General features: G+C 40.7%; 93 protein-coding genes and 8 pseudogenes (2 of these 101 running past the window's edge). 21 read left to right on the forward strand and 80 right to left on the reverse strand.

Features of this window, described 5'->3' with window-relative positions; genetic code table 11:
* Positions 1–268, reverse strand: partial view of a YbfB/YjiJ family MFS transporter gene (locus ACUN27_RS26330; protein WP_326063420.1) — the start only. The gene continues 989 nt to the left of window position 1, outside the view; only the first 268 of its 1,257 coding nucleotides appear in the window; its start codon is at positions 266–268; its stop codon lies off the left edge, out of view.
* Between the two features lie 117 nt (positions 269–385).
* Between ACUN27_RS26330 and ACUN27_RS26335 the strand changes: the two genes are divergently transcribed.
* Complete coding sequence (locus ACUN27_RS26335) at positions 386–1,273, forward strand: LysR family transcriptional regulator (RefSeq protein ID WP_326063419.1); 888 nt, start codon at positions 386–388, stop codon at positions 1,271–1,273.
* A 224-nt stretch (positions 1,274–1,497) separates the two neighbouring features.
* Here the strand turns inward: ACUN27_RS26335 and ACUN27_RS26340 are convergent.
* A pseudogene (locus ACUN27_RS26340) lies at positions 1,498–1,926 on the reverse strand (methylglyoxal synthase).
* A 937-nt stretch (positions 1,927–2,863) separates the two neighbouring features.
* Between ACUN27_RS26340 and ACUN27_RS26345 the strand changes: the two are divergent.
* Positions 2,864–4,060 carry a cytochrome P450 gene (locus tag ACUN27_RS26345; RefSeq protein ID WP_326063418.1) on the forward strand — a complete coding sequence of 399 codons (1,197 nt, stop codon included), beginning with the start codon at positions 2,864–2,866 and terminating at the stop codon, positions 4,058–4,060.
* Positions 4,061–4,335: 275 nt separating this feature from the next.
* On the opposite strand, the gene ACUN27_RS26350 is transcribed toward ACUN27_RS26345, so the two are convergent.
* From ACUN27_RS26350 to ACUN27_RS26445, 20 genes are all read right to left on the reverse strand, one after another.
* A complete protein-coding gene (locus tag ACUN27_RS26350) occupies positions 4,336–5,553 on the reverse strand; it encodes an MFS transporter (RefSeq protein WP_326063417.1) in 1,218 nt (405 codons plus the stop codon).
* Positions 5,554–5,622: 69 nt separating this feature from the next.
* A complete protein-coding gene (locus ACUN27_RS26355; protein ID WP_326063415.1) occupies positions 5,623–6,198 on the reverse strand; it encodes a TetR/AcrR family transcriptional regulator in 576 nt (191 codons plus the stop codon).
* Between the two features lie 330 nt (positions 6,199–6,528).
* Complete coding sequence (locus tag ACUN27_RS26360; protein WP_315954728.1) at positions 6,529–6,795, reverse strand: hypothetical protein; 267 nt, start codon at positions 6,793–6,795, stop codon at positions 6,529–6,531.
* A 510-nt stretch (positions 6,796–7,305) separates the two neighbouring features.
* Positions 7,306–8,592 carry an IS110 family transposase gene (locus ACUN27_RS26365; protein WP_445559327.1) on the reverse strand — a complete coding sequence of 429 codons (1,287 nt, stop codon included), beginning with the start codon at positions 8,590–8,592 and terminating at the stop codon, positions 7,306–7,308.
* 223 nt (positions 8,593–8,815) lie between these two features.
* Positions 8,816–9,181 (reverse strand): hypothetical protein, encoded by a 366-nt coding sequence (locus ACUN27_RS26370; RefSeq protein WP_326063414.1) that lies wholly within the window; start codon positions 9,179–9,181, stop codon positions 8,816–8,818.
* A gap of 182 nt (positions 9,182–9,363) precedes the next feature.
* Positions 9,364–9,813 carry a DinB family protein gene (locus ACUN27_RS26375; RefSeq protein ID WP_379174443.1) on the reverse strand — a complete coding sequence of 150 codons (450 nt, stop codon included), beginning with the start codon at positions 9,811–9,813 and terminating at the stop codon, positions 9,364–9,366.
* A gap of 523 nt (positions 9,814–10,336) precedes the next feature.
* On the reverse strand, positions 10,337–11,125 hold the full coding sequence (locus ACUN27_RS26380) for an imm11 family protein (RefSeq protein ID WP_326063413.1): 789 nt from the start codon (positions 11,123–11,125) through the stop codon (positions 10,337–10,339).
* Between the two features lie 240 nt (positions 11,126–11,365).
* Positions 11,366–12,004, reverse strand: a complete 639-nt coding sequence (locus ACUN27_RS26385) for an immunity protein Imm33 domain-containing protein (protein ID WP_326063412.1) — start codon at positions 12,002–12,004, stop codon at positions 11,366–11,368.
* A gap of 198 nt (positions 12,005–12,202) precedes the next feature.
* Complete coding sequence (locus ACUN27_RS26390) at positions 12,203–12,535, reverse strand: DUF3231 family protein (protein ID WP_315954735.1); 333 nt, start codon at positions 12,533–12,535, stop codon at positions 12,203–12,205.
* Positions 12,426–12,755, reverse strand: coding sequence for a hypothetical protein (locus ACUN27_RS26395; RefSeq protein ID WP_445560709.1), 330 nt, complete (start codon positions 12,753–12,755; stop codon positions 12,426–12,428). The genes ACUN27_RS26390 and ACUN27_RS26395 overlap by 110 nt, the downstream gene beginning before the upstream one ends.
* Positions 12,756–12,780: 25 nt before the next feature.
* Complete coding sequence (locus tag ACUN27_RS26400) at positions 12,781–13,581, reverse strand: ABC transporter ATP-binding protein (RefSeq protein WP_127457969.1); 801 nt, start codon at positions 13,579–13,581, stop codon at positions 12,781–12,783.
* Complete coding sequence (locus ACUN27_RS26405; RefSeq protein ID WP_315954736.1) at positions 13,568–14,578, reverse strand: ABC transporter ATP-binding protein; 1,011 nt, start codon at positions 14,576–14,578, stop codon at positions 13,568–13,570. Before ACUN27_RS26405 ends, ACUN27_RS26400 begins: the two co-directional genes overlap by 14 nt.
* 2 nt (positions 14,579–14,580) lie before the next feature.
* On the reverse strand, positions 14,581–15,417 hold the full coding sequence (locus ACUN27_RS26410; protein WP_315954737.1) for an ABC transporter permease: 837 nt from the start codon (positions 15,415–15,417) through the stop codon (positions 14,581–14,583).
* Between the two features lies 1 nt (position 15,418).
* Complete coding sequence (locus ACUN27_RS26415; protein WP_127457972.1) at positions 15,419–16,429, reverse strand: ABC transporter permease; 1,011 nt, start codon at positions 16,427–16,429, stop codon at positions 15,419–15,421.
* Positions 16,430–16,524: 95 nt separating this feature from the next.
* Positions 16,525–18,351 carry an ABC transporter substrate-binding protein gene (locus ACUN27_RS26420; protein ID WP_127457973.1) on the reverse strand — a complete coding sequence of 609 codons (1,827 nt, stop codon included), beginning with the start codon at positions 18,349–18,351 and terminating at the stop codon, positions 16,525–16,527.
* Between the two features lie 332 nt (positions 18,352–18,683).
* Complete coding sequence (locus tag ACUN27_RS26425) at positions 18,684–18,947, reverse strand: hypothetical protein (protein WP_315954738.1); 264 nt, start codon at positions 18,945–18,947, stop codon at positions 18,684–18,686.
* 757 nt (positions 18,948–19,704) lie between these two features.
* Positions 19,705–20,214: a DinB family protein gene (locus ACUN27_RS26430; RefSeq protein ID WP_326063411.1), complete on the reverse strand. Its 510-nt coding sequence runs from the start codon at positions 20,212–20,214 to the stop codon at positions 19,705–19,707.
* Positions 20,215–20,505: 291 nt separating this feature from the next.
* Positions 20,506–20,982 carry a UPF0158 family protein gene (locus tag ACUN27_RS26435; protein ID WP_315954740.1) on the reverse strand — a complete coding sequence of 159 codons (477 nt, stop codon included), beginning with the start codon at positions 20,980–20,982 and terminating at the stop codon, positions 20,506–20,508.
* A 144-nt stretch (positions 20,983–21,126) separates the two neighbouring features.
* On the reverse strand, positions 21,127–21,663 hold the full coding sequence (locus ACUN27_RS26440) for a hypothetical protein (RefSeq protein WP_315954741.1): 537 nt from the start codon (positions 21,661–21,663) through the stop codon (positions 21,127–21,129).
* Positions 21,664–21,987: 324 nt separating this feature from the next.
* On the reverse strand, positions 21,988–22,347 hold the full coding sequence (locus ACUN27_RS26445) for a hypothetical protein (protein ID WP_445559798.1): 360 nt from the start codon (positions 22,345–22,347) through the stop codon (positions 21,988–21,990).
* A gap of 348 nt (positions 22,348–22,695) precedes the next feature.
* On the opposite strand from ACUN27_RS26445, the gene ACUN27_RS26450 reads away from it, so the two are divergent.
* Positions 22,696–23,739: a YncE family protein gene (locus tag ACUN27_RS26450; RefSeq protein WP_326063409.1), complete on the forward strand. Its 1,044-nt coding sequence runs from the start codon at positions 22,696–22,698 to the stop codon at positions 23,737–23,739.
* Between the two features lie 1,716 nt (positions 23,740–25,455).
* Here the strand turns inward: ACUN27_RS26450 and ACUN27_RS26455 are convergent.
* The 4 genes from ACUN27_RS26455 to ACUN27_RS26470 all read right to left on the reverse strand — a co-directional run bounded on the left by ACUN27_RS26455 (position 25,456) and on the right by ACUN27_RS26470 (position 29,320).
* The gene (locus ACUN27_RS26455; RefSeq protein ID WP_315954744.1) at positions 25,456–25,653 is read right to left on the reverse strand and encodes a hypothetical protein; all 198 of its coding nucleotides are present in this window, start codon (positions 25,651–25,653) and stop codon (positions 25,456–25,458) included.
* Positions 25,654–26,179: 526 nt separating this feature from the next.
* Complete coding sequence (locus ACUN27_RS26460; protein WP_326063407.1) at positions 26,180–27,268, reverse strand: L-dopachrome tautomerase-related protein; 1,089 nt, start codon at positions 27,266–27,268, stop codon at positions 26,180–26,182.
* 201 nt (positions 27,269–27,469) lie between these two features.
* Entirely contained in the window at positions 27,470–28,462 is a 993-nt protein-coding gene (locus ACUN27_RS26465; RefSeq protein WP_326063462.1) for a fatty acid desaturase, read from the reverse strand.
* Between the two features lie 654 nt (positions 28,463–29,116).
* A complete protein-coding gene (locus ACUN27_RS26470; RefSeq protein WP_119792120.1) occupies positions 29,117–29,320 on the reverse strand; it encodes a cold-shock protein in 204 nt (67 codons plus the stop codon).
* 164 nt (positions 29,321–29,484) lie between these two features.
* Between ACUN27_RS26470 and ACUN27_RS26475 the strand changes: the two genes are divergently transcribed.
* Positions 29,485–30,381: a tyrosine-type recombinase/integrase gene (locus tag ACUN27_RS26475; protein WP_379174449.1), complete on the forward strand. Its 897-nt coding sequence runs from the start codon at positions 29,485–29,487 to the stop codon at positions 30,379–30,381.
* Between the two features lie 362 nt (positions 30,382–30,743).
* Here the strand turns inward: ACUN27_RS26475 and ACUN27_RS26480 are convergent, their stop codons facing one another.
* On the reverse strand, positions 30,744–31,883 hold the full coding sequence (locus ACUN27_RS26480; protein WP_315954747.1) for a zinc-dependent alcohol dehydrogenase: 1,140 nt from the start codon (positions 31,881–31,883) through the stop codon (positions 30,744–30,746).
* 790 nt (positions 31,884–32,673) lie between these two features.
* On the opposite strand from ACUN27_RS26480, the gene ACUN27_RS26485 reads away from it, so the two are divergent.
* A complete protein-coding gene (locus ACUN27_RS26485) occupies positions 32,674–32,928 on the forward strand; it encodes a hypothetical protein (RefSeq protein WP_326063406.1) in 255 nt (84 codons plus the stop codon).
* Between the two features lie 47 nt (positions 32,929–32,975).
* On the opposite strand, the pseudogene ACUN27_RS26490 reads toward ACUN27_RS26485, so the two are convergent.
* A pseudogene (locus ACUN27_RS26490) lies at positions 32,976–33,119 on the reverse strand (DinB family protein); the annotation flags it as partial.
* Between the two features lie 369 nt (positions 33,120–33,488).
* On the reverse strand, positions 33,489–34,328 hold the full coding sequence (locus tag ACUN27_RS26495; RefSeq protein WP_315954748.1) for a copper amine oxidase N-terminal domain-containing protein: 840 nt from the start codon (positions 34,326–34,328) through the stop codon (positions 33,489–33,491).
* A 182-nt stretch (positions 34,329–34,510) separates the two neighbouring features.
* Between ACUN27_RS26495 and ACUN27_RS26500 the strand changes: the two genes are divergently transcribed.
* Positions 34,511–35,620: a DUF5667 domain-containing protein gene (locus ACUN27_RS26500; protein WP_326063405.1), complete on the forward strand. Its 1,110-nt coding sequence runs from the start codon at positions 34,511–34,513 to the stop codon at positions 35,618–35,620.
* A 633-nt stretch (positions 35,621–36,253) separates the two neighbouring features.
* Positions 36,254–36,442 carry a hypothetical protein gene (locus ACUN27_RS26505; protein WP_445559799.1) on the forward strand — a complete coding sequence of 63 codons (189 nt, stop codon included), beginning with the start codon at positions 36,254–36,256 and terminating at the stop codon, positions 36,440–36,442.
* Between the two features lie 48 nt (positions 36,443–36,490).
* On the opposite strand, the gene ACUN27_RS26510 is transcribed toward ACUN27_RS26505, so the two are convergent.
* The 3 genes from ACUN27_RS26510 to ACUN27_RS26520 are packed head-to-tail and all read right to left on the reverse strand — an operon-like array spanning position 36,491 to position 40,190.
* On the reverse strand, positions 36,491–37,612 hold the full coding sequence (locus ACUN27_RS26510) for a Ger(x)C family spore germination protein (protein ID WP_315954751.1): 1,122 nt from the start codon (positions 37,610–37,612) through the stop codon (positions 36,491–36,493).
* Positions 37,609–39,087 (reverse strand): spore germination protein, encoded by a 1,479-nt coding sequence (locus ACUN27_RS26515; protein ID WP_445559800.1) that lies wholly within the window; start codon positions 39,085–39,087, stop codon positions 37,609–37,611. The genes ACUN27_RS26510 and ACUN27_RS26515 overlap by 4 nt, the downstream gene beginning before the upstream one ends.
* Positions 39,088–39,107: 20 nt before the next feature.
* Positions 39,108–40,190, reverse strand: coding sequence for an endospore germination permease (locus ACUN27_RS26520; protein WP_315954753.1), 1,083 nt, complete (start codon positions 40,188–40,190; stop codon positions 39,108–39,110).
* A gap of 411 nt (positions 40,191–40,601) precedes the next feature.
* Between ACUN27_RS26520 and ACUN27_RS26525 the strand changes: the two are divergent.
* Positions 40,602–41,294, forward strand: a pseudogene (locus tag ACUN27_RS26525) (DUF3231 family protein); the annotation flags it as partial.
* Positions 41,295–41,469: 175 nt separating this feature from the next.
* Here ACUN27_RS26525 and ACUN27_RS26530 read toward each other — a convergent pair.
* The 13 genes from ACUN27_RS26530 to ACUN27_RS26590 form a co-directional block, all read right to left on the reverse strand.
* On the reverse strand, positions 41,470–42,486 hold the full coding sequence (locus tag ACUN27_RS26530; RefSeq protein ID WP_445559801.1) for an S-layer homology domain-containing protein: 1,017 nt from the start codon (positions 42,484–42,486) through the stop codon (positions 41,470–41,472).
* A 125-nt stretch (positions 42,487–42,611) separates the two neighbouring features.
* Complete coding sequence (locus ACUN27_RS26535) at positions 42,612–47,495, reverse strand: family 78 glycoside hydrolase catalytic domain (RefSeq protein ID WP_445559802.1); 4,884 nt, start codon at positions 47,493–47,495, stop codon at positions 42,612–42,614.
* A 221-nt stretch (positions 47,496–47,716) separates the two neighbouring features.
* Positions 47,717–47,890, reverse strand: a complete 174-nt coding sequence (locus ACUN27_RS26540; RefSeq protein ID WP_445559803.1) for a hypothetical protein — start codon at positions 47,888–47,890, stop codon at positions 47,717–47,719.
* A gap of 15 nt (positions 47,891–47,905) precedes the next feature.
* Positions 47,906–48,340, reverse strand: a complete 435-nt coding sequence (locus tag ACUN27_RS26545) for a HAMP domain-containing protein (RefSeq protein ID WP_445559804.1) — start codon at positions 48,338–48,340, stop codon at positions 47,906–47,908.
* A gap of 328 nt (positions 48,341–48,668) precedes the next feature.
* On the reverse strand, positions 48,669–48,827 hold the full coding sequence (locus tag ACUN27_RS26550; RefSeq protein ID WP_315954758.1) for a hypothetical protein: 159 nt from the start codon (positions 48,825–48,827) through the stop codon (positions 48,669–48,671).
* A gap of 47 nt (positions 48,828–48,874) precedes the next feature.
* Positions 48,875–49,858, reverse strand: a complete 984-nt coding sequence (locus ACUN27_RS26555) for an ABC transporter permease (RefSeq protein ID WP_315954759.1) — start codon at positions 49,856–49,858, stop codon at positions 48,875–48,877.
* A complete protein-coding gene (locus tag ACUN27_RS26560; protein ID WP_315954760.1) occupies positions 49,855–50,814 on the reverse strand; it encodes an ABC transporter permease in 960 nt (319 codons plus the stop codon). Before ACUN27_RS26560 ends, ACUN27_RS26555 begins: the two co-directional genes overlap by 4 nt.
* The gene (locus tag ACUN27_RS26565) at positions 50,811–52,349 is read right to left on the reverse strand and encodes a sugar ABC transporter ATP-binding protein (protein ID WP_445559805.1); all 1,539 of its coding nucleotides are present in this window, start codon (positions 52,347–52,349) and stop codon (positions 50,811–50,813) included. The genes ACUN27_RS26560 and ACUN27_RS26565 overlap by 4 nt, the downstream gene beginning before the upstream one ends.
* Positions 52,350–52,428: 79 nt before the next feature.
* Complete coding sequence (locus ACUN27_RS26570) at positions 52,429–53,484, reverse strand: autoinducer 2 ABC transporter substrate-binding protein (protein ID WP_315954762.1); 1,056 nt, start codon at positions 53,482–53,484, stop codon at positions 52,429–52,431.
* Between the two features lie 166 nt (positions 53,485–53,650).
* On the reverse strand, positions 53,651–55,348 hold the full coding sequence (locus tag ACUN27_RS26575; protein ID WP_445559806.1) for a response regulator transcription factor: 1,698 nt from the start codon (positions 55,346–55,348) through the stop codon (positions 53,651–53,653).
* Between the two features lie 22 nt (positions 55,349–55,370).
* Positions 55,371–57,131, reverse strand: coding sequence for a sensor histidine kinase (locus ACUN27_RS26580; RefSeq protein ID WP_315954765.1), 1,761 nt, complete (start codon positions 57,129–57,131; stop codon positions 55,371–55,373).
* Positions 57,132–57,321: 190 nt separating this feature from the next.
* Complete coding sequence (locus ACUN27_RS26585; RefSeq protein ID WP_445559807.1) at positions 57,322–60,798, reverse strand: alpha-L-rhamnosidase-related protein; 3,477 nt, start codon at positions 60,796–60,798, stop codon at positions 57,322–57,324.
* Between the two features lie 580 nt (positions 60,799–61,378).
* On the reverse strand, positions 61,379–61,588 hold the full coding sequence (locus ACUN27_RS26590; protein ID WP_315954767.1) for a hypothetical protein: 210 nt from the start codon (positions 61,586–61,588) through the stop codon (positions 61,379–61,381).
* A 500-nt stretch (positions 61,589–62,088) separates the two neighbouring features.
* On the opposite strand from ACUN27_RS26590, the gene ACUN27_RS26595 reads away from it, so the two are divergent.
* The 4 genes from ACUN27_RS26595 (at position 62,089) to ACUN27_RS26610 (ending at position 66,858) form a co-directional block, all read left to right on the forward strand.
* Positions 62,089–63,711, forward strand: coding sequence for a spore germination protein (locus tag ACUN27_RS26595; RefSeq protein ID WP_315954768.1), 1,623 nt, complete (start codon positions 62,089–62,091; stop codon positions 63,709–63,711).
* A gap of 10 nt (positions 63,712–63,721) precedes the next feature.
* Complete coding sequence (locus ACUN27_RS26600; protein ID WP_445559808.1) at positions 63,722–64,906, forward strand: Ger(x)C family spore germination protein; 1,185 nt, start codon at positions 63,722–63,724, stop codon at positions 64,904–64,906.
* A gap of 233 nt (positions 64,907–65,139) precedes the next feature.
* A complete protein-coding gene (locus ACUN27_RS26605; protein ID WP_315954770.1) occupies positions 65,140–66,258 on the forward strand; it encodes a GerAB/ArcD/ProY family transporter in 1,119 nt (372 codons plus the stop codon).
* A gap of 315 nt (positions 66,259–66,573) precedes the next feature.
* Complete coding sequence (locus tag ACUN27_RS26610; RefSeq protein ID WP_445559809.1) at positions 66,574–66,858, forward strand: hypothetical protein; 285 nt, start codon at positions 66,574–66,576, stop codon at positions 66,856–66,858.
* 195 nt (positions 66,859–67,053) lie between these two features.
* Here the strand turns inward: ACUN27_RS26610 and ACUN27_RS26615 are convergent, their stop codons facing one another.
* From ACUN27_RS26615 to ACUN27_RS26625, 3 genes and pseudogenes are all read right to left on the reverse strand, one after another.
* The gene (locus ACUN27_RS26615; RefSeq protein WP_315954772.1) at positions 67,054–68,406 is read right to left on the reverse strand and encodes a copper amine oxidase N-terminal domain-containing protein; all 1,353 of its coding nucleotides are present in this window, start codon (positions 68,404–68,406) and stop codon (positions 67,054–67,056) included.
* Positions 68,407–69,186: 780 nt separating this feature from the next.
* On the reverse strand, positions 69,187–70,701 hold the full coding sequence (locus ACUN27_RS26620) for an ABC transporter permease/substrate-binding protein (protein ID WP_315954773.1): 1,515 nt from the start codon (positions 70,699–70,701) through the stop codon (positions 69,187–69,189).
* Between the two features lie 38 nt (positions 70,702–70,739).
* A pseudogene (locus ACUN27_RS26625) lies at positions 70,740–71,456 on the reverse strand (ABC transporter ATP-binding protein); the annotation flags it as partial.
* 949 nt (positions 71,457–72,405) lie between these two features.
* Between ACUN27_RS26625 and ACUN27_RS26630 the strand changes: the two are divergent.
* Positions 72,406–72,753 (forward strand): winged helix-turn-helix transcriptional regulator, encoded by a 348-nt coding sequence (locus ACUN27_RS26630; protein WP_315954774.1) that lies wholly within the window; start codon positions 72,406–72,408, stop codon positions 72,751–72,753.
* A gap of 201 nt (positions 72,754–72,954) precedes the next feature.
* Here the strand turns inward: ACUN27_RS26630 and ACUN27_RS26635 are convergent.
* Together ACUN27_RS26635 and ACUN27_RS26640 are read right to left on the reverse strand one after the other, a co-directional pair.
* A pseudogene (locus ACUN27_RS26635) lies at positions 72,955–73,274 on the reverse strand (winged helix-turn-helix transcriptional regulator).
* 855 nt (positions 73,275–74,129) lie between these two features.
* Positions 74,130–74,234: pseudogene (locus tag ACUN27_RS26640) on the reverse strand (SDR family oxidoreductase); the annotation flags it as partial.
* A 21-nt stretch (positions 74,235–74,255) separates the two neighbouring features.
* Here ACUN27_RS26640 and ACUN27_RS26645 point away from each other — a divergent pair.
* Positions 74,256–74,474 carry a helix-turn-helix domain-containing protein gene (locus ACUN27_RS26645; RefSeq protein ID WP_315954884.1) on the forward strand — a complete coding sequence of 73 codons (219 nt, stop codon included), beginning with the start codon at positions 74,256–74,258 and terminating at the stop codon, positions 74,472–74,474.
* Between the two features lie 60 nt (positions 74,475–74,534).
* On the opposite strand, the gene ACUN27_RS26650 is transcribed toward ACUN27_RS26645, so the two are convergent.
* The 6 genes from ACUN27_RS26650 to ACUN27_RS26675 form a co-directional block, all read right to left on the reverse strand.
* Positions 74,535–74,849 carry a thioredoxin family protein gene (locus tag ACUN27_RS26650; protein ID WP_315954775.1) on the reverse strand — a complete coding sequence of 105 codons (315 nt, stop codon included), beginning with the start codon at positions 74,847–74,849 and terminating at the stop codon, positions 74,535–74,537.
* A gap of 22 nt (positions 74,850–74,871) precedes the next feature.
* Positions 74,872–76,248 (reverse strand): FAD-dependent oxidoreductase, encoded by a 1,377-nt coding sequence (locus ACUN27_RS26655; RefSeq protein ID WP_315954776.1) that lies wholly within the window; start codon positions 76,246–76,248, stop codon positions 74,872–74,874.
* Between the two features lie 615 nt (positions 76,249–76,863).
* A complete protein-coding gene (locus ACUN27_RS26660) occupies positions 76,864–77,502 on the reverse strand; it encodes a cysteine hydrolase (RefSeq protein ID WP_315954777.1) in 639 nt (212 codons plus the stop codon).
* Between the two features lie 21 nt (positions 77,503–77,523).
* A complete protein-coding gene (trxA, locus tag ACUN27_RS26665) occupies positions 77,524–77,856 on the reverse strand; it encodes a thioredoxin (protein ID WP_326063386.1) in 333 nt (110 codons plus the stop codon).
* Positions 77,857–77,921: 65 nt separating this feature from the next.
* Complete coding sequence (gene trxB, locus ACUN27_RS26670) at positions 77,922–78,872, reverse strand: thioredoxin-disulfide reductase (protein ID WP_326063385.1); 951 nt, start codon at positions 78,870–78,872, stop codon at positions 77,922–77,924.
* 181 nt (positions 78,873–79,053) lie between these two features.
* The gene (locus tag ACUN27_RS26675) at positions 79,054–79,512 is read right to left on the reverse strand and encodes a cupin domain-containing protein (RefSeq protein ID WP_445559810.1); all 459 of its coding nucleotides are present in this window, start codon (positions 79,510–79,512) and stop codon (positions 79,054–79,056) included.
* Between the two features lie 500 nt (positions 79,513–80,012).
* On the opposite strand from ACUN27_RS26675, the gene ACUN27_RS26680 reads away from it, so the two are divergent.
* Together ACUN27_RS26680 and ACUN27_RS26685 are read left to right on the forward strand one after the other, a co-directional pair.
* A complete protein-coding gene (locus ACUN27_RS26680; protein WP_315954781.1) occupies positions 80,013–80,495 on the forward strand; it encodes a hypothetical protein in 483 nt (160 codons plus the stop codon).
* Positions 80,496–80,578: 83 nt separating this feature from the next.
* Positions 80,579–81,025, forward strand: a complete 447-nt coding sequence (locus ACUN27_RS26685) for a permease (RefSeq protein ID WP_315954782.1) — start codon at positions 80,579–80,581, stop codon at positions 81,023–81,025.
* 632 nt (positions 81,026–81,657) lie between these two features.
* Here ACUN27_RS26685 and ACUN27_RS26690 read toward each other — a convergent pair.
* The 5 genes and pseudogenes from ACUN27_RS26690 to ACUN27_RS26710 form a co-directional block, all read right to left on the reverse strand.
* Positions 81,658–82,605 carry an SLAC1 anion channel family protein gene (locus ACUN27_RS26690; protein WP_445559811.1) on the reverse strand — a complete coding sequence of 316 codons (948 nt, stop codon included), beginning with the start codon at positions 82,603–82,605 and terminating at the stop codon, positions 81,658–81,660.
* A gap of 128 nt (positions 82,606–82,733) precedes the next feature.
* The gene (locus tag ACUN27_RS26695) at positions 82,734–83,081 is read right to left on the reverse strand and encodes a putative quinol monooxygenase (protein WP_445559812.1); all 348 of its coding nucleotides are present in this window, start codon (positions 83,079–83,081) and stop codon (positions 82,734–82,736) included.
* A 142-nt stretch (positions 83,082–83,223) separates the two neighbouring features.
* Positions 83,224–83,758, reverse strand: a pseudogene (locus ACUN27_RS26700) (SDR family oxidoreductase).
* Between the two features lie 89 nt (positions 83,759–83,847).
* Positions 83,848–84,222 (reverse strand): hypothetical protein, encoded by a 375-nt coding sequence (locus ACUN27_RS26705; protein ID WP_445559813.1) that lies wholly within the window; start codon positions 84,220–84,222, stop codon positions 83,848–83,850.
* Between the two features lie 635 nt (positions 84,223–84,857).
* Positions 84,858–86,228, reverse strand: coding sequence for a UTP--glucose-1-phosphate uridylyltransferase (locus ACUN27_RS26710; RefSeq protein ID WP_445559814.1), 1,371 nt, complete (start codon positions 86,226–86,228; stop codon positions 84,858–84,860).
* A gap of 724 nt (positions 86,229–86,952) precedes the next feature.
* Between ACUN27_RS26710 and ACUN27_RS26715 the strand changes: the two genes are divergently transcribed.
* Positions 86,953–87,675: an AraC family transcriptional regulator gene (locus tag ACUN27_RS26715; protein WP_445559815.1), complete on the forward strand. Its 723-nt coding sequence runs from the start codon at positions 86,953–86,955 to the stop codon at positions 87,673–87,675.
* 135 nt (positions 87,676–87,810) lie between these two features.
* On the opposite strand, the gene ACUN27_RS26720 is transcribed toward ACUN27_RS26715, so the two are convergent.
* Together ACUN27_RS26720 and ACUN27_RS26725 are read right to left on the reverse strand one after the other, a co-directional pair.
* A complete protein-coding gene (locus ACUN27_RS26720; protein WP_445559816.1) occupies positions 87,811–88,566 on the reverse strand; it encodes a hypothetical protein in 756 nt (251 codons plus the stop codon).
* 595 nt (positions 88,567–89,161) lie between these two features.
* Positions 89,162–92,686, reverse strand: a complete 3,525-nt coding sequence (locus tag ACUN27_RS26725) for a tetratricopeptide repeat protein (protein WP_445559817.1) — start codon at positions 92,684–92,686, stop codon at positions 89,162–89,164.
* Between the two features lie 230 nt (positions 92,687–92,916).
* On the opposite strand from ACUN27_RS26725, the gene ACUN27_RS26730 reads away from it, so the two are divergent.
* A complete protein-coding gene (locus tag ACUN27_RS26730) occupies positions 92,917–93,279 on the forward strand; it encodes a hypothetical protein (protein ID WP_445559818.1) in 363 nt (120 codons plus the stop codon).
* A gap of 250 nt (positions 93,280–93,529) precedes the next feature.
* Here ACUN27_RS26730 and ACUN27_RS26735 read toward each other — a convergent pair whose 3' ends face one another.
* From ACUN27_RS26735 to ACUN27_RS26765, 7 genes and pseudogenes are all read right to left on the reverse strand, one after another.
* Positions 93,530–94,513 (reverse strand): TniB family NTP-binding protein, encoded by a 984-nt coding sequence (locus ACUN27_RS26735; protein ID WP_445559819.1) that lies wholly within the window; start codon positions 94,511–94,513, stop codon positions 93,530–93,532.
* Between the two features lie 11 nt (positions 94,514–94,524).
* Entirely contained in the window at positions 94,525–96,654 is a 2,130-nt protein-coding gene (locus tag ACUN27_RS26740) for a Mu transposase C-terminal domain-containing protein (RefSeq protein WP_445559820.1), read from the reverse strand.
* Positions 96,655–96,665: 11 nt separating this feature from the next.
* On the reverse strand, positions 96,666–97,304 hold the full coding sequence (locus ACUN27_RS26745) for a TnsA endonuclease N-terminal domain-containing protein (RefSeq protein ID WP_445559821.1): 639 nt from the start codon (positions 97,302–97,304) through the stop codon (positions 96,666–96,668).
* 911 nt (positions 97,305–98,215) lie between these two features.
* Positions 98,216–99,058, reverse strand: coding sequence for a tyrosine-type recombinase/integrase (locus ACUN27_RS26750; RefSeq protein ID WP_445559822.1), 843 nt, complete (start codon positions 99,056–99,058; stop codon positions 98,216–98,218).
* Between the two features lie 253 nt (positions 99,059–99,311).
* Positions 99,312–99,535: pseudogene (locus ACUN27_RS26755) on the reverse strand (small, acid-soluble spore protein, alpha/beta type).
* A gap of 99 nt (positions 99,536–99,634) precedes the next feature.
* Positions 99,635–100,165, reverse strand: coding sequence for an RsfA family transcriptional regulator (locus tag ACUN27_RS26760; protein WP_445559823.1), 531 nt, complete (start codon positions 100,163–100,165; stop codon positions 99,635–99,637).
* 331 nt (positions 100,166–100,496) lie between these two features.
* Positions 100,497–101,009 carry an AAA family ATPase gene (locus tag ACUN27_RS26765; protein ID WP_445559824.1) on the reverse strand — a complete coding sequence of 171 codons (513 nt, stop codon included), beginning with the start codon at positions 101,007–101,009 and terminating at the stop codon, positions 100,497–100,499.
* Between the two features lie 217 nt (positions 101,010–101,226).
* On the opposite strand from ACUN27_RS26765, the gene ACUN27_RS26770 reads away from it, so the two are divergent.
* Positions 101,227–101,520 (forward strand): ArsR/SmtB family transcription factor, encoded by a 294-nt coding sequence (locus tag ACUN27_RS26770; protein WP_445559825.1) that lies wholly within the window; start codon positions 101,227–101,229, stop codon positions 101,518–101,520.
* Positions 101,521–101,561: 41 nt separating this feature from the next.
* Here ACUN27_RS26770 and ACUN27_RS26775 read toward each other — a convergent pair whose 3' ends face one another.
* The 5 genes from ACUN27_RS26775 to ACUN27_RS26795 form a co-directional block, all read right to left on the reverse strand.
* Positions 101,562–102,836 (reverse strand): hypothetical protein, encoded by a 1,275-nt coding sequence (locus ACUN27_RS26775; protein ID WP_445559826.1) that lies wholly within the window; start codon positions 102,834–102,836, stop codon positions 101,562–101,564.
* A gap of 106 nt (positions 102,837–102,942) precedes the next feature.
* Entirely contained in the window at positions 102,943–104,058 is a 1,116-nt protein-coding gene (locus ACUN27_RS26780) for a GerAB/ArcD/ProY family transporter (RefSeq protein WP_445559827.1), read from the reverse strand.
* Between the two features lie 36 nt (positions 104,059–104,094).
* Positions 104,095–105,261, reverse strand: coding sequence for a Ger(x)C family spore germination protein (locus ACUN27_RS26785; RefSeq protein WP_445559828.1), 1,167 nt, complete (start codon positions 105,259–105,261; stop codon positions 104,095–104,097).
* On the reverse strand, positions 105,258–106,787 hold the full coding sequence (locus tag ACUN27_RS26790) for a spore germination protein (protein ID WP_445559829.1): 1,530 nt from the start codon (positions 106,785–106,787) through the stop codon (positions 105,258–105,260). The genes ACUN27_RS26785 and ACUN27_RS26790 overlap by 4 nt, the downstream gene beginning before the upstream one ends.
* A gap of 241 nt (positions 106,788–107,028) precedes the next feature.
* Positions 107,029–107,745, reverse strand: a complete 717-nt coding sequence (locus ACUN27_RS26795) for an SDR family oxidoreductase (RefSeq protein ID WP_445559830.1) — start codon at positions 107,743–107,745, stop codon at positions 107,029–107,031.
* Between the two features lie 282 nt (positions 107,746–108,027).
* Here ACUN27_RS26795 and ACUN27_RS26800 point away from each other — a divergent pair, with 282 nt between their 5' ends.
* Positions 108,028–109,218: an MFS transporter gene (locus ACUN27_RS26800; protein WP_445559831.1), complete on the forward strand. Its 1,191-nt coding sequence runs from the start codon at positions 108,028–108,030 to the stop codon at positions 109,216–109,218.
* A gap of 78 nt (positions 109,219–109,296) precedes the next feature.
* Here the strand turns inward: ACUN27_RS26800 and ACUN27_RS26805 are convergent, their stop codons facing one another.
* Positions 109,297–109,596 (reverse strand): ArsR/SmtB family transcription factor, encoded by a 300-nt coding sequence (locus ACUN27_RS26805; RefSeq protein WP_445559832.1) that lies wholly within the window; start codon positions 109,594–109,596, stop codon positions 109,297–109,299.
* 399 nt (positions 109,597–109,995) lie between these two features.
* Here ACUN27_RS26805 and ACUN27_RS26810 point away from each other — a divergent pair, with 399 nt between their 5' ends.
* A complete protein-coding gene (locus tag ACUN27_RS26810; protein WP_445559833.1) occupies positions 109,996–111,261 on the forward strand; it encodes an IS110 family transposase in 1,266 nt (421 codons plus the stop codon).
* Positions 111,262–113,004: 1,743 nt separating this feature from the next.
* Here ACUN27_RS26810 and ACUN27_RS26815 read toward each other — a convergent pair.
* From ACUN27_RS26815 to ACUN27_RS26830, 4 genes are all read right to left on the reverse strand, one after another.
* Positions 113,005–113,724 (reverse strand): hypothetical protein, encoded by a 720-nt coding sequence (locus ACUN27_RS26815; protein WP_445559834.1) that lies wholly within the window; start codon positions 113,722–113,724, stop codon positions 113,005–113,007.
* Positions 113,725–113,789: 65 nt separating this feature from the next.
* Complete coding sequence (locus tag ACUN27_RS26820; RefSeq protein ID WP_445559835.1) at positions 113,790–114,212, reverse strand: universal stress protein; 423 nt, start codon at positions 114,210–114,212, stop codon at positions 113,790–113,792.
* A gap of 26 nt (positions 114,213–114,238) precedes the next feature.
* Positions 114,239–114,529: a hypothetical protein gene (locus ACUN27_RS26825; RefSeq protein WP_445559836.1), complete on the reverse strand. Its 291-nt coding sequence runs from the start codon at positions 114,527–114,529 to the stop codon at positions 114,239–114,241.
* An 84-nt stretch (positions 114,530–114,613) separates the two neighbouring features.
* On the reverse strand, positions 114,614–115,343 hold the 3' portion of the coding sequence (locus tag ACUN27_RS26830) for an MFS transporter (protein WP_445559837.1). The gene runs 695 nt beyond the window's last position; 730 of the gene's 1,425 nt are visible here — the last part of the coding sequence; the start codon falls outside the window, past its right edge; it ends in the stop codon at positions 114,614–114,616.

Raw genomic sequence — 115,343 nt, forward strand, 5'->3', positions numbered from 1 at the left:
CAAGTAATAAACATGAAATTCTATTGATGACATTCTTTCTATGCTGAAAACGTGAAATTAATAACGGTAAAGCTAAGGTTCCGGCTAAATAACCAATGAAATTAACGGTTCCTAACAAACCTAATTCAGCGTAGCTTCCCCCTATTTCCCTTTGAATCCCTGGTAAGAACAATCCATAGGATAGCCGTGAAAATCCAAGGATTAAAGCAAATAATAGTGATGCCCATAAGGTGATCCAATTGAATGCCGATTTATAACCTAAACCCATAGCATCCCTCCTGCCAAAAAATTGTTCTTGTAACTATTGTAAATTGGTATCAGAGTTTTGTAAAATTGAATTATCTGAATGAATTGTTCATATTTATAAAACAAAAGGATGAGGAACATGGATCTGCGAGCATTAACAACATTTGAAGCGATTTTGCGTCTTGGAAGCTTTCAGAAAGCTGCTGAAGAACTCCAATTTGCACCTTCTACAGTAACACTTCAGATTCAGCGTCTTGAAGCTGACCTAGGAGTCTCTTTATTCGTTCGTGATGGCAAACGCATGGTTGCTTCTGAAGCCGGCCGATGGCTCTATCAGGAAGCATCTGCTTTGCTGAAAAAAATAGGATCCATGAGACAGACGATCTCCGATTTCGGCACGGGGGATGGCGGAACCATTCGTTTTGCCGCTATAGAGCCTATCGCGAGTCAATCGATAGCGACTATCGTAGCTGATTTTTGTAAACTTCGTCCGCAAGTGCAGTTATCTATGGAGATTAGCGGTAGTAAATCTATCGCAGAAAGAGTTCGATCCGGTGAATTGGATTTCGGCATATGCGCATCTCCATCAGTAAACCTCATGTTGGAGTTTGAGCCTCTTATTGAAGAAAAATTGGGGGTATTGATGAGAGCTGATGACCCAATGGCCAATCAAACTTGCCTCGAGGTGAAAGACCTTGCCGGATTAACCATTCTGCTTAAAGAGCAAACCTGTATTTATAGAGAAATATCAGAGAAAATATTATGTCAAACTGGCCAAAATCCTTTTTTTGGTATCGAAGTGGGAAGTTTTTCTGTGATTCGGCAAATGGTCAAAGCTGGTCTCGGTATCGGAATTATTCCTATTTATAAAGGCTTGGAACTAGAAAATACCTTAGTCATTAGACCTTTTGTTGATATAGCCCCCACTGTTGCTATTGGCCTGGTTTTTAAAAATAGCAACATCCTGGGAAGGGCATCATTATTATTAATGAATGCTTTAAGGGATAGGTTAAAAAAAACAAAATGATATTCAGTATTGGTCATTCAAAGCTATGAGCACCTTCTACAATCCATCGCTCCGAACGGATGCTCTAATGCTCGACATTGTCGGTAATCGGACAATATTCTTAGCACTCGACAGTTGACAAGAACTTGATGTCATAAATGACAAGAACTTAATCACATTCCTGATTATTGCCGATTGTCACAGGCATAGGTGTAACAATCGTTACATTTGGCCCAAAACTGACATTATTCCCAGGGTCCTAGCTCCGGATATCGTTTCTGGATCAGCTCGCGCCAGCTGAAATCGCCACGTTCAATCGCCTTCACCAACAGCTCCGCCGTTGCCATATTGGTCGCAACCGGAATACTGTGCAAATCGGCTATACGCAGCAATGCCGTTATATAAGGCTCGTGCGGCTGTGCTATAAGTTGGTCACGTAAAAGAACGATTAAATCTATTTGATTCATAGCGAATCAGCGCCACGATTTGGTCCCGCTCATCGGTCCTGACATATATGGTGTTATCATCAGATTCGTGTTTTCCTTTATTCGCCTTGCAATCGAACCCGTGACATATAGTTGATGATTTTGCAGCTCATGCTCGTAAGCGATGCCGAAATCGACCATCTCTTCTGCTTTGCTTTCATGTGCAATAAGAGTTATGTGTAAACTCATTGTTGTTCCCTTCTCTAATATCTGATTGATACTGCTAGGCAATGGATAATCCAATTTAAGCTAAATAAAAACACGAACACTGATGCCTTAGACAGCTTTTCCGAGAATTCCCTCCGCTTTTCCCTTGGTATATCGGTTTGGCATTAGCACTACCGAAATTCCAGTCATCTCTGACAGATTCGAGATACCTTTAACCCCGACTTACCAAGTTTCACGTATTCCATGATTCCTCCTCTCCCCCATGCTTATCGATGATAAACGAAAAGCGCTACGCTTTTGTCGTTGTAAACAATCTCTGATTTAGTTACTTTAAATAAAGTGGGGTCATGAATGTGAATTGCCATACCTCGTTCCATGTGAAGTCGAAGTGCATCTTCTCTTGTGAAATATTGAGCAAAAGTTGAAAGAGAATAGACGAGCTTGCGTTAGAAAATCAAATCATACAGAAGGAGCATATTAAGAATAAAAATCACTTCATTTTCAATATTGGCACTTTAAAAAGTATTACAAGCCCGATAGTTGCAATTACAGAAATAAAGAGTCGGATTCAAAGATCGTTAGTGTAAATTTTTACGTATGAATTCCAGTTTGGAATCGACTAGGCAACGACATAAATGACTAAGCAAAAGATGGGCTGATATATGATCCTTTCCAATTAGATACCTCACCATTTTTCTAACAAGCACGGAGTCTCAAAGGAGACAGCATACCTAGTAGGAGAAATGGGCAGTTTCAAAATAGAGGTATGAGGAACTTTGCAGGCTTATAAAGTCAAAGCTTTTCAAAGTTATAAACTGCAGGTGTAATTGAATAGTGGATCAGACTGTTTTGATTTCATGAAATATAAGGTTCACACCTAAGTAAACCTCCAGGAATTAATTGTTAACTGCTGGGCAAATTAACATTTAGATTGAATTTGGAGAGGAGCAGACTAGAAATGAATAAACCGGAACGGTACGCCAATATAATACCAATGGCAGAACTGAACACGAAAGAAAAACGACTTCAACCTTTTTCTGTGTTTAACCAACTTCGTCAAACGACGCCTGTTCGTTATGATAAAAGTAGAAGCTGTTGGGATGTGTTTCGCTACGAGGACATCCATCGTATTCTCAAAGATCCCACCACCTTTTCTTCAATACGCGGATTAGCTGTAAAAGACAGAGAGACCATTCTTACAATGGATCCTCCCCGCCATACACAACTAAGGGGTTTAGTAAACAAGGCGTTTACACCTAAAGTAATCTCGGATTTGGCAACACGAATCTCCACAATCACCGACGAATTACTTGATGCTGTTGAAATCAAAAAGACTATGGACATAGTTTCCGATCTGGCCGTTCCGCTGCCGGTGATTATTATAGCGGAGTTGCTTGGCGTCCCCCCAGAAGATCGCAACTTATTTAAGAAATGGTCGGACATTCTTGTGAAAGGACCTGACCAAAATACTGAAGAGGAATTCACGCAAGTCATTGCGGAGAAAGAGCAAGCCACCCATGAGCTTAATGATTATTTCGTTCAGATTGTCGAGCAGCGTCGTAATGAGCCCAAAGAGGATCTGATTTCACTTCTGTTGCAAGCCGAAGTCGAAGGAGAGAAGCTTAGCGACAAAGAGATTCTTGGCTTTTCGATTTTGCTCCTCGCTGCTGGTAATGAAACGACAACCAATTTGATTACAAACGCTGTCCGCCTTGTGACGGAAGACCGAACGCTCCAACAGCAACTTCGCGGTATCCCAGAACTTATTCCTGGTTTTATTGAAGAAGTCTTACGTTTCTATCCCCCCATTCAAGCCATAGGACGAGTAGCGACGAAAGACGTGGAGATCGGAGACTTCAAAATAAAAAAAGGGCAGCAGGTCATCTCTTGGGTGGCATCTGCTAATCGCGATGAGGCTAAATTTGCAGAACCGGATTCTTTTATTGTGGACCGCAAACCAAATGCCCATCTTTCGTTTGGATTCGGCATACATTTCTGTCTAGGAGCACCTTTAGCAAGGCTTGAAGGGCAAATCGTGATTGAGAGGCTCATGAAACGGTTCGTGGATATTCAGTTTGTCCCAAATTCGGAGATGATGTACATTCAAAGCCCCTTTGTTTTTGGAGTTAAACAGTTTACTGTCCGTATGACGTAAAAAAACTAGATCAATGCGAGTGTTCAGTCAGAATTAAAGTTTTATACTGCACACTCTGTGAATCATAAGAATTCTCATAAGGCTTTGACGACAGCTTTATAGGTCTTAGACTCTGATTAGAAAAAAAGTAGATTTAGTTTAAATTTGAATTATTCAACTATGCTGCCCGTTAGTTGAGAAAAGGCAACCGATCACTAGGTCGGCTGCCTTCTCTTGTTGTTATTGAACAAATGTTTTCCGTTAGCTTAGAACGTGTGGATTAATCAACGTGCTCCTCAATCAATGAGATTTTCCTTCCTTAATCTCGAAAACTCCGTCGCATAATACGCCATGGCGATGGCCGGTAAAGCGATTCCGATCAGCAGTGCCGCCTCCCAGCCCCCCGTTGCGTAAGCCCATCCCCCTGCCGCTGAGCCTATAGCGCCCCCTAAAAAGAAAATGGCCATATACAAACCGTTAAGCCTACTGCGAAATTCCGCTCCTAAAGAGAAAATCACCCGCTGCCCGAGAACCATGTTGGCGGAAACCCCCATGTCAAGTAAAATCGCCGAAACTACGAGGATGGGGATTGCCAGTGCAGAACTTGATGGAACCAGCAAGGGAAGCAACCCGGAAAAGATGACGATGGCCAACGCCCATCCCGTAGCCGGGCGAACCCATCCGCGGTCTGCCATACGGCCCGCCGCTGGCGCCACAATTGCCCCCATTACCCCGACTAATGCGAACAGAGCGACCTCCTTCTGAGTGAAATGGAACAGCGGACTTGTCAATACCAACGGAACTGTAGTCCAAAACAAACTGAACGTTCCGAATACACAAGCATGATAAATTGCCCTCCGGCGCAATGCCGGTGTCGCCTTCAGCAGATGCAGCATGGAGTGCAGCAACGCCGGGTAAGCTGTAGCGGTCAAAGGCTTCCTTGAGGGTAGTGCCTTTGCCAATACAAGAGCCAGCGTGAAAATCAATGCTGCGGAAATGAAATATATGGCGCGCCAGCCCATATACTCCGCCACCAAGCTTGAAATGGGACGCGCGAGCATAATCCCCAGAAGTAGCCCGCTCATGACGTTGCCCACATTGCGACCGCGCACGGCTTCAGGCGAAAGATGAGCCGCATACGGCACAAGGATTTGTGCTGCTACGGAACCTACTCCGATCACGAGTGAAGCGGTGAGGAACAGGATGGCGCTTTTGATTACAGCGGCAATTGTCAAAACGACGGCTGTAAGGAGCAATGATGAAAGGATCAACTTACGATTTTCCAGGATGTCTCCCAACGGTACGATAAATAACAAGCCAATCCCGTAGCCGACTTGAGTCAATGTAACGATGAGTGCGGCAGCCCCGGAGGAGAGCCCGATGGTCGAACCGATGGAGCCTATCAATGGTTGAGCATAATAAAGATTTGCCGCTATGATACCGCAAGCGGCTGCCAGGATAAAAATCAGCGATGGCGAAACCGATTTTTCCGTTGGAATGGAAGCTGAATGCATAGAAAGTCCCCCTTTGCTCACCAGAAATTTTATGGAACAGTTGTTCCAGAATGTGCAAAAAAAAATGTTTTATATCATTTCCATCACCATGTCTATCATCTGCTGCATCTTGCTGCGGTCACCCTGCACCTTCGAAACGATATTTATACTATGATTCAGGTTTGAGAGCAGATAAGATAAAGTCTTGATATCTTTCCCAGACATGATTTCTCCCGTCTCCTGACCTTTGCGCAGCAGCTCGTAGAAGGATTTCTCCAATTCGTCAAACCGCTCCCTGATCAACGCATTCAGTTGCTCATCTGGCGAATCCATGCCGACTGCTGCATTAGTTATGAGACAGCCCTTCGGCGACTCGCCGTCCAAGGCGGAATCGATGTGTATCTCGAAGTACTGCCGGATTCCCGATTTTGCGGATGTCGCATTGACGAGGATGTCCCGTTTGGCTTGCTTCCACTTCTTGTAGCAGTTGATCGCCTCGATATAAAGCGTTTGTTTGTCCCCGAACGTTTCGTACAGACTTGATCTGCTAAGATCCATAGCTTCCAGCAAATCGGGAATGCTTGCCGCTTCGTAGCCCTTCTTCCAAAAAACGAGCATCGCTTTATGAAGCACCGCTTCTTTATCAAACTCTTTGTAGCGTCCCATGGTTCTCCCTCCGTTTCCGTAGGTAGAGTATATACTTTTCTGGAACGATAAGTCCAGTATTTTCTGCAGATATGAAAGTTAGCTCAGGCTGGGATAAGATGGATTACAGACTTTTAAGTGAAATTAGTGAACCTCTGCTTTTCGATCACCACTTTCTAAAGAATAGCATTTGTTAGGTATTAGAGTAATCTGCCCGTTCAACGGAAAACGACAGCCGATCGTATGCCGGCTGCCGTCATGTCGTGATTGAACTATCGTGTCCCGTTAGCTCAACGGGCAACGGCAGCCAATGGTGTGCGGCTGCCGTCATCAGGGATTGAACTATAGCTCTTAAATTTTAGAAAGCACAATTGAAACAATGATTCCAGTGACGGGAATCCAAAACAAATATGATTTTAGAAGTCTAACCAACCCATTGTTTTGCTTCTCTAACATTTTTTTGTGGTCGTGATTCATTTGTAAATCTGTCAAAGCACCTGTGTCATTGGAAACATTTCTATAACTTGTCATGCCTCCACTTCCCAGAAAAAAAATCATGAAGGTTATTACCAAAAAAATTAACGAACCCATAAACAAATAATCCGAAATTTGTTGCATTCGCCTTCACACTCCTTTTGTCTATTATAGCATTTTTTACCACTCCCACAATCCTGTCCGTTACTTCAACGGACAACGGCAGCCAAACGTGTGCTGGCTGCCGTTATTGTGATTGAACTATCGTTCATCGTCCCTCAGTTTTAAGGGTTTATTTCACGTAAACTCATTCATTCGCAGGATTTCATCACCTTGAAATATAGTAATCTTAAGAATACTAGGTTGTTGAGACCGTAATGAACCCTTCTATGGCATGCGGGAACAGAAGAAACATTGGAACATTTCCCCATTTCAATAATCTACTGCACGCATACTCCACAATCCCTTGGAGATTGACCATCCCAAGGCTCTACGGGTCGACGCCCTTACATTCCTTCGTTACACCTATCCAAGGTGTGGAGACCGATAGCGTTTAGCGGATGGGTCTGTGCCCTTATGAAGAACGAACTCGGTCCTCCGTGCTTTCTTTTTTGAAGTCCTGCGAATGAATCAATTTACATTAGTTCGAAGATGTTAGGCAGCGTGGGTATACGGAATGACTGTTTTTTCAGGAGTGAATGACTCCTCGGAATGCACCAAGCCAACTAAGATTCGTGCCAGTTTTCCAAGCAGTTTAAATATCGACTTCTGCTTACTCATATGTTTAACTTGCACATTATTCAGATGTAATTGCTTAAATATAGGATTTGTTCCCACTAATGTTAAGGTAGCCAGATACAAATATTTTCGGAGTGTGGAATCTCCTCGTTTGGAGAGTATGATCTGGCCTTTACGCTTTCCAGACATGCTTTCTGCCAAATTTAAACCGGCTTTTCGTAGCAATTGACGACCGTGAACGTACTGCGTCAGATCACCGGCACCAGCCAGAATTGCTGCAATATAGATCGTGCCCAAACCTTTAATGGAACGAAGCTGGCTAGCAATCGGGATCTCACCAAGCAAAGCCGCGATTTCTTTTGCTATTTGGTTCAATATACCGTCAATACGCTCGTACTCTTCTAGTAAGCGATGCAGATCCTGTTTGGCCTCATTCAGCGCTACAGTTTCCCCCACGCTTTGAACCGCTTTAGAGAGTAGCTCAGCTGCCTTCTGAATACCTGTGGAGCCGCCAGCTCGTTTCATATATTTTCGCCAACCTGTAATAACTTCTGATGTAGATTGACCTTTTAGATCCAACGGAGACGGGAACTCTTTGAGTGTAGCTATGGAGCGTGGGCAGGTCCAATCTTTAAACACAGAAGCATACTCAGGGAAGCGTATATCCAGCCAGCGTATGATCCGATTCTGCATCCGAACACTATTTGTAACCCAAAATTCTCGATCATTCATTAGGGTTCGTAACCTCTGAAAATGAGTTGCTTGCCGAATGTATTCATAATAATAGCCACGGCTAACAACATCCGCAATAACAAGGGCATCCTTTGGGTCACTCTTGGAAGGACAATTATCTCGGTTCTCTTTGTTTCGTTTCGTCGTTGCTGGATTAACTAAAACGACGTTTAGGCCTTTCTGGGCAAGCCAGTTAGCTAAACTGTACCAGTAGTGTCCCGTCGGCTCCATGCCAATTATGATATCCTTCAGTCGATGTTTTTGTTGCAAACCTTCCATCCAACGCTGTAATTTCTCAAATCCCTGGATAGTGTTTTTGAATGATAGATGCTGGTTTGTAAGGACAATTCCCCGAAAATTTGTAGCTTGAGCTACTTGAGTTTCCTTTGCCATATCAATGCCCACAACAAGATGTGAAGTAGTAATTCGTTCAATACGTTGATTTTGACCGTCTGATTGCTTAAACTTCATAATAAGAGCGCCTCCTTGATGGTGTTGGGTATCTACCCGTCGACAAACCCATCATACCGAGGCGCTCCTTTTTTGACAAAGCCCATTTCTTAGGCTATACAGGAATGTTTAGTTGAACGAATCTGGTGCCCATGTAGAGATTCCATCTCCAGGTGTAGCTACTATAAGCCATTCATGATGTGTGTATCCAGTTCCATCTCCTACTTGCCAACATTCATATTTATCATGGTGCCCATTTACAAAGACCGTTTTTTCCAGATTCAAATTCAATGTGTAGATGTGGCGATTGTGTTCCTAACGTAACGGCATTTACCTTCTCCCTACGTAACTCAAATATTAATTGATACTTTTCTTCTGATAGTTCAACCATTTCAGCTTCGGATACTGGGAATAATTGCGTCCCTTTAGGGAAGACAGCCCATCTTGATTCAATGTTTAACCATAATTGTTCTGGTGAATGATTTACGTATTGTTCAAAACGTATTAAAAATGCACCTGGACCTAAACCAAATTTAACACCATCTAATTGGCAACCAACAAATATATGATTTAAGGCCCGCTCTGCGAATTGTCTATGTTCAATATCCAAACAACCACACCTTTCATCACTAACTTATCTACTCCATACTACCTCAATTTGGTTCCTGCTGCTCAGTTAAACTTCCGTTACTTTAACAGACAACGGCAGCCGATCGTATGCCGGCTGCCGTTACGTCTAGATTGAACTATAGTTATTCGTTAGTTAAGTACCATCTAATTTCGAAAAAAATTCTATAGAGTGTTAAATATTTGCTTTAGATGGTGCTCCAAATGTTCAATGTAGTCTTTAATAAGCCATTCAAGTGTGACAGTCTGTTCTTCATCTATCTTACATGAATTCTGTAGCTTATCTTCAGGAATTTTTGCAATAACCTCAGCTATCTGTTTATTTAAACTCAACCATAAGTTTAAGATGTGATCAATGGGAAGGCTCTGATAATTCATAAGTTCTACCCACTGATTTTGGGCGTACTTAATAACCACGTAAGGTTGATCTTCATACTGAGCACGAACGAATCGTTGAAGATTGTTGAGTGCGGAGTCGGACAAGTGCCCGAGTATTTCTTTTTTTGACCATTTGTTAGGCTGTGTCCGATCAGAAAGATCAAGTTCGGACAATGCATAAATCTTTGCTGGTATTTCAGTGATCCAATGGTTTAGACTTTCTAATGTTGGTTTAATTGATCTCACTCCCCTCATGTTTTACATATTATAGCAAATTTCTGTGCATAATGTTACTCTGTTCTTCTGCCCGATCGTAACGCTGCTGCCAATGGATGCCGGGAGCAGCGTCCTTGTTGTTTTATTAAACTATACTTTTCAGAAGTTCAGTCATTAGTTAGGCTATTTTTTGAAGCAAAGAAGTTATTCATCATTTCTTTTGCTGGCGTGAGACGTGCGTCGGCAGAATACCCAAAGACGCAGTAATTAGTAACCGAATCTATATTTATAAAGGTTAATGTTAAGAACTTAATATTCATTAGTTGATTAATGAAATAGTAAACGAATTGTCAAAAAGGATTAATCGCTTTACAAAAGAAGTAATTATAGAAAGCTCTTTTCGAACATATATTTCTCAGATTAAGTGCGTTTTTCATGAAACAAAACCCATTAATTATTGGTGGGTTTTATTGTGCTTTTTAACTAACGTTCTGCGTTAGCTTAATAACAGATACCCTTTAGGATGAAGTTTATTCTAATTTCTCTAATTATTACTCTTAATCATTAGTTTGTGAGTCTCGTACCAGTCCATCTCCAGATAGCCTTGAGGGATATAGACGGGTTCCCCCCAATTTATATCCCCAACCAATGTTCTACTTCCGATATATAGTTGTTCACCATCCATTTGGATGATCGCTCTACGGCTTGTAATGGCCTTGCCTTCATAAACTAACTTCATAGCATCAGAATAACTCATAGGAATTCCAAAGGAGTCAAACAGTACTGCATTAGGATCGTGAATTGGCCAGTATTCATTCTCAGAGTCCCAAACCTCGGCAAACCGAAAGCCAGTTAAGCCAGTCTGCTCTACTCTTTCCTTAAAAATGTCGGTAACAAATATTTCCGACCTTAGATTTTCTGGAATTTTGAAGATACTTTCATGTTTAATCCTGTCTTTGTGAAATGCATATTTAATAATGTTTCTAACTTTATTATATTCAACATCAATGTCAAGAACAGCCATCGACCTATCTAAGGAATCAATAACATTTAGTACATTTATGGCATAATAGGTGTCCTTAGGATGAAGATAGGGTAATACTTGGATATCGTCTTTGATAATATCGTGTAGAGCTTTTAAAGCCTTGTCATTAAACATTGGATTATCATATACATGGCAAAAATCATACTTCTTCCCCTTTTTTTTAAACTCTTCTACTTCCGGAGCTTGCCAAGTATCTTTCACACTCTTCCCTCTAAATTTCCCCATATTATAATCATTATCAGTCAGATTTAAAAAAACCTCTATATTTAGTAACAAGTATACTTTCATTACAAATTCCTTTACTTAATAATTTATCTCTGACTCTTGTCTATTGCGTATGAAACAATTCCTAACTGACCTCAATATATCCTCTTTCCTAACTTATATATTAACACATATTGGAAGTATACTGCCCGTTACTTCAATAGACAACGGCAGCCGATCGGGTGACCAGCTGCCGCTATATGAGTATTCAACAAACGTTCACCGTTAGTGTAATCGACCAGCTCTGCTGAGGCACAAAAATGGTTATTTTATTGCATTTTCATCGAACCAAACATCTTGTTCTTTCCCTGTGGTATTAAATCTATATCCATAAGGTAAAGCGAAATATTTGATTAGATCTGGTCTTTTAAATGCTAAATGGTGATAATAAACCGTCATCAAAGATCCCACGTTATCGTCATACAGGTCAGTTGTAAGCCACCATCCTGACATATGCTCTGGTGAAGGATATCTCACTGCATCGACTGCTAGTCCTTCATACACACCTTTAGAAATAACTATCATTTGATTAAAAATTGGAAATTTCAGAGTTGCTCCGTATTCCTGACATTCTTGTTTCTGTTCTTGGACTACTTTAATTGCGTAGTCTGCACCTTCTCCAAAACCTTCACCATTGCTTTGGACTTCCCATATCTCATAATAAAATTCAGAAATTTCACAACATTTTACTAACCAAGAATGGTATGCAATCGTTTGGTCAGGCTTAATTAATGGTTTAGCATCAATTACGTAATTAATTAGGTATCTGATCAGCTCTACATACTCATTACGCAACCTTTTTTTAATGGATATAATAAATTCTTTTTCAATCAATTTATATAGTCCTTTTGTCCGAATGTATCCATTTTCAAACAAAATTTCAATTCCGCGATATTCAATCATTCATTTTCTCCTCATTTCAATTCAGTGCAGTGCACTTCGTCCCTTTTTACAGTTGATTAGTAATTCTAGTTCCATATCACTTTTCCCTTGTCATTAAAATATACTCCCTCAACGAATCCAGGGAGCAGCTGCCGTGAGGCGATCTGCTCCCTGATTATTACTCTATCGTAACCCGTTAGCTTAATCCATCATTGTAATTTATTTGTTTATGAATTTACTACGGTCAACTGCTTCTGGTGGTTTTTCCAACCATCCGTTGTCAATCATGAGATTTGCGCCATCTTCCACATATAGCATTACTTCGGATTGGCATTTCAAAAATAAAGCACCAATATCTATTCTTCCGTTTAGCGATAAGCCATTGGCATATTCCCTAATTTTCACATTAAACATGTCAACTTTGTGAAAAACCATGAACTTGTCAGAAAATGGTGAGATTGCAGAAGAAGTCACCAAATGATCTTTTAGTGTCGGGGAGGGCAATCCATCTTGAGACAATTTTTCTGTTAACAATTCGATGTGCTTTTGCATTTGCTACTTGAGCAAACCCAATAATAAGTGCTTTACTAGTGATATCGTTATTCAGATTTCCAAAGATATGCGCAATTTCCAATCCTTGTAGGGGTCTACCTTTTTGAAAAAAAGAGCCTAAAAACTTTTGGCTATGTACAAAATCAACTTTTTCAGGGGGCTGAATAACAGGCGAATTCATAAGCTCATTTTTAGATTCTGAAAGTAATCCTGCTCGCAAACCCGGGTATTCTGGATACTTAGGATTACCCCAGATTCCACTCCGAATGAATCTTCGGCACATCGGAAATCAGCTGCTGGGTATATGTGTGCTGAGGATTCAGCAGGATTTTTTCCGCTTGGCCGTTCTCTACGACTTTCCCTTTTTCCATAATATATAATGTATCGCTCACATAATAGGCCAGGCCCACGTCATGGGTGATGAAGATGATGGTCATGTTGTTCTCATCCCGCAGCTTCAGAAGCATATCCAGGATCGTGGAACGTGAGCAGGCATCGACCATGGAGGTCGGCTCATCGGCAATCAATACTTTGGGATGCAGCATAAAGATTCGAGCGATCATTAGCCGCTGCATCTGTCCCCCCGAAAGCTCAAAAGGATATTTGTTATACAGCTCCTCGAACTTCAGATTAACAAAGGAACAGGCGTCTTTCATCTTGTGAAACTGCTCTTCTTTCGAAAGCTTCAGCCCCTGCAGCTTAATACAATCGATTAATAGCTTTTCCACTTTATGAAACATATTGAAAGAGGAGAAAGGATCCTGAAATATCGCCTGGATATCCTTCCAATACTCTTTGCGGTTAGCATGGGTCCTCAGTTGCCTCGGTTTGCCCTTATATTGGATATTTCCGTTGGATTCCTTCAGTAAACCCATCATGATTTTGGCCAGGGTGGTTTTGCCGCTGCCGCTTTCCCCGACTATTGAAATGATTTCTCCTTCATGGAATGTGAAATTCACATCATGAACTGCCGTTATTTTATTCTTTCCGTAACCGAATGTTTTCGTAATGTTCTTTCCGCTGATGAGAACGTCATTCCTGCTCATTATCGTACCACCCCTTTAACGTCTGGGTATCAAAAAGGCACCGGTAAATCCGGTCGTCGGCAACCCGGTTTTCCACTTTCCCTATCCGGCATTGGTCCTGGACGTAAGGGCACCGATCCGCAAACCGGCAGCCCTCGGGTACTTTCTTCAAATTAGGCGGGGCTCCGGGGATAGCAGTTAGTTTATGCTCCTTCATACCTTCTTCGGGAACGATGATGGATCCCATCAATTTCTTCGTATACGGGTGCAGCGGGTCAAAAATCATCTGTCTCGCCGTTCCTCTCTCGACGATTTCTCCCGCATACATGACCATAATATCATCGGTCACATGGTACAGCAGCGGCAGCTCGTGGGTGATGAACACAAGGGATTTGATGAACCCTTTGGCAAGCAAATCCTTCATCAGCTTGATAACGGCCTTCTGTGATGTAACATCCAGTGCGGAAGTCGGTTCGTCCGCAATCAACACCTTCGGATTTAATATACTGGAGATAGCTATGACGGTCCTTTGCTTCATCCCGCCGGATAATTCATTCGGATAAGAGTTCAGTACACTGGGTGACAAATTTAATGTCTCAAAACGCTCGGCAGCCATGTCCCAAACCTGCTTCTTGGTCAACTCCGGTTTATGCTCTTTCATGATATCTTCGATAAAGCGAATGATTCTCAACGTCGGATTCAACGCATTCATCGCCGCCTGAGGAATATACGCAATTTCCCGTCCGGATATTTGTAACCTTAGCTGCTCCTTGCTGAGCTTCATAATATCCGTTCCGTTGATCACAATGGATCCGCTATTATAATGCAGTGGCGGAAAATAAAAGCCCATCAGGCTGAGGGCAAGAGTGGACTTGCCACAGCCGGATTCCCCTGCGATGCCCAGCGTCTTTCCTTCTTCGAGCACGAAGTCGACTCCGTCGACCGCGTGTACCTTTTCTTTCAGCCGAGTTTTATAGTAGGTTTTCAACCTTCCTACTTCTAATATGTTTTTGCCCATAATTAGCTCCTTATCTTGGGATTAAAGATTTCATCCATCCCCGTGTTCATTAAATAAAGGGAGAAGGTGATGATAGCAATGGACAGCGCAGCCGGAATGAATGCCCACCAAGCCCCTGCGACCGGAGCTTCGAACACCAGCGCCCAGTTCATAAGGATCCCCAGCGAGATCGTATTGTAGGGTCCCAATCCCAGCATGGAGATAGAGGCCTCCGATAGAATGCCGGAAGCAGTCTGAAGGACAAAAGCCATAACCACGTAAGAGGCGATGTATGGAAGAATTTCAAACGCGATGATCCGCGGTGTGCTGTGACCGGAAATTTTGGCCAGATTCACATGATCCCGGTTTCTTAAGGAAGTCGTTTGGGCACGTACCGCCCGGGCTGTCCAAGGCCAGCTGGTAACCCCGATAATGACCGCTGTCACTAAGGAACTACGGGAATCGATACTGACGGAGATGAGGATCAAAATGATAAATGACGGAATGACGATGAAAATATTCGTTACGGCTGATAGGAAATTATCGACTAAACCTCCGATGTAGCCTGAAGACAAACCAATCACAAGCCCAATAGAGGTCGCGAAAATACCGGCAATCAATCCTACTTTGAGGGATGTTCTTATGCCGTACGTAAGCTCGAGAAACACATCTCTTCCGAAATTATCAGATCCTAGAAGAAGAGTGGAACTCGGGTGCTGAAAAGCGAGTGCCATCATCTCCAGCGGATCCTTTTTATTAAACAACGGGTAGATCCACACCAGCGCAATCATAGCCAGAAGAACGGACCCTCCTATGATGAACTTGGGGGATTTAACTAATATGCTATATGAATTAGACATGTTATTGATCCTCCATTTGAGCCGCCTTGATTCTTGGATCAACCAATCCATAAACAATTTCAATGATGAAATTCGCAAGCAGCACGGTAGCGGCTATGAGCAGTGTGCACCCAGAAATGAGTGGGTAATCCAGCTGCCGTATGGCGGTAAACAACCAAGTACCGATCCCGGGATACGAAAATACAATTTCACAGATTAAGGATCCACCGACCATCGTTCCTATAGACAGGGCAAGTCCAGTTATTTGGGGAAGCATGGCGTTCCGGAACACATACTTGGCGATCTTCGAATCACGGATCCCAAGCAGCTTACTATAGAGGACGTAGTCCGAATTCAGCTCGTATAGGGACATCTGCCTCATCCCTATGGCTTGGCCACCAATAGTTACTATAACAATGGAGAGAAACGGGAGCGTATGATGTCTTATGACCGAAATGAAAAAATCAAGACTGAGCTGTGGCATCATCTGGTAATCGTATCCACCTGCCAAGGGAAACCAGTGCAGTGTGAGTCCGAATATAAAAAGCATGATGATCGCGAGAGTAAAAAAAGGAATGGAGTTGACGAATAAAGCGGCTGGGAAAAGAACTTTGTCGAACACGCCTCTTTTATAGGCAGCCACTGCTCCGAGAATATTTCCCAGAATCCACCCGGTCAAAATAGCGGGCAGCTGCAATCCTATGGTCCAAGGAACCGCGGAAGCGAGAATATCCGTAACCTGCTTGGGGTACAGGCCGAACGAGGTTCCTAAGTTGCCTGTAAATAAGTTTTTGATATAGATAACAAACTGGGTCCCGATCGGCTTGTCAACGCCAAACTCTTTTGTAAAGGTTTCATATACTTTCTTGATCGAATCGCTGTCCGTCATCCCCTGTGTCATTTGGGCAGCAATCATGCTGATCGGGTTACCTTGGATTAGCCTCGGCAGAACAAAGTTTAACGTCACTGCTATAAGCAGGGTAAGAAAATACCAGAAGAACTTCTTGGTAAAATACTTCGCATAGGCATTCAAATTGTACACACCCCTTGGGTAGCTGATTTAAGGTTGGAAAAAGAAGCCTATATTGGGGTCACATTCACATTTACCCAATATAGGCTCCTATGGGATTAGTTGTGAATCTGGAACAGGGATTTGAAGCCCGCCCCGTCAATCGTTATCTGCGGAGGAATGTTACTGCCATCGCTTTGTGCCGGGAATCCTTTCCAAACCGTTTCATTCACGGTGTGGAATACCCATGGTCTGTACATGAGCGGAATAGAAGGAACATCGGTAAGCCACATTTTGGTCAACTCCGTGTACATGGATTTCAATTGGGCTTCGTCGGAAACCGATGGGATTTTATCGATAATTTCATCAGCCTTCGCGTTCTTATATCTACCCCAGTTCCAGAAGGCCAATTCTCCCAGTGGAGCTACGCCTTTGGAGTACATAATCGCTCTGGCTCGGCTCCAAGGCTGGCTTGGGCTTACCGCACCGGCAGGCGTATTCATGATAATGTCGAATTTCCCTGTCTGCAGATCATTCGTCCAAACAGGTGCTTCCGGGAACTTAGTTCGGATTTCAATACCGATGGATTTAGCGCTTTGGGCGACAATCTCAAGCGATGCATTCCAGTCAGCCCATCCGTATGGACATTCCACTTCGTATGGCCCTAGTCTTGTTCCGTTCAGCACGCGTATACCGTCTGAACCCTTCTTCGCTCCGATCTTGTCGAGCAGGGCGTTAGCACCGGCCACATCCGTAGTCCACTGCAGCGGCTTGATAGCATTCTGATCCACATATTTAGCTTCCGCCGACGTGTTCAAAGTAAGGGATGGCTGCATTGGTGCCGAATATCCGCTCATGGCCAAGTCGGAAACCTTTTTATAATCGATGCTCATGGCAATGGCTCTTCTCACATCCGCATTATCGAGACCCTTCTTCGACATGTTAAAGAAGATAGAAGGCATAGAGCCGGGCAGATAGTACGGTGCTTCCTTCAAATAAGTCCTGATCGGAGCGCCATCCTTCCACATATTCCAAACCTGCGGAATAAACTGCTGGGACACATCCACCTGATTACTTTTGAATGCAAGGTCTCCCGCGGTGTTGTCTTTATAAATAACATGGGTGATGTACTTAGGAGCAGGAAGCTTGCCGAACAAGGCTTTGCCCCAGTAGTTGTCGTCTCGAACGACGGTGATCTTCTGATCGTTATAGAAATACATTTTGTAAGGACCTGTACCTACCGGATCGGCATTGATTTCCTTACGTAGGGTCGGCAGATCGTTGTTGGCCTTCTTCTCAAGCTCTTCCCAGATGTGCTTCGGAAGCATCGGAATCAGCTCTATGCTGTCGAGTACAGTAAGCTTGTTTGGCGTGGTTTTGTTCATTTTAATATTAACGGTATTCGGTCCCTCCGCGACGACATCTTCAATGTAGGTCCAGAAGCTACTCCAGTTGATTTCATATTTTTTCCCTAATTTATAAGTGTAGACTACATCGTCCGCCGTAAAAGGCTTGCCGTCGCTCCATTTGGCGTCCTTGTTGAGTTCCACTTTTAAGGTCATGTCATCCGTCCAAGAATATTTGGTTCCAAGTAAAGGTTCCAATTGTCCGTTCAACTGGTTAATCATGAACAGCGTTTCATAGACCAATTCCCTGGAGTTTCCATAGTTGATGGGAAAAGCCGGATTCCCGCTTATCAAGTTGAAATTGGCAGGCGGTCCCCATTGTAAACCATTGATATACATGGTCTCGTTCCTGGGCGTTTCCTTAAGAGCCGTAGTCGTTGTCGGTGCAGCTGTCTGTCCTGCCGGCACCGTGGTCTCCGGTTTGGTGGTCTGATTGGTAGCCGTGGACGGTGGAGTCGGGGGTGCTTCACAGGCTGCCAAAAGTGTGGTGGCTACCATGGCAAGTCCACTAATTACGGTGACAAATTTTCTGTGTTTCATTTTCTAGCCCTCCATTCAAACAGTTGGACTTCGTAAAAGCTTTATTTCTATGTAAGCGGTTTCTCTAGTAGCCTATGACGAATTTGTTCCTGTTATTACCAATCGGATGGTTCAAGCAAAATAAAAATAGGATACTGGAAATCTCCAGTATCCCTACTTGTTATCACAACTATAGTTGTCGTCCGGAAAGTAAGCTTATAGACACCTTAGACCTCAATTTCATCAAGCATTCCAAACTCATTTTTATCCAGTAGAATTTCATAAGCCAAGTATCCATTGGTTTCTATATGTTGAATTGGAACGACCATTATTGGTTCCTGTGACACTCCGCTCTAATAATTTGTGATGATAATCAAAAAAGCCATAATATAAGCGGCTTGTAATGGGATAATATTCTTATCCATAGCAACAAGAGGTCCAGCGGTGTCTGCGCCTCTGTAATAATGACTGAGTTCATAAAAGTAATTGCCCTCCCGATTTTTAAGAAGGTGAATTCCAATATATATGCCATCTATTCTTGCTTTTAAACATTGGACGACCTCATGAACGGATTCAATATCTGCATGGACATTCTCGAGCTCAGCTAAATTTGACATGCTTTATGCCTCCACGTCATCGCCGATCTTCGTATTTTCGTTTATCGGAGGGACGTTCGCAGACCGATGGAGGCCGAAAAGGACAATGGTGTGGTACGAAAGTGTAGTTCTATCCATAATACACCCACCTAAAAATTTTCTTTATTTTACCATAACACTTACTTAGTAAATACTCAGGTACCCGGAAATACAGGTAGCCAGTCCCGCATATTGTAGATACAATCCCGGCAGGTTAAAATGGAAATAGACCAGAACATTAAAAAGTAGTTTCTGGGCTATTTGAGGTCCTGCTATAAATATAGAAACGTTATCCAGACTATGATCTATTTTTACACGTATCTCGGCTGTACCCGTTATACAGTCCATTTGTCAGAATGTATCCATTTTTAAACAAAATTTCAATTCCACGATATTCAATCATTCATTTTCTCCCATATCAAAATCAATACACTTCGTCCCTTTTTACAGTTGATTAGTAAATCTGGTTCTATATCACTATTCCCTTGTCATTAAACTAAACTGCCCGATAGCTTAATGAGGCTGCCACTCGTTTTCACGGTGGCAGCCTCATTTTGTAGTTTATTCAAGTAACGTGTCCCGTTAGCTGAATGACTTTTTCTTGTTTGAGATTATTGTTTGCTATTCATTTTTAGACAAAACGTGTGTGTGTGTGTCCAGTCAGCAACCAATCGCTGCTGTTTTTTTCAACACCCGTTTGTCCTCTCTTCATTTCAGTCTATGCACGGGGTGGGAAGGGTTAACTCAAGTAACGATTTCGGATGACCCCCATGTGATGAAGCTCGTGTCCTGCGATGCCGTAAGCGAGGGCGCGCGCCGTAATGCTTACGTTGTTGGCTGTGCCCTTGCGGGACCACGCCTCCGTCGGTAACCCGCGCAGCAGTGTGATCGTCGATTGCCGTACGGCCCGGTAGTCTTCGGCCAATTGCGCGGTTGTCCAGCTTCCGAAAGGAGGAATGAACAATTCCTGGTCGAAACCGGGCAGAGGCGTCTGATCCCCTCTTGCAAATCGGAGCAGGCGGTAGGTCATGACGCGTTCACTGTCTGCGATGTGGCCCACGACTTCTTTTAGCGTCCATTTTCCTTCCGCATACCGATGGGCGCTCTGACTTTCGGTCAACGATGCCAACAGCTCGGCCATTTGCTTTTCCTGGGCGAGCAGAATGTCGATGATGTTGCCTTCCGGCACCAACCGGATATACTCGCCGGCGTCCCCGGCGTATTCTTCTTCTGACGGTCTTTGGTTCATGCGTAATCACCTTTCTATGAAGATATAGAAAACTAAAATGCTCTTTCCAATGCTCTACCGCGATTTTTTTGCGAAATTCGTTACTTCGGCATGTCTAATGAATTCGCGAAAGAATAGAACTTTCCTTCCAACAATTGAGAATAAGCAACCACTTAGTTGGTTGGCCGCCAAGCTAAACTGCCCGTAGCTTAATAAGTTTCTTAATAAGGTTCCCATCGTTACATTGGTAGTCTTGTTTTTGAGTTCTTTGGAAACGGGTAATCAAATATTGTGAAGGGCTAATAACCAATATTAATTTTGGATCTCAATGTTGTGCTCTTTACACCAGTCAATTACTAATTCTTTAATCTTATTTTCTCTATACATATACCAATGTTTATCAACACCATGTTCAATTAATCCATCTTTAAATCTCCGAAACGCTCCTCTTCCTTGAATTGCATCATACAGTTCTTCTCGAATCCTCTGATCCTTAATACTCAGAATAAACTCCTCAATGATTTCATATTCATTGAGTTCATTTCTTAATGTGAAGTCAACGTAAACCCCGACTTCATCCTCAATTATGTTAATGGCTTTTTCAATATTCTCCCTTTGCCATACAGGAAATTTTTCAAGAGGCTCTTCATCTTCAGCAGCTCCAATTTCTTCTCTCATTAATGTAATAACCTCACCTGTTATAGTGTTTATAAAAGTAAAAGCATCATCAATTTGAAGTTCAATTTCACTGATTAAATCATCTATCTTTACTGGTTTGTTACTCTTCATATGCCTTTGCTCCTTTTCGATGTATACAAACATCATATCCAAAAAAATAAACAAAGCTACCTAATCGGTAGCTTCGAACACGCAATGATTGGATGGTCCAACTTTATAGACATTGAACTAAAGTTTCTTCGTTAGTTCAACGAACTAATTGATCTCTTTTATTAGATTTCCGTCTTTATCATAATACTTATAATTTCGAAATTCATATTGGCTACTATCGGTATCGGGAAAATTGACCCAAGCAACAGTCGCCTTATAAGGAATAAACCTTTGCTCCAATTTCTGTCCATTTATACTTACTTGCATTTTAGCAATTTCATTTTCATTATTGGCAACAATCATAAACATACTAAGATGCTCAGGAATGAATGAGCTAAATTTTTCATCCTCACTCACTTGTATATAACTCCACAAAAAATTGCCATCTTCATTTTTTCTAAATTGAATATAGCCAGGGCTATTGTTAGATAAAAATCCTACAACCCTTCGATCATTGAAATCCTTTACCTCCAGAATTTCAATTGATTTATTTTCATACCCTTTAATAGATTTAATTACTTTTTCTATGGAATCTTTATCATTTCCATACACATGCTTATTATCGTTAATATAATAAGCCGAGAATCCGATAATTAGTAGCAAAATTGTAAGTGTAAAAAAAGTTAATCTACTCTTTTTCAACAATCTGCCCCCTTTGGTGGGAAAAACTTATTCATTTATAATTATTCAATTTTATCAATTCAATTTCGTTTCCAGAATAATAACCCCCTCGAAAAACATGACGTTTTAGTGCTTGTATAAGTTTCGCTTTTGTTCAAGTATCCCGTTAATTGAATGAATAAAAAAAGAGCTGCCACGAAGCAAGCTCCTTCACTAAAGTTTATCGTTAGCTGAATACCTTATAACCTGGATTTTTATTAGGGTACACAATTCCAATCAAAGTAGTTATCGTCACAGCAGTAAGAAAGGTGTATTTGTTGAAGAACATAGTGTTGGTGTATTGGTTTAATATTGGATAACGGTACACTTGGAATTGAGATCATCCCATGAGCCTAATAAATCGGATAAATCCTTAACAAAATTCAGCTCGAGAAGAAAGAAAACGACTAAAATTATTAAGCAAATAATAAATATTAAGGCTTTGATTTTATTACTCACTTTCCGTAAACCAGTGCGAAGAACTAAAAAGTAAAATATATTAAAACCGATAAAAATGGGAATTGAAAATAAAATTGGAACTAATCCCAGATTTCCGTTTCCAGATGTTTTGTAGGGATCAATCGTAAAAAGATTTACCAAGTAAAAAAGTATGATACTCAGCACCAACAAAACAACAGTCGTTCTTATCTTTGCTTTTTTACTCATTTTCAACAATCCATTCAATTAAGTTCCCCCTTCTTATACTATACCACGCTCTACTGTCCGTTACTTCAATAAAAAAGGAACAGCTGCCGACCCGCGGCATTCTGCTCCCTTATTTTGAACTATCGTATCCGTTAGTTCAATGCTCAAGTGCCTAAAACTACCCATTAATTCAATGCCATTTATTAAACGGAACTCACGTGAGTTTAATAAGATCTGTTGGCTTAGCCTTAGGTTTTTCTTCGTTACGACTTTACGACTGAACATACGTACATCTAAAAATAATAAACATTACTTTTATCCTGAGCATATAGTATAGGATTCTTAATATATGGAGGTATTAGAAGAAATATGAGGACTAAGCGTTCCATTACTCGATTATCATTGAGGAATCGTGTCATCAAGACTATACCAGTTGAAAGAAACCCCTCCAAAATCTATCTTAATGAGCCCCTTAACCGGATTTATGTACTTAACACCGGAAGTAATACCGTCACTGTAATAAATGGTGATACGAATAGAATAATTCGCACCATAAGTGTTGGCAACAACCCGTTTCACGCTGCGGTAAATCCTCGTACCAACCGATTTTATGTATCCAATACAACAAGTGGAACCGTTTCCGTCATTAACAGTATCACAAATAGGATCATAAAGACGATCAAGCTTTCATCCAGTGTGGGAAATATAGCTGTAAATCCGTCCACCAACCGAATCTATGTAATCAATCGTAGTAGTAACACATTAGTTGTTATCGACGGCGAAACCAACAAAATTATGTCTAAAATACCATTGGTCGGAATTCAACCGATAAGTGTTGCTGTGAATCCTTTAACGAATCGAATTTATGTCGTGTTTGCGAAAACAGGGAACTTGGCCGTCATAGATGGAAAGAGCAATCTGATAATCGCAAATCCTCAAACGGGGCCAGCTTTCGTAGTTTTAATCAATACTAGGACAAATCGAATTTATGTCGTTAAAGACGCTGATATTATTGTAGTTAATGGAAACACCAACAGACTCATAACCGTAATATCCCCCCCTACTCTCCATGAAATCATTGATCCCGCTTTAAATGAGCGAACAAATCGACTGTATTCTGCAGATCCTGATGGTGGCACGGTAAGTGCAGTAAATTTGCGAACAAATCGGATAATCCAGACGGTACGTACTGGCGAATCTCCAGCTGTTATCAATGTTGACCCTATAAGAAACCTTGTATATGTTCCGGAATTTGGCGGCAATGTTATCGTGATAAATGGGGCGGATAACACGATTCTTACACGTATACGTACGGGAGTCGAACCTTTTAACGGTGTTTTGAATGCCCGAACCAATCGTTTGTACGTCCTGAGTAACAGGGATCGTAAGGTTGTCGTTATACAAGGCTTATGATTACGACTTTATTTTAAACCAGCCTCAACTTTTCCTGTCACTCACTAATTAACCTAAATTGAGAAAGGCAGCGATCATATGACCGGCTGCTTTCCGAATGGCGGATGTTCTCTTACTTTCCTAGATTGATCCGCAGCACAGATGTGATCTGATTGAATTCCATGAGGACATCCCCCGCTGTTAAATCCAACTGTTCTGCAGTTCGCGGTGTAACTTGGATGAATGGCTCAACAAATATGGGGTGCTCAATGAATCTGACTCCATATGAACATTTTGATAAGAACGAGTGGTTTATCACCATTGCTATAGTTTGTACGTATACTTTCTCGTACTTTCTGCCAAGGAAATTAAAACCAGAAATTACCTTTCTGCTTTTTTTGTGGGGGTTCACTGTAGCGAAGTTTTGGGATTTTACGATCGGAGGAGGGGTGTTTGACTTTTATGAAGTAAACGATTCGCCTCATTACGACATGTTTGACTTAGTTTCTTACTTTCTTTATTCTCCATTTTCCTATTTCTTTATTTATTTTTATGAATTGTTTGGAATAAAAACGAAAAGTGTCGTATTATACGTAGTTGTTTGGTGTATTTTATCTCTAGGAGTCGAATGGATCAGTGTTGTTTTTAAAATGATCACATACAAGAATGGATATTCAATAATTTTTTCAATCCCAATTTATTTATTTACTTTAAGTTTGACTTTACTCTTTTACCGATGTATTAATTTAGGTAAGTTAGTTCTTAAATAAAAGAGAAGTTCTATCCAAAGAAACCACTCCATTGGCAGGAGTGGTTTTGTCTTTATATGCTGATATATATATTGTGGTCAAAATGAACTTTGCACTTAGATACATTACGGTGACCCGTATCACTAAATGATATTAAATAGCCATCCCACTACGCTCTACTGCCCGTTAGTTGAGCAAAGGCTGCCGAAAATGCCGGCAGCCTCATGTTAGTTGTGTATGTAATTAACGTTCTGCGTTAGTTGAACAAAGGTACATTATCGTATATTGTACATACAACTCGAATTGATTCTATGAACACAAAAAAAGAAATCCCCTTAAAACTTAAAGGATTCCTCTTTTTCGGTACACTACAAGGTGATATCGAATGAGTATTCTGGGTATGGTGTGCGCTATGGTGCTATTAGTCTATTCAGTCTAGAGAAATGGGTATGGGCTGTTTCGAATGTTCGAGCCATCTTGTTCTTTTATTACTGTATTACCAAGCAAAAACTGCAAGAACGATTACAAGTAAAACATAAAGGACCAATACCACCGCAGCTGAGGAGTAGCCACTATAACCTGCACAACTTGCACCCATAATTAATCATTCCCCTCAAGTTAATTTTCATTACGGTATAATCATACGCTCAGTACATAGTTCTTGATTGGACATATGCCTGGGATTTCTTTCTGGAAGGTAAAAAACACAAAATAATTCGTTCCTCTAAAGGACGGTTTTTTGTTTAGGAAAACGGAGGTATTCGTGGAACAATTGACCAATGCTGCCCGTTAGTTGAGTAAAGGCAGCCGTTCACTAGACGGCTGCCTTCCCCAGTGTTTATTCAACTAAAGTTCACCGATAGCGCACGTGTCAATACATTATACTGATGTTGCACATTTGTATATAAATGTTGTTATTCAAATTTAGTTGTCATTCATGAAGTTCTCCTCTTGGATCTAAAACTTTAATTTCATTTGATAAAAGAGTCTAGCGCTTGAAGATGAGAATGGCAATAACTAGAAGCAATGCGCTGCAAACCACCTGCTCGACTTTCATCCATACCGGTAAAGTCAAGAAAAAAAGTACGGCGGTGAATGCGATGAGCAATACCGTCACAACGATACGCAACCGCATCAATTCACGCGGTTTACCTATGGCAGCCCGACTTGCAAAGACTACTGTCAAGACCGATGTAGCAGCGACGATGATGCCACGTACCCAAGCCTAAGGGTTTACGAGGTTTGGTGCAGTATACGATAAAATAATGATCGCCACGACGGTCAGTCAGCTTATCAAGCTATAAAGAGTGACAAGCCATCTGACGGAACGAAGAGCTGTTGTTGTCATCTTTGGATTTGCATGGTTGGCAGCCAAATTTTTGTCCATCATTAAGGCCTTTCTGCGCTATGGGAGCGCTATCGATTTGCCAGCAGCCTGTTGATTATTGGGCTACCCTTCTCCTTTAGCACAATAACGTCAATCCAGAGATGGCAATTTACCATCCCATTCGTTCTCGTAATGAAGTTAAGTCCTCTCGAAATATTCCCACAACTGGATGTTCTTCGGTTAAACCGCGTTTGAGACGATTATAGGCATTCATCTCAACATCGGCTAAATGATGGACAACTTGTCTCCAAATAATTAATAACCATAAAGTAAAAAAATGCATTTTCTATGCAAGTAGAGTCAACTTTGTAAAGTGAAATATTTATTAAAAGGTAGGAGCAGGTGGTTCGTCTATTTTCATACGGAGTAAACTATAAGGCTTCTGCCGCAGGTCATTTCCATAATGAAATCTTGCCTGCCGATGTAATTGGTTCACGATGAAATATAAGTATTGATCTGGACCAATCGAAAAAGTATCGGGCCATAAAATTCTCGGATCATGTGCGATCGTTTCCATGATGCCATTCGGCAATATCTTTCGAATACTGTTGTTTTCGTAATCTCCAGCATAAAGGGTTCCTTTTGCACCGGTGATCATTCCATCTGAAGCACCTTTTTCTCCCCAATACTTCACGTGATCCTGTAAATTCATATCCGGTATCGTTCGGTCTCTTAGGACTTCCGTTGAAATTGAGTACAGATGTCGACTGGAGAGAGGACAAAAATACAAAAACTTGCCGTCCGGGGAAATCGCTATACCATCAGAGGCCAATCTAAAGGGTGAAGTAGATCCATCTTTGTTTCGATTCATCAGGATTTCACCTTCGACTTTCGGTAAAAGAAAGAGATCGGGCGAAGTTGAATATGCCCCGTTTAACCGTCTCCAGGCATAACCCGTTTCTAAATCAACGACAATAATGGCACCCGGTCCTCGGGAAGACGAATCCGTTATATAAGCACAACCTGCTTTACCAACGCGAAAATCAAATCGGACATCATTCAGATAAGTGGTTGGCAGGACAACATCCTCTGTAAATGTAAATACGCTTCTTATGGTATTTGTATTTAAATCTACAGCGACTAACTTCGCCCCCCCTTTGATGGGTTCTGAGAAATTAGGAGCCCCCGTATCCAGTACCCAAAGTGTTCCCTTTCCATCAGCAACGACACTTTGGACACTAATGAAGGACGTTGTGATATTCGATTGGCTTACCAAATTAGCGTCTAAACTAGGATATGGCTGTAATGTACCGCGAACGATTTCAGCCACCGTAAAATTAACATCGTCTCCCCATCTTGGAAAGCAAATAAAAATGCGCCCAGTTTCAGAAACAGTAACGCCTGTAGGCATGGCCCCGTAAAATAAAAAAACCGCTTCAAACTTACCAAAATACTTTTCACTCGGTAACATCATTTTATAAAATCCTCCTCAACAGGTTCGAACTGCTATCATCTATATATGACTGAATGTGGTTCAAGTGCCTGGATATTAAAATATTTTTAAAGGAACCCCGCAAGTTCGTGTCTATGACGGACAACGACCAGCGTGTCACCATGAATCCATCGTAAGCAATAAAATAAGGCAGATCGTAAGAAACTACGATCTGCCTTATTTTTATCCTTTTAGACCCCGGAACCCCACAAACCGTTTGCTGCTCTCGTCCCACAGTCGGTATCGAAGCGCCTGCAGGCTCAAACGAATTCCGATGGCAGGAACGTCTTGCATGGCGGCGTTGCTCTCGTGTATTTGCTGCAAGTTATAGTTCGACACCTGAGGATCCAGATGATGAATATGGTGGAAGCCGATATTCCCCGTCATCCATTGCAGGATTTTGGGCAGCTTATAATAGGAGCTGCCGTTCATAGCCGCGCTGACGAAATCCCACTCATCTGTACGCTCATAATAGGTATCCTCAAATTGATGCTGCACGTAGAAGAGCCATATGCCTGCAACGCCAGACAAGTAGAGAATCGTCCCCTCCACCAGTAGGACCTCCTTCCAGCCCAGCAACCAACAGAGCAGTCCCATCAAGCTTGCTAACGCTGCGTTCGTTAGGTAAGTGTTCAAGCGCTCTTTGCGTCTGGCACTCTTCCGGTTAAACCGGTATACAAATAAGAATATAAATACCGGTCCGAGCCCGAACATGACAAATGGGTTGCGGTATAAGCGATATCCTAGGCGCTTCCATGGGGAGAGTGCCGCGTATTCCTTCGTAGTCAGCGTCCAAATGTCGCCTGTGCCTCTACGACCCAAATTGCCGCTAGTCGCATGATGAATGGAGTGCTCATTTTTCCATTGCTCATACGGGAAGAAAGTAAGGATTCCCGTTATCGTGCCGATGATCGTATTCGCCTTCCTCGCAGCGAAGAACGACAGATGGCAGCAATCATGGAAAATAATGAAGATTCGGATCATGAATCCGGCTGCTGGAATTGCAAGCGCCAGTGTGATCCATATTGAGATAGACAGAGTTTCATAAGCAAGACCCCACAGCAAGAGGAAAGGAACAATGCTATTGACCAACTGCCAGACGCTCTTCCTCAAATCCGATTTACCGTGAAGAGCCATGTCCTTCTTCCAGCGGGTGTATTCTTGAAGTGATTTCATAGTAATCCCTTTTTCTTGGAAACCATTCGCAGCAATGAATTTCCGGAACTTACCAAAAGGTTTCTGACCTTTGGATTCGAAAAGGCCATGTAAAGGAGGCAACCAAACAAAAGGCATCCTCCCCAAACAGTGAAGAAAACCGAAGAAAAAACACAGGAAATCATTATCAACCACGAACTCTTCTTAATTGTCCTTACAGGTCGGTTGTAAAGAAACATTTCTCCAACTATGATATATCATCCCTTTCCTTACTTTTGTCATTCTGTAAATTGGTCAGATTGGCTGCTTTTGTCTGCAAACCCTGTTTGGAATAATAGTCAATAATGTCATCAATAGTAGAAAATACGACACTAGCGTTCAAATCATGTGTACTTATGTTGATAGAAAACCGCTTTTCTGATGTAGTAACATCTTTATTTTATATTAGCATTTGATGACTTTAAGCTTAATTTAAAGCATCTTTCAGAGTAATTCCTGCCGTGACTTTACCTGCCGGAATTTGCACCTCTTTACCGGTTTTGAAAAAATTGTTCTTTGTTCATTTGCGATACCTCACTTCTATGATTATAAATTTTGAAAATGACAGCCCTCGTGCATGGATGCAAGCAAGAATAAACAAAAAGCTGTCCCACGTTTAGGACAGCTTGAAAGATCTTAATATACTTTAGAAACGTTCTCAGCCTGTGGTCCGCGATTGCCTTGGGCAACATTGAACTGGACTCGTTGACCTTCATCCAACGATTTGTAACCATCACCATCAATCGCGCTGAAATGAACGAAAACGTCGTTTCCGTCTTCGATTTCAATAAAGCCAAAACCCTTTTCAGCATTAAACCATTTAACTGTACCTGTTTGCATAGAATTCCTCCAAAAATTGATTACCCATGACTATTTCAATGCCGCTAATTTAGATTAGCGGTCATTATATGTTCTCAGAACACATACTTGATGTCCGCTATTGTTTTGGTTAAGATAAGAGTACCATGTCCGCTAATGTAAGTCAATATTTGGAGGTCTCGCTAATGAGTGAAACGACCGGGATTTCTAAACAGGGGGAGCAGACGATTCACGACTTCATTCACGCTCTCACCACCCACGAAGATTTGAATCCCAAAACGTTAAAGGAATACGCAAGCGATCTGAAACATTTCATCGGTTGGTTCGAGACATCCGACCACCAAGAGGAAGAAGTAATATTTCGAATTGAAGAAGTGGCTACTCCAACATTAACACGATACCGGGAAGCCGCTCAAAAAGTAATGGAATTGAAACCGGCGACCATTAACCGGCGACTTATAACACTGAAACGGTTTTTCGGTTGGGCCGTGTCGGAATCAAGGCTTCGTCGCGACCCTTCCAAGCCGGTTAAATTGGTTCCCGAAGAAAAGGTGAGCCCTAGGCAGATGACAGACAAAGAAGAAGCTGCATTGATCGCTGCGGCTGAGCACGCTGGTTCCCTTCGGGATCAGACGCTTCTTATCGTGATGTTTCACACCGGATTACGAACAATGGAAGTGTGCGACCTAGCTCCCGGAGATATTCAAATCGGAACATGCAGCGGCCAGCTCACGGTCCGATCTGGAAAACGTAATAAACAGCGGGAAGTGCCTTTGAATGCTACTTGCAGAGCTGCATTAGAAAAATATCTGGCAGAACTCCCTCCGGACAGTCCTTATCTGTTTCCATCGGAGAAAACTGGCGATCGATTAACAGAACGTGCTTTACGCCATTTGATTCAAAAATATAGGAAAGTAGCCCGGCTCGAAGGATTCAGCGCCCATGATCTACGGCACCGGTTCGGGTACGTGATGGCAGAAAATACGCCGTTGCACCGATTGGCACAAATTATGGGACACGATAGTCTAGATACTACGATGATTTACTTCAAGGCGACTCGTGCAGATTTGCAATCTGAATGAAGTATGAAATAGCTTGGCAATAAGGGGATGAGAACGATGTAGGCGAGAGTAAGGGAGCTGATAACTTCGGAGGAACGGATGCAATTTTTGCAAATACAGCCTGATCTCGGCGAAGAGAATTGGGAACCTATTTCACATTTATCCAGCATGATCTTGAAATCATCCAGCAGCGGCGAAGAGATTATAAAGAATCGGCTCCGAAGGCGCGGATTGGGTCTTCCGGGAGCTTGCTGCAAACCTGGCGGTTTTATGCCTATAACGAAACTGGGTCCCTCCAATATTGACGAAAAATCGGTTAAACACATGGGGCTGTCCCTCAGGGTACAATACCCCATGGCACAGCCCTCTTATCATGACATCATTTATGGCTTCAGGACGAATTTAATGCATTCGTCCGCATGGTTGTAAAAGGTGTTGTAGGCGTTATGAGCCTGATCGAGCGGCACTTTATGCGTAATGATCTCCGTCGGATCGAACTCGCCAGCCATAATTTTTTGATACAGCATCGGCATGTAATGAATCACGGGTGCCTGTCCCATGGTCAGCTTCACGTTTCGTTCCCAAATGTTTCCGAACATGAATTGGTTGTATTTTGAACCGTATACGCCCGTAATCTGAATCGTGCCGAATTTCCGCACCGCATTCATCGCGATGTTGATCGGGCTGAGCGTTCCGCCAACCAGCTTGGCTTTCTGCTCTTCTTCCTCCAACAGCGTCTTCTTGCCGTCCATTCCGACGCAATCGATGACGACATCCGCACCCCCGCTTGTTATTTCTTTTATATGCAGCCCCATGTCATTGAAATCTTCAAAGTTGAAGATTTCGACGTTATTCATTTTTTTGGCATGGTTCAGCCGGTACGGGAGATTGTCGATCGCGATGACCCGTTTTGCGCCTTTCATCCAGGCGAATTTTTGCGCCATCAAGCCAACGGGGCCGCAGCCGAGCACCACCACCGTATCTCCCTGCTTCACACCTCCGTTATCCACGCTCCAATAGGCCGTCGGCAGCACGTCGGACAAGAACAGGAGCTTCTCATCCTCCAATTCGCATGACTCCGGAATAACAAACGGCATGAAATTGCCGTATGGCACGTAAAGCATTTCGGCTTGTCCGCCCCAATAATTCCCGTAACGTTCGGTAAACCCAAAGTAAGCTCCCGTATCCACTTGGGGATTGGGGTTGGAGTTGTCGCACTGGCTCTCCATTTCATGCTGGCAGTAATGACAGCTGCCACACGAGATATTGAACGGGAGCACGACTCGGTCCCCTTTTTTGACCTTTGTCACCTCAGGGCCCACTTCTTCGACAATGCCCATCGGTTCATGTCCGACCACGTATCCGGTTTGGGCTTGAATCGCCCCCTGGTATATATGGAGATCGGAACCGCATATGGCGGTCGAGGTGATCCTGACGATAATCCCGTCTTTTTTCTGAATCGTCGGATCCGCGACCTGCGTCACTTGCATGTTCTTCATGCCATGGAATGTTACAGCCTTCATAATCGCCTCCTGTTATGACATGCCTTGAATTTGCATGCATAATTCTATTATGGAATTGGAGAGCGAGGACCATACATTCGATGTACGGTATTTTCGACAGCCGCGGAGCGCCTAAGAACAAGAAAGGAGACGGAAGACGGAAGACGGAACGATTCACGTGAAGTAAATTTTGAAGGTAGTTCCAATCCCCTATGGGCTACCCCGGGTGCCGATTGCCGTTCATTCAGCATAAAAGTTGTCCAGTCGTGATAAACAATATGCCTATGGCACACTCTGGAAAAGTTACACAGCCTGCTGCACAAGCATGTTTTTCCGGAGATGGAACGTTCCAACAAAACTCACAGCTGAGATTGATTCAAGCCCAAGTTTCTTTTGAAAATCTCCTCTAAGACATCGTCAACTATTTCTTCTATACAAAAAAAATGTGTGGCGTCATAATTATTAAGAAAAATAATGCCACAAAGGTTGATTTATCAAGGGCTAATTTCATATTTACTGAGAAGAAAGAGTGGAATCATTGTTTAAAAAGCGGTGTTTTCATAATTATTGCGAAAAAACGCATCTAGAGCTATACATTATTTATGCACAAAATGTATAGACTAGGAACTCATATTCGGCAAATAAAAAGGTGCTAACTAGTGAAGAAAATTCACTAAGTTAGCACCTTTCTTATTTGAATTACTATTTAAGATACGCGATCATATTTAATAGATAAACTTCTTAGTAAGAAGAATTCTGGTAGGTCGGAATCTCTTATCAAAATGCCATTGCTGCACTCTACCTTGGGCGGATGTTAGACTCAAGAGCATTCCCTTCTTCTTATAAAGTCACAGAGGTTAGAGTTGAAGCACCTCAGGATGTAGATGATATCGTAGTGACATTTATGAATGGAGCAGTAAGTTACATTCAAGCTAAGGAGTCCGTAACAAAAGCGAATGACCCCAAAAGTGCATGGGGGAAAGTATGGCAAGACTTTGAGGAGCAGTTTAGAAGAGGCAACCAATCCACCTGGACCGGCTGCCTCTTCATATTGTTATCAAGCTAGAGTTCATCGTTAGCTCAATCTTTCTTTCTTTCTTTCTTTCTTAAACTTCAATCCCAAACCTTTGGCCGCTTTAATCCGGCTAATCTTAAATAATCTAAATGTTTACCTGAATGGACTGCTTCATGGTATGCAATTCTCATAAGCATGTCGCCTAATGATCGAATGTACCCTACGTCTTTTCTATCAATCTGGCTACATGGCCAATCCTGCGAATAGACGAGCTTGCGTGAGGAAATCAAATCATACCGAGGGAGTTTAATGACTGTTTTGTTCCTTCGTATTTACTTTCTCTTCATCTTGCCTTTGGACCATATCAGCATGGATCTTTCTAAGCATTTCTAAGCTTTTGTCTACGTCCTTGGCGACCGCTTCCACGCTTTGCAGCCTCGAACTGATTGAAGGCTAAGCCGGATTCATTTTTCACGTTCAATATAATTGATCTCCCTATACATCAAATACCCTATAGTAAGGAATCGCCTGAACCCAAAACATATAAATGCGAGTAAATGATTCAACTAAAAAGAACCATCCAATATGGATGGCTCTAGAATGAGATCGGACTATTCTTCGTAAATAACGACAGATTTGGTTTCAGCTTCCCATTTCACAGCTGCTTTCAAGGCTTCGCTCACAAAACGCACAGGCACAACCGTGCTGCCTTGTTCAATCGCTGCTGGAACCTCAAGCGTTACCTCCTTACCGTTGACAGTAGCTGTCTTACTATCAATAAAGAGTTTTACAGTAATACCATCACGTGTAACAGTAACTGAACGGTCTTCTTCGTTCCAAGTAACTGTTGCTTTTAAAGCCTCGGAAATCGCACGAAAAGGAACTAGTGTGTTGCCTTCGCGGATAAACGGAGCTACTTCAAAAGTAGGCTCTTCACCGTTAACGTATAATTTCACGCCTTTTTTCCCTAGCTTGTCGTACAATTTGCCTAGTTTTTTGTAAGAGTCAAGATTCGTAACGTTTGCTAAAATAGCTTCCTTTTGAACGTATACGGCGTCAGTTACGCTTCCGTTCTTATCCAACAGATCGGCAACCACCGACAAAGCTGCCTCTTTCTCTTTGATTGCCTCAAGCTCGGCTTTCTGCTCAGCCGTAAGCTGGGTCTCATATTTGGTTAAAAGAAGCTCTGCTAAAACAGCCCCTGCAGGCTTGTCCTTCACATTGTCGATCGCGTTGAGCAGCCCTTTATATCCATTATGGCCTTGATCGCCGTAAGTATCGGATGTAACCGTCTCTTTGACATCAGTTTTCACCTTAAGATCAATGTTAACCTTTACAGCTTCAGACTTGCCCTCATTAGAATTGCTTGTTTCCGATTTTGCTAATGCGGATCCTGCCATAAGACTCGTTGCCAATACACATGACGCGATAACCATCCATCTTTTTTTCATCTCTTTATATTCCTCCTCTTTTGTTAACACTAAGTATATTCGGCATCCCACACGGATTTTGTGAGGGTATGTACCGATTCTATGCTCTAAAATTGACCTGCCCCCTGAAAATAAATGGTGATCTCGTATACCTTAGTATCGGCCGAGGGACAATAGACAACTTCCAAAAGGTGGTAATATTCATGAAAGTAACATTCACAAAAGAACCTAAAAAGTACAATTTTCTAGCGAAAAGCGCTATGCTCAGCATACTCGTTTTTTGCGTAAGTGCAAGCAGTGTATTTGCTTCGGAGATGTCAACACCAACACCGTCTTCTACTCCGGCTTCCGTTAGCGTCACCCAGAGTACGACTAAGACTACTACAGGGCTATTGCCTGGAGACTTCTTCTACTTTATAAAAACCATGTACGAAAATATTCGATTAGCCCTAACTGTCAATGACGTTAAGGAGGCAAGACTGCTTGCCGCATTTGCCAAAGAACGACTGGCAGAAGCGAACGCCTTATTGGCTAAAGGGAAAACGGACGAGGCGAGTCTAACTCTACAGAAGTCGTTGGAAATTCAGCAGAATGCGATTCAAAAAACCGAACGGGCTTCCGGATTTTCGGCAGTTGAAACGTCTGCACCCGCTGCAACTGCGACACCATCGGTGAATGCTGAAGCAGCGACTTCAACAACACAAATCGCAGCTAATCCGGCCAGTGAGCAGATAATGGAATCTGAGCAAACGGAAACCGAAGATGTGAACGTTTCTGAAAAGGAAGTAAAAAATTCTGAGCAGGTACTGAAGGTAAAAACCGATTTGCAGCACAACATTCTAGCTTTGGCCTCAGCACTGGAAAAAGCAGGAAATCCCAAAGCCCAATCATCTCTAATGAAAAATATAGAAAAGTCGTTTGCCCACTTGGATAAAAAACTGTCCAAAATCGAAAAGAAAACGCAACAGGTGAAGAAGAATGATGACGTTACAGCTAAGGCAGAGCAGCAACCGGCTCCTTCAGTTGTTCCATCACCACTTCAAACAACAGTTCCATCAGAAACTCCATCATCGGTTCCAACACCAGTTCAATCACCAGTAGTATCACAAGTTATTAAAGAGTCTGTCTCAGTCCAAGTAAAACAAAAAGACTCGGTTGAGGAAAAAGCAGATCATACACAAAAGAGTAAAGATAGGCAGGATCTGGATAAATCCGATCAAGCAAAAGAAAAAAGAAACAATAGCCAACATGGCAGCAGCGAGAAAGAGAACGGCAAAAGGCACGATAAAAATAAGGGTAATAACCAAGAATAATACCACTGCTCGCTTTAAACGAATCACATGCAAAAAACAGTGTTTAACTTTTTCGAAGTTATACGCTGTTCTTACTTTTACTGAAAAACTTAGTAGAGTCCATGATCGCTACTGCTCAGGGATAGATGCAACAGCGAACGATATATCAGCATATAAAGACAAAACCACTCCTTCCAATGGAGTGGTTCTTTGGATAGAACTTGTCTTTTATCGTACTTTTTCTTTTCTCCGCAAAAAATTAAAGTTATGCTCCCGTTTAACATTTTCATCCGATTTGATTTTTTCGAAATTATTCATAGTACTTATCCAGAAGGAGATTAGAAAAATTAAAGAATGAATAATGAAATCATATGTGTGATGTCAATCTTTAGCGTTGTAAAAATGAAGTTTTTTAATAATAGGTTCTAAAATAAACGCACCTACATACCACTTCTCACTGTGGGTATCGATCGGTTTCCTATAATCTTATTAATACGAGTAACGCGTCTACCACCAAGCTATAATGCCCGTTAATTTAATCAGTTGGAATATACTCCTCCCTGCCTTCCGTCGGGAATGGGGATGCCGTAACCAGATTTATTTCGGTCCTTGGGTCCGATATTATGACCAGCCGTGTAGTCTTCCGCTTTGTTCATGAAATCCCGGTTTATTGGGACGATCCTTTCGTACATTTTGCTTACGGCGCTGTTCGGCAAAAATATCACCACCACGAATTCGTACAGCATGGCATGGGTATGCGCCGTTCTAGGTGTTTTCAAAAATTTTGACTCTGCGGCGGCTGCCAGATTGAAAAAGAGACTGCCAGAGGGTGGAACGGGCTGAGTTTGGGGACACAACAGGCAATACAGGCACCACGTGCGATTTACCATATTATCCCGCTTTATAAGTTCCCGAATGCTCTAGGAACAAATGGATATTCACCTTCAATGCAGGTTTGACTTCTGGTGAACGGTAAATTTCACGCCATTGTCGAAGATCATATTTATACATTTCCTTCCCTAAATTCAGCAAATCAGTGTTGGATTTTTTACCCAGTTGAAAAGTTTCCATGATCTCATTGCGTATCATTTTGTCTGCAGCCGCCCTCAGCTCTTCTTTGGAGAATTGACCATTCCCCATTTCCATACTGGCTTTTATTTTTAAGTCCAGAATATATTGAAGCTGTCCTTTCGCATAAGTCCACTTTACGCTCCGATGACTACTTCTCACCATACACGCCGCTTGAAATTGCGGTCCATTTACCTGCAGCAGGACCTCATCTGAAGGTTTGTTCATCCAACGAATTCCTTCGACATCGGAAAGCAGAAATTTCTTTTTATACTTTTTTTGATAAAAAGCATAGAGTCCATCGATATAGGCTACGGGCATCGGTTTTTCTTTTGTCTCCCACTTGTTATTTAACGATAGAGAGGGAATAAACGCCGTTTCCCCGGGCTCTCTGTAGGCCTTAAGGAATTGTCTCACGGAAACTGGCCGAGTTCGTGCTACTTTGGCGGCAGCTGGTTTAGGATTGTGGATGACGGTCAGCTCAGGCGAGAGCCCAAGTAGAGCATCTGAACCAAACAATGGCGTGATGGGCTCTTCGGTCCCAAATAACCAGACAGTATAACGAAGCTCCCGATAACGATATAACGCTTCCAGGATGTCCTCTACATCTTGCTCAATCGCGCGGCTGGTTAAGACCAGAGCTGAAGCCTGGCCTAAATATAACTGCTGCTGGGATGTCATTTGATTTAAATTTTGAAAAGCAACAAACGGGTTACTACCGGATGCTGTACCTATCCATGTGCTCTCTCCAGCATTTTTTCCCGTCCCACGCTTGGCAACGTTACCGAAATTAATAATTTGGGAAGATACGAGATATTGTCCATCTTTATAATCAACGCCAATTGCAGCTACGAACACGGTATCTTGAAGCTCTCTTCGATCCCAACAACCGGTTAGGAACAGGCTGCAGCTTAGAATCAATACAACGACACGTCCGAAGTTCAAGAAGCTTCATCTCCTTGTCGTTTGGCATCTTTTGGTTGCAGAAAACCTGGTCTCTTTTTCATTAGAGATAGTGGTTTTCGCACTAAAGCAGGTATCAAGTCCTTCCAAAGCGGTGGAGACATTGGAGTCAAGTAAGGGATGCCGAAGGATTCCAAACCGGACATATAAAAAACAATGCAGATAACGGAAAGGATAAACCCAAATATGCCAAAAAAGCAGGACATGAGAAGAACATAAAATCTAAAAATGGTTGCAGTCCCATTTAAATTTTGGTTGATCAGCATAAACGATGCCACGGTAGATATCGATACGACCACGATCATGATTGGCGAGGTAATACCGGCTTTTACAGACATGTCACCAATGATCAGTCCGCCGACAACGGCAACCGTCTGACCGACCGATTTGGGCAAACGAATGCCTGCTTCCCGGAACACTTCAAAAATAGTAACCACTAGAAACGCTTCGAGTGTGGATGGCATAGGAAGACCAGCCCTGTTTATTTTTGCTGAAGCCAGCAGGGAGAAAGGGATCTGGTCGATATTGAAGGCGGATAATGCGACCCAGAAGCCCGGCAATAGTGTACCTATAATAAATCCAAGTATTCTAAGGAGTCTTTCAAGGGTAACAAATTGAAAAGGTAAATAGAGATCCTCCGGTGTTTTGAGAATCTCGGTAAACGTGACTGGAGCAATTATGGCGTTAGGGGAGCCATCAGCTAAAAAAACAAACCGACCGACCATTAAGCTTTCAGTCACATAATCCGGACGCCCGATATAATCGATTAACGGAAATAAAGAAATCGAACTATCAGCAAGCATGACCTCCAATTGGCTGCTATTATGCAGCACATCCACGTCAATTTTACAGAGACGTTCTTTGGCTTCTTGGATCAAATCGGAATTTGCAATATCATTTACATACAATAATGCCACCTTGGTTTGACTTCTTCTGCCGACAGTGAAATATTCAACACACAATGTGGCTGATTTAATTCTGCGTCGAACCAAGGCGACGTTGGTTGTCAAGTCTTCGGTAAAACCGTCACGCGGCCCTTTTACTGAGACCTCTGATGCGGATTCCTCAGGATTGCGTTTCGGGGCATCGGCGATTTCCAGAGAATAAAAGGTTTGTGATTTTTCTAAATATATAATTAAGGTTCCAGTAAAAACATCAGCTGTCAGCGTATCAACGTTGTCATTCCTATTCAGCTTTTTCAATCGTAAAGGACCGAAGCACTCGAGAGATTGTTCGTCCGGATGAAGCTCTATCATGGCCTCCAAATGAAGCAGGACATAATTATTGATTTGCTTGGAATCGGCTATGCCGATGCAGTAGATTAAAATCACGCTATGCGTTGAATGACGAAAATTCATTAATACGTTATCGATTTGAACATCTTGGCTGTTTTTGAACAGCTGCCTGATGGAGTGCTCTTCTAAAGAACCGATGGTGATCTTGTCTGACTGCAGCATAGTTGTACCACCTTTTTAGACTATGTTGTTACGTTCTTTTGCCTCCATAGAGCGATAAGCCCGAGCAGGATCACGACGATCAGCAAATGGAATAGTAGTACCGCTGGAAAATACCAATGCCGTAAAAATAACAAAAATTCATAATCGCTGATATGTAGTAGGTTAGCCAATATGAATCCTGCACCAATCAATGAAGCGGCTAATGCTCGAGTACGCCGCTTATACAAATTCGCAAGATCGAGGATTAGACAAATGCCAAGTGAAATTCGAACGGATGCTCCGGTGACCCACTGATAAATGGACAAATAATCCATATGTTCGATAAAATGTCCAATACGTAGAAGCCGCCATTCTTCAAAAGAAGGATATCGTTGTTTGGCAGCCTCCAGAGGACCAAACTCACTGATCGAGCCTAGAGTCGGGCCAAAAGCCAGGCAGGCTAACATCAGAGCAAGTAAAAAATAATAAAAAAATGATTTTTTTGAAGCTTGCTGATTTAGAAATATGATGATGACCAACTCAGACAATCCGCCTCCTACATAAATCAGCCCTTTCAGAATAGGACTCCAACCGTTTTCAAGGACGGGAAAGATACTGGAGTAATCCTTATTCGGAATGTTCGCAAAGGAAATGTAGAAACCGAGCAAAGATACGGTCGGCAAAAAAATGCCACATGCAATCATAATCATGCGTATACCAAAAATGCTGACAATCGAGGATAAACCACATAAGAATAAGGCGATAACAAGCACGGGGGTATGTGGTAAATAGGAGACATGCGTCCACATGACCGTATCTTTAACCGCTACGAAGACGAAAAAAATAAAATATACGATCCATGAACTCCGAAAAAGAAGGGACGGTATGAAGCCATAGTTGATCTTGATCCAGTCTTGAATGTTACCTCCGCTCGTTTTTTTACAGATGTAGTAAACCGGAATCATGAATAAGCAGATGGGTACAGTCAATATTACGATGCTGATCCAAGCGTCCCTTTGTACCGTTTCCAATAATAAAGGGACCATTTGAACGTGATTCATTAGACCGACAGACATCATTAAAGTCATCATGACGAGCGCAAAGGGCAAATTCTTTTGAATCATGTATGAATCCCCCTTTGAGATGAAAAGATTTTGGTTTATATATGGTTTACCTATTTCAGGAAAAATATCCCGTATCACTATGTAATCAATAACAAGGAATGCAATGGATGGTACCCCAAAGGTTACCTTGGGACACTAATGGAGTAGTAAAGTACAAATTCAACTAACCTCGTTACTTGAATGATTAAAATATGAGCTGCCGCGAGGCAACTCCTCACTATCGTTATCCGTAATGAACACACTAGCTGGCCATCGAATCATATCAATAATGATTTGTTGTAATTATTGATGTCTGCAATTCGTTAGCCATTTTCTTAGGCTAATACCCCTGTCCAATTTCAGTATTGCGTTCGGAATATGATTTCGAATGGAGGAAAATACTAATCAAAAATTAATTAGGGAGTTTATACCATGGAATTAATTAAACCCATAAAGCTTGGTTCAACTAAATCGAATATCAGTGAAAAACTAACATCAGCAGAAATGGGTAAACTTTGGGCAACATATATGGGAAACAGCATGTCAAAATGTATATTAAGCTATTACCTTCAACACGTTGAAGACGGAGAGATCAAAACTTTATTAGAGAATGCATTAAATTTATGCGTAGAGTTCATAAAAACAACGAAAGATATTTTCAATAAAGAAAACTTTCCAATTCCTAACGGTTTTTCCGAAGAAGACGTTAACCTTGGTGCTCCTCGTTTGTTTGAAGATATATACTATGTTCATTACTTGAAATATGTATGTAAAGCAGGAATGAGTATTTATAACGTAGCCGTACCACTTGTTTATAGGATGGATGTAAAGAATTTTTTTATTTATTGTATGGATTCCACCATGGCTTTGATGGGACAAATCAATGATATATTAATGAATAAAGGATTAATCAGTAAACCACCTATTATTCCAGCTCCAGATAAAGTTGAATTTGTTCATCAAGGTTTTTTAAATGGTTTTTTGGGACATGTACGTCCTTTACACGCATTAGAAATTGCCCATTTATATGATAATATTGAAAACAATGCAACAAGCAAAGCATTAATCATGGCATTTAGCCAAGTAGTAAAATCGGAAGAAATTCGAAAATTGTTTATAGAAGGACGAGGCCCATTCCCCTTCCAAAACATCAAGAACGCCCTTTAATTCGCCTTCTCTTGCAGCTTCTCGAAACATAGTTGTATTCATCAGGCCCACAATGTCAAATTGAAGAAGGGTATCTAGAACTGTATATTACCAACAACACCAAGTCTATTGCGAAAAATATCCCAGACAGCTTTCATCTAAATCCTGCTAATAACCTCTTGAGTACAACTGCCGCTTCTGCTCTACTTGCATGTTCCTGCGGGAAAAACTCTTGCTCTGTTCTACCATTCATTAATCCGGAACTGACAGCAAGATCAACAAACTTTTTCGCCCACTCGCTGATTTTGCTCTCATCACTGAATTGGATCGCTGTACCAGCCGATATATTTTCAACTTTAGTTCCCGTTGCTTGTGCTTTCGCCCTTATGAGCATCGCCAACATTTCCTCCCGAGTAATGTACTTCTCCGGTGCAAACTCACGATCAGCAACACCATTAATAAGTCCTGCTGTGTACGCCCTATTCACCGCCGCTTCATACCAAGAGCCTGCCGCAACGTCTGTGAAGGGATTTTGATTTGCGCTTTCCTTCAGGTCTAAGGCTCTTGAGATTAAAGTTGCAAACTGTGCTCTTGTTACAATCGTATCTGGTGAGAAATGATCGTCATCCATGCCTTCCACAATATTTTTACTAACCATCATCATAATATCCGACTTGGCCCAATGGCCGACAAGATCACTGAAGATTTTCGCAAAGCTGGCTGAATTATTTAGTGCAATAGATTGGCTTTTCAGATTGTGATCCACGATTTTTATCGATGTCCAAATAATATTCGAAGCCCCTGCCTTCTTGGCTTTAAAAAGAATCGTTCCAATGTCGAGATTCCCATTATCGCCATCCACTTTTCCAATCTTTGTATGTGCAAATGTCACTTCATTATTCTTCACAATCGGAGAAACAGAGAAACCTTCAAACTTTGTCTCCGCTTTAACGACGTCAAGCTTGCTTGCATCAAAGGAGATCTTCGCTTCATAAGCATATAAGTCCTGAATATTTTCCCCTTGTAAAGTAACGGTAAATTCGCTCGTTGATTCGTCATCTGAGGTTTTCATTACAAACTGGGAGGCTTCTTCCGCATAAGCAGGAGCTTTAAAGGTTAAGGAACAGCATAAATTGCAGGCTAATGCCGCTAGAATTACTCTACGTTTCAACTTGAATCATCCTTTCTACAATTGCTTGCTCGATAATGCATCGTTTGATTTATGCGTACTTAAAAGCGGCCGCAAGTACATATAGCCTTGCAGCCGCTCCTTCATTATTGCATTTTGCTTTACAATTAACCGATAATCAGTCTTGCCAATGCGGCCAAGTCTTCGATGTCGATAACTCCATCGTTATTGAGATCCGCTTTTTTGTACAGATTCCAATTCGGATACGTGGATTTTTTGCCATAGTAAGAAGCCATTACAGCTAAATCTCCAATACTGATTCTATCATCCCCGTTCGTATCTCCCGGAGTCGAAATAATGATAGATGAAGTAAATGCTTGAAGCCCGCTGGTTAATTCGGCTGTCGCTTGTTCCAACTGCTGCTGGGTAACAGAAGCATCATTGACAACGGATTGAGCTTTGTCGATAGCTGCCTGTAGTGTAGCTCTGGATCCGACTGGATATTGGCCTGTGTGGGTACCTTCAACAGCTGCATCGTGCTTTGCTTGAGCGTCTGCAATAAGAGCAATAAGTTCCTCTTTATGGATTGAAGCCGCGATTTGCACACTATATGAGGTACCAGTAATATTCTTTTCAGCGCCATTTCCATTGGCAAAAATTACGTCAGACAGTGTTACAGTTGCTGCCGTGGATGACGATTTTGCTCTCATGTGAAACGCCAGTAAATCACCATTGACAGTATGATCTCCTCCGACCAGTGCGGATAAGATTCTTACTTTACCTGAATTTTTTGTTACATCTGATATGGCCGCAATTTCCAGATTAGTAAACAATGAATCAACGGATAGGAATTCCATTTGTGCCGGGTCATACGTTAAGGTTAAATCTTGTGCGTATACGTTATCCGTCACGCCTGACAATCCATAAGCAATATCAAATGCCTGACCAGAAGTAACGACAGACGGGCCGGTTAACATAGTTTGTGCTTCAACATTATAGATTTCTGTTTCTGCTAATTGGAATCTATAAAAGACATCATCGTGAGGCTTGGGTCCAAATTGAGTGACTACTACTCTCACATACCTTGCGTTTTCAGTTGCAAAATAATATCTTTGAGGCTCGCTGGCTTCAAACGTTGTCTGTCCTCTGATTTGTTTCACCGTTTTGTATTCACCGTTATCTGACTTCACCTGGATATCAAAATTTGTTGGGAAGGATGCAATCTGCCCATCCGGTGTCCTTGAATCCGTTCTCGGGTATAATACGAGATTGTTGAATGGTTTTGCGCTGCCTAAATCAATTTCAACCCATATTGGATTATTGGTCACGTCATTTGAGACAAATCCATCGCTGGAATATTTTAGATCCAAATTTCCATCTGTCAAATTAGAGATATTCCAAGTCGGAGCAACTGTTATTGTATTATTGCTGCTCGCTTTTTTCCCTAAAGCCAAATTAGTCCCATTCGTTACAAAAATGAAATTGGACGATGAAACTGTGATACCCTCATACGTTACATCAACAGTTATTTTAACATTACCAAAACCTACAGCTTTCACCTTACCTGCTGCATCTACAGTTGCCACGTTTGCATTACTACTTTTATAAGCAGTCTGAGCTTTAGCCAGATCTATCGCAACTCCATTTTCTTTTTTCGCGGTTACGTTCAGTTGAGTCGTCTGGCCGACTATCATTTTCGCCTGATCACTGTTTAAGCTGACAGAACTCAGCGGACTTCCTGTAATCGTCAAAAGAGAAGTGAATGAATAGCTCCCGGATCCTACTTCATAAACGGCTTTTCCGTTATCCATCTTTACATAACGGATTCCTGCTACTTCCTCTATACTTTTCCCGCCTTCTTTGACTGTATGCTGATCATTAGTCGGCACATACACAGTTGCTGTGGTATTCGCGGGAATCGTCACATCCAATGAGAAATTGTTCCCATCTACCTTCCAACCACTAGTGATTTTACCGTAGAACGAGTCATATTCCGCATTCACGTGTTGGAATTCGCCACCTACTGTCGGTTGGATGATCGTATGTTTGAATCCTGGTTGATCTGGATCCGCTTCAATACCTGCTGCGTAACGGAACATCCACTCGCCTACTGAGCCTAACGAATAATGATTAAACGAGTTCATACCCACATCTCCGAAACCGCCCTCTTTGGTGTAGGAGTTCCAACGTTCCCAGATGGTAGTCGCACCGTTTTTAATTTCATAGCCCCACGAAGGGAATGTGTCGTTGGTCAGTAAGTGATAAGCAACATCAGAGTATCCCGCCTTCGTAAGCACAGGCAGTAAATAACCTACACCTACAAATCCTGTCGACAAGTGATAGTCCCTGCCTTTAATAAGATCTACGAGATATTTGGCACTAAGAGGTTGTTTATCCTCAGGAAGTAAATTCATTTGAAGAGCCAGCACGTAGCCTGTTTGCGTATTTCCTTTAATGTGGCCGTCTTTGTCGACAAATGCTTGATTGAATGCTGTCTTAATATCATTAAAGAGAGAATCGTACTTTTGCGCATCCACTTCGTTGCCAATGACTTTCGCCATTTTTGACATTAGCATTGTACTGTAAGCAAAATAAGCCGTGTTTAAAACATCTTTTGGCGTTTCATCTTCAATGTTCAACCAATCGCCAAAACCGCTATCTGGACGAATCAAGCTGTTGCTGTTCGTCTTAAGGTAATCGATCCATTTGACCATGGCTGCATAGTTATCCTCAATGATACGTTTGTCATTATAGGTTAAGTAAACCGTCCATGGAACAATAACTCCGACATCCCCCCAAGCGTTATTACCTTCTCCGAAGATAGAAACATGAGGTGCTACATCAGGGAAGGCGCCATTAGCATTTTGACCAGACACCACATCACGCATATATTTCTCGAAAAATGTCATCGTATTCATGTTATAGCTTGCAGTACGAGAGAAAATCTGCGCGTCTCCCGTCCATCCCATTCTTTCATCGCGCTGCGGACAATCTGTAGGAATGCTTAGGAAATTACCTCTTTGTCCCCAAACAATGTTACTGTATATCTGATTCACCATACTGTTTGAAGTTTCAAATGTTGCCGACGGCTCCAAATTCGAATGGACGACAACACCTGTAATACTATCTAACGTTGGAACACCAGGATATCCTGTTATTTCGACATAGCGGAAACCATGGAACGTAAAATGGGGTTCATAAACTTCGAGCCCCTCACCTTTTAGCGTGTATACATCCGTTTGCTTCGCTGTTCGTAAGTTAGCCGTGTAGAGTGACCCGTCATCATTTAACATTTCACCGAAACGCATCTGTACTTTGCTTCCGAGAGCCCCTGTCGCTTTTAAGCGAGCCCATCCAACCATATTTTGCCCTAAATCAAAAATATACACTCCTGGAGTTGGCTGCGTAATTGCTTTTGGCGTTAACTCCTGAGTTGCCTGAACACTTGGACCTACTTGCGCGGTCAGTTTGCCTTTATAATCATTCACACTCTGCGCTTCGATCCAATTTGTATCATCATATGCAGGCTTATCCCATGATTTTGTTTCATTACGGGCATCATACGTTTCCCCCATTAATAAATCCGATGCAATGATGGGACCAGAAGTGTAAATCTTCCACGATGAATCCGAAACAATTTCATCTTTCGTACCATCCTGATATTCTACATTCATTTGAAGCAGCATCTCTGGTTTATCACCATAAATATTTTCACCAGCCATCGCCACATGACCAGAATACCAACCGTCTCCTAGTAAAGCTCCTAACGCATTATGTCCACTCTCGAGCATTCCGGTGACATCATAGGCTTGATATTGAACAAATTGGTTATAATCCGTAAAACCCGGGGCAAGATGGTCTTCCCCCACACGGTGTCCGTTCATGCTTAATTCATATAAACCAAGCGCAGTCGCATATACGGTCGCTTTCTTTACTGGTTTCGTAATTGTAAAAGCCTTGCGAAGCTGCGGTACGTGCATTTGACTCTGCTTAATGACAAGATCACTTGCCAATTCACCCAGCACTAATTGACCGTTCTCAATCTTTCCAGCGCCGAAAACGTTCTTATCAGGATCTGAAAAATCTTCCGTAAACACTGAGTTTCCATTTTCATCTTTGATATTAATATTATCGAAACTCGCACGCTCATTAGTTAAGTTATCCTTATGCTGTCTGAAACCAATTTTCCCGAGTGAAAAACTACTATCCTGCAAGGTATCGACTAATTGCTGGTCTACATAAGTTGATATTTGATCGCCGTTCACATCTATTTTCATATGATGTGCTGTATTTAGCTTTGCCGCATCCGGGATGATAGAAGAAATGTTTTTTTCCTTAATTACACTAGGATTAGGATTCCATTTATGCGGTCTAAATTGAGCATATGGCTTATCTTTTACATTAATCTGCCACATATAAAAATGGGATGAATCTTGTGAGCCGAAAACAAACCCGGCAGCAGCTTCTAAGATCGTAAAATCGAGATCTATCGAATATTTGCGGTTAATAGGTATTTGCTCATTAGGGACTGTAATCCAGCTGGCCTTCCAATCGGATGGCTTCAGCAAACCCATTTCCCACCAATCTTGTACACTCCAATCGGACATTTGGTCGTCTTTATCCCATATTCGTACCTTCCAGTAGTAACGGTGGCTCGTTTGCAGTTCCTCCCCCGCATACGCTACGTTAGCGGATTGATCAGATAGCAACTTCCCACTATCCCATACATCGCCTTGATCCTGTGAAAGCAGCTCTGGCGTTGATGCCACCAGCACTTGATAGGCTGTCTGCTTCTGCGAGCGTGCTTCAGAACCCATCTGCCAACTCAAGCGTGGTTTTAACGTATCGAGTCCTAATGGATTGACCGCTTGCTCGGTCTTTAAATTCTTGACTCGGAACGTGGCGTCGGCAACATTCGCCGTGCTGGGAGCTTCGCTCTCATTGGCAAATATCGTCGCCGGCACTAACATCGTGGGCAACATCGAGAAGATCAGCAACGATGTTAGCGCTCTCTTTTTGAACTTGTTTTGCATCGTACGTTGGCTCGCCATGTTATTTACCTCCGCTATACTAGTTTCTCTTTCGAATAACTTTCGTCATCTTGCTTTAATTATAGGGTAATGGTTTTACCACTGAATAGGCATCCAATCTTTGGAATAGGTGTCTATTCTTTATCTCTTGACTGAGGTAAATCTATGGAAATTGAAGGTATGGGATCAGAACAGACATCTTAGTACCCTGCTTTTTTAAGCTCTCCATTTGAATACCATAATTAGATTCCATACATGAAGCGGACACGACTACGTACATTGATTAATCCAATACCGCCAGCAGCATGTTCTTGCGTCGTATCCTTAAGCCTATCTCTAAGTAGTTGCAGCAAGTCCTCAGAAATGCCGGCACCATTGTCTGAAACGATGATCTCGACCTGATACACCTTCTGCACCAGCTCTTGAATGCGCTAAACCATATGATTAAAGCTATAACCGAGTTCTCCAATTTCATCTTTCTGACGGATGGGGAAGGAAACATCGAAATTCCCCTTCTCCACTTTCCCCATAAGCCTCTGCAGAGTTCGAATTGGACTCGTCACCGTTTGTGAAACAATCGCCGATACGATTACGACGATAATTAAACAAATTGAAAAAATAGCAAGGGTAACATTACGAATCCAGATTGTTTCTTTGGTTAATTCTTTTATTGGATTAATCGTGACGAATGTCCAATCCGTATAGATAGAATGATTAGCACTGACAAGCATGCGCGAATGATTGACTTCCCTCACAACTGTAACGTTCTCCATTCGCAAAGCGGAGGACTCCCATGTGCTTTTTCCGATTAAATTTTTATCGTTATGATAGACGATTTGGCCCAGCTTGTTCGTAATAAACAACATACCGTTTGTTGAAAACGGGATCAGATCGCATATTTTGGAAATTTCACTGAGATTGACAATGAGCAGTACCTACAAAGCGGAATCATATTATCCGTATCGTAGATTTGCTTATAGATGGAAATATAGTTCACAGCAATGACATCTTGATGTCTGCCGTTTACGATATTGCTTGCCAGATACGACTGCACAAAAAAAGCATCCTGCTCGCTGGATGAAGTATAGATCCAGATTGTTTCTTCCGCAGGATAGCCATGACTTCATTTGATTTAGCTATAACGTCAGGTGTTTCGTATAGCTCCGACATATACTTATTGATGTTGAAGTTGGACTATGTTAAGAGGGCAGGAACATATTCCCCCACATTTTTTTCGATCGATTCAACATACTGTTGATAGGAGAAGTACCCCAGAAACAAAAGCGGGAAGGATACGAGTGTCAGATAGGTGATAAATAATTTCGTGCGAAATTTTATCGGAATCTTCTTCATCTTACCTTCCACCTGCTTCCGCGTGAGACTTTGATAAGAGAACTTTGTTACACACCTTTGCTAATGGATGGTTTGATCCATTTCCCCCAAGAAGCCAGCTTGCGGAAGCCCATGGCGTGCTGAATCAATAAAACGAGAATCAGAATACTGCCTTGAATCACATCTTTTATAAATGGAGCCACACTCAAGAGATTCAAGCCATTGGACAGAACAGCAAAGATACAGCATCCCAGCATCGTTCCAATCATTTTCCCTTTGCCTCCGGAGAGAACAGTCCCCCCGAGTACAACAGCAGATATGCTCTGCATCAAATAAATAGATCCCATATCAGCTCGAGCCGTTGCAACGCGGGATGTCATAATGATCGCCACAATTCCTGCCAGCACGGCTGCAATCACATAGACCCCAATTAACACTTTGGTTACCTGGATGCCCGAGAACTTGGCCGACTTCTCACTACTTCCAATCGCATAAACGGAACGTCCCCACGGAGTATAAGCCATGATAAGGCACATGAGGATGACTAAAACAATCAGAATAATGGATTGTACGGGAATTCCGAAGATTGATCCTTGTCCCCATATATAAAAAGATTCTGAAAATCCGGAAAATGCCTTACCTTTACTCAAAACGAGCGCAATACCGTTAAAGAAAGTCATCGTTGCCAATGTAACCAGGATTGGCGAAATCTTTAATTTTGCTACAAAAAATCCATTAAATAATCCACAACATACGGCAACCACAAGTACAAGCGGAATAACAATCAGAATCGGCAGGCCTTTATTAAGCAAATATCCGGTAACGACAGCTAGAAGACCAACTAGATTTCCTAATGAAAGATCAATGCCTGCCGTTAGAATAATCAATGTCATACCTAGTGACAAAATCCCCAATTCGGCCAGCTGCACGGTTATCGATAATAAATTGTCCACTGTCAGAAATACATCACTTTGCAAGCCCAAAAAGACAAGGAGAGCAAGCAGCAGCAAGAGAAGCAGCATTTCATTCGTAAGCCAGTTCTTAGGTTTCATGCCCTGGCCCTCCTCGTGAGCTTCACTTTGCGATTAAGCACATCTACCGTAATGGCGAGCAAAATGACCATGCCAACAACAACATTCTGCCAATACGTTTCAACATGAGCCAGCACCAGCGCATTGTTGACCAGACCAAGGAACATAACGCCTAGTACGGTTCCAAGCACCGATCCGCTTCCTCCCATAATATTGACACCTCCAACAACTACCGCTGCGACTATGCTTAACTCAAATCCTACTGCCGCATTAGGCTGAACGCTGCCTTGTATGGCACCATAGACGACAGACGCCACCCCACAGATTAAACCCATGTACATGTACACAAAAATTTGCAGTCTTTTGACGCGAATTCCGATACGAACGGCTGATTCCTCATTACCACCAAATGCATAAATTTGCCTGCCGATTCTCGTGTATCGCAAGAGTAATCCGCTGATGAGGGCAATTCCCAGAAAAATAAGAAAAGAGAGCGGCAATCCTACAACCTTCTGTGCGTTTAAATTGCTGTACCATGCCGGGAACCCAACAATCCATTCCCCGTTCGTCACTTGCAGAATCGTTCCCCGGAAGATCCCCATCGTTCCTAACGTGACTATGATAGCGGGAATTTTCCCGTACACAATAAATAAGGAATTCAGTAATCCTAGAACAAGTCCGCAACCAGCACCAACTAGAAAAGCCATGTACAGATTAGCTCCTGTTGAGATGACATATTTGGCTACAAGGACAGATGACACAGCTAGGATGGCGGCGACAGAAACGTCGATCCCTCCTGTTAGGATGACGATTGTCATTCCTACGGACATAATGCCGAGGACGGAATTCGTGATCAGAATATTCATTACATTACTTGAGGTCAGAAAATTCGGCGTAATCATGGTCATAATGAGTGTGACTAGAATGAGTAATAGAGCAACTCCGAACTCTCTACTTGTAAGTAATCGCTTCATCATGCTGTCACCACCTCATCATTGGATTCATCCTCTTCCCTATTGATTCCTGGTACTGCAAGCTTCATGACTGCAGCTTGTGTTGTATGCCTAGCATCCAACTCGCCTGCAAGCTTACCTTCGCACATGACCAGAATGCGATCGCTCATGGAGAGAATCTCAGGTAGTTCTGAAGAAATAAGGATTACACCAATCCCCTTTTGCACCATTTCATTGACTACTTTATATATTTCAGCTTTCGCTCCGATATCAACGCCATTGGTAGGCTCATCAAGAATAAGAATAGACGGATTGGTCGCAATCCATTTGGCAAGGACGACCTTTTGCTGATTACCTCCGCTTAGCTTATCTACTTGAATGTGAGGGTAGGGAGGTCGAATCGACAACTTCTGAATATAGTCTTCCGTGATGGACCGCTCATCTTTGGGCTTCAGGAACCACCTAGAGCGGGTAATCCTTTGCATAATGCTAAGCGTCGTGTTGTGTTGCATGGACAACTTCATGGCCAAACCTTGAATTTGTCTACTTTCTGGCACTAGTGCCAAACCAGAATGAATACATGCGCTCACCGACTTCAGATCAATGCGCACGCCTTTCATAGATACACTCCCTTGATCTGGAGGATTCAAACCGAATATCGATTCAGCCAATTTACTTCTTCCAGCACCAACTAAGCCTGTAATGCCGACAATCTCCCCTGCTCTTACCCTAAAACTGATATTCTCGAATTGCCCCGCTTTGGTCAACTCATTCACCTGCAGCAAGATGTCTCCGATTTGAACAGGAATTTTGTGATACAAATTAGTTAATTTGCGGCCTACCATGAATTCCACCAGAGCTTCCTGCGTGAAATCTTTCAGCGAGCCTGAAGTTATATACTGTCCATCCCTTAACACGGTTGCCGTGTCACAGAGTCTGTAAATTTCATCGAATTTATGACCGATAAATACGATGGCAATGCCATCACGCTTTAATCCCATTGCAGCCTGGAATAAATATCCGACTTCCATTCGGGAAAGCGAGGATGTAGGTTCATCCATAATTAACAGCTTACAATCGCTAACTAAAGCTCGCGCAATCGCAACCAACTGCTGTTTACCTACAGATAATTCGGATAGCTTAGTATTCAGATCAAGCTCTATGCCTAAGCGGTCCAAAGCAGCTTGGGCCTTTATAGTCATCTTCTTCCAAGAAATGAACGAGGTGCTTTGTTCGTCACTTTCTCCTAAGGCGATATTTTCTGCTACGGTTAAATTAGGAAACAAGCTAAGATCCTGATAGATGACAGTGATACCTAACTTTCTTGCTTGCGTTGGACTCTGGATAACGACTTCCTTGCCTTCAATCATGATTCTGCCCTGATCCGGTTGAATGACCCCTGCCAGCACTTTAATCAATGTGGATTTCCCCGCCCCGTTCTCCCCTACGATTGCGTGAACTTCCCCCCTTCTTACTTGCAGCGATACTTGATCTAGCGCTTTAACCCCAGGATATTGCTTGGTTATAGCATCTAATTCTAACCATAATGAATTTGTCACAATAGGCACCCCTTTCTATTAAATAATGGCAGAATCCCTAACCTCTAACGATTAGGGATTCCTTGTCTAATACGTTAATTTAGAAGTCGTATTGATCCACATTATCCTTGGTGAAATCGGTTGGCTGTCCCATGATAAGGACTTTCCCTTGGATAGATACTTTACCTACATTTGGAATGTCTTGTCCATCTGTCAGCGTTTTACCATCTAGTAGATCTTTCGCAGCAGCTACAGTTAAATAGCCCAGTTTTTTCGGACTCCATAACGTGGCCGTTTGAGCCGAATTATCTTTCAAATACGGTTTCATTAGGTTCGGTGTGGACAAACCAACGACTTTAATTTGACCATTCTTGTTCGCCTTTTTCACAGCTTCTGCAGCACCAGGCACAGCCGCTGAGCTGTTCCCGATGATTCCTTTCAGATTCGGGTACGCAGAGATCAGATTTTGCGCTTGCGTGAGCGCTTTTTGCTGGTCATCATCGCACGGCACTACGGAGTCTAACTTCATTTTTGGATACTTTTCAGCCGCTTGTTTCTTCATATAATCCATCCAAGTATTCAGGTTCCCAGCTGTCAGAGACCCTGTAATGATTGCAAACTCGCCTTCTTCACCCATTTGTTGCGCAAGTGTATCCATAATATGTCTACCCAAAGCTTCATCACTTGTTTGGCTGACGAACAGATCTCGTGAATCTGCTTGCGCATCTGCATCCCATGTTAATACTTTGATCCCTGCTGCTTGAGCCTTCTTGAGTACGGGAGCAATCGCTGTTGGATCATTAGCTGAAACGGCAATGGCGTCTACCTTTTTCGTAATCAAATCCTGAATAAACGTCGATTGTTGGGCGGCATCCGCTTGCGTTGGGCCTGTATAAATAACTTTGATTCCCAAATCCTTTCCCGCTTGTTCAGCGCCTGCTTGTGCAGAGTTAAAGTAAGGAATACCTACAAGCTTAGGTACTACAGCAACCGTAAATTCCTTCTTTGCAGCTGTGGTTGCAGTCGTTTTGTTATCCGTGGATGGGGAATTGGATGAAGTGAAGGAAGTGCTCCCTCCGTTTGAACATCCAGCCATGATGGACATAGCAAGAAAACTACATAAAACCGTACCTAGCATTTTTTTGGATTGCAACATTTTTTATTTCCTCCCTTTTAGTTCTAACACTTCTTCTATACAATTTAATTTTAATAGAGGTGGAGGCTCTTACATAGATATCCTTTTTTTAGATTACGGCTACATTCTTTGGCTCTTCCATAAAAATGACCCGTCTCATTGCACGCATGCAATGACGGGCCAATCATTATTTTAGTTGATGCTCCCTATAATCTGTTGGTGTGATTCCAAAATATTCTTTAAATAACTTGGTAAAATATTTTGGGTTCTGATAGCCAATTTTATTGGCAATCTCATTTAACTTCAAAATTCTATCCTTCAGAAGCTCGCGCGCTTTTTCCATCCGTATCCGAGTGACATAATTCAAAAAGTTTTCTCCGGTTTGTATCTTAAATAAATTACTGAAATAAGAGGGATTCAAGTATATTTCGCCCGCGACGACACTTAGCGTTAAATCTTCTGCCAAGTGCTGCTCGATATAGGTTTTTGCTTTTTCAACGGGTTCTTTTTCGCTTTGGAAGCGCAATGTTTTTAACTTTCCTGCAATCAGTAATAGAAAATGCACTAATTCTTCCTTTAGCTCCAAAACATCGGAAGACACTTGCATCTTTCTCCAAGTATTTTCGATATAGCTAGTGGACATGAGCTTTCCCATATCGCGATCTTCAAGCCGAATCTCATCAATAAGGATAGTTGCCCGCAGCATTAATGAAAGTACATTGGCAGGCAAATCACTTGAAGCCAAAGCATTTTTCTTCCAAATGGCAAATAAATCGTCTACGGTTGTTCGAATAACGTCTTCATTAATTAGGCGTACCACGTTAAAAAGCTTGTTCTCAAGATCCGATAGGCGCAAAGCTATACTTTTAGTCTCTTGCACATTTACCGAATTATAATTAGGCTGTTTTTCAAACCAATAAGATTTACCCCCACCTTCAAACAATCTTCGTTGCAGCGATGCTCTGGCTTCAGCTGCAGCTTGTCCTACGGTAGATATGTCTTCCAGTGCACTGCTTACTCCTAAGCTGACGGAAACCGGGATATATTGCCTAAAAACTTCTTCAACCTTTACCGTAAGCCGTTCACAGAATAGATCTACCTCTGAACAAGAGGCGTCTTCTAAATCCATTTCACCATCATGCTCATTTTGTTTATTATGGTTGATTAGGATCCACCCCCAACCGTCTAAACCGATCCAAGAGTGAAAAGAGATGCTTGATTCTACGTTTCCGCCAAATTCATTACATATTTCGCGTATAATTCCATTCATAACGTATTCAAATAATTCATAGTCTCTTTGCGAATAAGAATACGTACTATGGATTCGGTCAATAGAGGCGGCAATAAGTCGATATTGATACAAAGGATTAAGTAACCCTTGCCATTCTTTTACGTGAGGAAGTCTGCTTGCATAAAGAATAGAATTCAAAAAATTCCCCACCTGAAAGTCGACCTCTTTCTGAGACTTATTGTCGAGATCTTGCTGTAAAAACTGCTTTTTCCTGTGGGTTGTCACCACCACTATCATATTAAGTAATTGTTCACGAAACTGTTTTCTGTCAATCGGCTTTAAAATATAATCACTTACGCCGAGTTTTAAAGCACTTCTAGCATATTCAAATTCGTCATATCCGCTAATGACCATGCTAAAGATATTCGGACGAAGCCGTCTAGCTTCAACTAATAGTTCCAATCCATCCATTTCGGGCATGCGTATATCCGTAATAATTAAATCAACTTCCTGCATTTCAAGGCAAATTATTGCCTCTTTGGCAGAGGAGCAGGTACCTATAACTTGAAAAGCCGCATCTGCCTGTTCGACCAGCCTCGCAATACCTGTACGAATTAATTCTTCATCATCTACAATTAGTACACGTAAAGACATCACTTTGAACATCCTTTCCTGCTTATTTGGATTGTTCTGTTATATATGGAATGCGCACTTTAATTGATGTCCCTGCCCCTTCAATACTTGTAACAGTCAAGCCATAATCAATTCCGTATAACAATTGGATCCGGCTGTGCACATTTAGTAATCCAATACCATACCTTTGATCGGTTTGCTGTTCACCCTGAAGTTTCCCTTGGAGCTTTTGCAGTTTTTCCCACGATATCCCATTCCCATTATCTTGAACTAATAATTGAATACCATCGTCAATTTTGCAGATTGTGACCATAATCTGAGTAGGCATATTCGTTTTTTCAACAACATGGCGTATCGCATTTTCAACGAGGGGTTGTAAAATAAATTTAGGAGTAAAGAAATGAACAGTATTCGGATCCATATCGATCACATATTGACATCTTTTTCCGTATCTCATTTTTTGAATATAAAGATAATCAGTTATATGCTTTACCTCATCTCCTATATTCACGATATCCCCTCTTCTTGCAGTAAATCTCAGCATATGGCATAACGCCGAAATCATGGTAGAAGCCGTTTCACCATCGTCATTCTCGATAACCATTTGGATAGATTCCAATGTATTATATAAAAAGTGAGGATTGATTTGGCTTTGCAAGGCAATTAACTCGGCTTCCTTTTGTCTTAATTCTTCCTGATAGACCCTTTTTACAAGTGCCTGAATTCGTTCAACCATATGATTAAAACTGTTTCCCAGTTCCCCAATTTCATCCGTTTGATGAACGGGAATCGACACATGGAAGTTGCCCTTTTCTACTTCTCGCATTAACAGCTGAAGAGAGCGAATAGGACTAGTCACCGTTTGTGAAAGAAATATTGAAATGAGAGCGGATACAATTAAACAAATAGTGAAGATCGCTATTGTAAAATTACGTATCCCTATCGTTTCTTTCATGAGTTCCTTTATTGGATTAATAGTGGCCAAAGTCCAATTGGTGTATTCAGATTTATCAGCGCTGACCATCATTCTTTCATTATTTATTTTGAATTCCGAAGTACCTTTAGAAAGCTTTATATCAGACGTTCCAACTTTACTGATGAATTCATTGTAACTATTAAATACCGTCTGTCCTGCCTCATTATTTAGAAGAACCATGCCATTTTTTGCAATCGGAATTCGGTTACAGATTTTGGATATTTCATCCAAACTTACAATGAGCAGCACCGTACAAAGAGGATTCATGTTTTCTGCATCATATAATTGTTTGTATATGGAAATATAAGGCTGATTGTTCTCGAATACGAGCTTAAGTCTTTCAGGAGGAACAAACAATAAATTGCCTTGTAAGTCCATTTCTTGCTGAAAGGGATTTTTCTCTTGCATAAAGGCGTTTCCCTGAAAATTCAATCGTGAGCTTGAGTACACACGATTCTTCGTTTGTATAAACACAGCAATGACATCTTGGTGCCCACCATTCACAATGTTATTAGCCAGATATGATTGAACTGCAAACGCCTCTTGTTCTTTAATAGAAACTCTGTCCGGCTCATTTTTCCTGAGAATAGCCATAACCTCACCTGATCTTGTTACAACATCAGGAATGGATACAAGTTCTGACAAATACTTATCAATATTTGCATTAGCCTGGTTTAATATCGCAGGAACATACTCACCAACATTTCTTTCAATTGATTTTTCATATTGGTGATATGACAAATAACCTAATACGAACAAAGGCAAAGAAACAAGAAGCAGGTATGTGATAAATAACTTTGTCCGGAACCTAACTTGTAGTCTCCTCATTGTCGTACTCCTTGTCCAAATATAGAAAATCCCCTCATAATATGTAGTCTATTTATTCGGCAAAAGGAACAATTTTCCTGCATCCCCATATGTCGTTTACAATTTCCCCTTCTTATACACGCATACAAAAACGCCCGCAAGTTCAACCAAACTTGCGGCCGCTCTTTCACTTTTACGCCTCGCTATACGTTTAACCGATAATCCACTTCGCCAATGCAGCCAAGTCTAGGATGTCGATAACCCCATCGTTATTGATATCCGATTTCTTATACATATTCCAATTTGGATCCGTGGACATTTTTCCATAATAAGAAGCAATAATAGCTAAATCTCCTATACTAATTCTATTATCCCCATTCAAATCTCCCGGAGTCGAAACAAGGATGGATGAAATAAATAATTGAAGCGCACTAGTTAAATCTGATGTCGCTTGTTCCAACTGTTGCTGAGTAGTAGAAGCATTATTAACTATGGATTGAGCTTTATTGATTGCCGCTTGCAGCGTAGCTTTTGCTCCGACTGGATATTGACCTGGGTGTGTACCTTCCGTGGCTGTATCGTGTTTAGTTTGTGCATCTGTAATTAGAGCAACAAGTGTGTCTTTATTGATTGGACCTGCGATTTGCACACTATAGGCGGTACCTGCAATATTCTTCTCTGCACCTTTTCCATTCGCGAAAACAACGTCTGACAACGTTAACGTTGCTGGAGCGGAAGATGATGATTTCGCTCTCATATGAAACACCAGCAAATTACCGCTAGCACTATGATCTCCACCAATTATTGCGGATAGGATTCTAATCTTACCTGGATTTGTGGATACATCCGATATAGCTACAATTTCCAAATTAGTAAGTAATGAATCTGCTGATAAAAACTCCATTTGTGCCGGGTCATACGTTAAGGTTAAATCTTGTGCGTACACACTCTCAGTCACACCAGATAATTGGTAGGTGACATCAAACGACTGACCAGAAGTAACCGTCGATGGACCCACTAACATGGTTTGCTCTTCATCATTATTGTCTGATACTTGACTTTCAATCTGATACTCACCAACTGCTACTCCATTTAAGTACACGTATTTCCCATCAGTCGAGGCATCCTTGACGCCTGCGTCGGATTGGAGATGGCCGTTGTACCAAATAAGTTTGCCGTTCATGTGAATGATTGAATTACTCCCCGATACTGGAACAGCAATGGTTCCTGTAGTTCCAACAGGCGATTGAACATTCATCACGAACTGGTGAGAACTCGAATCCTGCCCCCACTTGACCGAGAGAGGACCATACTCCGTCGGCACTTGACCTTCTGCCCATTCAAGATTGCCGCTATGGGGTTGAACGATCCAGGTCTTATAGCCAGGGTCAACAGGACCCACTCCGAGAACATATTGAGATAGCGCAAAGGTAGGGGTCGTCGCCCAACCGTGCGCAAGACTGGTATCCGCTGTAGGTTCTCCGCTCACCCCTACATTTTCCCATAGCGCCCCGGTATAATAAGGTCCCTCTACAACCATCTGCACCCACATGCTGTTAAGCAGGCGCATTGCATTATCTGTGTCATTAACGGACAAGCGTGCCAGCAATTCAAATCCAGAGACATATGGGCTGATTATGTTTGAAAGCCCTGTATTGGACGAGAAAGGATGTGGCCCCTGCGCAGTCCACAAGGTCTTCTTCATAGTTTCCAGCATTTCAGGCACGTGATTCTTTGGTGCAATATCAAACAAAATTGCAAAAGCATTCGCATCCTGCCCAATTGTTCCGCGAATTTCTGTGCTCACATCATAAACACCTGTCGTCGGATTAAACAAGTTTGTGTTGATTGCCTTCTTGAGGGTTGCTGCTTGGTCTGTATACTGTTCGGCGAGTTCCGTATGCCCTAGCGCTTTCGCCATTGATGCACCATCCAACAGCGTCTGATAATACAGCGCATTAAAGGCCGTAACTCCTCCTTTTTTGGGTCCATCGTAATAGTCCCAATCATTTCCGTTGCTTTGATCTGTAATAAACAATCCTTGGTTGTTGACCTGTGATGCGCTCCAAGCGAGTTCTCGTTGAACAACAGGCCATTCCTGCTCCAAGAACGTTTTATCACCTGTGTATAGATAATATTCAGCCAAATCTCTTACAAAGTACATCGAATACGAGGCGGAATACGCATACATTGTAGTGCTGTTGAGAGGTCCTGTGTGCAAAGGCACCTGCGGCGCAATAGCACCAGGTAGGTATCCGTTCGCCCCTTGGTAACTGCCAAACAACTCCAGTGAATCCCGCATATACTCATTTGCAGCAGTTGTTACAAAGACAGTTGGCCCCAAGGTACTTAAATCTCCAGACCAAATAGCACGATCGCGCTTGGCACCATCCACTAATAACGAGAGCGTGTTCTCTCCATTGTTGTTAGGTATGCTAAAGTCATTTAACGCAGAAGAATCGCCAAAAGAATTTTCATACAGAACTGCTCCTGCCAAATCAGTAACCTTTAAATCCTTGAATTTGGCCTTTTCCCCAGAGAACTCTCTGAAGCCGAACGTCCCAGTCTGCAAATTTGGCATACCTGACGGTAAAGTCGTTGTATCAAAACTCGCCACCTTTTGCCCATTGATATACGTAGTCACGGTATTCCCTTGAACAACCGACTCTACATCATAGTAAACCCCAGGTGTCAGACTGTAAGGCATCTGAACATTACCAATCACTTGATAGCCGGTTGAAGTATAAACCACCTGTTGCAAAGTATTGGGGGTACCCACTGTGTCATTGGAAGCATTCAAAATGAACAAATAGTAAGATTCCGGAGCTGCCCGTAAAACCCAGCCAGATTGGTTCTGATCGATTGCCGTTCGGAAACTGACTCTATAGTCCGACCAATTACTGCCGATTTTCAGATATCCAGGTCCTGCACTCGTTCCTCCAGTCGTCAACGTGTTGTCCTCAATTGTCCATATGGGTGGTTCTGCCGTTCCAGGTCGTACTTGGTTGAGTTGAGCGGTATATGCTCCTGCGTACCATATCCGATTAAGTTGGTCGGAACTAGAAATAAAATAACCTTTATAATCATTCGCATTGGCGAGATAAGGTTCGAAGTAAATCCCAACAGAACTGAGTGAAACGCTTCCAGGAGAAGTTAATGTAATTTCTTCATAGCGTTGCCCACCCTGAATGTACTGGTTAGTGACCGTGCCTGGGCCAGTAATCGTATAAGTATCATACCGTTTAGGATCACCGCTTGCCCATGGAGAACCGCCATCTCCAGTGGGGCTTATAAACTTTTCAGACTCACTATATCCAGCTTGCAAGGTCGGTGAACCCGTAGCTGCGGTTACTTGGAACTTTGGCACCCCACCTACATCTTTACCGTAATCCATAATAATTGTGGGATTTGGACCACCCGGTAACATTGTTAACGTCGTCACACCTGTTCCGGAGTTTACTAGAGCTTGGGGATTGGTTACATCACCGGAAATGCTTACAACTTTCACAGGATGAACATCCCTTGACGTAGGAGCCTGCACATATTTTTGCCAGTTTGGATTCGAGGGCCATAGATTCGTTTGCATGGTTTGTGTAGTTTGTGCAGAAGCCGTATGCCCGCTCAGTCCTAGTATGGATAAAAACACTAACACTGAAGTAAGCAAGTTAAGCTTTTTTGAGATCTTCAAGTTTGTTTTCCTCCTATAATAAATATTAGATTGATTGGCGGAATAAACCGGAGTTAACAGTAATATCGCCACCCTCGATTTTTGGAATTTTAATGATAGCGTTCTCTTTTTAAACTATGATTCTTTTTGCAATTCCTCCTCTCTCGAATAACTTTCTTCCAAGTAATTAAATTATAAATGAATGGTTTTATCACTGAATAGGGATACAATCTTTGGAATAGGTGTCTATTCTTTATCTATTGATTCACTATGTATCTATCGAAAACAAGTGGAAATATCCCTAATAACGATGCAAATCAATCGCTCGATTAGGGATATTATTAGACTGTAATTAACAGCATCTTAACCGGATAGGTCCAAATAAACCATAAGGAATAAAATCATATTGCTCTGCGCTCGGCTGCCCCACTTTAGGCGCTTGCTTCCAACAACTTGGCCTCGCTAATGTCATCGTTCCAAACCCAAAGTGGAGCAGGTCTGTACATCGCGGGCGGGTTTTGAAACATCGCTTCATCCTCTCGCATCACAGTATTCCCCCTTCTCGTTCAACCTTTTGAACCGATTCCAATTCATCACAACATCAGTTGGTGCTGATAACGTTCTCGATATTCTGTTGGTGTACAGCCAACCCATTTCTTGTAAGACGAGCCCTAAATACCTCATCAAGCTGTGATGACATGCCAGATAACTCACGAATATGCTCATGGACCGTAGACACGCCAATCGTAATTGGATAGCGTACATGTTGCTGAATCATATAGTGCTTCTCGGCCATTTTTACATCGGCCAATCACGTTGTCACTTGTACCCATCTGCGCAATTAAAAAAGACAGACCCTGTCGAATCAACTTTTCATCATCAACAATAATGATATTCACATCGGTTCCTCCTGTCCTCTTGTCATTGGCAGCTTTAGAGTTACAATCACTATATTCGGTGTTCATACTGAACCATATGATCCATTGTAGTTATTTCTTTTCCTCAATTTCTTCTTTAAATAGAATACCTAAACTTCCCCATTGCAACCTCCAAATAGAACACCATTCGTTAAATCGCAATTTTGAAACAGTTCCCCAACTCCTTATCCAAAATTGAGCATCAAAAATAAACGATAAGATCGAATAGGAAACGATACATAATACCTGCATAACGATGTAGTTCTATTCTCCAAATAACTTGCCTATCCCATTATCGTGTACACAACAATAATATCAACATACTCAGAACCAAAAAATGCATAAAAAAGGATGAATGTGAAAGAATAGGATAATTAGTTATAGGGGGCATCCTATGTCAAAAAAATTTTGGTTGAAGAAGATGTTTGGTAAGACACAAGCCAAATCTACTGCTCATCTACCTAGGGAACAGAGCAGTAACCCTAACAATGAACCACTTGAGGTTGCGGAGTGTATTGATATTAGCAAGCGGTTGGAGTGGTTTCAGCAAAACCTTTCCAACTCGTCCGATGTCCAGTACCACAAGTTTGTAGCAGGACCAGAAGTAAGATGTTCTCTGATTTATCTAAAAGGCATGATTGATCATAAAACTGTTGAAAAAAGCGTTCTCGGAGTCATAACAACACTAGACGCCAGCATGTCTATTGAACAATTTATTAGCCTAATTATGGACAAAAAGCATTTGCCTATATCCGAGCAAAGTATTCAATATACTTTGAAAGAAGCTCTTCGAAAGCTTTTAAACCGGGATGCCTTACTCCTGATCGACGGCGATCCGAGAATACTTGCTATTTCAGTGGTTTCCTTTACAAAAAGAGCTATTGAAGAACCAAAAAATGAAACCGTTATTCGTGGACCACGAGAAGCATTTCTGGAGGATCTAGAGACGAACCTAACCTTGCTGCGCCGACGAATGAAATCTCCCTCTTTTAAAGTGGAAATGATGCATATAGGTACAGAAACGAGTACTTCCGTTGCGATAACATATTTGCATGGAAAATGCAGTCAACAGTTGGTCGAAGAAATGAAGAGGCGTTTGTCCTCTATAGATATCGACGGCATACTAGCGACAAGCTACATTGAAGAATGTATCGAAGATAATCCCTATTCTCCCTTCCCTCAATTGCAATTAACAGAACGGCCCGATGTCGTTAACGCTGCATTGTTGGAAGGACGTATTGGTGTCTTGGTAGATGGAACTCCAATTGCGCTTATTGCACCTACAACGATTTTTATGCTCATGCAGGCAGCAGAAGATTATTACCATCGATATATAGCCGCAAGTTGGATTCGTTATATTCGATATTTCTTTCTATTCGTCTCTTTGTTACTACCATCCGCATACATAGCTATCACAACATTTCATCCCGAAATCCTTCCCGAGAGACTGCTAATAACTTTGGCATCTTCAAGAGAGGTAGTGCCGTTCAACTCATTTTTCGAAGCGTTTATGATGGAACTTTCATTTGAAGCACTACGGGAGGCATCTGTCCGAATTCCGAAAACGATCGGGCAATCTGTTTCGATCATTGGAGCCTTAATTATTGGTACAGCAGCAGTTGAAGCCGGTATTGCATCCGCAGCAATGGTCATCATCGTTTCGCTAACCGGAATCTCATCATTTATCATCCCACATTTTGAACTTGGATTTTCATTTCGAATGTTAAGATTTCCAATAATGATTCTCGCTGGCATTCTAGGCTTATACGGTATCGCCTGTGCTATGATTTTGATTTATCTGCATTTGTTGGAATTGCGTTCTTTCGGTGTTCCCTATCTGGCTCCGGTTGCTCCGCTTGTCCCAAATGACCTTAAGGATACGTTAGGAAGAGCACCTTGGTGGAAGTTAACCACCCGAACGAGTTTATTTGGCTTGAGCCAAGGTGGTATACGACAGCCGACCAACTCCCGAAAATGGGCTCAATCCTTAGAAGATAATCACCTCGAGGAGGAATAACAAACTTCCCATGATACGAAGACTTATTAAACTTCTTGTTATTAGCCTTTCATTTAGTCTAAGCGGTTGTTGGTCCTCTATCGAGATTAATCAACGGTCTTTTGCAAGATTTATGTTCATCGATAAATCAGATATAGGAGTGGAATTAACCCTGGGATTTCCGCTCCCCAATCGTATGGTTACTAGTAAAGCTGGAGGAGAAAATAGTTCCCCTCCATTTACATATGTCACAAAGTCAAGTGAAGATATTAGTAGAGCTTACAGTAAAATTCTGTCCGACTTACCCCGTCGGGTTACCTTCGGGCAAATGCGTAATATCTTTATCAGCAAACAATTAGCTACTGAGGTAGGATTGGAACCGTTTATCGATTTTTTGTCCCGGCAACCAGCCCTCCATCTGAATGTTAATTTATTTGTAGTTGATGGTAATAGTAAAGAGGTTGGTTCCATTCCCATGGTCTTCGAACGATTCCTGACAGATATCCTGTTATCGTACACCAAAGAAAAGATCGTACATGCAGTTACAATTAAGAATATGTTGACATCCATTTATCGCAAAGGTGACTTTGCCTTACCGATACTGTTCATTGGCAAAGCAGGCGTGGAATTTGAGAAGGAGGGGGCACAATGGATGGGGACTAGCGGGATGGCTATTTTCAGAAATGCCAAAATGGTGGGCACCTTTGATATGAAGGAAACCAAAGGTGCCCGATGGCTTTTTGATGACGTCTATCACGCTCAATATAGGGTCATTTCTCCAACTGACGGAAAGTTAGTTACCTTGATGGTGCGAAGCTCTAATACGAAGATAGTACCAAGTATTAATAGCGATCATATTCAAATGAACATCCTATGCCGCGGCGACGCTACTGTGATGTCATCGGAGTCTAATATCGATTTAACGAATCCTCGGGAGCTTAAATCGCTTGAACAAAGCTTTGAATCATTGCTTGAAGGAATTATAACAAAAACCATTATAAAGTCAAAAGCGATGAAATCTGACGTGTTTCAACTTGGTCAATTAATAAAGTGGCGATATCCTAACGAATGGAACTCTGTAGAGGACAACTGGCGAAACACGTATGAATCAAAAATAGTCATCGATCAACAAGTAGACATATCCATTAAACGGATAGGGGCCGTGCAGAAACCTGAATGGAATCGATTTCTTCATCAAGATGAGGAACACCAATGATGATAATCGTACTCATTTTTTGTGCAATAGGTTACTTGGAATGGAGGTATCTAAAGCGCAATAACCGAAGCACAAAAACCTTCGGTATAGTGCTGGCTTACGTTTTCTTCATTATGCTATTTCTATTAGTCCTATATCTATTCAGGAATAGCTGGACGGTTTTCAATTTTATGAAAGCCGTTTTCTACCCGTTACAAAAAATCATTTTCTTGGAAGATTAAAGGAGTAAAGCATTGAATAATAAAATTACACCCTCGCAAGTTTATATGTTCTTTTCGCAGGTTTCGTATGCGACAGCGATCGGCATCTTTGTAAGACAGATCATTAAACAAGCCCAATTCTCAGCCTGGATTTCCATCATCTTAGGAGGGCTTGTCGGTCTAGTTATCTCTTACTGCGCTTACTTCCTTTGCATAAGAAGGCCTACACTTTTTTTCGGTCAGTATGGTAAAGATATTATGGGTAAGTGGATTCATTATCCATTATTTGCGACTGTCATCCTCGCCAATTTAATTTGCGGAGCTATGGTCTTAAGGTATTTATTAGATTTTATTGGCGAAATTTATTTGCCGGGCACACCGAATTGGGTCATTGGCAGTGTATTCACTTTCTGCTTAGCTCGAGCCGTACGCTCCGGAGCCATCACTTTATTTCGGAGTGCACAGGGGTTGTTTTTTTTCAGTATAATTGCCATTTTGATTTTACCATTTATCCCTATAAAGGATTTGAACTTCGATATGGCTGTTGCATTTATACACAATATTAATATGCCAGGTTCATGGAATGGAGGTTTGATCATGGGAGGATTAATCGGGGAGATGAGTAACATTGTTTATTTCTTTCCATATATGATACAACCAGGTAAGTTAATGAAATCATTCAGTTGGGCGACCATCACAGTTGTTTTCATTACGCTCAGCGATGTGATTTCGACCATCTTACTTTTCGGTCCAGAGTTAACTGAAAACCTGAGTTCGCCTACCCTTGAAGTCATTCGCTATACACGATCAGGATCTTTTTTGGAGAATCTCGATCCTCTGTTACTCATATTTTGGATATACAGTATGTTTCTAAAAGTAAGTCTCTTTTTGTACGTAGCCGTTAGCAGTCTAACGCATACATTCGGTCTGAAAGATCACAAACCATTTACTTATGCCACAGCCACTTTCATGGCTGGTATTGCGTTATTTGCTTTCCAATCTACAACCGTTCTTGTGGATGTAATGAATTATGGTGCTGCCGCTCTACTCTTGTTCTTGGATACTATTCCTTCTCTCTATTTGATGGTTGATCTGCTTCGCTCATTATTAAATAAAAGGAATGCCCCTACAAATCCTTTACCTAATAAATGATTGCTGCTTCTTTATGAGAATTTAAAGTAATTCAGCTTTCTGATATAGTTCAGCCTTTTGTTCTTTCGATGACATTGACGCCTTTTTTCATGAAAGTTGCAGCAACTGGAAAGGCCTCATAGAGAGGTCCGGAATGCAACATATTGCAATGGGCACAATAATAAATAATCATTTTTGCCTTCGACCTCCTCCATCATCTTTGGTGTATATAATAAATTTTTTTCATAAAGTTACATCTGGTAGCGTTTTCAATAAATAAGGATTTTGTCATATTAAAAATTCGGGTTGCATTCCAAGGTTTTAAGCATCTCAAGTATGCTGATTCCATCGCAAGCTCTTGAGAAGATGGGGTACAACGGCGAGCCGATTCAAATGTACATCTACAGCAAAAACAGTGAAGATGCCCAGCGGATTGGTGCGCAGTGCGCCAAAGCCGGAATTCGCATCGAGCTCACCACCCGAAGCATGGGGGAAATGATGCAGATGATTCACGAAGCCGATCTCATTTTTTATCACATTTGCCTGGAGAGTGAGTACGATCTTCATATTATTCAGACGCTGAATCTCCTAATATTTTCCTTATATTGTAACATAAACTAGCACCTGAATCGCACTGCGTTATCCTGCCCGTTCGTTTAACGACCACGTGAAAAACATTTACTAATCCAACCTATAACTCCACCGCGATTATGCACCTATGTTTGTGTCGTCGGACACCTAGACGGGTTGGCAAGGCGCAAAAAACAAAAAAAGGCTTGGCGCAGTCGCCAACCCTCTTCACTATACATTGACCGATTAGAAGCCCTGCTCCAGATCCCAGCTCATGTAGTTCTGCGTAGGACCAAAGTTCGCATCGAAACCGTACGCATCGAAATGCACCTTGCCGCTCTCGTATACCTTTGCTGTTACATAGGAATAGTAACGATCCGTATCCTTACCGGTCGGCTTCACGGCTTCAAATGGCGAACCACCGGAGCCTACAATGATTTGGTACGCGGAGCCGTTATTCGGACGGCTGATATCCGTTATATGTTCATGACCGCTCAGGTACGTCGCTTTATTATCTTCAATCACCTTCCAGAACGCATCCGCAGCAGATTTATCTGCGTCAAGGCCCCCCGGTTCTGTAATTGAAGGATCATAGATATACGTGTAAGCCATTTTATGGCCAAATACAAAGTTGTGCTTCATACCACGAGCTTTGGCAGCTGCCAGGTCTTTAGCCAACCACTCAGTTGGAGCATGCGAATCGTTTCCTGTCGGATCTGTATTGATGATGGCGAAGTGCGATCCTCGGTAGTCGAACGAATAATCGAGCTGCTTTTGGTTTGTGGAAATTTTGTCTACATCCCCGATTTGCGGAAAATTGTTCGGATCGAAGCCAGCGATGTTGTCACCGAGGATTTGCGAAAACCGCTGCGAATCAACGATAATGTCGCCCATGTTATCACGCCAGGTGTTCTCGTTTGACTCTGTAGCTTTTTTCACCGTTTTTCCATTATCATCCTTGTACTTGTCCTGCATCTCATGATTGCCAGGCACAGGGAATACGTACATGCCGTGCTCGAAGGCCGTTCCAACCACACCGCGCCAGTAGGCGTACTGACGGTTCAAGTAATTGACGTCGGAGTTTTTCGAGTATCCCAAAATCATATCGCCGTTAAAGAGCAGCATGTTCGATTTCTTGGCCTCCATCTCATCAGTCATGCGGGTCAGTACTTTTGTATTGACCATCCACTTCAGATCCTGTGCGGAAGCTCCAGGATAGCCGTCTTCGATGCGGCAGTCACCCACAGAGGAGAACGTGAACAACAGCTTGTCGCTACCCTTGAGAGCATCCTGAATCTGCTTCAGAGTCGCAGGAGAAATTTGCGTCGCTCCGTTCATAACGTAGGGTGCTTTATCCAGCTTAACCGCTTGACCTTTGATCGTCGCATCAGTCGAACCCACCTTGAGGCTGGCTTTGCTGCCGGCCACGTCAACGATAATCATCTGGGTATCATATGCCCAGCCTAACGTGCCGTTCATACTTTCCATTGCCGAACGGAGTGCAATATCAGTGTCTGCGGCACTTATGGCGGAAGCTCCTCCGGCCAGCATAGCGGTCATGACTGAAGCCGCTCCAATCCGCTTCAACATCTTCTTCATCGAATCTCTCCTTAAAATATTTAAATGCATAGTTTCTACTATATATGAGTTATGTAAAATACGTTTTTATGCTATTTTAAAAATTTGTTAATGTTTTCATAATGCACTCGTATATTTGCTATACAATAAATCTGAAATGGTTAACAGCTTTAAAACACTTTGACGTGGAAAAGCCTGTTGAAACCCAATATCTGAGACTTGAATCTAACCTTAGAGTCCCCCTAAATCTCATCAAAAAAAAGTGGATATTTCCGTTCATCAGAAGCGGATGTCCACATATGATTTGTAACAAAATATGAAAATATAGTAGAATCATAGGCTCGTCAACGAAACATGTAAATTAATATTACATTGTATATGTATGTTCGCCCCTTCAGGAACTCCGACCCAGCATATCCGAATCGGAACTTTTCAACTAAACTGCTCGTACTTCAACAAAAAAGGAACAGTTACCAGCACGAGGCAATCTGCTCCATATTTGAACCAACAGTTAATGTATTAACCTTTATATTCACTATCCTTCTTCATGCCTTTATAGAGGCTTATCGGCAGCGCGATTATTAAGAAAATTAATGTCGGGATCATTAACCATAATATTGCGCCTCCTTCAGCTAACAGGCTAAACCAAAACCCGAAGTAAATATTTACTATAAATAATGGATAATTTAAGCTCCTCAAAAAATTACCTCACTTGTAACGATTGCTTCTTAATTAATGCTGTTTTTCTTCCGTCCGGAAAACACAAAGAATAGTGTCCCGTTATAGTTCCTGTGCACCATTTCATTGAAGTAAACCTGCTTGTTTCAGGTACTCTTCAGCTACTCGGCCTGCGGACATTTGTTGAACGTTAACTTGATAATTCATTTTGCGCATTTCATCGTCGGTAATTTTATCGCCTAGCTTATTGAGAATTCGTTCAAGCTCCGGATGTTTTTTCAACGTTTCGTACTTCATGAGCGATGCACCCTGGTAAGGCGGGAAAAGTTTTTTATCATCATCAAGAACAGTCAATTGATACTGCTGGATCTCGCTATCAGTTGAATACGCATCAACGAGATTAATGTCTCCAGTTTGGATTGCCGTGTAACGCAACTTCGGTTCCATCGTTTTAATATTAGCAAAATGAAGCCCGTACAATTTCTCAATGCCACGATACCCATCTTCTCGATCGGAAAACTCCAACGTCATGCCTGCGCGTATTTCCCCAGAAACTCGATTTAAATCGGATATGGACTTGAGTTGCTTTTCTTCAGCCATTTGCTTTGGAACGGCCAAAGCATATGTATTATTATACTTCATTGGATGCAGAAGGATCATATTGCTCTTATGATAAATACCTGCTCGGGCCTGCTCATATACTTTTGAACTCTCCGTACTAACGGCATTCTCTTTAAGAAAAGTTGAAACGATTGTCCCCGTAAACTCCGGGTAGATATCAATCGCCCCGGAATTAAGTGCTTCGAAAACAAACGTTGTTTTCCCTAAACCAGGTTTCAATTGAACTTTTAGGTTTGACTCTTGTTCTATAAGTAGTTTGTACATGTTGATTAGTATTTCTGGCTCAGCACCTATCTTAGCACCAATCACAATCACTCCTCCGGTAGTCCCCCGTAGCAGTTGAACTAGTATAAGAATTGTGCATATAAGGCCAACACCAACATAAAAACGTAATTGAATTAGCGAGGTACGCCCGGCGAAACGCAACAGGGAATCAGACGAAATAGCCAGCAAAGCAACAGGTACAGCACCAAGGATTATCAGATCATGGTTGTTCCTATCGATTCCTAGTAAGATTAAATTGCCTAATCCTCCTGCTCCAACAAGCGCTGCAAGTGTTGTTGTACCTATAACAAGTACCGTTGCCGTGCGAATGCCGGACATAATAAACGGAAGCGCAAGCGGGAGTTCAACTCGCCAAAGTCGTTGCCAACCATTCATTCCCATGGCATCGGCTGCCTCAATTAAATTTCGATCAATTTGTTGAATACCTGTGTACGTATTGCGCAAAATCGGCAATAAAGAATAAATAACGATTGCAATAATAGCTGGTTTTTTACCAATCCCAACGAAAGGAATAAGTAATCCTAACAAAGCTAAGGAAGGGATTGTTTGCAGCACTGCCGATACTCCAATTATTCCTTCAGCCCAGCGTGGATGTCTTGTGCCGTAAATGGCAATGGGAATAGCTATAACAACTGCAGTAATCAGAGCAATAAACGAGATTTGGATATGTTCACCTATGGCTACAAATAGCTCAGATTTGTGTTCCATAAAAGCTTGATACAACGCATTCATTTATTCAACCCTTCTTCCCTGCAGCCATTATCAAAAGTCGAACCAACAAATTCCTTCACAAAATTAGTAGATGGATTCTCTATAAGTTCCTTAGCAGAGCCTACTTGAACGACATTACCAGCTTGCATTAAACAGATACGGTCTCCAAGTAGAACAGCTTCTTGTATATCATGGGTGACAAACAAAATTGTTTTAGAAATTGTTTTTTTTAATACAACCAAATCCTGCTGCAATTGGTCGCGGCTAATTGGGTCCAGCGCGCTGAACGGCTCATCCATCAGGACAATATCTGGATTAGCAGCGAGTGCTCGAACCACGCCTACTCTCTGTTGTTGTCCGCCAGAAAGTTCAGCAGGTCGTCTATTTCTATAGGTAAATGGGTCTAATCCAACCATTTCAAGCAGTTCATTTACTCGTATATGAATGGCTTTTGTACTCCATCCACGCAGTTCAGGAACGATCGAAATATTTTTCTCTATTGTCATATGAGGAAAAAGGGCTATAGACTGCAGCACATATCCGATATTACAGCGTAGTTCATGGATGTTGTAATCTCTGATAGATTTATTATTAAGGAATATTTCACCTGATGTCGGTTCAATCAGTCGATTCACCATTTTCAGCATTGTTGTTTTCCCAGAACCGCTAGGCCCAATAAGAACAAAAAACTCTCCTTTTTCTATATGCAGATCAACTCCTTGCAAAGCAGAAGTCCGTTCGGAATATTGCTTAGATACTTGCTCGAAGCGAATCATGTACTTCCTCCTATTTGACTAATCCAATTACACAGTATGCTTTCTATTTGTTAAATTTATGTACTATACATTGCATATCAAAAGGGAATCGTCATGTATTATTTGTTTTAATAACAAAAATTATGCCATGTTTATACGAATATCAATCAAATAAGCGACCTCCCCTCGACTGATATTCGAGAAAAGATCGCCATTTAGCATGCATGCACATTAACTAACATAAAACAAAAAGATTTACCTTTAGATTTCCAGAGATGAAATGCTTATTTTAGTACTACCTAGGGATATTTTCAATAGCTTATTACATACACCGACTTGATAGATAATTCCTTCTTTCCAATGAAAAGCAGTTGTAAAAATTATCTCATTTTGAATAAGAGGTCCGGAATGCAACATATTGCAATGGGCACAATAATAACTAATCATTTTTGCCTTCGACCTCCTCCATTAGTCTAGATAGTAGGCTGTTCTTAAAATAAAACCAAATTTTATTCGTAGGCTGATCATAACCTTGAAACAAAATTAGTTGGAGTTCTCTTTTCCATTTTAATATCTAATATCTCATGGATATCATCTTTGGTGTAAGTAATATAAGTATTTTCATAGAGTTATTCTGGTAGCGTTTTCAATAAATGAATAAATTCTTAATCTAAATTTTGTAGAAAAACCTCTGACCACTTATTTGCCTCTATTAACGTCAGTCAGATTCAGTAATCTTTGCGATCTCTTAACAAATGTACATAAGAATAAGCACTAATATTGACTTTGTCATGGTTATTTTCTTCTCACTTGGTTAACATATTGATAGTTTGAATGATCGAGCTTGTACTACTCTTCTCTAGGCACTAATGATATTATGAATCATATGAAGTAATGTGAAAAGTACACACTTTTTTGTTATATAGTAACCAAATAGTTACAATTAAAATGGGTAGGTGTTATATCAAATATGAAAACATATTATTGCGACTTAGAGATTTCATTGGAGGTTATTGGAGGTAAGTGGAAGGGACTTATTTTGTACCATTTAATAAAGGGGCCAAAACGAACAAGCGAGTTAAAAAAACTTGTTCAAAGCATTTCTCAAAAAATGCTAATTCAAACACTTCGCGAATTAGAGACTGACGGACTCATTCACAGGGAGACGTATAAACAAGTACCTCCTAAAGTTGAATATTCAACTACTGAACTTGGTCAGTCGCTCGAACCTATGCTGAGAGCACTTTGCTCCTGGGGTGGCGATTATGCAGAAAAAACATTCTCTGAGGGTGAGTATCAAATTTTATCCGTAGAATAATGTTAATTCAGTTTCAAATATCTCTATTGGAATATAGATTCAATTCATTTTAATGGGTATTCATAATAGTTGAACTTTTTATAACTTAAAATGCAGTCCTGTGAACACTATTTTTGGTGTTTACAGGACTGTTTAAATTCATGCTGTCACAGCAATTTTAAGAAAGTAATCAAATAAAATATTATAAGTTGAACTACCATCTTAATTCTTATTTAAATTCAAAATTTGAACCTCACCCTTAGCAAAGGTTTCTTCAACATAATTCTGCCCCCATTGGCAAAGCAATCTCAATGCAGGCTCAAGTGATTGTCCGAGTTCTGTTACAGAATATTCGACTCTAGGAGGGACTTGTTGGTAAATCGTCCGAGTAATAATTCTATCTGTTACTAATTCTCGAAGTGTTTGGATGAGCATTTTTTGAGTAATACCTTGAACTCGTCGCTTAATTCACTCGTTCGTTTGGGAACTTTCGTCAAATGATAAAAAATTTGCGTTTTCCATTTTCCCCTGAGTATTTGCATTGCCACTTCAATGTCACAATAATATCATGATTTTTTTGCCTTCACTTTCTGATTCAAACGAAGGCTCAAGAAGGTTACAATTGAAGCAGCTAATGCAAAGATTCCTCCCACCCATGAGACATGAATTAGTCCCACGTTAGTAACAATCAAACCACCAATAGCAGATCCGATAGCAATACCAAAATTTATGGATACAGGGTTTAATGATGCTGCTAAATCCCTTGCTGCTGGAAAATGCTTCTCTGCTAACTCAACAAAATAAATTTGACTTGTAGATCCTTGGACAAAATGGCAAATTCACTGGTCCCCAATACAAAGGTTAATAAAAACAAACTAAATATCAAAATTTTCTGTTGTTTAGATAATTCACTTTTATTCATTATTTACTCCCCCAATCATATTATTGAATATTCTTCGTACCCCGGTGTTTTTGCGCCCCCTATAATCTGTTAAGAACATCTTACAAACGACATTATGAATTAAAAGTAACAATAGTAAAAGTACCCACTTATTTGTTATATAGTAACTTATAAGTAATTATTGTATTAATGAGTAAGCTAAATCCTTGTATATCGCGGTTTTCACATTTTCAGGTTAAATATTGAAAAGTTCCATTGACAGAGGAAACATAAAAAACTGCTAAACCTCATTTTAACGGGCTAATGCTTCCTTGATTTTATTAAGATCAAAAAAATCAAAAGTTTGTACCTATCGTGCAGATAGATAAACCTGCATGTTTGACTTACATTCCCTTGACAGTATTCTGCAAAAAAAAGTGCTGCCTCCTCAAGGATTTTGAGTGACAGCACCTTCTTGAATAACTATCTGAATTTTTTATTGATTTATATTCTTTTCTTAATACTGACCTGCTCCTCCGTCTACAAACAAATCGATCCCGTTAACGTATGCACTGTCGTCCGAAGAAAGAAATTTCACTACCTTAGCAATATCTTCCGGTGTTCCAACCCTGCCTCTGAATTACTGGAAAGATTAGCATTAGGATCTGTACATGAACGTGTACTATATTTGCTACTACGGCTTTCTAGTCAATTCGGCATCCCTGAGGAGCAATTTGTTAAAATCGATCTCCCTCTAACCCGCATGGAATTAGCTCATATGATTGGAGCTACAAGAGAATCCGTGAAAAAAATCCTAGTAGATATAAAGAAAGCTAAAGAAAGTTTGGAACTAGACAACTAGTAAAATGAATGAGGAGCAATTCGCTTAGGAATACTCCTCATTTTCATTCGACGTTCTCAATTATAATGTATCGAGATATTCGCGCACTTGCGTAGGAGTCTTTGCAAATTTACTGTGTAAATGTCCAATTTTCTCTCCATTTTTAAATACTAATAAACTAGGAATCCCGCGTACATCATTTTCTTCGGCTATTTGTTGAAACTCTTCAGCATCAATTGCAAAGAAATCCTTATCCGTTTGCCCTTCAATAATATCCCCAATAAAACGATCCATGTTTTTACAGTCAGGGCACCAGGTTGTATCAAATTTCATAACTGTAAAAGCATCTCTTGCAATAAGTTCTTGATACTGATCTTTTGATTGTATTCTATCCATGTCTATATTCTCCTCATATATATTATTTAATTAATTGAAATAAATCATTTAGAGATTCGCTCATCGTGGGATGTGTGAAGATGTGATCTCTTAAATAAGTGTAGGGTTGACCTGTTTCCATGGCTATCTGAACAATATTAATCATTTCATGTGATTCTGAACAAAACAATGAACAGCCGAGTATCTTGTCTGTTTTCGCATCAACGATTGCTTTTAACAGCCCGTCCGTTTCTTCCGTCAACTTTGCACGTGGTATTGCTGCGGCAGGCATTGTGGCCACTTTTATTTCATAACCCTTAGCAAGTGCCTCATCTTCGCTTAACCCCACACGGGATAAAGGAGGGTCAATAAATACGGAATATGGCACATAAAGCCGGTCTTCCGTTGTTCTTTGCTTTGAGCCATACAAGTTATCTAATATAATACGTTGATCGTCCAACGAAATGTAGGTGAATTGTAATCCGCCAACAACATCCCCCATGGCATAAATGTGAGGTATTGTCGTTTGTAATCGCTCGTCAACCTTGATAGCTCCTCGATCAGAAACAGCTATGCCTGCCTCTTGAAGCTGCAAGCCTTCCGTGTTTGGCTTTCTTCCAGCGGCGATTAAAACAGCATCTGCGTAAAGTTCATGAATGGTATTGTCCTGATCTCGGTAAGTTACAACCACTCCATGCTCTACATCACGAACAGATTGTATTTCAGTACCAAACTTAAATTGGACTCCTCTTTTCTCAAGAGTTGATTGAACCATACCCGCAATGTCTCGATCTTCCCTTGAGAGAAATTCACTGTGTTTATCCAAAACAACAATTTCTGAACCAAAATTCGCGTAGATCGATGAAAATTCCAATCCGATGTAACCAGCTCCAAGAACAACCATCTTTTTAGGCAGATTAGTTAATTCCAGTAGGGATGTACTTGTGTACACATGTTGACTACTAGAAATCCCTTCAATAGCAGGGATAATGGTTGAAGCTCCAGTATTTATATAAATCTTCTCACCGTAAATCGATGTAAGCTCTTCGCCGCCTTGAATTACAATTTCATGTGATGATTCAAATTTTGCCTTACCCGTATAAATCGTTACCATATCAAGATTGTCAAGGTTATCAAAATTCTTTTGACGAAGGCCAGATACCAAGGTAGTTTTTTTATCTATAGCTAGTCGATAGGCTGCGGATTTTTGATCAAAATCTTTTAAATTCATGAGTTGTGACTGCTTAGAATAATGAACTAATGCTTTTGTTGGAATACAACCGATATTAATGCATGTACCTCCATACATTAGTTCTGATTGTTCAATGATGGCTACTTTCTGACCTTTCTTAGCTAATGCAGCAGCCAGTGTTTTACCACCTTTTCCGAACCCGATAATAATGGCATCATATTGTATCATTTCACACATCCTTGTCTTGTCACATTCTCATGCTAATGTAAGTAAGGCTAGACATGGGATCTAGTCCTTTTTTGCCGTTAACGTACTTCCTTATTCTCCTTTTGGCTCTAACCAACTAACCACTCTGTCCTCGATCAGCTCACCAAGAGTACCTTTATAATTCTTCCGATAAGGTTTCGTAAATTCTTCCTGCAACCAACTATTCCTTGTTCTCTGCCAATTCTCATAGATGACTAAATCATTAGGTTGATCCAAATCATCAGATAATATATCGCTAATAATAATGATTTCTCGTTATAATTGTTATTGTTTTATTACTTTATCAGCATACTTCTAAATGAAAGATTCTTCTGTAATCTAATTCACACATCTTTTTATACAACTAAGCTTTACCATTTTATATTATCCCAAAAATAGTCTGATTTATTATTTTCACATTTTCGATTTAAATAAACGTCTTTGGAGTCTATTGTACAGACAGTACCCACATACTTATGGATTCAGTCATATCATTGAAACAAGCCTAATCTATAACCATTTATAAGAAAAAGGCTGTTGGATTACCAACGGCCTCTTAGGATATTTCATTAATAAAAAAATTATCGTCGTTATCCTCTACTTTGAACTCATTTTTTCGGCAGCTTCTTTTGCCGTCCATGAGCCACTACATAGCAATCCGAAATTAAGCTTTCCAGCATTATAGGCATCCATGCCTGGAGCAGCGGTTGCATCATGAATGACAGCAACTTCAAACCCTTGTTCAACAAGCTCTCGCATATGAGAATCAACACAAATATTAGAGTTCATTCCTGCGAGTAGGACTTTACTAAACCCTCTTTTACGTAATTGCAAAACGAGATCCGTTGATTCTGGTCCAAAGATTTTATGTGGACTTGTAATAATTGTCTTCCCATCTTCAATATAGGGTTTATACAGTTCATAAAAATCTGCTTGAGATGATTGGGGCACTTCAGTTTGTGGGCTAGTTACGTCAAACAATTTTAGATCGTGCATCATTTTTTCACCGACACTCAATATCTCCCACTTATGGTCATGAGGATAATAATAATGTGGTGAAACAAAAACTTGATAATTGTGTTGCTTTGCTGTCTTAAATACTAGTTCCAGATTCTCGATCATATTGACTTCTTTAATAACATCTTTCGTTAATTCATAGCCAGAACCAGATGGACTTAAGAATGCATTTTGAGGGTCAGTCACAACAATCGCAGTTGTTTGTTGGTTAATTTCCATGTTTTACTCCTTCAAATAGATTTAACAAGTATCACCTATTGCTGTATACTCATTAATTTTTTGTTTTAAAAACGCTTTGCTCTGAACGCCAACAAATGTTTCTAATTTGTAACCATCTTTAAAAATCATTAAAGTAGGAATACTTTTCACATCATACTCTGATGCAATGTCAGATTCCGCATCTATATCCACTTTAGCAATTGTAGCCTCACTCTTCAGTTCTTTAGCTATTTCTTCTACAATAGGCAACTGTATCTTACAAGGACCACACCAAGTTGCATAAAAATCTACAAGTGTAACTCCATGTTCAATTTGCTTATGAAAGCTATCCTTAGTTAACGAAATAACATCCATTATTATAACCTCCTGGTGTTTGATAAATTCATCATAATTCATACAAATATTTCTCTAATCCCTTTTTACACAAGCGTTTTACTCCAATCATGAAACATAGAACCTTCAAGGAACTTCTCGCAATCTAAAGCTGCCATACAACCACTTCCAGCTGCAGTAATGGCTTGTCTATACTTCTTATCTTGCACATCGCCGCAGGCAAACACACCCGGAATGTTAGTTTCAGAAGACCCTGGTTTTACGATCAAATAACCAATGTCATCCGTATCTAACTGGCCGTCAAGGAATTTTGTGTTAGGTGTATGTCCTATCGTAACAAAAATGCCTTCTGTTTCGATAATCTCTTCTTCAGATGTGATATTATTGAGAACTTTTAACCCAGTTACCCCTCGTTCCCCTGATAGCACCTCTAAGGGGGTATTATTCAAGCTCCATGTGATTTTTGGGTTTTGACGAGCACGGTCCTGCATAATTTTTGATGCGCGTAATTCCTCACGTCGATGAACTATTCGTACCTCTGATGCAAATTTCGTTAAGAAGTGTGCTTCTTCCATAGCGGAGTCTCCACCACCAACAACAATAATCTTTTTGTTACGGAAAAAGAACCCATCACAAGTTGCACAAGTACTAATACCTCGTCCCACATTTTCTTTTTCACCTGATATGCCAAGGTATTTCGCGGAGGCACCTGTTGATATAATGATGGAGTTTGCTACGAGTTCTTCTCCTCCTTCAAGAGTTAATTTAAAAGGTCGGTCGGATAAATTCACTTTATCAACCCATCCTGAACGAAACTTTGCACCGAATCGTTCTGCTTGTTTTCGCATATTTTCTATCAACTCTGGTCCCATCATTCCTTCTGGAAAACCCGGAAAATTCTCAACCTCAGTAGTGGTAGTTAATTGTCCACCTGGTTCAGGACCTTCAATAATAATTGGTTCTAAATTTGCACGAGCTAAATATATTGCAGCGGTAAGTCCAGCGGGCCCAGTACCGATAATGATCGCTTGATTCATTTGATTTCCTCCTTAATTGCTGGAACAACTAATAATGTTTAGCAATATGTTATTTGTTATTCCCCTTCCATCCTATTCGATTATGCGGATATGATTTAAACACCATAAAAAAAAAACCGCAATTTAGTCCGGATTCCTCTTTTTTAAGTCTCGTAGATAGGGCATTTCTTCTGATAATATATTAACCTAGCTTAATACCGATCAAAGCATTATCTTCTGGTGTGCCGAGCCAATACCCATAAGTTATCGCAACTTCAACAAAGTGTTGTAATACCTCTAGCGAAGGAGGTCCAGGTGGCACTGTGTCAACAGGGCGCCCAATTTCATTGAAAAATCCCCCCATTTTTACTGTCGATACGACTAACAATGTTACTGTCTCGTTAGAGGAATTCCTCCAAGCATGTTTTACATCTCCAGGGATATCAACGGTCTCACCAGCTTTTACTGTTTTCCAACTGTCTTCCGTGAATGCTTCAAGTTCCCCTGCAAGAACAACAAATGTTTCACGATCATCATGACTGTGAACAGGAACGATAACTCCTGCTGGAACTTCAGCCTTCATGAGGGAATAATCCTTATTTTCTATTAAATCCGTTACGAGTTGAATACGTGGTCCCATGACATCTAAAACTTTTGACATAATATATTGTGCCTCCTAATTTATAATGTTTTCAATGTTTGCAGCAATTTAACTTCTAGAGTAATTGGAGGTTAAGCTAACTATTTTTTATATTCTTACAACGACAGTCGCTATATGTTGAACCGGATTTATTGAGTCTTTCAACTCAATTGCTCCTCCTTATCTGCTCTCCTATTTTAAGGCTAACCATTTATTTATTCTGTAATCTATTCTACAGACTATTATTGGAAGTGCCTTACTACTGCTGGCATTTGGAAAAGGAATAGTTGGAACGAATCTATATTTCCCATAATTCCAATTCTCCCAATGATATAATTAGTGTATTACTTATTTATTGAAAACCTCATAAAACCAGCAGTTCAAGAATTAATTTGAACTGCTGGTTCTATTGCATACATTTGAATGTTATTAGTGATAATAATCGAATTCAGAAAAGGTTGTGAATATTGCAGATATTAATAAATAAGCACTTATAAACTAATAGTAAAGAAGGTAAAATTATGAGTAATACGATCATATATGGACTGACATTACTTTTGCTGGTTCTCTCCTATTGGAAAGACAAAGGAAAGACCAAACGATCTTTAATGAAAGCATGGAAGTCTTTCGAAAATATTTTGCCTCAATTACTTGGGATCATATTTATAATGGGCATTTTACTATCAATCCTTCATCCAGAAACAATCAGTCATTTCATCGGCTCATCCAGCGGTTTTATTGGTGTACTGATATCCGCAATTGCAGGTTCTATTGTTATTATCCCTGGTTTTGTTGCTTTTCCTATGGTTGCCCTGTTATTACAAAAAGGGGCTGGCGTCATGCAAGCAGCGGCATTAGTGTCTACCCTTTTGACAGTGGGTATCGTCACTGCACCTTTGGAGATGAAATATTTCGGAAAAAGGCTAACACTTTCTCGAAATATCGTGGCATTTCTATTCTCTCTCTTTGTGGCTATGATAATTGGCTGGGTGGTGGGCGCATGAGAAGAATAATTAAACGATACAGGTTTCCGTTATTGACTATCATAGTTTTAATTCTCTTGTATTTCTATAAGGGGACTGTCGGATTGAATGCTATAAAGGTTTCCACATCAAGTCTGAAAGCAATGATGCTTGTCATTCCCCCCATCTTTATATTAATGGGACTTTTGGATACTTGGGTACCAAAGGAAATCATGGTGAAGTACATGGGAGAAACATCTGGCTGGAAGGGGATCTTTCTAGCTTTTCTTATTGGTTCTGTTGCTGCTGGTCCGCTCTATGCATCTTTTCCGGTGGCTGCGGCTTTCATGAAAAAGGGTGTCAAGTTCAGGAATATTATGATTCTCATCGGTGCTTGGTCCTCAACGAAAATACCAATGTTGCTCTTCGAAATGTCATCTTTAGGATCAACCTTTGCTTTAACCCGGCTTCTAATCAACGTTCCAGGGATCATTCTGACTGCATTCTTGCTAGAAGCCATGACATCGAAAGAACAGAAAGCTGATCTATACCAAAAAGCTGAACGATTATAGATTCCTTTTATGTAACTGCAAGCCCCCTTTAGTAAGAGAGTGTTACTTGTTATTGTAAGCAAAAATCTAGGCTTCTGATCAATCTCAAGTAATCGCTAGCATCCTGATAATTTGCGGGCTGGTCACTGCAGTTGATGACATTCGTTAAGATTACATACCTAAAAACCATTGTCACACACAGTTCTAAACAAGCTTTTAGTTTTCATATGAATCCGACTATTTCTCACGCAACTCTTCCATTTTCTTCCTGTAGTTTTCGTCGGCTTATGAAAATATCACCAACTTGATTCAACCATAATGCGATGTACTCCACGATTTCCCACAATAGTAATACTTCCTCCTTCCTCTTCGCGTACTAGGTCCAGTATACTGCACTCTTGGAACTAGGCTAAGGTAAGGTACGCATCAGCATAGCGGGTTTCGGAAACGCGTAAAACAATCCTGTATCAGCTACTGCTTTGATAACAGGACTCAAAGTAAATCTTCTTTGAGCATATTGAACAATGCTTGCTTCCAGACACTGAAGGCGACTTAGGATTCACTTAAAAGTAATACTAAGTCGCACGGAAGACTTTACAGTTAAAAGCAAACACAGTTAATCATTGAAAGTACAAAATAATAATCACATGCCATTATCCCTGCAGCAGCTTTCCACTAATTAAGTATTTAATAGTCCGAATAAAAATAATAACAATAACAAATGTAGTCAAGATAAGGATAAAAGCTGCAATGACCTTAGTCGGCCATGTGTTTACATACAGGGCATACTTCAAAGCTGCATTGCTAAGAACAGCCAATGGAAAGCTTACTGCCCACCAAGCCGTACTAAACGGAATGGACTTATTAACTGACTTGAAAAACAATACCATGAATAAAAAAAGACCAAAATAAAATAAAATTGATGCAAATATATCAATAGATTTTGTCATAGATACATATGCAAGAAAGCCAACCTCAGAAGGTGCAATCAAAATTAACAAAGAGGGGTTCATGCCTGCTGCCATAGGTTCGTGATGGATCAATCGAGTAAAAATCATAGTCAAGAAAATGAGCGACGAAACGCCCCCTACCGCTATACAAAACAAGTTCAATTCATGAATCCAAGCAAACGGCATTGCAACCCCCGTAACTGGTACATTCAAAATGGCAACAGCAGGAATTAACATGGCAGGAACAGCATGTCGTGGATCCTGTTTAACCTTAAATAAACGAGATACCATGAAGTAGCTTAATAATATTGTTAGACTTGTACCTATTATCCATATCGCTTGCCCAAGAATTTGGTTGTAAGGTAAAATGACTGAAGAAAGAAGTAAGATAGCAACGGTGATCGCTCCATAGAAATTACCGCCAATTGGGTTTGAAAACTCTGAATAAATAACACTTGGGAATTTGAACCACTTTATGGCAAAAAAAACACTTAGAAGCACAAACATAATGATACCCATCAAACCAATCAATTCTGCAATCAGCGAGGAGGTTCCAAACAGATTATGAGATAACCTTCCAGCAAGCGAAAGTCCTGATATGCCCATAACCGACCCAAATGAGTTAACAGATAAAAATTTTAATTGTTCCATTTTAGATGATCCCATGGGTGTATCCCTTCTTTACTACATATTTTTAGATTAAGCAATTATAAGAAAAAGGAACAGCTCCTTAAACTTCAAGTAGCTGAACCTTTTTAATGAAAAACTTTAAGTTGATTTTAGGAAAAATGTTTACCAGCAGTAATCGTAGTTCCCCATTCTCCGAATGCCGAGTAGAAACCAAGTTCTCTACTCAACAAGAATTCTGCTGCACGAGTGTATGGACCTTGACGGTAAGATTTCGTTTCTTCCTCTGCCAGCCAAGTCTCCTTAGAACAATTCCAAATTTCGTAGAGTACAATTTCATCAGGATCATCAACGTTTTCATGTACAATCCCATTTACAAAAGTAGGTTCTTTTGACATTGTATCAAAGAGCGGTTTTAGGTTATCAAAAAAAGCTTGTTTATCTGAGTTAGCTTTCAACTTAAAACGAGCAATAATGACGGTCTGTTCTGTTTTATTCATTTTAAATCCTCCAATTATAATAATATTTTTTCCGTTCATTCTTAGCATTCATATATTAATTTCGTGCACTAATTCTTACACTTAGCGCTTGCCCGAATTGTGTTTTCATTGGTTAAATCCTCCAGATTGGAAATTCACATCATTAAATCTGAGCAACTCCGCCGTCTACGAATAACTCAATTCCATTAATATAACTACTTTCATCTGAGGCGAGGAACATTACAGCATTAGCAATTTCTTCAACAGTTCCAACCCTGCCTAGTGGAGTTATATTGGTAGCATGTTCTAGAACAGAATTAGTATTCTCAGCGAACAAATAATCATACGCTGGCGTATGAACAAATCCAGGGCTTAGGACGTTTACACGAATTTTTGTCCCTTTTTAATCAAGAATCCAGTTACGAGCCATCTGCCTAGAACCCGCCGTTAAACCAGTCATGATTATAGATCCAACGTTATCGGGGAACAAAGGCAGGGCTTTTTGAACAGTGAAAAGCGTTCCTTTAACGTTAACATCAAAGGTTTTATCGTAATGCTCTTCACTAAAATGTCCCTTTGAACGCCAGTTACGTTGTTCCCTATTTGTTTACCGCTACATCAAGCTCCGCTTGTCTGCGTCCTGTAATATATACATGAGCACCTTCTTTTGCAAACTGCGTGGCTGCTTGGAGGCCAATTCCGCTTGTGCCTCCTGTTACTACTGCTACTTTCCCATCAAATTACCCCATATTCTTATTCCCCGCTTACTTACGTTTATATAAAATGATTAATCTGAAGTCGGCTTGTCTACAAATACAGTCAAGGAATGAATCGAACCATTCTCTACAGCAATGAAGTCTTGTCCAGTAATCACGATTGAATTCTCAGATGATTCGTACCTCCAACTAAACCTCGCTTGATCATGATGTTCGTCTACTGTACCGGGAATAACCGTGAACACTTTTCCAGGATTTTTGGCTTGTACTTCATCAATAAGGTCATCTAGAGCGTTATGACCAACAATTACATCGGAGAAAAACGGATCAAACACCCGGCAGTTTGATGTGTATGCTTCTTGAATTTTAATTCTTCTCTTCTTGGAGTCTGTTTCACTCCATATTTCAATGTGTTTATTTATTAATTGTTCAATTGTTGAGCTCATTTACTTTTCTCCCGGATACATCAATTAATAATGCACATTGGTTAGTATGTTTTTACATTCACTCTATAATGCAATCAGCTGATTTTTATCAATTAGGTTAATGCTTCGTGGCCACAAGAGTCATTATGGAACAAAAGTAACTAAAAAAAAAGTACTTACTTTCTGGTTATATAGTATGTAAAAAGTAATATTTAAGCTTTAATGCGGTATAAAATTTATATGGAAATTGATTCTAATCTGTTATTGTATGAAACTTTCCTCCGGCAACTGGTTGCAACATCATTAGCAAGGATCAACTCCTGCACCAAAAGTGTGCTAGCTTCGCTGATTTGTACCGCAATTGATGAGGGATTGCTGCCGCCACTAATGACAACAATTTCCATATTTGCAAGATTCTACTGAAGTTTATTGAGCTATCGTTCATCGTTAGCACCAACAGGCCACCAAGTTTATCACTGGCAGTCTGTCTATCTTTATTTATGCGATATATTCTATTTGTGGTTTTTCAGTGTTTCCGAGCAAGTTTAATATCCATAATACTCATAACCTAAATTAGATACTCTAATTTAACTATCCTCCCGTTACTTCAACAAAATTGATACAGCCATCCATTTTTCAATCAATAATGCTAACCATCAGTTATACTGTGTATCAAGAAGTGCTTTCACAACTTCCGGAGTCAGTCCCTCTCCCGCATAAGAAATCAACGGGGAAATTTCGATATCCCTGCCTTCGAGCACGGAGGGGGCTGCACCTGCTTCCAAAAGCCAGCGCTTATACAAATCCTGGACAAGTCGGCGTGCTGTCGCCGGGCTGTCCTTGCCTTCCTTGTTTTTGACAGGGGCGAACTCTTCGTCTCTTCGTACTTTCAACACCGTCATACGTTCGGCGAGCGGGAAGAAATCAAAAATGAATTTTTCAAATTTAAAAGCGTTGGGCGATGTCGGCTGAACCGTATTGCCCTGATCGTCTATATATTTGACCGTTTTATGGGCCGCGTGATAAGGAATATGCGTATCCGCATACCGTTCTATAAAATCAGTACGAAACAGATGGATCGAAAGGTTGCCCAACCCGTATTTCAAGTGGCCCGAGCTATCCGTTTCGTACATTAGCTCTTTAGGCACGTCAATGTATTCCACGACAGCGGGTCGGTCGCCTTTTAGGCAAAGAATGCCGACATTTTCCTCGGGGTAGGCTTTTTCCACGACTTTGGTGGCAATCGGATGGTTACAATGTGCAGCAGCTCCAACAAACAGCGGATCGGCAACCCGGATTAAGGCATTATCGACATTGTAATAGAAAAGCCACTCCACTCGCCGACGTTTTAGGTCGTCCAAGGCGCCGGATTGCTTCATGGAAGCAAAGACGTCGCCGTTCCCGATGGGGCTAAGGCCGATTTCGTCCTTGGCAGATAGCAGGACGCGTCCTAGGGAATCCAGTGCTGGTAGGACATTTTGCCGGAAGAAGAAAATGTCGTCCGGGGCATAGCCGAAATACTCCGATGCATGAAAATATCGTACCGTTTCCTGATGATTCTCCGGGCTGGTCATAATGTACCAGGGGATGAACTGGCCGGCTCTACGGGACAAGTTGAGCAAGCGCTCAGCTTGCAGTTGGAACAGCGACTTTCCTGACTGTAGCCCGATGTTATAGGTACCCTTCGGTCCTTCGTGCCCTAGTCGGCTTCCCTGCCCTCCAGCGACGACAAGAGCCGCGACCTTACCTTGACGAAGCCGGTCCCAGCCGGTTTGGGTTAATTGCTTCCGCTCCTCCTCGCTGTAATCTTCCGAATCGTAAGCATCTATAGGCGTAATATCGTAGGTACTTACTAATGGCTGCTCCATATGATGAAAAAGCTCGTGGAGTTCGGCAAAATCCAACTGTTCCATCTGATCCAGCATTTTGCTCTTTGAAGTTTTGGATAGAAAGGGGTAAAGTTTGAGTATTTGCTCCTGGCCGTAGGCTTGCGCCTTTTTATAGAGTTTGTCATATCGGTTATCCACGGAAAACCTCCTATGTAAAGATTACGAATTGCATCGTTATTCCTTGATTTTATCATTGGGAAAATTACCATAGATTAAATCGAAGTGCAATTAACTAAAACAAGCGATAGATCTGTTCCATCGCCGCGGTATCAGAACTCCGATAGTTGAATTTCATTCTTCAGCTTCAAGTAGTCTGTGCTGCTTCATATGCTTCATTCACTTTATTTTTAAAAAGATTTTTTCCATGATTATTTTAGTTCCGATAGTATTTTGTCGTTATAAGGATTTGGGTCCATATCGCCTCCAAATCCTATCCACGCATCAGAGACTGCCTCACCCTTTTCATCTGAATAGGCTATTTCAAAGGGAGCTTGTGCATGCCTTCATCTTGGTGAGCTATCCCGTACAGACAGTTTAGCTCCACAATGAGTTGTGCAAACGCCACGCTTACAACCTACTTTCTCAATATACGTTCCATTCATGATTATTAGTTCTAGGCACGTTCGAAGTATTCTGCCTATTTAATGTAATGGAGGCTGCCGTTCATGTCGGCACCCTCCCATTGGTGTGTTCATTGAGCTATACAATCCGTTAGCATAACGATCGCTCCTCGATTAATGCTTTTTTCCTCACCGAAAAACAAAAGGATCTAGACGGTTCATTTGGTTACCACCACACAAGGGATGAGCGGCCCAACCCCAAGATCCACAAGCCGCATGATGACAAAGGCTATGAAATTTATATGTTTATCAGCGGCGCCGGCAACTATACGATTGAAGGAGTCAGGTACGAACTGGAGCTTTTCATTCTGATGATAAATTCGAATGAGCTCCATGTGGTAAATATCTCCGACGAAGTCCCGTATGAACGTGTAGTACTGGGCTTGGATGAAAACCTGCTACCTCCTTTTATGCTGAACAGCGTTGATTTCTTCCGCACGATCAAATTCCGTAAGCTGGGCCAAGACAATCAAATGAAACCCCAAAACGTCATCAACAGCGGACTTCTGGATCTATTTTCCAAGCTGCGTCAGCTTCTTCAGGAGAATAATGCGGAGAGTGAATATGTCGCAAAATGTGTCATTGTTCAGATTCTATTCACGATCAATCATATTGCCGAAGTAGGGTTGCCAAGACCTAATATAAAAGCAAATTTCAAAATAGCCTCAATTCTTGAATTTATCAATGCCAATCTGGATCAGGAGCTTGACCTGGATTCATTAACTCAGAAATTCTTTGTTACCAAATCCTATCTATGTCGTACATCTAAAGATGTAACCGGCTTTTCTGTTAATCAATATATTACGTATAAAAGAATTCGAATGGCGGACGAGTTGATCGTGCAGGGATACCCCCTACCCAGGCTTGTTTCATGTCCGGATTTAAAAGTTACTCAAATTTTTTCCGCTCCTACCGCAAGCTCACCGGGTATACGCCAAAAGCAGGGAAAACCAAATAAGCAGTAACGGCAGACAAAGAGAAATGATCCTTAAGAATAAGGATCGTTTCTCTTTGTCGCTTATTTTTCTGTTCTATATTGCGAGTTCAGCCAAGTTGGCTAAATTACAAAAACGATATTGTGGCTGTAAGCTATCACTTAATCACTGACATTCCAAAAAGTTGCTAATTGACTCAATATAGAATTTCTTTTTTAATTTCCATTCCCAATATCTACGTTTCACATCTTCGCGTTGCAAAGTCATTAAATAATATTTTTCTTGGACATCTGAAATTCTTCTAAATGACTTTAGTTCTGTTTTCTTCAAATACCCTTTTACAGAGTATTCTTCCATTTTTTGCACGTTTACTTTTGAACAAGAGATTAAAACATCAGAACCGAATAACCTAAGTACATCTGAAGCACAGTAGCTCACCTGTGTCGTTAACATCGTAAGTGACCCAGTTTCTAAAGGGATAGTTTTTGAAGATCGAAAGCTTTCTGCAGCCTTGGCTCTGGAGCGCTCAATTTTCCAAGTATTAGTTAAATGTGCCTTTCTTAGATGAGTTTCTTTCCATACACTAACTTTTTGCTCGAGCGGTAAAGAGAGATACTTATTGCATTCACTATTAGCTACATGAAAATCTTCCTTTCCGAATTGATTCAGAGTATAGCGAAGGTAATTATTTCCTGGTATACAAAATGGTTTGAGTTCTAGTAATTGCTGTTTGGATAATAAACCAGATTCAACAATAGATATATTTGGAAGTATACCTAGATCGAATAAATATTCGTTAAATTCCAAGTGATTGTATTCATATATTTTAGAATACTGAAATTGCCCAACAACCCCAATACTTGTCCAAATCATTCGTTTTCTATTTAATGCTTCTTGATCATCACGTATTAAAAGCTTCAAAAATTTCGATTTAAATTCAAGTTGTTTTAATTCTCTGTATGCGCCTAAAATGCCTTTACTTACACAAAAAACAAAAAAAAAAAAAAAATGTGATATTCCATAAATAAATAGAAAACGGAGCCCGCAAACCCGCGGCGCTCCGTTATTGTTGTTTCAGAATTCGTTAGAACTTCATGAACTCCGGAGTGAAATTGAATGTTTGTTGCAGAATTCCTTAGAAAAAAAATTCAACCTCCATAAAGTGATTATGCATAAATATTCATTCGGTTTTATGTCCCCAAAATAACCCTCTTCTTGTGTAAGAAAGTTATTGAAACTGCTATTCCAAGAACAAGAAGAATTCGAGTATACTCCTTCGATACTCAGTTTCGTTTACCTCACGTTTCTTTTTCCATCTACTCTACGCTGTAATTTGAAATTCATTGAGCGAAGTGCTATAACTACATAAGTTTACTAATTATTCTAAAGCTATCAAGCGAAAAAGCCACCTACCAATTCGAATAAAGTTCACCCGTTAAAATGAACTTTTAGACCGCCTTGGATAAAGCGATTGAAATGGAGTGGTGGCTTTTTTATCATTGGTAATTACCTAAATTCAGATAAGATGTTGACTTTGTAACCAACTGTGAACTGACTGCTCTAATTTAATATACTGATGCTGGACTAATGTTGGGAAAATTGATTTAGTAACCGCGAGTAGCTGTTTAATTACTTCATTTTTATTTTTCTGAAAAGTAATAACTTCACACACCATATCTGTTATCAAGTGCCTTTGATTTGTTGGCATGCTTTCTAGCCATATCCACTTTAAAACTTTTGAACTAATGTCAATTGCATATTCATGACTGAGTTCAGCTCGTCTCAAATATCCTAACAATTTACTTATTTTATCTGATATGAGGTAATTATTTGCATGCAAATGATGAATTAAAGTCTCAGCATTTATCGGAAGCAGCGTGTAACCCATGTTAAGAAGTTCTCCGAACGAGTCAAGAAATTTCTCATTAATAATCTTGCCATTGACAAACATGAGAAATAACCACTCATAAACATTAAATGATTCTACGCCGTAATTATCTCTGGCGTATTTCCTCACCACATAACTGTCAACCATCATGTTAATCCCATTTTCAGAACAGCTCTCAATTGGAGATTGAAGGAAAGCCATCCTTTCATCTTTTTCCTTATTACTTATTTTGTTACCTACCTTTTCACAATTTGCATTTATCCAATTAATAAATTCTTCGTGCTGACTTATATATGCATTCATATGCTCCATAGAATTTTCTGTATGAATAATTTTCCCATCTATATAGGCTAATGTTGCATGCCCCTTTTCACTTATTGCTTTCTTCTGGATGAATTCCTCAAACAACTTGTTGAAACTATCTTGATGAATATAGAGCGTGTAATTAAGGGCAAGTACGTCAAGTAGATTAAGCTGTCTTAATGTAAGTAATATAGAAGGGTCACATAAAATTCCTTTGGAATCCGCGGCAACCTGCAATCCCTTTTCAATTTCAACTTCAATGTTATCTTGAAGTACCCAAAAATCTAAATCTGCACTATTAAAAAAATGCATCCATGTTTCATAAGGACCCTTTCCAAGAAATTCAGCCATAAAACTTGGGGGCAATTTATTTTCCTGGACCACTTGAGTTGCTCGCTCAATTGATTCGCTTTGACCTTTTAGCTGATTTAGAAATTCTTCTGAAATAATGTTATCTTCATTCATAATTTTAAACGGAGTAAATAGTGGATCTTCACTTGGGAATTTATCTGTGAAGTTTTCACATACATATTGATAAGCCTGAACCCATTCATCCAAGGGTTCATTGATATTCTGTGTGATTTGTAGAAATTTCATGAAATAAAAGCGCCAAACATCAGGATTGTCTTTTGCGAGTTCAAACATCTTATATGCGTAATCCATCGCCTTACTGTAATTGTGTGCGCTTAAATAACTAACACACATCAATTGATAATTCCCAAGGGATGGTTTCTCTTTTATTCTTTTCTCAATTGAATTCAACATTTCAAGGCATTTATCCGTAAATCCAGATCTGTAAAGACAGTTTGCATATCTACATAAATATTCAATATCATTTGTTTTTTGAAACAACACCATATAATTATCTTTAGCAATATCAAACCAGCCGAAGTCATAATAAATGGATGTAACCGTTTCGCTCAGCAATCGATTGTCAGTAGGAGATTCATGATATAGTTGAATTATTTTTTCATATTCACCAATTTCGTAAAGCCCTCTAACGTATCGATTAATTAAAGGCTCATGGTGTCGCCAATATGGGATTCTAACAATAAGCTCCGTTACTTTTTCAAAATCGTTTATTGATCCTCTATTGACATATGCTTGGGATAAATTTGTTGCTGCTTCCGCAAATACCTCGCCATCCAAATGATTAATACATGACTCCCATAGAATAACAGCTTCGTTCCAGTCATGAACAATCGTAGCATAATAAGCCTTTAAACATTGAATCCCCACTTCAAAAAAGTGTTCTGCTTCTAGTGTTTGAATAAAAGTCTCAATTTGAGAATGATTCAACGATTGCATCAGGCTGTCTAAATAAACAAAATAATATTTCAAGGCTGACTGAGTTTGCATATTCAGTAAAGAACGCTTTTCTTCAAACAATGACTTGGCGAGTTCTGGCTCACCTGAATCAATATAGACCCTACCCAAAGTGGTAATATCATTAATTTCGAATACATTCGCATCTATTTTACCAGTAAGTAGCTCAATTGATTTTCCCCAGTCTTGATCACATAAACAACAGGAAAGAAAATTTCTAAAAGTAAACTCTCTATTTTCCTGTTTGTGATTATACACCCATTCAAAAAAAACTTTGGCTTCTGCAAAATGTTGGTTTCTAAACGCAATTGCTGCCTTTAGTTCCTTGATACGCATATTGACATTGTCATTTTGCTTATCTAGTTTCTCCAATTTATTCAATATAGGCATAATCGTTTTATACACTTCGTCTGTATTAACAATTTGATCATGTATGACCTGACTATCCAGCATTAGTGTCTGGATCTCGCACTTCATTAGCAACCAAGTAAAGTTATCAGGGTCCGTTATTAATTCATTATTAGTAAGGTCTAATGCTAGATCGTACTTTTTGTCATTTATTAATAAGAAAGCATTTAATTCTTTCAGATCTAGATCTGAATGCTCTTCAATCATTTCTATAGCAAGTCTATATTGACCTTGCCTGCTGTAGATATTTATTAAATTCTCTAGATTCCTTTGAGTAAATCCTTCCTTTTCAATTGCTAAATTCACGTATCTTAGCGCTTCGTCGTAATGACCCTCAAAAAGGTGAATTAAGGAAGTAATCCGATTCTTTCTGGCAACATCTTGGCAATAAACAATGGAAGCATGTAGGTAGGGTATTGCCTCTTTTTCTTGACCATTTAGAAAATAGCATGAACCAATTGCCGCGTTAAGTTCCATAAGTTCGTTTTGACTCAAGGGCTTCTTATTCAATCTTTCTAACGCTCGTTCACGGGCAGTCTTTACCTCACCTGACTTTATTAAATCATTCAGATCGCTAATCGATACGGGCTCAAAATATGCGTTAATAACATCAAATTTCTCTAATATTTGGCTTTGTGAGGTTTGTATGCTTGTAATACCTTCTTTGATCTCTTGCTCCAACGAACTAATACTTGATAAAATTTGTAAAAATTCTGGGTCCCATTTTGAATCCTTGAAATCATGAATTTTGCTATTAATTGTTATAAAGAACGCTAAGAGCATGTCTTGATATCGAGGATACAATTCCATATAAGGCAATAAATTGAGTTTCTCAGTTTCAATATGTTCAGCTGGAACACCTTCGACAATCCATCTAAATACTTCTTCTCGATTAACTTTATCTCCTAGTAAATCATTCAACAGCTCATCAGGAAGATCATACAAAGCTTTAGAATCATCATATGCCGCAGTAAACATTGCTTTGACTTTTGATGAATAGTTGTCTTGGGTCCACTTAGTGTGTAAATCACGAATGAGCTTACTATTTTTTACTCGTGGCATTACAAATCCTAAAAATAATGGTGCGATTTTCGCAAGAATAGTAATTGCAGCCAAGCATACTCACTCCAACCCTGTTGTATAATATTTACAATAAGTGTACCACTACAGACGATATTAAGACTAGCGAATATAGTTGATTTTGAATTAAAAGTTTATGTCATTTTGAATTAGATAATCTTTATGAAAAAACAACAGATCCGAAATATTTTGTCCTACTAAAACGTAGATATCCTCATATGCTAATGGTGGGGACAACTCATGTGGAGAGGAGGTGGAGTAGCATTATGAAATTTATCTTGCAGATATCAGGTACACTTGCATCGATGATTCTAAGCTTCATTGCTTTACATGCGTACAGCGATCAACATGATATGGGCTCTACATATAGTTCAGCACATTGGTTAATATTTGCGTCCGTTATCCTTACGGTCATTACGGGTATTAGTTATTTCCAGTCAAAGGTCGAGCATGAGGGATTACATTATTTCTTATATGCCGCTCTCGGAATAACTCATGCCATTGTTGTGCCGCTGGCAATTACAATAGCTGGCTTAAAGATAGACTTTGGACAGTATTGGTGGGTTGCACTGCTTGGTATTATTGGATTAATTTGGTGGGGCAATACAAATAAAAGTGTTCGAACCTAAGTCAATACAGTCTATCAGAGAATGATAGTTAAATTAACCGCCTTATTCATGAGGCGGTTTTTCTTTTGGTTGAAAATCAATAACAACCTATTTCATAGTTACAATATGATTAACATTCACATCATTTTCTATAATCAAGAAAGAGACTGTAAAATATACAGTCCCTGGTTATGTAATAAAAGTATACCCTTCAATAGATTCATCCTCATAAATAAACAATAGATTTTTAGAACTTGTTTTTCTCATGACACTAAGTTTTTTTAGGATTTTCTTTTTCTAATGCAACACTTAGATTAAACACTTTCCCATCAAACGGATTAATAACCTTCGGCCTGGTCTCAAAAGATAACAAACCAAATCCTTCAAATAAATGCTTCTCTTCTAACATGTCACTTCCAGCTCTCAATGCTTTTGAGGAAGCATGCCTAAGTAAGTGATAGATTGTCCTGGGCGTACCCAAACTTGCATAGTAAATTTTTTCAGCAAGATATGGATCATAAATTTTTGAACTGCTTCGATCAGCAAATGGCAACTTTACCTCGATGCCTTTAAGGTATCCTCGAAATTCTTTTTGCTCATCCGGATTAGAATACGGAAATACATTAAATTCTTGTTTATTAGGGAATCTTTCATCTAACTGTTGATTTGATGCAAAAATACTCTTAGCTTTTTCCTTAATACCACCAAAAACAATTGGTATTTTAACATCATTAGCAAATTGCTTTATCCAGTCTGCTGCTTTATATATCACTTTTTGAGTATCTGACGCGACAATATGCTGGACCTCATCGATGAATATTACTTTTACATCAGAATCAGGTATTAGCCGTTTAAGCCTTGCGGTTAGTACTTTTTCAGTTCCATTCGTAAATGGATCCCCCAAACGCTCCAACATTTTTGACGCTACGTTTAAAGGAGATGAATTCGAATCTAATTCCACTCTAAGTACTGGAACAGATTCATATCTCTCTGTATGATTATTCCTTATTCGCGTTTTCGTTTCCCTCGGGTATGCTGATTCATATTTTTTAAACAATGTTGATTTTCCCGCACCTGTATCTCCCATGATGACTAAACCATCATTTAGATGATGGCAGTCATGTATCATATTGTAGAGTTCAGTAAATCTCTTATGATGAACAACGATATTTTCGATATCAAGTAATCGTTCTTGAAGGTCCTTCTCATCGACCCTCATCCCGTTAAGGCGCTTATACTCTTTATTTTCGTCCATTTTTCCACCTCTTATGCTAACATTGAAGTCTCATATGTTGGCAAATCATCATCATTATCTTGCCTTCTCTGAGCATCATTGTGCACTATTTCCATTTGTTCTACATTTACTTTTGGGGTTCCTACCACCGTAGACTCCTGTCCATTTTTTGTTTCTTTTGGTTCAATTGTAACTTTTGCTTTATTCCCTCTTCTCACTTTCAATTCATCTTCTGTAAGCTGTCCTACATAGTGAAAAGTCTCTGGTTCTTCTGGTGCTCCGAGCATTGTATAATCATAAGTTCCAAGTGCAAGACCCTCTATGATACTCGCTTCCTCTTGAAGAGTTTGCGTATAACCTCTACGTTTATCTTTATCTTGCTGCTCAACGACAGATTGGATATTTTCAATTGCTTGAATAATATGAGTATCATCAAATTCACGTCGTTTGCGTCCTTCTGATAAACAAATTGCTTTTATCTGCTGATAAGGTATTGGAAGTGAAGGCTCCAAATCATAATGCTTTTCATATTCATTCACTCTATTCGGATCAATTTCAGCTTCGATATAACTGTAATCATATGGATTTTGAACATATACTTTTTTGACATCAGCAAAATCAAACCTAACCAATACTTCTAAATCTTCATCTCCTTCTTGTTTCATTTTGTTCTTAAGCTGCATTAACTCTTCACTCCAAAACCATGTTTCTGAGAGAATAACTCCTTCAGATTGTATTTTTCTCTTTTTGCTTCCACCACAAAGGGCTAATTTAATTTCTTTTTTGGTAAAAGGTAGTTCCTTAATTAAACTAGGATCTTCTGCAAATGCTCTCTCCCAAATTTGGTGTGGCGTGCCGCCTATCCGGCTGTGACTCCAGTTGTGAGAAATAAGATCAACAAAAATAATGTGGGCTATATAGTAAAAAGCTTGTAATGTAATACATGCTTTCCCTTTGGAATCATACATTTTTCTTTTATACATATTAGAAAAAGTTGTCCCCTTTAGAGTATGAACTATATCATTAAACGTTTTTTGGCCTCGCTCGACTGTTCCTTTTTTGTGACCAGCTGCAACCTCTGGAAACAAAAGATCTATACCAAAATTTTCACATATTTCTTCAATGTTATATGAATTGTTCGATGAAGCATTATCAATAACAAGTTCTTTAGGAATTCCGTACGCAGTCCATTCATTAATTACGTCCGGGTATAACTTCTTAAGATAAACCTTCGGTAAAAAGCAGTGAAGCAAACATTGTCTGATTGCAAATGAATCCGGTGCATCGAATGTTATATAGAAACCTAATGGATTTCCTGAAAACACATCAATTGCGTAAACTAACCAAGCTTTTTTTCTCTCCAGTGTTTTAGGATCAACCATAAATAAATCAATCGGAGTCCAATCCAATTCAACACGTTCAAGTGGACGGGGTGGTTTTTCAACCATTGGCTTGGAACCGTCCCTTTCAAGCTTAGCTGCTACAGCACCTTCTCTTGCTGCTTGCTGCCGATAATAGTCCCGCTTTTCTTTAACAATACGCCAAATTGTTTGAACTGATCTAATGATTGCTTTATCATCTTCATCTCTCGTCTCATTAATTTTATTAATACCACCTTTATACATCCGATGAATGTCCCTGTATCTAATCTCTTCGCCTGTATATAGTTTTTCCCCCATTATTCTTTCTAGGGATTCAATGACCTCCCCTAATGTTCTTCTCTTGTTAGGGCCAGGCTTTCTTTTTAACAGGTACCTTGCATCACCATATTGCTCCCATAATTTCTTCCAATTATAGAAACTTGCTTTACTTACAACAATATTTTTCTCATCTTTTAGTGTTTTTAAATAATCATCCAATTTAATCTTATGAAAATAACCTTTGATCACAGGGTGAAGAACCTCAAGCTTCATATTGATCTCAGTTTCCTCATCTTCTGTAAATTCAAGATCCATTTTTATTTTATTGGCACGTTCTCCAGTATCTTTAAATGTTAAACGTTCCTCATAAAATGCAACTTCCAATTCAAACATAGAGTAAGTTTTTCGTTGCTTATATTGTATTAAATCAACAATAATATCTTGTTTTTCTTTCCGAATAATGACATACTCCATGCCATCCATAAGAAAAAGCGTTCCTGATGAAAACTTGTTTCTAGCCATATTTTCATCTCCTATACAACCCATACATTAGATTTTTGTGATAGCCGCTCTTTAACTACTTCAGCTTTAACTTCATGAGCATAGATAAGTTTATGTAAATTTAGCATTATCATTGAAGATTCAACAATTTCGCATTGCTTTAGTAATTCGGCAACTGTTAGAGGACCATAATAAGTTAGAACCGTCTTAATAAATTCGGTTACAGCTGGCGTAGTTTTATGCGCTTTTACTTCAAGTAACAACTTCAGATTACTTTGAAGATAACCTATGCGAATTTGTTCCTCGGTTATAACATGAAAAGTCCAGTTTTTTTCTAGACATAGAAGTCGTGCTGCTTCAAATTTAGCCTTATTCAAATTTGTATTCACATATTTAGTCAATTTAACCTCAATTAAAAAGTATTGCCCGTCCGCTGTTACAATCAGGAAATCTGGAAAGTACCTTCTTCTCCTGCCTTTATAATGAAATCTAATGCCAACTGGCTGAAAGAAAATTTTGGATACTTTACTATCGAAATTTGCTATTCGAACATAATCCCTTTCGAGTAAGCTCTCGGTATGAATAATTCTAAGACTTTTAGATCGGCTAATTTTACTCCGATAGTTTCTTCCTCGAGTTGGTCTAATTCGACGAGCCACAAGTTGAACCATAAAAAACTCCCCCTGTTCCTGAATTACTTAGAATTAGTTTTTCCATGATTTGATTAATATAGACCTAAAACAAAGAAAACGCGGAACCAAATTGGCCCGTGTTTTCTTTGTTTTAAATTAAATTTTTCCTTATTATTCTTTCTTATGGTGCATTTACTTTGCTTTACTCTCATTTGTAAATCCAAGAAATCTCGAGTAATACAAACTCCAAATCTCAAATAGGGACATTTAATTATTTGAGGTTGTGGACATGAAGCAGCGTAAATGTTTTACTGCCGTGATGGGCCACCTGGATGAATTTAAAATTTTATTATAATTATTGTAACTTAACCCATAAGTTTGCCGTTTGGGAACGCATATGCTTCCAATTTACCATGGCAAACTTATGCTTCCAAAAACAAAAACAAATAGATATTTCGACGCAATTAATCATTAATTCATTTAACATTTACAATTATTACTGAATATGTTCTAATCTTAATATAAAATCAAGAAGCACTGTTTATAGATGGATACATTCTGGAGGTTCTTTAGTAATGAAAAAATGTTGTCAACCGATATAGAACTTTCGCCGCAGCATTATCACAAGTATATGTTGTCGTGAGCAACGATGAAATGCTCGACAATGCAGGGATTATTCGTGAATATTGCAAGGATTTCGTGAGAGTTGGAGACTCATGGTTTGCTCGAAATATCTATCAATCCAATGAAATATTTAAATAATATATAAAACTAGCCAAATCTATTACATGAATTGTGCTAAGCTAGGCTTTTATAATGAAAATATCTGAAATATTTTCCCAAAAAAATCAATTACTTCCAGTCACAAACCATCCAACTTAAGTGTAGTATCAATGAGCTAATAGTCCCAAACTCTCATCTCTTGAGTAATGTCAATACATTGATTAGATTTAAAAATAACGACGATATAATTCTCTCCTACGCTCACCGCGTAGTTGGGCGTAAATCTGAGTTGTAGATGCTTTCTCATGTCCAAGCATCCCCTGAATAAATTCTAACGGTGCACCGTTATCTAACAATTGACAGGCATAAGTATGACGGAAGCGGTGTGGATATACATTCGCAGTAATATCACATCGTTTAGCTAACTTTTTCAAAGACCAACGTATCGTAGGAATCGTCAATCGACGAATAGGATTTGTTTCGGTGACAAATAATGCTTTACAAGTATCATTCCTGTTCTCCAGGTACCTCTTAAGCCAAACCTTACACTCCGTAGTAAAATAAACTTCTCTTTGTTTTGATCCTTTACCATTCACAATTGCAGAGCAGTTTTCCCAGTTGATGTCTTCAAGGTTTATTTTCTGTACTTCTCCAACACGGCATCCTGTGCAATATAGAAATTCTAATAAAGCATGCTCTCGATGAGAGTGACAGGAAATCTTTAGATGAATTACGTCCTCCTCAATTAGAAATTTTGGAATTCTTTTGTCCATCTTTGGTTCTCTCAACTTAATAGAATGATTCCGAGTGAGATGTCCTTCTTCAAATGCAAAACGAAAAAGGGAACGTACAAATCGAATGCGGTGGCCTAAACTACTAGGTTTTAGTCTCTCTGATACCTTAGCCAAATAGTCCTTAAGTAAGATTAGAGATATTTCCTCTAATTCAAGATCACCAAGTTCAAGAACTAACATCTTTAATTGTAGAGAGTATGCTTTCATTGTGTGTGAACTAAATCCTAAAATACGTTTATCAGCTTCATACAGCATCCACAGATCCTTTAATTTCATAATAAAAACCCTCCCATTGTTACCTCTAGTTTTGCTAGAAATAAGAGGGTTTAATCCTATATTCCAATATTAAGCACTCAATAGTGATTATCTGACTGCACAGGAACCGGGGGCTCTTAATAATGTAAGTTAAAAATTTACGGCTTTCGCAAAAAACATGATCCTCATGTTTTCTAAATATTGAAACATAAATTCAAGATTTACTGACGAAACTCTATAAAAATTAAGACAAAATAAAAAAGACTGCATTCACCTAAGGAGGAATAGGTGCTTGTAGTCTTTTTGGTTGCGTGTAAATATCATCAAATTGGTATCTAAAGTTTCCTGTAGTACCTGAAAGTTGTTGTTCTCCGATTTGTACTAACCGCTTAGTAATGTTGCCACCAATGGAGCCAGCATCGCGTGTAGCGAGGATTCCATTGTATGCTGAAGCTGAATCCCTAACTCTTGAGCGACCTCATACTTTAGTTAATCCATTGCTGCTTTCGCTTGTGGAACTGCAAAATGTGTTGTTAGCGATGATGTAGTTCACTCCTTTTCTTGATGTGTTAATATTATTGTGGAGTTTAAGGAATATTATATATGCGTTAAACTTTTTGCCCTTTTCATTATTTGAAGAAATGCATCAAGATCCTCTTGGGCCAAAACTTCAGGGGACGCTTGTTGTTTTTGTGATATCAATTCATTATTTTCTTCTCTAAGCCTAATGTTTTCTTGAAGCAACTCATCATACTTTTGCATTTGGTCATTGGCTATTTTAATGATCTTTTGCAAAGCTTCATTATAAGAAATAGGCTGTTCAACTGGAGTATCCTCGGATAAACTAACTCTAGATATAGTAACTACTTGCTTTATTTCTTTTTGTGCTGGCTTCTGCTTAGAAGACAAACGATTTTGTTTTGCTAATTGTATTTCATTTTCAAACTTTTTCCTAATGTCTTTATTCCATCTGAATCCGCACGCAGCTGCCGTACGATTAATTTTAGAGGCGGCTTCCTCAAAAGCTAACAATTGTGTGCTGCCAGACCTAATATGAGATAATACTACCTCGACTAATAAAAGATCATGTTCGTCATTCCATGAGTCCTCACGCTTTTTCTCACCCAAACTATAGTCACCTCTTTCTATAAGTATTTATTATTAGAATTCTTACCTGTAATATAAAATTTATTCAAAGTTAATGCATAAAAGACCCACATATAGTATATGTAGGTCTTTTTATAATCAGTTATATATGGAAATTAGATCCACCATGGTTTTAGAATTGATAAATCGGCAGCCTTTGTAAAATTATTTTTATACTAAACTCACAAATAGAAACGATGGTGGCTAAGGATGAGAGAATAGTCCTAGACTGGTGCTGTTTTATTCAACTAACGTTCTCCGTTAGCGCAGTGGTCGTATCCAGGTGCTGTCCGTGAGTGACCATAAGTTATTGTCATTGGCGTTTATTTGCTTCGATTTGATGGAGGATTTCGTCAACGACGTGCGCGATCGGTGCGGTGGCGTCGATTATAATCCCGTTTTTGGGAACGCCTTCTTTCGTTTGATAAATTCGCGCACTGATTTCCCGTTCCTCTGGTCTGCCACCCCAGTCAGTTGGGTCCAGTGCTACTCGCTCATCAATCCGCCGGAGACTGGTTTCCAAGTCGACTTCAAGGACAAACACGTCGTCGAAGAGATCGATGAATTTGGGGAAATTCCGCGAACCACCGCAGAAGAATGTTACCGCCTCATCCTGATTGGCGACCAAAGCTTTTACTTTATCTACATGCCAAATGTGGTGTTCGGGTTTAAAGCCATCCGTTGGGGCACCAGTTTCCGGATTGCCTTGATAAGCCAATTCACGATCACCATGAATGGTATGGTAGCCGCGCCGCTGCAATTCGTTGCAGACCGTAGTTTTGCCAGCGCCGGAAACGCCTCCAATCAGATAATTCCTAATGCCCAAGGTTAGACCCTCCATTCAAGTGGATAAGCACATTTTAGATGTTTCTATCTGACGCTAAACTCCCGTTAGGTTAACGAGGCAATTAATTAGGAGCGCTGGCTCCAGTTCAACTAAACTTGCTGCCGCCAATCGCCGACTTTGTGAGGATAGCATTATTAAGCTCTTCCCGGGAATGCTATAAAGAACAGATCTAGCCATCGGGAAGGGAATAGACGGTATGTATGAATTATCTGAAAAGCAATTTATCAGAATTTCTCGCGCTCTGGCTGAACCTAGACGCTATCAAATGCTAAAGGAAATCGCTGCTTCAAAAGATCCTCTTGCTTGCACTACCATACTAGCCGGACACAACGTAAGCGCCGCAACTATTTCTCATCATATTAAAGAACTTGAAACGGCTGGCTTAGTTCAAAGCATTCGCCAAGGTAAGTTCATGAATGTTGTTCTCGAACCTAAGGTCTTACAGGCGTACCTGGCTCAACTAACGGAGATCCTTCCAACTAGAAAGTAATTTTCCTACCTCTTATGTTTTGAGAAACTCGCATTTTTTTACTAGACCTCTACTAGTTGGGATTCCTTTTCGTCGTATTCAGTTACACCTAGTGCTTTATTATTCCATAAAGTAGTAATAACACGCTCATGATCATCCGCTTTGCATCGAACCATCATGATGACTTCAGTTGCTTTTACCCTTCCGAACAAATCCAACGAGGGAAGTTTCCTAATAGCAATAAACTTAATAAAAAATCCAAGTAAGCCACCGACTACTAATCCATATAATGCCCATAGTATTGGCCCTTGTTTCAGTACAAAGCCATATATCCCCCCAATGAGCATAAACACTGACCCCAAAATAGTAGCAAGATCAACGAAGCTAACACCATCCGAGTAATGCGAATTATCAAATAATTTCTTTTTCTCATTACGAACTCGAAGAGGTAAAGTGAATAAATTGGATTTCTGTATACCGATCCTTTCCAGCTCAGTAATAGCTATTTCAATAGCAGTTGAATGCTCGAATGAAGCTACGATTAACATGCTCATCTCCCCTCTCGCAGGAAGTACCTGCAACGGTAATTTAAATGTATGACTTTGATATTGAGACCTAAGGAACTGAACTTGCGAAAGTTTGAACTGTATATTGTTGATGACTGCCTGCGAATATGTGAAATAGACATAACCGCCATAAATAGATGGGATAAACAAAAACCATTGAGGGTCGATAACCGTTTTTGCTTTTTCAAAGTTACCGATGCATGTCTGGTATAAGCCGATATAGAAACGAGAAGCCCCGATCGTAATTGTCCAAGTAATGAGGCTGAAAAAAAATGAAATCAGGTGGTTTAAATACAGAGAACCCAATCCTGGCATGATCATCTCCCAGTAAGTAGCCACAACAGGGCTAACTTTGTTGAGTGTATTGACGCTGAAAGACGAAGCTTTTGTAGTCTTTGTATAAGAGGTGGTACGGAATGATAAGATATAATTATTATTCATATCCACGCATCTTCGGTATGAATCAAACATTGTAAAAACGTAGACCCCGATATATAGATAAAAAAATCGTTGATCGATTACGTCTATCGCCCCGTTAAAGTCCCCAAGCATGGAGTAATAAATGGCCTGATTAACCTTTGCAAGGTTATTAATTGTAAACTCAAAGATAATTAATGAATAACCAATCAACGGACTATTGATCAAGCAATGTCCATATCCCGGAAAGGCCGCCGACCACCAAAGAGTAATCCAAGGATTCAGTGGGTATTCGATGCTGGTGTTAGAGGCAATGTTGTGCATCAGATGTGAATACCGTTTAATTTGGGACATGTTTTACCTCTCGTGATGATATTGGTCTGTACTTAGTATTTATTTCAATCACTTAAACCCTCATAAATCATATTAGTGTAAAGGGTTCGTAAACAATACATGAGTATTAAGATATTTGACTATCTTTTCTAGTCCTCACCATTCCGATTAGCGTAGCAATTAACAAGACAAACGGAATGAAGATACCACACAGCGGAAACATATAATGGCTCCACCAGATGTAAAAGAATTCGAACTGGATTGCACTTGGATTAATTAGAGCTGCTACAAATACAGCAGGACCGACAATCCAGATAAGTCTGTACCAGTTCTTCATGTTCAGCCATAACGATGCTTCATAGCTGATGACAAACACATGTATTGATAACATTGATGTAACTCCGAACATCCATAGTGAAAACATGAATGTATCGATCTGTTGGATAAACTCCATGATATCGACCGTTCTTAAGTAAGAAAAGAACGGATCCTGCATTTTTGCCGCAAGCGTTGGACCAAAGACCAAGAGACTCAGCAAAGCTACGGTGACAAATGCCAAGGTCGTGATCCCGAGAGCAAAGGCCGACAAAATTGGCGCCTTTTTGGCATCTTTCATAAATGCAATGAGCACAAGCAATAGTAGTGATTCTCCACCCAGCAGTGTGGTAAGCGGCACCATTCCTTTCAAAATCGGCTGCCAACCAGTGTCATAAAACACTGGCAGGATACGATCCCATTTTAAATTGCGTGTATTCAACATATAGCTGATCATGGTCGTTGCAAAAAACAATGGACCTACAACCTCATTGTAGCGACCAATTCCTCCAATGCCTCCATGCGTGCAATAGAGTGTCAAAACCATTAGGACAAGCATTACAACCCAGACGGGGGAGCGATCGAGCAGAACGGTCTGAATAAAGTCTCCACTATATCTCAAAATTAAGACGGGTATCGAAAACCAAGCTACAAAATAAGGGAGGATGACAAGCCGACCGAACCAAGCGCCTAAAACTTTTTGGCTAAAATTTGTCAATGTCTGACCTGGGTGCATCAGGCTTAAGCGGACGAGTGCCAGCGTCAAAAGAATGACTATGACACCTGCAATCATAATGGAAATCCACGCATCTTGTTTCGCTTCGACAATTGCAGTTTTAACGAATGGAATAATATTGCAACCATCAATCACGAGCAAGCTCCAAATGAGTTGCGACCCGGAAAGCTCCATCACGCCTTTGATCCTCATGTAATGCTCCTCCCTTTCATTCGTTCGTGATGCAGGTCATTCCACAACGATTGGATCCGCGACGAGCCCTGAGTTACGTCTACACTTCAATTGGGTTTGGACTGTTACTTCAAGCTCTGCAAAGTGTTCGTTCCACTGTTCTTTTACTGCTTTCCAACGTTCGGGATGCTGGATGTGAAAGGCATTACCGAAACCAAAAATATCAGACCGGTAATTTTGCTGCACATGGGTAATCAGCGATGCAATCTCACGCTGGGTTTTCTCGTTAGCGGTTTGTTCGATAATTCGAAGGTCATGAGCAAGATTTGGATTCAGCTTCGTATTGTTCTCTACAACTGCACCACTTCCAGACAACAGGACATCTACATGTATCTGATTTCCATGTGTCCATGTCCGGATGTGGCTTCTCAGTGACTTAAACTTGAGGCTGATCGTGTCTAATTCTCCGTCAAACGTCGAGGAAAAGTCGAACCCGGTTTGTTTGCCCGTGATCCAATTGGCGTATAAGGATTCGTTGTCATTGAGGTAGCCCACGACCTTTAAATTCTGTGAGGTATTAAACACTGCAGACCCGTAATAATATGGCTTGGCTGCCGCAGTGAGACCTACTGCCGGAACGAGAGGGTCCGTACCTTCGGTCAGGGCATCTGTCATAAAATCGTGGAAATAAACATACCGCAAGCGAAATATCTCCTCCTGCCGTTTCAATGCAAGCGATGTGAAAGGTTCGAATACGGTTTTCTTTGCCAGAACTTCCTTTGCGTCACCGTCTTTCACAACGAATAATTTAGACCGCAATACCGATCGGGGATTACGGACAAATTGATCCAACAATTTGCCTATACCTTGCTTTGCTAGTTGCTCACCGATGATAATGACTTCACGATGTCCAGGAAAAATTTCGCGGGGTAGCTCCTTTTGTGCTCTTCTCATCGCATCGTATACATTAATGCCTGTAGCGGTTGTCAGTTCGAACGTATTCTTGGATGTTCCTCCTCCACCGGTTCCACTTCCACCTCCTATGGCGGAAGGAATCGCAATCTGGAAACTAACCTCCAACTTGCCATCTTTCGTGAGATCTAGTCCGTTACCCATATCAAATGCCAAACGATCAGGTTCTCGCCGATTGCCGCCGCATGAAGTGGTAAGCGGTACACAGAGGAGGCAAAGCATCAGCGTTATAAATAAGCGAATAGTACTCATGGAGTATCTCCATCACCGGAAGCTTCCGTCCTTTTCGTTAACCGCTGCGGCGCTCTAAGCAACCAATCCTTAAGCCACTGTCGGGAAGCTGGTGCCAGAGGAGTTAGGTATGGCATTCCAAACGGTCGAAGTTGAATCAAATGAATAAGTATTGCAATGACTCCTGCTGTTAAGCCAAACAAGCCAAATATGCCAGACATGATGAGTAACGGAAAGCGGAGCATTCTCAGCGGGATTCCAAACCGGTATCGAGGAATTATGAAGGACGCGATCCCAGCCGCGGATACAACAATAACGATCGGTGAAGATACAATTCCAGCGCTTACTGCCGCTTCTCCAATAACGAGCGCGCCAACAACGCTAACCAATGGTCCAATCGGTTTCGGTAGCCGAAGACCTGCCTCTCGTAATCCTTCGAACATCACTTCCATCATAAGGACTTCGATAACTGTCGGAAACGGTGCCGTTTCACGAAGTGCAGCAATTGTGATCATGAGTTTGGAAGGCATCAGTTCCTGGTGAAAATTTGTGAGCGCTATGTAAAAAGATGGTAGAAGCACCGAAAATGCCGCAAAGAAATAGCGGACGCTCCGGTTTAGGAAGATATACAAGAAGCGTTCATAATAATCGTCCGGCGCCTGCAAACCGCTCCAAAATGTCATTGGTACAATAAGGGTAAAGGGTGACCCATCCGCAATGATGGCAACTCTACCTTCCAGTAGCCCTGATGCAACCACATCTGGGCGCTCGCTGCTCATTATTTGTGGAAAAGGAGAAAAATGTGTATCCTCGATCGCTTCCTCGATATATCCGGAATCTAAAATCCCATCGATATCGATCCGATTTACTCTAGTCCGTACCTCGTCCAGTAGATGATTGTCAACTAGTCCTTCAATATACACGATCACGAGGTCGGTTTTGGTCAATGTCCCTACAGAGACTGACTCCATTTTCAACTTAGGTGTTGTAATCTTTGCACGCAAAAGAACGGTATTCGTCCGCAAACTCTCTGTAAAGCTTTCCTTTGGTCCTCGAAGCGCTGGCTCAGAAGTTGATTCTTCGATACCTCGTGCAGCGATCTGCTTGACAGATGTCAGAATTGCGGTCTCTTCTCCATCTGCCAAAATAGCTAAATCACCTTTCAAGATACGCGTCGCAACTTCCCCAAATATAGTAGACCTCTGAAGCTGCAGGACGGATAAAAGCTGCTGTTCGTACATTTGAGCAATCGATTCAATCGTCCCAAGTCCTTGCGGCAAGCCATCATAGATTAAAGGCTTCAACACGTTTGATTCGACGAGCTCAGCGTCAATCATCCCATCTACATAAATCAGAAGCATTCTAGGCATCTCATTAGGTGCTAACACTCGAAAAACAATATCTGAGCAATGGCAAAACGCCTCTCTCAGAGCCGCTTCATTCTCGCTCAAATTATTCGTAAGGGTAAGAACAGTTGTATTGGATGAGTTCTGGCCATCAGTCAACGATTTATGTAGTTTCTTGTGGGCAAGCTTTGTCCAATCCATGATCCACCTCCATTGCAGCAGGATTGACATCGGTAACAAACAGCACTACTAAAATTCCCCATTTGCTTTGGCTTTATTCGCTAAACAAAGCTGAGGTTCCGTATTGTTTCTTATTACTTACTCGCTTTCTTCAATGACAAAGTTATATTTGCAGAAGTATCAAAGATAAAAAAACTATCGCCAGTATGACGATAGTTTTCTTCAAGAAATTATTGAGTTGTAATGAATCAATTGCAAAACTTTAGATAAGAGAAGCCCCGCCTTCGACCATGATAACAGAACCTGTTGTAAAACCATTTTTCGCAAGATAAACATAGGATGACGCAATATCTACCGGTTTTGCAACCCTGCCAACGGGCAATTGTTCAGAAATCTGGTTAAAAAGACTGTTTCGTTGTTCCTCAGTCATACCTGCATAAATAGGAGTATCGACAATCCCAGGGGAGACTACATTTACTCGAATCGGAGCAAGATCTAGGGTCAAACCTCGCATCAGTCCTTCTAAAGCCGAATTAATTGATGCCAATGTGGATGCACCTTTAAGAGGACGCTTTCCATAAACGCCCGAAGTTAGACTAATAGAGCTTGTTTCATTTAAATAAGGGACTGCTGCTCGGATGGTAAGATATTGCCCCCAAAACTTACTATCAAAAGCATCGCGGACTGTAGAAACCGATAATTCACGAAAGTCGCCCATTGTTCCTTCTCCCGCTGTAATCACCAAATGATCAAAAGATCCGATTTTTTCGAAGAAGTCGACTACCTTCTTTTCATTTCGAAAATCCAGCTCATGTGCTTCAATATTTCCTTTTAGATTTTGAACTGTTTCCGAAAGTTTGGACAGAGAGCGACTTGCTATTACGACCTTTGCATTTTCCTCAAGGAATGCTTTAGCCGTAGCACTACCAATTCCTGAACTTCCCCCTATGATAACGACACGTTTTCCATTTAATTCCATATATTTTCCTCCTTGAGAAGTAAAAAATATTACTTTGACACTTATCTAAGTATCATATTATCTTTATCCTATGTCAAGCATCGGATTGGTTTTCTAACAAACAAAATTTTACTATTGACGATTAAACTGTTCAATGCGATAGTTAGATAAGCATCTAACTGAAAGCGAGGAGGTTACAGTTTTGTTACGATTCTAGCATGATCCTTAGTAGCATCTTACTAGCATTTCTTACTGTCACTTTAAAAGCAGTGATAAAAATTATAAAAATAGGAGTGGAATTTTGTGTCAGCTGTGAAATCAAAAGCATTTATCATTTTTATCCTAGCGTTCGGGATTTTTGGAATCATTAATACGGAGATGGGCATTATCGGGATATTGCCACTCATTGCTGAAAACTTTGGCGTTAGCGTTTCAACTGCAGGCCTGTTGGTCAGCTTATTTGCACTCGCAGTTGCTATTTCAGGTCCTATCTTGCCATTGTTGTTTTCAGGCTTTAACCGCAAAGGTGTTATGCTTCTTGTTATCGGACTCTTTGTGGTTAGTAACGTTGTATCCATGTTTGCACCCAATTTTACAATCGCCTTAATCGCACGAATCGTTCCAGCATTCTTACATCCCGTTTACTTTTCTGTTGCCTTTACTGCAGCTGCTTCCTCAGTTAGTCCAGAAATGGCTCCAAAAGCAATTGGTCGTGTATTCATGGGTGTCACCGCGGGGATGGTAATAGGAACTCCAATTGCCTCTTTCATTGCGGACTATTCGAATCTTGAGACAGCGATGTTATTCTTTGCTGTTGTCAATGCATTAACATTCTTGGCCATTCTTCTCTTTGTCCCTTCACTACCTGTGAAACAAAAACAATCTTATGGCTCACAGGTTCGTGTATTGAAAAAGGGTGTTGTTTGGGCAGCCATCTTTGGTGCAATCTTTATCCTGTCTGGTATGTATGCAACATTCAGCTTCTTTGCAGAGTATCTTGGACGTGTAACGGAAATGTCTTCAAATATGATTAGCCTAATGCTTATTCTTTTTGGTTTAACAGGGATGATTGGTAATTTGCTCGCAGGTAAATTACTTACAAATAATGCGTTAAAGACTGCCTTTGTCTATCCTCTCGTGTTTGTTGGTAGTTATCTAGTACTATTCTTGCTCGGATCATTCACCGTTCCCATGATACTTCTTATTGCTTTGTGGGGCGTATTGTTTACTTTTGGCCTTAATATCTCCCAGTACATGATCACTTCATCCGCGTCCGAAGCACCTGATTTCTCTAATGGTCTGTTCGTAGCGTTTGGAAATCTTGGAGTTACCATTGGTACAATGGTTGGTGGTGCATTTATCAATGGGATGGGTATTCAAAGCGTTATGTGGTCAGGAATTGTCTTCTTGTTCCTTGGGTTCTTGTCTATCCTATTGTTTATACCTCTTACCCGTAAGGCTAAAATAAAAGAAGCCTCCAAGTTAGCCGCTTAAATTTCTCCAAATAAAAAAGGTCCCGAGTCGTTCGGTTTTCTCAACCAACGACTCAGGACCTTTCCTATTTACTATCTATCACTCAACAAGGTTTTTAATAAGATCCTCAGATATTTTATCTAAATAAGCTTGCAGTACCTCTGGTTGAAAGGCAAGGTTCATATATTTACCTTCGCGAATGCTCTCTATCAAACCCGCAATTTCAAGCTCCTTAATATGGTGGGAAATTGTAGCTGCACTCACATTATGGGTCTCAAGTAGAACACTGCATGGCAGAGGTTCACTAGCCTCTCTAATTTCTTTGAGAATTTGTATGCGTCTAGGTTCAGCGAGTGCTCTAGAGATTCTATTAAATTGCGATTCGGTCATACCCGACATTACTCACTCCTCCTTTTTTAATGCATATATAATTATATACTCATCTAACTATTGGATGCAAGTTAGTATTGAAACGACCGATAGCGGGGAAAAGGCGGCCTCTGGATCTCGGCAGCCTTCACTGGTGTTTTAATTAAGCTATAGTCCTCATTCCCTATTTATGGGATAACTACATAGACGTTATGAATAACCCTTTGTTGCGTTAAACTGCCCGCTGAGAAAAGGCAACCGATCACTATTTCGGCTGCCTTCTCCTGTTGTTATTGAACAAACGTTATCCGTTAGATTCCTGTAGATGGATAAATTTCAGCTTTGTAAAAAAAGGAGCGCCTCAGTACGATGGAAGTACGCAACGGGTCAAAAGCCCTTTAATTCCATCATCCAGGAGGACGCTCTACTATGAAGTTTAAATCACAAGATAAGCAAAATCAACTCATTGAAAACATTACCGTTCATCATATTGTTGTAGGTGTAGACATTGCTCAAGAGGCTCATGTTGCTAGAGCGGTTAACTTCCGCGGAGTCGCTCTCGGCAATCCTTTAGAGTTCAGTAATGACGAAGATGGTTTCAAAACCCTCGACCGTTGGATTCGCGACTTGTTAGCTTCATTTAAATTATCTCAAGTTATCGTTGGTATGGAACCGACTGGCCATTACTGGCTAAGCCTTGCCGGATGGCTCAAAAACAAAGACATTGAAGCCGTACTTGTTAATCCTCACCTAGTTAAAAAGAATAAAGAAAACCGCGACAATACACGCTCTAAAAGCGACAAAAAAGATGCTTTAGTTATTGCCGACATGGTGAAAAACGGCTACTATTCCCCTGTCCGCTTCCATTCTTCCGAATACGAGGAGCTGCGAGTGCTCATGGCTAACCGAGAAACAGTCGTTAAACGACTCGTAAGTGCCGTTAACCAGATCCACCGCTGGGTCGACATTGTCTTCCCTGAACTGAGACAAGTCTTTAAAATCTTAACTTGCAAGGGTGCATTGTTAACCCTTAGGCTTTTTCCGCTCCCGGCTGAGCTATGTAAACTAAGTCCTGACGATGTAATTAAAGGATGGCAGAAATCAATGAAGCGGCATTCTGGTGTGCTTAGAGCTCATTTACTCATCGATCTTGCCAAGAGAACTGTAGGATCAAAGCAAGCAACACATGCTTACAAACTCCATCTAGAGCAGCTCCTGGAGGAGCATGACTTAGCTACTAAACAACTGCAGAGGATAGAGAAAGAAGCCAAAGACGTTGTTGAACGTATCCCCTATTCAGGCAAAATCCTTGCCATTACTGGAATAAGTCCAATTGCTCTAGCTGGTGTTTTAGGAGAATCCGGGGATCTTAGAGGTTATGCGCACGGGAACGCTCTACTCCGTCACGCAGGCCTTAATATAACTGAAGCAAGCTCAGGTAAATGGAAAGGACAATTGACGCTCAGTAAACGTGGCCGTCCACGACTGCGACACTTTCTCTATTTAATCACGATGAGCATGGTCATGAATAACCAAGAGTTTAAAGCATTACATCGCCATAATGTTGAAGTAAAGAAGCTTAAAAGGATGAAATCTATTATGAAGTTATGTTCAAAGTTTGCTCGACTCTTAGTAGGATTAGCTCGAAGTAATGAAGCCTACAACCCAACAAAAATTCTTGCATTGGCAGCTTAAAACAAGACCTGACCTCACGCAAGTTGGCGTATTCGCAGGATGACAAAGAAAGCACGGAGTATCGGGATACGTTAAACAAAAGGGCTCCGACCCATTCCGTTAGAAAGACCGACCTCCACCCCTTAGATAGATGTGACGAGGGAATGAAAGGGCTATGACCCGTTGAGACATGGGAGTGAAAATCGCTAAGGGCACCATGGAGAATACGTGCAGCATTTGGAATGAATTGGGTGATTCAACTCCACCTCTGTTCCCGCATGCCATTTTAACGGCGCATCCTAATTTATCTCACTATCTTTCATTCATCACTGAAACCTAAAAGATGAAATCCTGCGAATAGACGAGCTTGCGTGAGAAAATTAAATCATACTGAGGGAGTTTAATCATTTGGAAAATACTCCCCCTGGCCTCCCGTCGGGAATGAGTTAAAGTGCTTGTCAAAATCGGGAATGGGATAAAGTTCTTGTCATTTGGTTTTGACAAGAACTTTATCCCATAAAACAAAAAAGCCACGATTTTCGCGACACTTAATGAGACAATGTTCTTGTCACCCGACACTTGATGTCGGTTGACAAGAACTTGATGTCATAAATGACAAGAACTTTATCCCATTCCCGAAAAAACCATCGCCATTATTTTGACGAATGGTTTTAGGTTTTTTGTGGCTGCTTTTATTAGCTGTGGCCAGGGAACTCATTGGGTTCATTTGGGCTATTGGTTGTGAAATTGAAAAGTAGCAATCTGAAGCTTTGGTTGCATGGTGGATTTTCAAAAGAACTTTTTTATATTGAAACCGGAGATTTGAAACTTTGGCTCGGAGGCAAAACCCGGTAAGGAGAACCCTCATGTTGAAATATGCACTAGGTACTGATTGATTGATTACCGAACGTGCGCCGTTAGTCCGAGGCAGCTCCACGACGGATGGATTGAAATGCGGTACCCAACCCGCGCATATCAGACTGTTAACCACCGTCAACGTCTTTGCCTTCGTGCCAAGGTTTTAAAAGTTTTTTCTTACCAATTTTTAAATGAGGTATTGACCCTCGTTCATATCAGTCAATGAAAAAGCAGCCGCTCTTGAAGTGAACTGCACCCCATTTGTTAGACACGACTAACAAATGGGGTGCAGTTCATCAGATCTGGCCGGCTGCCTTGATGTATTTATTCAGCTATCGTACCCGTCGCTTAATCAAAATGCCCACCTATGATCAGGAGGCAAACACTCGTCACAAAGGCTTGTCGAATGTATTCCTTAAACGGATCCAATTTGTTCGGTGTTTTTATATTTTGTAGAGCTTGTTACAATTACTTCATGTTGTCAATGATTTGTTCATTATTTTTACTATGTACTCAACTAATTTTACACCAAGTTCAGCTTTTGCAAGGTCTCGAATCATAGTTTGCTTGGTATCCGTGGCAAAAAGATCGGCTCGACTCGTAAATCCGTAACTAGTTTGTTGAGCGAGCTATCTAAACAAGGTGGAAAAATATTTTTGTTGATTAAATCATATCAAAGGAAAGTCTGGAATCGGGATCCTGAAGTGAAGCAATTGTATTCCCCCGTCAATCGAAAATTCATAAAACCTGTACTGCTCATGACAATGATGCTTATTATGCCAAAAACACGCCTATTCGGCGTGTTTCATTCCCCTTGGTTACCCCTTTTAGAGTCGTCTCACCAAATTAAATTACATTTAGGGTTATAGGGTGGAACCAAGGGGGATCGAACCTTTAATTCAGAATTCAACTGAACCTGAAGTTGCTGAGATCAATTGAGACTAGCAGCAGATCCTTGACTGGCTCCAAGTAGGGTCCACGAAAATATGCGCGGCGTTTTGTCGGGAAACGAAGCCCTTCGATCTCGACGAAGTCGTAGACATATTGCGCCGCTGGAAAGCCACCTGAGACATCGACATGGTAGTCGAACCTGCGCAGCAGCAAATCATCACCAAAGTAAAAGTCTTGCTCCTTGCTATGACTGGCAATATGTTCGGGAAACCGCACACGTAAACCGCGCCAGAACTCGTTGCCTTCTTGCCAGGGCGGGATTTCGTTGACCTCGAATCCCGGCATGGCCATAAAAAAAGGCGTTGTCAGGTATGTCCACATTGCGTACCCGTTGAAATATGCTCGATGAAGCGGGTCCCACGGTGTGTTCATCGTATGGTTAGCAAACAAGGTCCTAGGATCGTATATCTCGCGGACGGTTTCCCCAGAGAGGGTCTCAATCGCGATACGATCGGGCGTAAAGGCAGTACGCCAATCCGGTTGACCAAAGGGAGTAACAGATGCGATTTCCGAATGTAGCGCGACTGTCATCTCACGAGGATTGGAATCTTGTACGAGCCCTTTCATTGCCCATAAACCGCCACCGGTGACAATCGTGGCAGTCAGTGAACTAAATTTTTCCCAACGGTCAATTCCGCCGTGCGCGTCAATAATTTTTGCCAATAGGTTGTTCATATTCTCCTCCTTAAGTTGAAAGATGATTCGATAATGAAAATGATTTTTATTAAATCACCTTCTATTTACTTTACAATCATTACAGCACAATGAGCGTGCTGGACCACTTTATGGCTTACACTTCCCACGAATATCTCTGAGAAGAGGCTAAGTCCCCTACTACCCATTACGATAAGGTCGTAATCTCCTTCTTTTGCCTTCTTGCATATCATTTCTGCAGGATCTCCAATATGGTATTCGCTATCATATTGTATAGATGACCCTGAAAGGACTTGTGCGGATTCCTCTAAAATCCTCCTAACTTCCGCTACTTGCAATTGTTCAATATCCACTCCGTAAGCAACTGTATTGATATTGTTACTAGGAATGATATGAAGAAGCGTTATACGGGCATTTATCCCAATGTTTTGCGCCAACCATTTAGCCGATTTCAGTGCATGTTTGGAATGTTCGGAACCGTCAACTGGAACCAAAAACCGTTCATACATGTTGTCACTCCCCTTTTTATAAAATCTTATTTTTTAATAAAACCCATGACGGTGATTATTGTGATGTATTCTTCTAACCGTTTGGTATAAGCTTCACGGATCGTATATGCAGCTTGAGATCCAACTGCCAAACGAAGCGGCGAATTGTCGCTTTTTATAACGGAAATAATCAGTTGCACTGCTTTTGCCGGGTCGCCGGTCTTGATGTTCGACATACCTCTCTCGTATGCTTCATACAACGGAGCATATTCTTGTTTCTTCTCGGTATGCTGCATCGATTCGCCAAAAAACTCTGTTGCGTACACGGAAGGCTCCACGATCGTCGTCTTGATCCCGAAGCTTGCAAACTCTTGCGCGAACGCTTCGGAAAAGCCTTCAACTGCAAACTTGGATGTTGCTCTTTAATATTTTTTCCCGAAATTTTCCTTTGCAAATTCCATAATTTTCTCCGCATTTGAATTGAATTCTATTTTAGTGAATTCATTTAGTAACTGTAATATTTGATTCGCTGCTTGGAAATTTTCATTCGCAATTTGGGCTTGTATGCTCTCTGAGCAGTGGATTTTTACATTCTCTCTTAAAATTTCCAGCATTACTTCCATTTTATTGTGACAATTTATAAAATCTTGCATGGATTTCTCTGTTGATGCAACTTTAGAATATTTAGAATAATAACGATTAAATCTGACTGAATAAATCAATACATAGATAACGATTAGCGCAGCAAACAAATTTAGAAGAACCAACGAGAAGTTCAAACTAAAAAATTGAGTCAGCACTCCGACGCTAACAGGGGGAACAATGAATCCGGCGTAGGCGCATAAATAAAAAGCCGAGATAACTCGAGGACGTTCTTCCGGCTTCGGCAACTGACTGGCTAATCTTAAAGAAACTTGAAACGTCCACCCACCGCCGATAGCTTGAATAAAGATGCCGATCCAAAGCAAATTTAAACTTGCTGTCTGTCCGGAATAAACAATGACCCACGATCCAATGGCAAGAAACAGGATTCCTAGGCACATCCTTGTAACGGGATTACGCGGCCAAGGAAAGAACTGCATCAAGGCCCCACCGCCAAGAAGCAGCAAAATTAGCAAACCGGAAATAGAGAGATTGGCGGTGTAAATGACG

This window comes from Paenibacillus sp. WC2504 (assembly GCF_052682475.1).

What these genes read in the sequence shown, in the direction of transcription:
- ACUN27_RS26610 (WP_445559809.1), top strand. Translation starts at nt 66,574, where the DNA reads ATGCTGATTCCATCGCAAGCTCTTGAGAAGATGGGGTACAACGGCGAG.
- ACUN27_RS26550 (WP_315954758.1), bottom strand. Translation starts at nt 48,827, where the DNA reads ATGAAGAAGATTCCGATAAAATTTCGCACGAAATTATTTATCACCTAT.
- ACUN27_RS26515 (WP_445559800.1), bottom strand. Translation starts at nt 39,087, where the DNA reads ATGCTGCAGTCAGACAAGATCACCATCGGTTCTTTAGAAGAGCACTCC.
- ACUN27_RS26595 (WP_315954768.1), top strand. Translation starts at nt 62,089, where the DNA reads ATGTCAAAAAAATTTTGGTTGAAGAAGATGTTTGGTAAGACACAAGCC.
- ACUN27_RS26660 (WP_315954777.1), bottom strand. Translation starts at nt 77,502, where the DNA reads ATGGAAATTAACCAACAAACAACTGCGATTGTTGTGACTGACCCTCAA.
- ACUN27_RS26650 (WP_315954775.1), bottom strand. Translation starts at nt 74,849, where the DNA reads ATGGATAGAATACAATCAAAAGATCAGTATCAAGAACTTATTGCAAGA.
- ACUN27_RS26750 (WP_445559822.1), bottom strand. Translation starts at nt 99,058, where the DNA reads ATGAAATTAAAGGATCTGTGGATGCTGTATGAAGCTGATAAACGTATT.
- ACUN27_RS26390 (WP_315954735.1), bottom strand. Translation starts at nt 12,535, where the DNA reads ATGCAAAAGCACATCGAATTGTTAACAGAAAAATTGTCTCAAGATGGA.
- ACUN27_RS26730 (WP_445559818.1), top strand. Translation starts at nt 92,917, where the DNA reads ATGAAATTTATCTTGCAGATATCAGGTACACTTGCATCGATGATTCTA.
- ACUN27_RS26430 (WP_326063411.1), bottom strand. Translation starts at nt 20,214, where the DNA reads ATGAACCAAAGACCGTCAGAAGAAGAATACGCCGGGGACGCCGGCGAG.
- ACUN27_RS26745 (WP_445559821.1), bottom strand. Translation starts at nt 97,304, where the DNA reads ATGGTTCAACTTGTGGCTCGTCGAATTAGACCAACTCGAGGAAGAAAC.
- ACUN27_RS26705 (WP_445559813.1), bottom strand. Translation starts at nt 84,222, where the DNA reads ATGAGCTCAACAATTGAACAATTAATAAATAAACACATTGAAATATGG.
- ACUN27_RS26555 (WP_315954759.1), bottom strand. Translation starts at nt 49,858, where the DNA reads ATGAAACCTAAGAACTGGCTTACGAATGAAATGCTGCTTCTCTTGCTG.
- ACUN27_RS26715 (WP_445559815.1), top strand. Translation starts at nt 86,953, where the DNA reads ATGTTTATCAGCGGCGCCGGCAACTATACGATTGAAGGAGTCAGGTAC.
- ACUN27_RS26815 (WP_445559834.1), bottom strand. Translation starts at nt 113,724, where the DNA reads ATGAACAACCTATTGGCAAAAATTATTGACGCGCACGGCGGAATTGAC.
- ACUN27_RS26620 (WP_315954773.1), bottom strand. Translation starts at nt 70,701, where the DNA reads ATGAATGCGTTGTATCAAGCTTTTATGGAACACAAATCTGAGCTATTT.
- ACUN27_RS26580 (WP_315954765.1), bottom strand. Translation starts at nt 57,131, where the DNA reads ATGAGGAGACTACAAGTTAGGTTCCGGACAAAGTTATTTATCACATAC.
- ACUN27_RS26435 (WP_315954740.1), bottom strand. Translation starts at nt 20,982, where the DNA reads ATGAAGAGTAACAAACCAGTAAAGATAGATGATTTAATCAGTGAAATT.
- ACUN27_RS26425 (WP_315954738.1), bottom strand. Translation starts at nt 18,947, where the DNA reads ATGTCAAATTTAGCTGAGCTCGAGAATGTCCATGCAGATATTGAATCC.
- ACUN27_RS26355 (WP_326063415.1), bottom strand. Translation starts at nt 6,198, where the DNA reads ATGGGACGCTACAAAGAGTTTGATAAAGAAGCGGTGCTTCATAAAGCG.
- ACUN27_RS26740 (WP_445559820.1), bottom strand. Translation starts at nt 96,654, where the DNA reads ATGGCTAGAAACAAGTTTTCATCAGGAACGCTTTTTCTTATGGATGGC.
- ACUN27_RS26810 (WP_445559833.1), top strand. Translation starts at nt 109,996, where the DNA reads ATGAAGTTTAAATCACAAGATAAGCAAAATCAACTCATTGAAAACATT.
- trxB (WP_326063385.1), bottom strand. Translation starts at nt 78,872, where the DNA reads ATGAATCAAGCGATCATTATCGGTACTGGGCCCGCTGGACTTACCGCT.
- ACUN27_RS26520 (WP_315954753.1), bottom strand. Translation starts at nt 40,190, where the DNA reads ATGATTCAAAAGAATTTGCCCTTTGCGCTCGTCATGATGACTTTAATG.
- ACUN27_RS26350 (WP_326063417.1), bottom strand. Translation starts at nt 5,553, where the DNA reads ATGCATTCAGCTTCCATTCCAACGGAAAAATCGGTTTCGCCATCGCTG.
- ACUN27_RS26485 (WP_326063406.1), top strand. Translation starts at nt 32,674, where the DNA reads ATGTTAGACTCAAGAGCATTCCCTTCTTCTTATAAAGTCACAGAGGTT.
- ACUN27_RS26335 (WP_326063419.1), top strand. Translation starts at nt 386, where the DNA reads ATGGATCTGCGAGCATTAACAACATTTGAAGCGATTTTGCGTCTTGGA.
- ACUN27_RS26575 (WP_445559806.1), bottom strand. Translation starts at nt 55,348, where the DNA reads ATGTCTTTACGTGTACTAATTGTAGATGATGAAGAATTAATTCGTACA.
- ACUN27_RS26500 (WP_326063405.1), top strand. Translation starts at nt 34,511, where the DNA reads ATGAAAGTAACATTCACAAAAGAACCTAAAAAGTACAATTTTCTAGCG.
- ACUN27_RS26695 (WP_445559812.1), bottom strand. Translation starts at nt 83,081, where the DNA reads ATGAATAAAACAGAACAGACCGTCATTATTGCTCGTTTTAAGTTGAAA.
- ACUN27_RS26735 (WP_445559819.1), bottom strand. Translation starts at nt 94,513, where the DNA reads ATGGACGAAAATAAAGAGTATAAGCGCCTTAACGGGATGAGGGTCGAT.
- ACUN27_RS26820 (WP_445559835.1), bottom strand. Translation starts at nt 114,212, where the DNA reads ATGTATGAACGGTTTTTGGTTCCAGTTGACGGTTCCGAACATTCCAAA.
- ACUN27_RS26495 (WP_315954748.1), bottom strand. Translation starts at nt 34,328, where the DNA reads ATGAAAAAAAGATGGATGGTTATCGCGTCATGTGTATTGGCAACGAGT.
- ACUN27_RS26795 (WP_445559830.1), bottom strand. Translation starts at nt 107,745, where the DNA reads ATGGAATTAAATGGAAAACGTGTCGTTATCATAGGGGGAAGTTCAGGA.
- ACUN27_RS26420 (WP_127457973.1), bottom strand. Translation starts at nt 18,351, where the DNA reads ATGAAACACAGAAAATTTGTCACCGTAATTAGTGGACTTGCCATGGTA.
- ACUN27_RS26775 (WP_445559826.1), bottom strand. Translation starts at nt 102,836, where the DNA reads ATGTCCCAAATTAAACGGTATTCACATCTGATGCACAACATTGCCTCT.
- ACUN27_RS26360 (WP_315954728.1), bottom strand. Translation starts at nt 6,795, where the DNA reads ATGCAACAAATTTCGGATTATTTGTTTATGGGTTCGTTAATTTTTTTG.
- ACUN27_RS26475 (WP_379174449.1), top strand. Translation starts at nt 29,485, where the DNA reads ATGAGTGAAACGACCGGGATTTCTAAACAGGGGGAGCAGACGATTCAC.
- ACUN27_RS26450 (WP_326063409.1), top strand. Translation starts at nt 22,696, where the DNA reads ATGAGGACTAAGCGTTCCATTACTCGATTATCATTGAGGAATCGTGTC.
- ACUN27_RS26345 (WP_326063418.1), top strand. Translation starts at nt 2,864, where the DNA reads ATGAATAAACCGGAACGGTACGCCAATATAATACCAATGGCAGAACTG.
- ACUN27_RS26785 (WP_445559828.1), bottom strand. Translation starts at nt 105,261, where the DNA reads ATGAGTACTATTCGCTTATTTATAACGCTGATGCTTTGCCTCCTCTGT.
- ACUN27_RS26400 (WP_127457969.1), bottom strand. Translation starts at nt 13,581, where the DNA reads ATGAGCAGGAATGACGTTCTCATCAGCGGAAAGAACATTACGAAAACA.
- ACUN27_RS26460 (WP_326063407.1), bottom strand. Translation starts at nt 27,268, where the DNA reads ATGATGTTACCGAGTGAAAAGTATTTTGGTAAGTTTGAAGCGGTTTTT.
- ACUN27_RS26505 (WP_445559799.1), top strand. Translation starts at nt 36,254, where the DNA reads ATGAAATCCCGGTTTATTGGGACGATCCTTTCGTACATTTTGCTTACG.
- ACUN27_RS26465 (WP_326063462.1), bottom strand. Translation starts at nt 28,462, where the DNA reads ATGAAATCACTTCAAGAATACACCCGCTGGAAGAAGGACATGGCTCTT.
- ACUN27_RS26780 (WP_445559827.1), bottom strand. Translation starts at nt 104,058, where the DNA reads ATGAGGATCAAAGGCGTGATGGAGCTTTCCGGGTCGCAACTCATTTGG.
- ACUN27_RS26480 (WP_315954747.1), bottom strand. Translation starts at nt 31,883, where the DNA reads ATGAAGGCTGTAACATTCCATGGCATGAAGAACATGCAAGTGACGCAG.
- ACUN27_RS26655 (WP_315954776.1), bottom strand. Translation starts at nt 76,248, where the DNA reads ATGATACAATATGATGCCATTATTATCGGGTTCGGAAAAGGTGGTAAA.
- ACUN27_RS26770 (WP_445559825.1), top strand. Translation starts at nt 101,227, where the DNA reads ATGTATGAATTATCTGAAAAGCAATTTATCAGAATTTCTCGCGCTCTG.
- ACUN27_RS26470 (WP_119792120.1), bottom strand. Translation starts at nt 29,320, where the DNA reads ATGCAAACAGGTACAGTTAAATGGTTTAATGCTGAAAAGGGTTTTGGC.
- ACUN27_RS26570 (WP_315954762.1), bottom strand. Translation starts at nt 53,484, where the DNA reads ATGTTGCAATCCAAAAAAATGCTAGGTACGGTTTTATGTAGTTTTCTT.
- ACUN27_RS26535 (WP_445559802.1), bottom strand. Translation starts at nt 47,495, where the DNA reads ATGGCGAGCCAACGTACGATGCAAAACAAGTTCAAAAAGAGAGCGCTA.
- ACUN27_RS26680 (WP_315954781.1), top strand. Translation starts at nt 80,013, where the DNA reads ATGAGTAATACGATCATATATGGACTGACATTACTTTTGCTGGTTCTC.
- ACUN27_RS26675 (WP_445559810.1), bottom strand. Translation starts at nt 79,512, where the DNA reads ATGTCAAAAGTTTTAGATGTCATGGGACCACGTATTCAACTCGTAACG.
- ACUN27_RS26385 (WP_326063412.1), bottom strand. Translation starts at nt 12,004, where the DNA reads ATGATTGAATATCGCGGAATTGAAATTTTGTTTGAAAATGGATACATT.
- ACUN27_RS26690 (WP_445559811.1), bottom strand. Translation starts at nt 82,605, where the DNA reads ATGGAACAATTAAAATTTTTATCTGTTAACTCATTTGGGTCGGTTATG.
- ACUN27_RS26380 (WP_326063413.1), bottom strand. Translation starts at nt 11,125, where the DNA reads ATGAAAGTATACTTGTTACTAAATATAGAGGTTTTTTTAAATCTGACT.
- ACUN27_RS26600 (WP_445559808.1), top strand. Translation starts at nt 63,722, where the DNA reads ATGATACGAAGACTTATTAAACTTCTTGTTATTAGCCTTTCATTTAGT.
- ACUN27_RS26615 (WP_315954772.1), bottom strand. Translation starts at nt 68,406, where the DNA reads ATGAAGAAGATGTTGAAGCGGATTGGAGCGGCTTCAGTCATGACCGCT.
- ACUN27_RS26805 (WP_445559832.1), bottom strand. Translation starts at nt 109,596, where the DNA reads ATGTCGGGTATGACCGAATCGCAATTTAATAGAATCTCTAGAGCACTC.
- ACUN27_RS26405 (WP_315954736.1), bottom strand. Translation starts at nt 14,578, where the DNA reads ATGGGCAAAAACATATTAGAAGTAGGAAGGTTGAAAACCTACTATAAA.
- trxA (WP_326063386.1), bottom strand. Translation starts at nt 77,856, where the DNA reads ATGGATGTTATTTCGTTAACTAAGGATAGCTTTCATAAGCAAATTGAA.
- ACUN27_RS26365 (WP_445559327.1), bottom strand. Translation starts at nt 8,592, where the DNA reads ATGAAGTTTAAGCAATCAGACGGTCAAAATCAACGTATTGAACGAATT.
- ACUN27_RS26790 (WP_445559829.1), bottom strand. Translation starts at nt 106,787, where the DNA reads ATGGATTGGACAAAGCTTGCCCACAAGAAACTACATAAATCGTTGACT.
- ACUN27_RS26630 (WP_315954774.1), top strand. Translation starts at nt 72,406, where the DNA reads ATGAAAACATATTATTGCGACTTAGAGATTTCATTGGAGGTTATTGGA.
- ACUN27_RS26410 (WP_315954737.1), bottom strand. Translation starts at nt 15,417, where the DNA reads ATGTCTAATTCATATAGCATATTAGTTAAATCCCCCAAGTTCATCATA.
- ACUN27_RS26445 (WP_445559798.1), bottom strand. Translation starts at nt 22,347, where the DNA reads ATGAGTAAAAAAGCAAAGATAAGAACGACTGTTGTTTTGTTGGTGCTG.
- ACUN27_RS26560 (WP_315954760.1), bottom strand. Translation starts at nt 50,814, where the DNA reads ATGATGAAGCGATTACTTACAAGTAGAGAGTTCGGAGTTGCTCTATTA.
- ACUN27_RS26545 (WP_445559804.1), bottom strand. Translation starts at nt 48,340, where the DNA reads ATGTTGTTTATTACGAACAAGCTGGGCCAAATCGTCTATCATAACGAT.